This is a genomic window from Pseudomonas sp. RT4P38 (assembly GCF_054897765.1).
Genome location: NZ_CM142703.1, coordinates 1,883,429 through 1,998,771, shown reverse-complemented (window position 1 = coordinate 1,998,771; position 115,343 = coordinate 1,883,429). Strand labels below are relative to the sequence as shown.

The following is a 115,343-nucleotide window of genomic DNA, read 5'->3' as shown; positions in this document are numbered from 1 at the left end:
TTAGCCGCCGGCCGCGGGAGCGAAAATCGTGCCGAGATAGGCTTCGCTTTCGCCCAGGCTGATGCTGTCGTTCAGGCCCTGGCGCAGGTATTTCACCAACTGCGGCTGCAGGGAGATCGCCAGGTCGGTTTCCCGATCACCACCCGCGACGTAGGCGCCGACGCTGATCAGGTCTCGACTCTGCTGATAACGCGACCACAGCTGCTTGAAATACTGGGCGCGCATCATGTGTTCCGGCGACACCACCGACGGCATGACCCGGCTGATGGACGCTTCGATATCGATGGCCGGGTAATGACCTTCCTCGGCCAGTCGCCTGGACAGCACGATGTGCCCGTCGAGCACGCCTCGCGCGGCGTCGGCAATCGGATCCTGCTGGTCATCGCCTTCGGACAGTACGGTGTAGAACGCGGTGATCGAACCGCCGCCCTTCTCGGCATTACCGGCCCGCTCCACCAGTTTCGGTAGTTTGGCGAACACCGATGGCGGATAACCCTTGGTCGCGGGCGGCTCGCCGATAGCCAGGGCGATTTCCCGCTGGGCCTGGGCGAAACGGGTCAGGGAGTCCATGAGTAACAGGACGTTCTTGCCCTTGTCGCGGAAATACTCGGCGATTCGCGTGCAGTACATCGCAGCGCGCAGACGCATCAGCGGCGCATCGTCCGCCGGGGACGCCACCACGACCGAACGCTTGAGCCCTTCTTCACCGAGGATATGCTCGATGAATTCTTTAACTTCACGACCCCGCTCACCGATCAGCCCGACGACGATGATGTCGGCCTCGGTGAAGCGGGTCATCATGCCCAGCAGCACACTCTTGCCCACGCCAGTACCGGCAAACAGGCCAAGACGCTGGCCGCGACCGACCGTCAGCAAACCGTTGATGCTGCGAATACCCACGTCCAGCGGCTCGCTGATCGGTTCACGCTTGAGCGGGTTGATGGTCGGGCCGTCCATCGGCACCCAATCTTCGGCCTTCATCCCACCCTTGCCGTCCAGCGCGCGACCGGCGCCATCGAGCACCCGCCCGAGCATGCTCATGCCCATCGGCAAGCGGCCGGTGTCGGCCAGAGGAACCACACGGGCACCGGGAGCGATGCCGGCAACACTGCCGACCGGCATCAGAAACACCTTGCTGCCGGAGAAGCCCATGACTTCGGCTTCGACCTGCACCGGGTGATAACTGTCGTCGTTGATGACCATGCAGCGGCTGCCCATGGCGGCGCGCAAGCCCTCGGCTTCGAGGGTCAGGCCGACCATGCGCAGCAAGCGGCCTTCAAGGATCGGCGCGCCTTCCAACTCCGTGGCCTCGGCGTAGCTGCCGAGACGCTTGGCGAAGCTGGTGCGATCAAGGCGCATCGGGAACGTCCAGTTCGGGTTCGACCGGCGCGATCGCGGGCTTGTCGCTGATCGGCAGTTCCAGGCTCAGATCCGGCGCGGCCGGGTGCAATGCCTGTTCGTGCAACTGATCGAACAGCTTGTCCATAACCCGCACAACGCGGGTTTCGACCGTGGCGTCGATACGACTGTGTTCAGTCTCGACCCGGCAACCGCCGGGCAACAACGCCTCGTCCTCGACGATGCGCCAGGTTTCTTCATGGCGTTCGCGCAGGGCTTTGACCTGTTCGAAATCTTGCGGATTGATGTACAGCCGCACATTGCCCACGCCCAGCGGCAAGAGCTTGAGAGCCTCGCGCATGACGTGTTCGATCTGCGTCGAGTCGATGGCCAGTTCGCGCTGAATCACCTGTTTGGTGATGTGCTGCACCAGGTCGACCAGGGACTTTTCGATCAAGGTATCCTGCTCGGCGATAGGCTCGAACAAATGCCCCATCAGTTGCTCCAGAGCGGCAATCTTGGCGGCCAGGGCCACCTCGGCTTCCTGACGGACCTTGAGCGTGGTGCTGTGAAAACCTTCTTTTTCGCCCGTGGCGAAGCCTTCGTTGTAGGCCTCCTGGCGAATGCTTTCGAGTTCTTCGAGGGTCAGTGGCTGGACTTCATCCAGCGGCACTTCTTCCATTTCCGGCGGCTCGGGTTCCGGCTCAGGCTCGGGCTCCGGAACAAAAGGATCGAAACTGGGCAGCGACCAGACATCGAAACCACCGACGTCCTTGCCACGGATCAGGTCGGTGTTGGATTCATCATGTTTGGACGACATAGTGACCTTAGATCATCTCTTCGCCGCCCTTCCCGCCGAGAACGATTTCTCCGGCTTCGGCCATACGGCGGGCAATGGTGAGGATTTCTTTCTGCGCCGTTTCCACGTCGCTGACGCGCACCGGGCCTTTGGCCTCGAGGTCGTCGCGCAACAGTTCGGCCGCCCGTTTGGACATGTTCTTGAAGATCTTCTCTTTGACGCCTTCGTCCGAACCCTTGAGGGCCAGCACCAGCACGTCGGAAGACACTTCACGCAGCAGTGCCTGAATACCGCGATCGTCGACATCGGACAGGTTGTTGAACACGAACATGAGGTCTTCGATCTGACCGGACAGGTCTTCGTCGACTTCCCGGATCGAGTCCATCAGCTGACCTTCGATCGAGCTGTCGAGGAAGTTCATGATATCCGCCGCGCGCTTGATGCCACCCAAGGTGGTGCGCGAGGCATTCGAGTTGCCGGAGAACTGCTTCTCGAGAATCTGGTTGAGTTCTTTCAGGGCTGCTGGCTGCACAGTGTTCAGCGAGGACACCCGCAGAATGATGTCCAGACGCACCTTGTGGTCGAAGTTGCCGAGCACTTCGCCGGCCTGGTCCGGATCGAGGTACGCCACGACGATCGCCTGGATCTGCGGGTGCTCGTAACGGATCACGTCGGCGACGGCGCGCGGCTCCATCCACTTCAGGCTGTCGAGGCCGCTGGTGTTGCCGCCCAGCAGGATGCGGTCGATCAGGCCATTGGCCTTGTCTTCGCCCAGTGCCTGAGTGAGCATTTTGCGCACGTAGTCGTCGGAGCCGACGCCGAGGCTGGTCTGGTCGCCGACGATGTCGACGAACTCACTCATCACCTGCTCGACCTGTTCGCGGTGCACGTTACCCATTTGGGCCATGGCCACACCCACACGCTGGACCTCTTTAGGCCCCATGTGGCGCAGCACCTGGGCGGCGTCGGTTGAACCCAGGGACAGCAGCAGAATCGCGGCTTTGTCGACCTTGCTCAGTTTGGCGGCAACGGCTCGGTTATCACTCATCTGCGTTAATCCACTCTTTCACGACCTGGGCCACGCGACCCGGATCTTCTGCCACCAGACTCTTGATTGCGTTCAACTGTGCGTCATAGCCTTCGCTCGGGCTCGGCAACAGGATGCTGGTCGGGCCACCGAGGCTGACGCGGTCGTTGGCCAGTTCGCCGTCCAGACCGCCCATGCCACCCAACTCGACGTCGCTGCCCAAGGCTGCAAACTGCTTGCCTTTGCCACCACCGGTGATGTTGTTGAGTACCGGACGCAGCACACCGAACACCAGCACCAGGATGAACAAGACACCCAGCACTTGCTTGACGATGTCCCAGAACCACGGCTGGGAGTAGAACGGAATTTCGGCAATCACTTCACCGCGCTCGGCGGAGAACGGCATGTTGATTACGCTGACGCTGTCGCCACGGCTGGCGTCGAAGCCGACGGCGTCCTGTACCAGGCGAGTGAAGCGCGCCAGTTCATCGGCGCTCCACGGTGCACGGGTGGTTTCACCGTTGGCCGCGTTGATCTTGACCTGGTCATCCACCACCACTGACACCGACAGGCGATTCAAACGGCCCTGCTGTTGTTTGGTGTGGCTGATGGAACGGTCGAGCTCGAAGTTCTTGGTGGATTGTTGACGCTTGTCCGCCGGGTACGGTGCGAGCATGGGCTGGCCGGTGGCCGGGTCCATGATTTGCTGACCGTTGGCATCAATCAATGGCTGGCCTGGCTGCACCATGCCGGCCGACGCTGTAGCGCCACCGGTGGTTTGCGGCGCGGAGGCTGGCGCTGGTGGCTGGTTGCTCAAAGCACCCGGCACACCTTGCGGGCCATTGCTGGCGGTGCGTTGTTCATTGACCGACTGCTCGCTGCGCAAGGCCGGTTGATCCGGGTTGAACTGCTCGGAGGTTGACTCGACAGCACTGAAATCCACGTCGGCCGAGACTTCGGCTTTATAGCGATCGTTGCCCAGCACCGGTTGCAGGATGTTGTGTACGCGCTGAGTCAGCATGCTTTCCATGCGGCGGCTGTAATCGAATTGCTTGCCGGCCATGGTCAGTTCGGAGTTCTCCGCCTGATCGGAGAGCAAGGTGCCCTTCTGATCGACGACGGTGATCTGGGATTTGCTGAGTTCGGGAACGCTGGTGGCCACCAGGTTGATGATCGCCAGCACTTGGCCAGGCTCCAGCGAGCGGCCGGAGTACAGCTCAACCAGAACCGAAGCGCTCGGCTTGCGCTCGTCGCGCACGAACACCGAACTCTTCGGAATCGCCAAGTGCACGCGGGCACCCTTGACGTTGTTCAGGCTGGAAATGGTGCGGGCCAGTTCGCCTTCGAGACCGCGACGATATCGGGTCGCTTCCATGAACTGGCTGGTGCCCAGGCCCTGGTCCTTGTCGAGAATTTCAAAACCGATGTTGCCGTCGCTGGGAGTGACACCAGCGCCCGCGAGTTTGATTCGCGCACGGGACAGGTCATCGGCCTTGACCAGCAAGGCACCGGAATTCGGTTCAACGGTATAGGGAATGTCGGCTGCGGCCAGGGTATCCATGACCTGTTTGGCGTCCATACCGGCAAGGCTGCCGTACAGAGGCCGGTAGTCCGGCTGCTGGGACCACAACACCACGGCGAAGCCAATCGCCACGCTCGCAGCCAGGCCGACCAACAGGCCCACCTGACGCAACATGGTCATCTCGGAGAGGTTTTCCAGGAAGGACAACCCGAACAGCGGCGGCTTGCCGTCTACTGGAGTGGCCTTGGCCGGAACATTATCGGCGACTGCTTCTGCCATGACTCAATTCGTCCTTAAACCGGCATCTGCATGATGTCTTGGTATGCCTGAACCAGCTTGTTGCGTACTTGCGTCAACGCTTGAAAAGACACGCTGGCCTTCTGCGAGGAAATCATCACGTCCGTCAGGTCGACGCCGCTCTTGCCGATCTCGAAGGCACTGGCCAACTGACTGGACGCCTGCTGGGTGTCGTTCACTTTATTGACGGCTTGACCGAGCATGTCGGCAAAGCTGCTGCCACCCATTTCAGGAACTGCGGCAGTCGATTTCGACGCCGACATGGCATCCATTTGCATGGAGCGCATGTCCAGCATCAATCGATTAAATTCAATACCTTGACTCATGGTCTACTCTCTTTGACGAGCTACGTCTTTGGCGACCCGCAATTTTTTGACACTCACTCGGCGGGTAGTGAGGTGTTAGCAACAAGGGTGCCAGCTCCGTGGCCGCTCTAAACAAAAGCTGTCCCGGGCTTTGCATGGCTAACGAATCAGGTGGCGAACAAATAAGCTTCCACGTCCATTCCGGCATCACGCATCTGCGCCAGCTTGTAGCGCAGGGTGCGCGGACTGATGCCTAAACGCTCGGCGGCCTCTTTGCGACGGCCGCGCTCGGAGCGCAAGGTGTCGATGATCATCTGGAATTCACGGCGACGCAGGTCATCACCCAATGCCCCGGCCGGCACGGATTCGACCTCCGCGGCTCGCACGGACGTCGGCACCAAGGCTGGCAACGGCGCACAGGCGACTGGCCCGGCCAGGCAGAAATCCTCAGGCTGTATCAAACCGCCCTGCTGCAGGATCAGCGCCCGCTGAATCGCGTTATCCAGTTCACGCACATTACCCGGCCACGGATAACCGACCAGGCACGCCTGTGCCTCAGGCGACAGCCTTGCCGCGGCATGCTTCATTTTATTGACGTACTTGGCCAGCAGACGCTCGGCGAGCGGCAGGATGTCTGCGGTACGCTCGCGCAACGGACGCCAGGCCAGCGGAAACACCGACAGGCGATAGTAAAGATCTTCGCGGAAACGCCCCGCCGCCACTTCCCCTGCCAGGTCACGGTTGGTGGTCGCGACGACCCGAATGTCCAGCGTGATCGGCTTGCGCGCCCCGACCCGCTCGACTTCGCGCTCTTGCAACACGCGCAGCAACTTGGCCTGCAGGCCCAACGGCATTTCGGAAATTTCGTCGAGCAGGATGGTCCCGCCATCAGCCTGTTCGAACTTGCCGGCCTGAGCCGCGATGGCGCCAGTGAACGAGCCCTTCTCATGACCGAACAGCGTGGCTTCAAGCATGTTGTCGGGAATGGCTGCGCAGTTGATCGCAATGAACGGCTGACTGGCACGATGAGAGTGCTGATGAATGTAACGCGCCAGCACTTCTTTACCGGTCCCGGACTCACCGGAGATCAATACCGTGGAATCACTGCGCGCTACCCGTGCAGCCAATTCCAGCAATTGCGCACTGGCCGGCTCGAACGCTACAGGCCCCTCGCCCTCGGCCGCACCGAGACTGCCCAGCGCATGACGCGCCACCAGATCGAGCAAGGCCTTGGGCTCAAACGGTTTGACCAGGTAATCCGCCGCGCCCTGGCGCATCGCATCGACTGCCCGCTCCACAGCGCCGTGAGCCGTCATCAGCAACACCGGCAACTGCGGCTGACGAGTGCGCAGTAATCCGAGCAGTTGATGGCCGTCCATGCCGGGCATGTTGACGTCACTCAGCACCAGGTTGAACGCCTCATTACCAACCGCCGCCAGCGCTTCTTCTGCCGAGCCTACCGCCGTGTAATCGTGCCCCGCGAGCAGCAGCGTATCCGCCAGTGCTTCGCGTAGCGCGCGGTCATCCTCGACCAGTAAAACCTTGATTGCCATGTCCTTCACTCCGCTCCCTGAGCGTGGGGCTTTTCACCGGAAAAAAGTGGCAGGATCACCTGTGCACACGTGCCGCGACCGAGCCGCGAGCGCAGCTGCAATTCTCCCTGATGGGCACGAGCCACTGCCTTGACCACGGTCAGGCCAAGGCCGGTTCCGGTGGTTTTAGTGGTAAAAAACGGCTCGCCGAGTCGTGCCAGCACTTTCGTATCGATGCCACTGCCGCTGTCACTGACAGATACGCGCAAATTGTCGTCACGGGTATAAAGGTGGACCTTCAAGCGGACGTCGCCGGCACTGGCCTGAATGGCGTTCTCGATCAGGTTCAGGATCGCCCCGACCAGCGTGTCGCGATTGCACAGCAACTCGCCGGAATGACTGTCGCACTGCCAGCGAATCGGCAGGTCCTGCACATGGGTCAGTGCGGCCGCCTGCAGCGACTGCATCAGCACCTTGGGCGTGACGCGATCGGTCAGCGGCAGCTCGCCGCGCGCAAACACCAGCATGTCGCGAACCTGATGCTCCAACTCATGCAGACGCTCTTTCAGGCGCCCCGCAAAACGTTGCTGGGTCTCGACCGGCAAAACCTGCTCAGTCAAATGACTGGCGTAGAGCAAGGCGGCGGATAACGGTGTACGAATCTGATGAGCCAGCGAGGCGACCATTCGACCGAGGGACGACAGACGTTCGTGGCGAGCCAGCTGATCTTGCAGATGACGGGTTTCAGTCAGGTCGTTGAGCAACACCAACTGACCGGGCTCGGCATCCAGCGAGCGAGTGGAGATCGACAAGCGTCGACCGTCCTTGAGAGAGATTTCATGGCCGTCGTCCTCACGGGGCGCAAAGCAGCGGGCAATGACATGACGCCACAGCTCGCCTTCGAGGGGCAGGCCGAGCAGTTCGCAGGCAGCGGGGTTGGCTTCGCGCACGATGCCTTGGGCGTCGATAACGATGACGCCGCCGGGCAACAAATCAAGGAGGTTTTGCAGCCGGTTGGCCAGGCGTTCTTTTTCCGCCAGCTCCTGCATGCGCTGAGCGCTGACGACCGCCAGCTCACCCTTGAGCTCGGTGACCCGAGCTTCGAGCATGCTGTAAGAGTCGGTCAATTGGCTCGACATCTGGTTGAACAGTGCAAACGCCTGCTCAAGACCAAGCCGGCTCACCTGCCCTGCGGACGACGATTGCCCCGAAGCGTCAGGGACAGGAGACATCTGGGCGGCTTGGGGCATTGGGCTATCTCGCTTGGCTGACCGTCAGTTAAACGGAACGTTGCGAGGGATGTAGCAATACCCGTGCCTAAAAAAAACCGCCTACAAATGAAGGACTTGAAAAACAGGCGTCAATCATCCGCCTGTTCATCACCGTCACGACGGCTCATGCCGTACTTGCGCATCTTCTCCACCAGTGTGGTGCGACGAATTCGCAGCCGCTCTGCCGCGCGCGCCACGATGCCATTGGCATCATCCAGCGCTTGCTGAATCAGCCCTTGCTCCAGACCACCGAGGTAGTCCTTCAGGTCCAGGCCTTCCGGCGGCAGCAGGGCCCCGGCAGAGAAATCCGGAGTATGACCGTTGATGGCCACCCGCTCTTCGAGATCGCTGCGCAGGCTGTCGACCAACTGCTCGTCTTCATCGTCGACGTAACGGAATTTCTTCGGCAATTCGACCACGCCGATCACTCCGTACGGATGCATGATCGCCATGCGCTCCACCAGGTTGGCGAGTTCGCGGACGTTGCCCGGCCAGCCGTGACGGCACAGCGACATGATCGCCGCGGAATTGAAACGGATCGAACCACGCTTCTCGTGCTCCATGCGCGAGATCAACTCGTTCATCAGCAGAGGAATGTCTTCGACACGTTCGCGCAGTGGCGCCATCTCGATCGGGAACACGTTCAGGCGGTAGTACAGGTCTTCGCGGAAGGTGCCGATCTCGATCATGCTTTCGAGATTCTTGTGGGTCGCAGCGATGATGCGAACGTCGACGCTCTGGGTCCTGTTGCTGCCCACGCGCTCGAAGGTGCGCTCCTGCAACACGCGCAGCAACTTGACCTGCATCGGCAACGGCATGTCGCCGATTTCATCGAGGAACAGGGTGCCGCCGTTGGCCAATTCGAAACGTCCGGCACGGCTGGTGATCGCACCGGTGAACGCGCCCTTTTCGTGACCGAACAGTTCGCTTTCCAGCAACTCGGCCGGGATCGCCCCGCAGTTGACCGGAACGAACGGCGCGTCACGACGCTTGGAGTGATAGTGCAGGTTGCGCGCAACCACTTCCTTGCCGGTCCCGGACTCGCCGAGGATCAGCACGCTGGCGTCGGTGTCGGCGACTTGCTGCATCATCTGACGGACGTGTTGAATCGCCCGGCTGGTGCCGACAAGACTGCGAAAAAGATTGGGTTCGCGATGACGACCGCGCTCGCGGGCCTGGTCGTACATCTCGCGATAGACCTGGGCACGGTGCAAGGAGTCGAGCAATTTGCTGTAGCTGGGCGGCATTTCGAGGGTCGAAAGCACTCGGCGACGCTGGTCTTCTGGCAAGTCAACGGAAGAATTATCGCCCATTAACAAAACCGGAAGGAACTCATCCCAGGTTGAGAGTGTCTTTAACAAGCCCGTAAGTGCACCAGGCGCATTGACCGTCCCGATGAGGACACAGATCACTTCACGACTTGATGACAATGAGCCGACAGCCTGCTGCCAGTCATGGCTCCCGCAGGGTAAATTTTCTTCGCCAAGAAAATTTAATATCACCGCCAAGTCGCGGCGGCGGACGCTATCGTCATCAATCAGCAGAATTTTGGTTTCACGCCACATGCAATAGCAACTTCCCTAGTCAACTCAATGCCCGAAATGAGGGGGCAAGCTAGACGCTTGCAGACACGTTGATGCCTGTAGACGCCTGAAATGTTCAACCAGCCACTAGTTAAGTCAAAAAACCGCGCACAGTCAAATTTATGGCGCACTATGTTTGTATTAACTGACGGTTAATCAACCAAACAGATGGTAAACCTTTGCCGCGTTCTGCGCTTGGTGGATCTGCGACATCTCGTCAACTATCGCTTGCCTCTCCCCTGTCGCCGCCTCCAGAAGCTGTTTATACACCCCCAGCAACTCCTCAAGGTTATCGCGCAACGCGGCCTCGTCCACCGAAGCTTCACTCAAAACGTCTTCCATGCAGGAACGACAAGCCAGGTCCAATTCACCAATGGCTTCCCAGTTACGCTCAGCCAAAGCACCGACCAGGCCATCACGGGTTTGTTCGATTCGCTGCAATACAAGACTCATGGTGATCTCCTTAAAACTGCGGACCCGGCGCGGCGATAGCATCCCAGCCGTCTTTGACGGTGCGAAGCAGATCGGCGACTTCGTCGAGAATCTTTGGATCGGTTTTGACGTTGGCTTCTGTCAGACGCTTCATCATGTAGGTGTAGAGATTGTCTAGCTCACCCACAGACTCAACAGAGTTTTCCAGGTCCAGGCCCTCGCGCAAGCCGCCGATGATCCCGATCGCCTTGCCGATGAAAATGCCTTTGTTGGGGATATCCTTGCGCTCCATGGCACCCTTGGCCTGAGCGATGCGATCCAGACCACCCTCCATGAGCATTTGCACCAGGCGATGGGGGCTGGCTTCGGAAGTCTGGGCCTGAGCGCCAATCTTCTGGTACTGCCGAAGGGCTAACATCGGGTTCATGTTCTACCTCATTAAAACTTTGTGATTCGTATAGCCAGTGTATCGACACGGCGTCAAAGATCTTTAGATCGAAACAAAAAAAGCCCGACAAGCGAAATCCGCTGCCGGGCTTTTGGCGCTTACGCGCTATGAGGCGTTTTTCTGTGCGTTCATTGCCTCGAACATCGAGGTAATGTTGCTGGCAGTAGCCTTTAGCTTACCGACCAGGGTGTCCATGGCGTTGTACTTCTTGGTCAGCACGTCGGTCAGCGTCGCGATCCGACGATCCAGTGCCTCCTGCTGGCTGGCCAGGTTGGTTTTGACCTTCGCCAGGCTGGTCGAACGCGCATCAAGGATGCCTTCGCTGCCAGTGACGGTGTAAGGCGTAAGCACCGTATTCATTCGTTCCAGCAGCCCCTTGGCCGCATCACCGGTCGCCGTTGGATCACCCAGGAACAGCTTCTGAACCTCACCACCCAGCTTCTGCGTATTCATAGCTGCAGAGAACTTGGTGCTGTCAAAATCGAGCGCACCGGTTTTCTGGTTGGTGGTAATACCCAACTGTGAAAGTACGGTCAGCTTGTCGCCTGCACCAGTACTGGCCAACGGTTCACGGATCGACGCCAGGATGCCCCGAGCCAGCGGGTCACCGGTCAATGCCGCGGCAATGGTTGGCTTGCCATCTTTATCCAGGGAGGGCTTGGTCAGCGTATTGACGCTGCTGACAACCTGGTTGTAAGCATCGACAAAAGCCTGGATCGATTTTTTCAAACCGTCACTGTTCGGCCCGACCGTCACAGTGGATGTTGCCCCACCACCCGCCACCAGATTCAGTGTCAGCCCGGAAACAGCGCCGTCCACGGTGTTGGATTTGCTGGTGATCGCCAGTCCGTCAACCGTGAAGCTGGCGTCCACAGCGAGTTCGCCGATCGCACCGGCCGAGGTCGCCGTAGGCGTGGTGCCCATTTTCTGGCCTGCGGTGATTTCCAGGCCGGCAATACCACTGAGAGTGATATCGGAACCTGCACCAGTAGCAGTGGACCCCATCACCAAACGAGAGCCGAAGGAGTCAGTGACAATGTTGGCACTGAAGCCATTGGCGCCTTGCTGGGTGTTGATCGCATCCCGTACCGATTGCAGCGTGGCGCCGGCGGGAATGTCGACAGGACGGGAAATGCCATTTTGAGTGATATTGAGCGTACCACTCGGAATGGCACTGCTAGGGCCGCCAGCAAACGCGGCAGTCGCCACTTTCGACGAGGTCGCGAGATTGTTGACCTTGATGACATAAGTGCCGTTGACCGCCGAGTTGCTGGCGACAGAGGTCAGCACTTTCGGATCGGAACTCGTGGCGGTGTAACCCAGGAACTGCGGGGTCGTGGTACTACCGAGGTTTTTGATCGCGGTCTGGAAGTTCGCGAGGACACTCTTGAGGGTCCCGATACCGGAAATCTGCGAAGTATTGGTGGTCGTCTGTCGGTTGATCTGACTCTGCTTGGCCGCTTTGTCAGCATCAACCAAGGCTTTGACGATAGCACCGGTGTCAAGCCCGGAGCCTAACCCCAGACCCGGTAGAATTGGACTTGCCATGTGGGACTCCCTTCAGTGTGTCGCCGGCCTTTTGACCATTAAAACGCCCAAAAGAACATAGCAACAAAATTCGTGCCAGTTGTCAGACTTTAGCGCTGAACAACAGGCTGCTTGCATCATTCAAACTATTGGCCAGCTTGAGGACTTCTTCGTTAGGGATCTGGCGAACCACTTCACCCGAGTCGCTGGCAATCACTCTGACAATTACCTTGCCTGAAGGCTCATCGATCGAGAACTCCAGATTGCGCTTGACCGATTGAACGAACTTTTCAATTTCCTGAACGGCCATCTTCAGTTTGTCCTGCTCGGTTACCGCGTCTTTTGGCTCATCCTTGACCGTTGCCACAGTGGCAGCATCGGTTCGAGGTTTTTCCATCGGCTTGTCAGCAACAGTCGTCGCCGGCTTCGCGGCTGGATAAGACAAGTTCAGCTTCACGCTCATATCCATGTCCATCACCTCTTAAACTAAAAAAGCGAGAGAGCGCGCGTGCGCACTCCCCCGCCAAAACTCATCCGGCTATTACTGAAGCAGTTTCAGTACAGCGGATGGCAGTTGGTTGGCCTGAGCCAGAACTGCGGTGGAGGCTTGTTGCAGAGTTTGTTGCTTGGTCAGCTGTGCAGTTTCAGCAGCGAAGTCGGTATCTTGTACGCGGCTACGTGCAGCTTCGGCGTTTTCGTTGATGTTCTGCAGGTTGGAGATGGTGGTGGAGAAACGGTTTTGAGCAGCACCGAGGTCAGCACGAGTGGCGTTGATGTTCGCCAGTGCCAGGTCGATAGCCGAGACAGCCGACAGTACTGCCGAGTGGTTGGCTGCGTTGGAAGTACCGGAAATGGTAGTACCGGTCATGCCCAGGGCGCTGGCGTCGAAGCTCGTCGACAGGGTCAGGGTGATCTGGTTGTCGGAAGTAGTACCCGCACCAACCTGGAATTCCATCGCACCAGCAGTACCGTCGATCAGAGCCTTGCCGTTCAGGTTGGTGGACTTGGCAATACGAGTCAGTTCATCGATGGACTGTTTGTATTCTTTGTCCAGAGCGGTACGGTCAGCAGTGCCGTTGGAGTCGTTTCGCGATTGCAGTGCGATTTCACGCATACGCTGCAGAATGTTGGACGACTCTTGCAGAGCGCCTTCAGCGGTCTGAGCGATCGAAACACCGTCGTTGGCGTTTTTGATAGCCATGGTCTGACCACGGATCTGCGAGGTCATACGGGTAGCGATTTGCAGGCCGGCGGCGTCGTCTTTGGCGCTGTTGATTTTCAGGCCGGAAGACAGGCGAGTCATCGAAGTCGAAAGCGCATCAGAGGCCTTGTTCAGGTTTTTCTGAACATTCAGCGACGTAGTGTTGGTGTTTACTGTCAAAGCCATGACGAATTCCTCGTTGGTTGGGTACTGCGGCTTCCGGCCCTGGCAACCGCCGGGTATGGCCTAGAGAACCTTCGTAATAGTTATCGTCGCGAACGCAGGTTGCTTTAGGGGATTTTGAAAAAATTTTGACATCACACTGCCACCCTCAATGAAACAAGGGCCTGGCGGCAATCCAACCCAAAAAAGTGACGCCAGGGAAATGCCGGTAACGGGACAGCGAGGACTCGCCTGTACCGGCCATTGTCAAAAAGCCTTAACCGGCAGCGGCCGCTTCCAGCAATTGGGGCAACTCATGATCGAGATAATCAGCCAGCGCCAACCAATCCTGCTCCTCCTGACAGGCAAGCATATCGGTGAGCAACGCCGTCCAGCGGGACTGCACCTCGACATTCTCACGACCCATCGCGGATTGCACATCACTGCACATCTGGACCATCAGCAGCGCAGCTTCGACATCTCGTCCCAGATGGAACAAAACGGAACACTGCCGCGCCTCGGCTACCAGGGAGGATTCTGTCATCGCGTGAGCTCCGGGTGAAACGTCGTGCCGACGATCATCGCCCCTGCCCGACTGCTGTTATAGAAAGCCACCCAAGGATGCCCGGCGATGTACCGCTCCAGCTCGCACAGGTAACTGCGGAAATTGAGCTGCGTCTTGACTCGCTGACCGTGGCCATCAAGGACCCAGTGCCGGGCAGCGCCCACTTGCGGTCCAAGATCACCGTCATTCCAGCCGGCGTGGGTCTTGTTGTTCGGGAAAGCAAAGTCGGCGCCGAACAGAGTGATCTGGCTGCCCCCCATGTGTACCGCCAGGTCCACCGCCGGGTGAATCACACTGCCACCGACAAAGAGTTGGGCCTTGGGTAATTGCTGGCGCATGTCCTTATAGACAGGACTGGCGGAATAGGCCACGTAACGCTTGCCCTGCCAGCCCCCCAAAACCGCTGGATCGACCATAGGCATGTAGACCAGCGTGATATCGCTCGTGGCATCGGACGGCAAATGTCGCGTCGAGATGCGCTGATCAATCGTGACCACCACATCCGGTTTGATCCCATGCTCGACAAGCGGTCGGTAGGCTGTATCGACGCAAATGAACAGCGGCCGCCGCGCCTGTTCGCGTACCGTACGCAGCGTGTCGAAGTGCTGTTCCAGGCTCGGCCCGGTGGCAATGACAAACACTTCCCTGCCGGAACAGGTGGCAAACAGCTCGGCAGCATCGGCATCGACGCGAACGTGCTCTACACACGCCTGCAAACGCTCGGCAATTTCCGGATTGTCGGCATCGAATTCGCGATTGTTGAAGGTCAGGTGGGTTTCGCTGATCAGCCGGTCGCGGATTTTGGCGTTGAAGTCGTCCGCCAGCACCAGCTCCGAAGGCAGCGCGAAGTACGGCAACTGGATTTCCGACAGATCGCCGGCGTACAGCAGCACCACTCGCGAATCGCCGAGCCACGGCTGTTGATCGAGCAGTTGCAGCACCAGGGCAAACACCGCACCGTTCAGAATGTGCACGTACAACCGTTCAAGCCCGGCACGCTCCAGCAATTGCAGCTGCAAATCACCCAGCCCGGTGCCATAGACATGCACCACCGGACTGTCGACGGGCAGGCTGTCGGCCTGAAGCAACGCTTCGCGAGTGCGGTCATGGCGACTGGTCAACTGAATGCCATTGATGCTCAACGTCGAGCCCAGGCCTTCCACCAGATCAGTTTGCAAGGCGGCGCAGTTCTCCACCGTCAGTCGATGCCAGACCTTTGGCCAGCGCCGCTGTATCAACTCGCCGTTGCGCTCAAAGAACTCGCTCATGAAGCCTCGCTTTTCATTCAGGCAAAAAAATAGCGCTCAAGGTTACACCTTGAACGCTTTTTTTGTGCCTGGCTTTTGAAAGATCAAGGGCGATAGATAATCGCCGAGCCCCACGACAAACCAACGCCGAAACCGCTCAACGCCACGCGCTTCCAGGTGGAGTCCAGCACATGTTTTTCCAGCAGCAGCGGGATGCTCGACGACACCGTGTTGCCGGTCTCGACCATGTCCTTGATGAACTTCTCAGGCTCGCCTTCGAAGCGTCGCGCCACGGCATCGACAATCGCTGCACTGCCCTGATGGATGCAAAAGGCATCGATATCGTCAGCGGTCAGTTGCGAATCGGCCAGCAACTCGTGCAAATGCGCCGGGACTTTAAGCAGCGCAAAATTGAACACCTGACGGCCGTTCATGAAGAACACCCCGTCGGTCACCTTCAGGTGCGGCGCACCGGAACCGTCGGTGCCGAACTTGGCCTTGCCCAATTGCCATGGCGCGTTTTCACCCATCCAGGTCGCGGTGGCGGCATCACCAAACAGCATGGTGGTGTTGCGGTCTTCCGGGTCGACGATCTTGGAGTAAGGATCAGCGGTGATCAGCAGGCCATTCTTCAAACCTGCGGCTTCCATGAAACCCTTGATGGCGTAGATGCCGTAGACGTAGCCGGAGCAGCCCAGGGAAATATCGAACGCGGCCACGGTAGTCGGCAGGCCCAGTTTGTCCTGAACGATAGCTGCGGTGTGCGGCAGGCCTTCTTCGTCGCCGTTCTGGGTGACAACGATCAGCACGTCGATGTCTTCACGTTTCAAGTCGGGATTGTTGGCGAACAGCGCATTGGCTGCTTCGACACACAGGTCCGAGGTTTCCTGCCCGGCGTCTTTACGCGGCAGGAAGGCCGAACCGATCTTGCCCAGGATGAACTCTTCATCCTTTTCGAATTTTGCACCTTGTGCGTAATTGTCCACGCCGGCTACAGGAACGTAGCTCGCAATGCTTTTTATGCCAATCATTACGGCTTCCCAATAATAAACAGCCCAATACCACCGCTCGTAATGATTCGAGGGGCGCCGACAAACGGATAAAAAATGTCGCCTCACTGAGACGACGGCGGGAAAAATAAAAGGCTATCACTGGGCCAAAAACAGGCCAGGCGCCACCTTCCCGATTAGTACAATACAGTGAAGATGCGCGTTATGACTCGCAGGTCACGCTATTTTGCCGAATCAGCTCCACAAGGGGTTATTCGACCAACGACCAGTCCAGCGGCGTTCCGCGCGGGATGGCCTGACGCGCACGGCGGCCCAGAAGCGTTTCCGTGTGTTTTGGGGCCAACCCCAGCCCCGGACGAATGGCTCGCAGATTAGCGACAGTAAAGGGTTCGCCGGCAGCCATGTCCTGAGTCACGTAGAGCGAGCGGCGGTACACCAGCGACTTGCGCTCGGCGTCCGTCACACCGTAATGCACATGACCCATGGCCTGCCACGCGCGTTCGGTTTCTATCACCAGGCTGGCCAGCTCCGCCGGCTCCAGCGAAAAACTGGCGTCCACGCCACCGACGGAACGGTCGAGGGTGAAGTGCTTTTCCACCACCGTCGCCCCCTGGGCCACCGCGGCCACAGACACACCGACGCCCATGGAGTGGTCAGACAGCCCGACTTCACAGCCAAACAATTCGCGCAAATGAGGAATCGTCCGCACGTTGCTGTTGGCGGGCGTCGCCGGGTAAGTGCTGGTGCACTTGAGCAACACCAGATCCTTGCAACCGGCCTCGCGGGCGGCACGGACGGTTTCGTCGAGTTCAGCGATGCTGGCCATGCCGGTAGAAATGATCAATGGCTTGCCGGTCGCAGCGACCCGACGAATCAACGGCAGGTCGGTATTCTCGAAGCTGGCGATCTTGTAGGCCGGCACGTCGAGACTTTCGAGGAAGTCCACTGCGGTGTCATCAAACGGCGTGGAAAACGCGAGCATGCCCAGCTCTTTGGCCCGGGCGAAAATCGGCGCGTGCCATTCCCACGGTGTGTGGGCCTTCTCGTACAACGCGTACAGCGAAGAACCGGCCCAGAGGCTGTCAGGGTCCTTGATGAAGAACTCACCTTCGGACAGGTCCAGGGTCATGGTCTCGGCGGTGTAGGTCTGCAGCTTCAAGGCATGGGCACCGGCCTTGGCCGCCGCGTCGACGATCTGCAGCGCCACCTCCAGAGACTGGTTATGGTTGCCACTCATCTCGGCAATGATGAATGGCGGTGCATCGGCACCGATGGAGCGATTGCCGATCTTGAAGCTAGTCATTGCGGTGATCCTTCAATATGCGCGTGAACGCGCAAGCACGCTGGGTGAATCCTGCCTCGCGAAACAGCTTCAGCGACGGCTGATTCGCCGGCAACACTTGAGCGGTGATGACATTCAGTTGCGGCCAATGGGCGATCACAAAAGCTTCGCCCCGCGCCAGCAGGGCTCTGCCCCACCCCAGACCGAGGCGGCCTTCAAGCAGGTAAATCGAGACTTCGACTTCAAGTCCGTCCAGGTCATAACGCAGTACCCCGACCGGGCCATCGTTCGCCTCGGCAATCAACAGTAATCGCCCCGGGTTGCTCAGGCTCGCGGCAAGCCAGTCTTGATGCCGTTGCCAATCGATGACCTGCGTGTCCAGCGACCAGCGCCGCACCGACTCGGCATTGCGCCCCTCGAACAGCAGCTGCGCATCGTCCAGGGATGCCTTGCGAACCTGCAGTACCGCACCGGCGAGCGCTGCCGCAACCCGCTGCGCACCCCGCCCATCGACCAACTGACGCGAGTGTTCGGCCAGACTTTGGCGTAACCCCTGATTGCCCGCGAGAAAAGCGATGGCCTGACGCAACTGATCGACGCTGACGTTCTCGCGGGGGCCCAGATACACATGGGAACCTGAGGTCGCCATTATTTCGGCGTTGGCCTGCTGATTATTCGAGACCGCGATACAGATCGTCGGCAACCCCATGGCCGCCCGCTCCCAACTGGTGCCACCGCCGGCACCGACAAACAGGTCGGCCTCGGTCATCAGTCGGTAAAAGTCACTGACAAAACTGTGCAAGCGCCAGTTCGGACGACTCGCCGCCAAGGCCTGCATTTGTGCCCAGGCCGGGTTGTCGGCACCGGCGACGAAATCGACTTCGAGCTCATGCAAATCCGCCATTGCCAGCATCGCGTGATGGGTTTGCATCGCCGCATCGAAGCCACCGAAATTCACCAGCACTCGCCTGGCCTGGGGCTTGACCGGAATCGCCGGGCAGCAGAATTCATCGCGCAGCAAGGCAAAATGTGGACCGAGCAAGGTCTGGCAACCGGGCACCAGCAGCGAAGCATAGGCTTGTGGCGTACCCGATAAATTCTGGTTGAGCAGCAGATCGACGCTGTAGGTTCGAGTGGCGAGGTCGTCCACAGCGGCAATCCTTGGCGCCCAGCGGCGGGCTGCGGTCTGCCAATGATGGTCGAGGCCGTAGTGGTCGACGATGATCCAATCGAAGGTCGGATGATTGCTCAGCGCTTGCCCAAGCGCGGCAATGTCCGCCTGCCAAGGCAGCAAGGATTCGATTGCCTGCTGCGGGTCTTCATCAGGGTAACGAGCCGCCAGGGCAAAGACTTCAAAGCCCTCGGCTTGCAGCGCATCCAGTCGATGGCCCAGCAACAGGCGGCAAGCGAAGGCCACCTGCGCACCTTGCTTGCGAAAGACTCTGGCCAGGGTCAAACAGCGCGCAATGTGACCGTAGCCAATGGTCGGCGACGCATCGGCGCGGATCAGCACTCTCATTGCAGCTCTCCGCCAGCTTTCAATGCGGCATAGAGGTACTCGGCACGCTTCCAGTCTTCAAGGGTGTCGACGTCCTGCACCAGATGCCGCGGCAGAATCACCGGCAGGCTCGCCGGAGAAAACAGCACATCGCCGCGCAACCAGGCCTCTCTGCGCCCCCAATAGAACTGGCCTGCATCCTGATAGGCTTCAGGTAAATCCTGGGAACGGGTGTTTCGAAACTCCGGATAGAGCGAGGTCAAGGCACCCTGCTCGTCGAGGGTCAAGGCACGTTGCACCGGGAAGCCGAAACCGGCCACGGAAAAAGCGAAGGACTTGTCCGGATGCTGTACCAGTAATTCATGCCCCTGACGCAGATAGCGCGCCTGCAACAGCGGCGCGGTAGCGTAGATGCAGCAGACGTAGTCGAAGATCGGCAATTGGCTCAAGGCATGCACGATCACCGCAGCTGTCCCGGTGAAATCATCAGCCAGTTCGACAGGCCGCACGAATGGCACCAGCGCGCCATGAGTCCGGGCGACGTCGGCAATTTCTTCGTCATCCGTGCTGACGACGACTTGATCGAACAACCCGCAATCGAGCGCCGTACGGATCGAACGGACGATCATCGGTACACCGTCGAACGGTTTGAGGTTCTTGCGCGGGATTCGCTTGCTGCCACCGCGGGCCGGAATGATTGCAACGCAGCTCAAGTGTCACTACTCCTCAAGAACCAACCGACGCAGTTGCTCGACCACGAAGTCCTGCTGTTCATCGCTCAGCAAAGGAAACATCGGCAGGCTGATGGCCTCGGCGTAATAACGTTCGGCCTGCGGGAAGTCTCCCTCGGCAAACCCCAGATCACGATAGTACGGCTGCAAATGCACCGGAATGTAATGCAGGTTCACCCCGATCCCGGCCGCCCGCAACCGTTCGAACACCTGCCGATGGCTGAGGTTGATCCGGTCTGTGTGCAACCGCACCACGTACAGATGCCACGCCGACTCGGCCTCGGGCTGCGCGCCAGGCAAGGTCAGCGGCAAGTACGCCAGCAACCGCTCATAACGCGCCGCCAGTTCACGGCGGCGCGCGATGAAGCCATCGAGTTTGTTCAGTTGCGACAGACCGAGAGCCGCTTGCAGATCGGTGATCCGGTAGTTGAAGCCCAGTTCCACCTGCTGGTAGTACCAGGGACCATGGCTGGGTTCGGTCATCTGCTGCGGATCGCGGGTCATGCCATGGCTGCGCAGACGCTGCAAGCGCTCGGCCAATTCCGGGCGGTTGGTCAGGACCATGCCGCCCTCGGCACTGGTGATGATCTTCACCGGGTGGAAACTGAACACTGTCATCGCCGCAAACTCGCCACAGCCCACCGGACGCCCGGCATAGGACGCGCCGACTGCGTGGGACGCGTCCTCGATCACCGTGAAACCATAACGTTCAGCCAGCTCGGCGATCATGCGCATGTCGCAGCTTTGACCGGAAAACGCCACGGCCACCAGAACCTTCGGCAGCGTGCCTTCGCGCTTGGCAGCTTCGAGCTTCGCCGCCAGGGTGTAGGCGTCGAGGTTCCAGGTCAGCGGATCGATATCCACGAAGTCGACCTCAGCGCCGCAGTAACGGCCGCAGTTGGCCGAGGCCAGGAAAGTGTTCGGCGTCGTCCACAAGCGATCACCCGGACCGAGCCCTGCCGCCAGGCAGGCAATGTGCAACGCCGCCGTGGCATTGCACACCGCCACCGCAAAATCAGCCTGGCAACGTTGCGCCAATGCCTGTTCGAAGCGTTCGATGGTCGGCCCTTGAGTGAGCCAGTCCGACTGCAACACGGCGACCACCGCATCGATGTCTGCCTGATCGAGACTCTGCCGACCGTAGGGAATCATGCCGACAGCTTCGCGTGCAGATCAGCAATCTGGCCGACCGACAGGTAGTGCGGATTGGTGTCGGAACGGTACTCGAAGTCTTCACTGACCGGCCTGCCCTGCTCGCCCAGTTTGTCGACGGCAAAATCCACGTCGATGCTGGTGAAACGAATCGAGGGCTGAATGGTGTAGTGATCGGTGAACTCCAGGGTCATCCGCGCGTCGTCCAGCGGCACCATCAACTCATGGAGTTTTTCTCCCGGACGAATGCCGACGTTCCTGTGCGGCAAATGTTCAGCCATGCCCTGTGCCAGATCGACGATACGAATCGACGGGATCTTCGGCACAAACACTTCACCACCGTGCATGCGGGCGAAGCTGTCGAGCACAAACTGCACACCGTGATCGAGGGTGATCCAGAAACGCGTCATGCGCTCATCGGTGATCGGCAGCTCCGTGGCGCCCTCGGCAATCAGCTTGCTGAAAAACGGCACCACCGACCCCCGCGAGCCGGCGACGTTGCCGTAACGGACAACCGAAAACCGGGTGTTCTGGTCACCGGCAATGTTGTTCGCGGCGACGAACAATTTGTCCGACAGCAGCTTGGTCGCGCCGTACAGGTTGATCGGGCTGGCGGCCTTGTCGGTGGACAGCGCGACAACTTTTTTCACGCCGTTGTCGATGGCCGCGGCGATGATGTTTTCCGCGCCGTTGACGTTGGTGCGGATGCATTCGGTCGGGTTGTACTCCGCCGCCGGCACTTGTTTCAGTGCCGCGGCATGCACCACGTAATCGATACCGCGCATGGCCTGACGCAAACGCTCAGCGTCGCGCACATCACCGAGGAAATAACGCATGCACGGCGCGTTGAACGTCTGCTGCATCTCGTACTGTTTTAGCTCATCGCGCGAAAACACCACCACCCGCTTCGGCTGATATTGCTCCAGCAACCGGCGGATGAAATTGCGCCCGAACGAGCCGGTGCCACCAGAGATGAAAATCGATTTACCGTTGAACATGCCTTGAGTCCTTTTACCTGTCAGTCAGGCTTATGCGAGCAACTGCGCCCAGTTCACCGGGGCCGCTTCACCCAGGGCAAAGCCCTTGCCGGTCAAGGCCAGGTTGTTGTTGTAAGCCTCGTCGTGCGCAAAGCGCGCCTGCCACTTGTCGCGCAAGGCTGCCACTGCCTGAGGTTCGTTCGGCAAAACGCCCGGGTGGGCAATCTGAACCTGCGGCGTCCACACCGTGAGCAAACCGGCGTCGGCAACTTTCAGGCAGAGATCGATATCGGCGTACACCTCATCAAAATGCTCACGATCCAGTCCGCCGAGGGCAACGAAAACCTCCTTGCGAATCATCAGACACGCACTGGAGACGGCCGAGTAATTCTGTTCGACGAGCAGTCTGCGCATGTAGCCCGGCGTCTCCTTTTTCTCGCCGATGAAGGGCGAAGCGATCTCGCCGTTGAGCCCCAGAATCAGGCCGGCACCGGTGACACTGCCTTCACGGTCCAGCAGTTTGGCGCCGACCACCCCGACTTCGGGACGCTGGGCCTGATTGAGTAACGCCTCGATCCAGTTCGCGTTGACCACTTCGGCGTCCGCCGCCAGCAGCACCAGGTATTCACCTTGCGCCTGCTCGGCGGCCAGGTTGATCAGGGCCGACGTGCTCAGACGTTGCGTTGTCTTGACCAGACGAATCCGGCCTGCGCCGTTTTTCTCCAGGCTGTCGAGCCAGGCGAGCAGCTCGGTGGACTGGCTGTGGTTATCGGCAATGACGATTTCGTTATGTTGATAGCGTGTGCGTTGCAAAACGCTGACCAGGCAGCGCTGCAAGTGCTCGAGGTTGTCCTGGCTATGGATGATGATCGACACCTTCGGGCGACCGGCATGACGATAGTCGATACTGTAACCACCCGACACTTCGGCGTTGACCTGGGCCTGATAACCGCGCGTCGCCAAATGACGAACCAACGTCTGACGCTCGTGGTCATTGGCTGTCAGCTCGGGTGCGGCGGTGATCAGCAACGGCTCGGCCAAATGGGCAAGGCCGGCCAGGCCACCGGTTTCGATCAAGCGCAGCAGCAGGTCGAACTCGAGTGCCGAGGTGAGTTCGCGGGCAAAACCGCCGACCTCCACCAGCGCTTCGCGGCGGATCAGCCAGTGCCGCGCGACGAGTGCCGGCATGCTCTGCAACAGGTCGAGGTTGAAGGCTGGCCGGAACACATCGACCAGCGTGCCATTGGCCTGGCGATGAATTTCGTCCATCGCCACCGCACGGCAACCCTCGGCGTTCTGCAACTCGAGACTGGCACGCAAGAAACCGGCAGCGGTGAACTCGTCGCCCGCCTCGCCCAGCAGCAACCAGTCCGACGTCGACTGGCGAGCGATCTGGTTCAGCTTGTCAACGTAATTGGCCGCCGTGACCTTGACGAAATGCAGCGTGTTTTGTGCCGTGGTGACTGCCGGCAAGTCGCCCGTGGTGAAGACCACCACCTTGAACGCCCGGAACGCACTCTCCATGAGGCTATCCAGAGTGATCTGGAGTTTGTCCATGTCTGCGTCCAGATCGAGCAGCAGAATGCCGAACTGAGGCCCCCCTTCGTTGGCCGCCAGGTGCTGGTTGATTTTCCTCACCACGGTGTCGTTCGGTTGCCGGGCTTGCAGCCAGTTGCGCAGACGTCCCGATGGCATCGTGTCGAGTAACTGGCGACTGTCGAAGATCGGCACGCTGTCCAGACGCTGAACCCAGTCGGTCAGCACCTGGGCATCAGCGGGCTCATCCATCTGCTGGAGCTGCTGCGCAAGCTTTTGCAGCACCCGACGGTTGAAGGCCCCCAGCCGAACGGCTTCAAGCAGACGGTTCTGGATCGTCGCCGAACTGTCATTGGAGTAGGTGCGCTGCAAGGCCTCTTGTTTGAGCAATGCGCCTTCCATTTCTTCGAGTTGCAAGCGCCCGGCCGGCATCGCATGCAGCAAAAATTCGCACTGCGTGAGTTGTTCGAAGAAAGCGCTGTTGTAGAACGGCATTTCGACGTATTGCTCAGCGCCAAAGACCCGCTTCGGTCCCACCGTCGGATCTGTCCAGTAGGACTCGAAAATCGGCTCGATGGTCAACGCGTTACGGGTTGTCAGGCTCTCGGCCAGGGTGGCAAAGCTTTGCAGGGCAACCTCTGCGGTCTGCTTTTCGTCCAGACCGCTGATGCCAGTCGGTAGCGACGCCAGAAACCCGGCAAAGCGCTCGCGGTCGGCGACAGAGCGGGCGTCCTTGAAGCTCAAGGTCGTCATGATTTCGGTGTTGTGATCCGAACGACCGTAGTTGACCTCTCGCACCACGTACGGCGTCGGGAGAATCCGCGCCTTGGCCCGTGCCAGCATGTAGTAGGCATGACCGATTTCCTGCCATTGGAAGATCGTGCCTTCAGGCATCGCTTCATACCAGTCACGCAGCAGCGAGGTGCGGTGGACCGCGTAGAACGGCGGAATGTACTGGCTCATGAAATCCAGGACACGATCCTGACCGCGCTCGGCGTTGTAGTCCTCGTGTACTTTCTTGTCACGACGGTAGTACTGCACATAGTTGGAGTGGGTCAGGTACATCAGGCAATAGCCATGGCACAGACCGTAGTCGGGATTGGCTTCGAGGAAGCTCACCGACTCGGTGAGGGCACCGTGCAACAGAAAATCATCGTCGGAGGCGAAGACCATGTATGGCGTGGTGACCTGTTCGACGCCGTACGCCAGTTTGGACTGGATTCCCCAGTAGCCAAATTGCGGCAAGTGCCGATAGTCGATGGTGTCCGCAACCGTAGCCGCGCCTTCCAGCGCGATGGCCGATGAATCGAGGACCAGGATCTTGCAAGGCAGCGTGCTGTAGAACTGCAATGCCCGACGCAAGAACGCCGGACGATTGTGCGTAATCAGCACCAGAGTGAACAGCTCACTCAGGGACAACGTGTTTTCTGAACCGTAAATGCCTTGCATAACCTTCCCCACCACTGACTGATTGCCTGATGAAAACTCAAATGAAGTTGCCGCTTAGCGTACTCGGCGCAGGTAGCCATCTGGCGCGACAGTGATCAGCAGCTTGCTGTGAATTGCCTGGTCGATCTCGAAATCACGGTTCTCTTCCAGGTAGGCCCAGACTGCGGTTTTCGGGTTGTCACCCTTGCCCCACGGACGGTCCGGAAACGCATCTTCCGGCATGTCTTCGACCACGGTGTCCATGACCACGCAATAGCTGCCCACCGAGACCATCGGTGCATACAGGCGCAGCTCTTCGAGTACGTGTTCGTGGGTGTGATTGGAGTCGAGTACCACCAGCACTTTCTTGCCCTGGATGCGCTCGCGCACCTGGTCGACAATGGCAGTATCGATGCTCGACCCCTGAATCATCCGGATGCGTTTGCTCATCGGGTGAGCTTCGATCGCTTCGCGGTTGTGCTGGCGGATATCGATGTCGACACCCAGCACTTCACCATGACCCATCAGTTCCAGGATCGAGGCGTAAAACACCAACGACCCGCCGTGGGCGATACCGGTTTCAACGATCACGTCCGGACGCAGGTTCCAGATGATTTCCTGCATGGCGACCATGTCCTGCGGGAACTGAATGATCGGCCGCCCCATCCAGCTGAAGTTGTAGGTGTACTTGTGCTTGGCCGTTGTGCCGACCCAGTCCAGCGACTCGGCTTGCAACGCCTTGTCCTTCTTCAGGCCTTCGATGTTGTCTTTTACTTCTTCGCGAAACTGCTCATGGGGATTCATTGCAACGCTCCAAAAAAATAGGGAAACGGGTTACTTGAAGACCCTACCGTCGGGGTAAGGCACCACGTTGGTCTTGATGATCCTGGCGGGATTGCCCGCCACGACTGAATAATCCGGGACATCTTTGGTGACGACGGCACCGGCGCCGATGGTTACCCAGCGACCGATGCGCAACCGCGGAAGAATGGTGGCGTTGGTACCGATAAATGTTCCGTCGCCAATCTCCACGCAACCGGCGATGCACACACCGGGCGCCATGAACACCGAGTGGCCGATCTGGCCTTCATGCCCCACCACACTACCGGCGCTGATGCTAGTGTTGTCGCCCAGCGTCACCTCGGCCTGCATGAGTACGCCTTCCTGCAAATAACTGCCCTGCCCCATGCGAATCATGGTCAGGTCAATGCAGGGGTGGACGAACTGGCCCAGCGTGGCACCGGCCTCGACCAGTTGGCGGGTGGTCTCGTAGCGCAGTCGGGTGCTGCCGGTGATCAGGTTGACGAAACACACGTCCGGCCCTTTAAGTTCACTCACCAGCCCGGAACCGCCAATAACCGGCACGCCATAAAACAAAGTGCCCTGTTTGCCCGGGTCATTGTCCAGAAACGCAAACTCGACGTTCGGCGTGTTGCGCTTCACCGCGTGCAGCATGCGCACCGCTTCCGGGTTCGCCGCACCCAGCAAGTACATCTTCACAGCGATTGCCTTTTTGCCAGCAGCGCACGTACCACATCCACCACGCGTGCCTGATCGGCGTTCGTCATGTCGTGATAACTCGGCAGGTTGAACGCACGCTCCGGCAAGGCAAACGAAACCGGTGTGTCGACCACGTGCTCGCTGAACATGGGCAACGACGACAGTGGCCAGAAGAACACCCGGGCGTCGATATCGGCAGCCTGGAACGCGGCGATCATCTCGTCGCGATGAATCCCGGTCCCGGCATCGAATACCACCGTGGGCATCCAGTAACCGTTGCGCGCATGGGCAGGTTCCGGGTTCAGCGAAACCCCCGACAGCGATGACAACGCGTGGGCGTAATTGGCGAATATCGTCCGTTTGCGTTCGATCAGCTCATCGATCCGCTCGAGCTGAGCGCAGCCGACGGCAGCCTGCAAGTTGCTCATCTTGTATTTGTAGCCAATGAACTCCGGCCAGAATTGTTTGGTGCTGCCCGCGACACGACCATGGTTGGACAAGGTCAGGACACGCTCGTACAAGGCTTTATCCGACGTAACGAAAATGCCGCCCTCGCCGGTGGTCATGGTTTTGGTGCCATGGAATGAAAACGCACCGAACGCCCCCATCGAACCGGCAGCCTTGCCGCGCCACTGCGAGCCGATGGCTTCGGCAGCGTCTTCGATGACCGCAATACCGTGTTCGCGACCAATCGCCAACAATGCATCCATGTCACACAGGTTGCCGTAAAGGTGAACCGCGAGAATGGCTTTGGTCTTGGGGGTAATTGCACGCCTGACGAGTTGCGGATCCAGGCACCAGCTATCTGGCAGAACATCGACAAATACCGGTGTAGCGCCCAGATACGTGATCGGTGCCGCCGAAGCGATCCAGTTGGTGTTGGCCAGGATCACTTCATCACCCGCGCCGATGCCCAGCGCCGCCATGCCCATGTGCAGCGCGCCGGTGCAGCTTGAAGTCGCGATGGCGTAGGTCGCACCAAGGTGCTCGGCAAACCCGTGCTCGAAACGCGTCAGGTATTCGTAGCAACGCGCGCCCCAACCATTCTGCACGGCATCCAGGGCATACCGGGCTTCCAGTTCGCCGACACTCGGTTTTGTGTAGTGAATTCTGCTCATTGAATACTCAACTCCGGAACGGCAACGACAAACTGTGCGCCCCACTCTTTGACCGAGGCGAATTGCTGGGTGATTTCCGTCAACAGGTTCCATGGCAGAACCAGGATGTAGTCGGGCTGTTCGAGGGCGATACGCTCGGGTGAAACCACCGGAATCCGGCTGCCAGGCAAAAATTTGCCCTGTTTATGCGGATTGGCGTCGGCGACCCAGGCCAACAGATCAGGCTTGACCCCGGCGTAGTTGAGCAACGTGTTACCCTTGGCAGCGGCGCCGTAACCGACCACTCGTTTGCCATCGGCTTTCGCCTGCAACAGAAAGCGCAGCAATTGGTGCTTGATGCCCTCGGCGGCTGGCGCAAGGGTCGTGTAGTACTCGGGGGTTTTCACCCCGGCGACGATTTCGGCCTGCAATTGAAGCGCAACCGCGGGCTGCACTTCGCGACGAAGCCCGTCAGCACGCTGCACGAACACCCGCAACGAACCGCCATGGGTCGACAGCTGACTGACGTCGAACACTTCCAGACCGTTGCGTTCGCACAATGTATGCACGGCGGTCAGGGACAGGTAGGAATAGTGCTCGTGATACAGCGTGTCGAACTGTTGCCCGGCCATCAGCGTCAGCAGTTGCGGAAACTCGAACGTCGCCACGCCAGTCGGCTTGAGCAAGGTCGCAAAGCCGCCGAGGAAATCATTGATGTCCGGCACGTGGGCCAATACGTTGTTGGCAGCCATCAGGTCCGCAGACCAGCCTTCGCCGACCAATTGCGCAGCGGTGTGACGGCCGAAGAACAACTCGCGGATGTCCAGGCCCTTTTCGCGCGCCGCTTGCGCGGTGCTGCGGGTCGGTTCAACGCCCAGGCAAGGGATGCCGCGACCGACGACGTACTGCAACAGGTAACCGTCGTTGGCAGCGATTTCCACCACACGGCTGTCGGCGGTCAGGCCGAAGCGCTCGACCATCTCGGCAACGTAGCGATCGGCATGCGCCAGCCAGGTGCTGGAAAACGAACTGAAATAAGCATACTCAGCGTCGAACAGGCTGTCGGCACGGGTGTAATCCTCGGTTTGCACCAACCAGCACTGCTGACACACCGCGACCTTCAGTGGCACCCATTGTTCGGCCTGTTCCAGCTGATCGGCACGTACGTAGGCGTTCGATGGCGGCGACGTGCCGAGGTCGATCAGCGGCAAGGCCAAAGGAGTACCGCAACCACGACAGTTCATAGACGCACTCCAGCGAAGCGTTCATCGAGAAAGGGATGGCTGGCATCCCTGGCCGACAGATTATTGACAGGCAACGGCCAGGCAATCGCCAGCCGTGGATCGTTCACCGACAAACCGCCTTCGTGCTCCGGCGCATAGTCGGCGCTGTGCAGATAAAGCAATTCGGCGTCGTCGGTCAGGGTCTGGAAGCCGTGGGCAAATCCGGCAGGAATGAGCAGGCTGCGACCGTCGCCAGCGCGCAGGTGTTCAGCGTGCCAGTGCAGGAACGTTGCGGAGTCGGGCCGCAAGTCCACCGCCATATCCCAAACTTCACCGCGCAGGCAGGTGATCAGCTTGGCTTCCGGCGCGTTGGCATTCTGGTAATGCAAGCCACGCACACTCCCGCGTGCGCGGGTGCAGGAATGGTTGATCTGGCGAATGGAAAACGCTTGGCCGAAGGCACTCAGGCTGCCCTCGCAGAACAACCGGGCGAAGTGCCCGCGATCGTCTTCGAAGCGTTTGTGCTGCACGCTGAACAAGCCCGTCAGCGGCAGCGCTTTCAACAAAAATTCGCTCACAGCGCGCCCCGGTACAGGTTCAACTGGCCCAAGGTGACGTCACGCATGTCGTCGCCGTTTTGCCAGGCCAGGTGCCAATCGAGGGTCTGGGTCAGGCATTGCTGCAACGACCAGCGCGGTTGCCAGCCCAACAGTTGTCGGGCGCGGCTGCTGTCCAGGCGCAACAGGCCTGCTTCGTGCAGATCACTCGGTTCGATGCGCAATCCGCGCGCTTGTGGCCAGCGGTTGGCGAGCAGTTCGACGACTTCGCCGACGCTGCACATGTCCGCTTCGCTCGGGCCGAAGTTCCAGGCACCGGCAAACTCGGGACCTTTTTCATAGAGGCCGGCGGCCAATTGCAGGTAACCAGCCAGTGGTTCCAGCGCGTGCTGCCAGGGGCGCACGGCTTGCGGGTAGCGCAGGGTCACGGGCTCGTTTGCGGACCAAGCCTTGAGTACGTCGGGAATCAACCGTTCCGGCGCGAAGTCGCCACCACCCAATACGTTGCCGGCCCGGGCTGTGGCCAGGGCCAAACCGTGCTCGGCATACTTTTCAGCCGGGAAGAACGAAGCGGCGTAAGACTGCGCCAGCAACTCGCAGCAGGCCTTGCTGCTGCTGTAAGGATCGTGTCCGCCGAGGGCTTCGTCTTCGCGGTACGGCCACAGCCATTCCTTGTTCGCGTAAACCTTGTCGGTGGTCACCAGCACGCACGCACGCACGCCGCCGACCTGACGGACCGCTTCGAGCAGATTGAGGGTGCCCATGACGTTGCTGGAGTACGTCCCCAGCGGGTCTCGATAACCTTCGCGTACCAAGGGCTGAGCCGCCAGGTGCAGGACGATTTCTGGTTGGGTATCGGCGATCAGTTCCAGCAGGGCGCCCAAGTCACGCAGGTCGCCGCGCTGATCATTTATGCCTTCGGCCACCTGCGCCAGGCCGAACAGATTCGGCTCGGTGGATGGATCAAGCGAAAACCCGCTGACCTTCGCGCCCAGACTTTGCAGCCACAACGTCAGCCAACTGCCTTTAAAACCAGTGTGACCGGTCAACAACACTCGCTTGCCGCGCCAAAATTCCGGGCTCAGTCCCATTGCTTCCATGGGGCCTCCCCTGTCTGCCACAACGCCTCGAGATGGTTTTTGTCGCGCAGAGTATCCATCGGCTGCCAGAAGCCATCGTGCTGGAAGGCCATCAACTCACCCCGCTCGGCAAGGACGTCGAGAGGGCCTGACTCCCACGAGGTTTCATCGCCACTAATCAGTGGCAGAACCTTGGGTGACAACACAAAGAAGCCTCCGTTGATCCAGCCACCATCACCGCGCGGTTTTTCAGTGAACCCCAACACCTGATCGCCCTCACGATCCAGCGCACCGTAGCGGCCGGGTGGCTGCACCGCCGTGACCGTGGCCTGCTTGCCATGAGTCAGGTGAAAATCCACCAGAGCACCGATGTTCAAGTCGGACACCCCGTCGCCGTAGGTGAAGCAGAACGCTTCTTCGTTTTCAAGATAGCGGCTGGCGCGACGCAAACGGCCACCGGTCATGGTTTCTTCACCGGTATCGATGAGCGTGACGCGCCACGGCTCGCTGTAGTTCTGGTGAACGTCCATGCGGTTGTTGCACATGTCGAAGGTGACGTCAGAGGTGTGCAGGAAGTAGTTGGCGAAGAAGTCCTTGATTGCATAGCCCTTGTAACCCAGGCAAATCACGAAGTCATGAATCCCGTGAGCGGAGTACTGCTTCATGATGTGCCAGAGAATTGGCTTGCCGCCGATTTCAATCATCGGCTTGGGTTTGAGGTGCGACTCCTCACTGATGCGCGTGCCCAGGCCGCCCGCCAAAATAACTGCCTTCATCGTCTCCCCTCTTGTTCGTCACAGGGCTCAGCCAAGCTGTATCAAGCTTTTGCAGGCCTTCTGGATAAAACCTTCAATGCCGCTCAGGGCGCTTCTGGGTTCACCGGAAGTGCTCGTTTTATGGCGATATCGGGGGGACTTGCAGGAAACGCGCCAGCTCTTTCAGTGCGGTGGGTGGGTGCTGAAACGGAAAAACGCGTGGTATAGGTGATGCTGTTTGGTTTGCTGGGGAGTTGGGTTGGGTTGGGTTGGGGTACATATCCGTTTCTGCGGTAACGGTTGATTACGGTTTCGCTTTTACAGCCATCCCTTTCAAGGTCTTTTGACCTTGGCGGCCTTGAGCACCCTATCTGTCGACACGTGAGCATTCACTGCCTTGCCTTCCAGCCATTCCTTGGGTTTAGGCACCTTCGGACCTCGTTTGCTTTTGGCGACGGATTTGGGCGGGATGTTTTTAGCCAGCGCCAGCAAGTGCTGAGCCAGCCCTCCTGAGCGGATCGGGATGGCTAAGTGCTCTGGCGGCAAGGCGATCTGCAGGCCCTCGTAACCGCTGCGTACCTGTACCGTCAGGTGGAAGATCGATGCTTCCCAATCTTCAGGCTGGGTCTGGCGATGAGCCTGTTCGACGCTGCGCTTAAGCACGGACAAAACGTTATAAGCCAACACAGCGGACGCAAATCCAAGCAGGGCGGCCTTGGGGTTGCCCAAGGTTTCGATCTCACTGTCCAGCACCGATTCCAGACGCTGGAACATCCCTTCAATACTCCAGCGCCGACGGTACAAATCGGCGATTTGCATTGCGCTGATGGTGGCGGGCAAGTTGCTCCAGAACAGCAGCGTGGTGTCGCCGGATTCGGTGGGATTTCGCAGGTTCAGTTCGACACGCCGCCACTGGCGCCCACCTTTTACTTCGATGATTTGCTCGCGCACGCTGCCGGTTTCGACCGCGACAGGCTCCTGCCATTCGCTTTCCTTGAGCAGGCGTGGATGCTTGCTTTGTTCGCGGATGATGAATGAGGCCCCGGTCTCTTCGCAGGCCTCCATGACCGGGAGCGTGCAGTAAAGTCGATCAGCCATCCACAGCTGACCCGCGCGGGCCTTTTCCAGCAAGGGCAGCACGCTGACGCGCTCGCTGGCATAGGCATCTTCACAGGGCTGAAGGTCGACGACCTGGTCCAGATCAGGGTCATAAACCACAACGGAAAAACCACGCCGGGCGGCACCGCGTTCACGGCGCAACGCGCCCAGACGTTTTTCGCTGGAAGGCAGGTGGTTGCCGTCAACCACCCGCAGTTGCCAGCCAGGCAAAATGGCCGAGCAGCCCAATTCTTCAATCGTCGGAGCCAGGCGTTGCGCACTGCCGACTACCAACGCACGCAGCAGCGCGGGCTCCGTGCGGCTGACCTTGTCATAAAGCGCCGCCAAGCTGACGGGAAGATCTTCCATCTGCCGCGCCGCGGCATGTAGCGAGGGTCGCAAACCCAGTGAAACGAGGGACATCAGCTCAATAATGGTCGAAAACAAAAGCTCGCGCGGGTACTGGCGCTGACGATGTTCTTCGAACACCTGATCAACCCACTCTGCCGCAACGGCCTGCTCCAAAACCAATTTGGCCATGACACTGGCCGGCGCTTTTTTCTCGAACCGCGCTAAAACTTCTGCCCACATCGTCTCGCCGTCCTGACTGGAGTTTTGAGGATTTTATCAAAGACCTTGAAAGGGATGGCCGTAAGGGCGGAACCATTAGCCGCCACTACCGCAGCAACGGATATGCCCCCCAATCGCAAAAGAACCCCCGAATCAGTTCGGCAACCAACCCTCAGCCCAATAATTCAGATTGTTCCCCCGCAGCATATAGTCGCGCAGCACTTCCTCACGCAGCGCGTCACCCATGCGATAACTCGCGTCCGGATCAGCCAGGTGCATACGAATTGCCTCAAGCCATTCCTCGGTACTGTTGCTCACCACCTTGGTACACGGCAAGTAACCGCGATAAGCCTCAGTGTCCGTACAGATCACCGGGTAACCGCATGCGCCATATTCCAGCAGGCGCAAGTTGCTCTTGCAGTCGTTGAAGATATGAAACTCCAACGGCGCCAAAGCCAGATCAAGGTTCAGGCTCGCCAGTTTGGCGGGGTAAGCCTGCAGGCCAACGGCGGGATGGAATTCATGTACGAAAGGCTTGAGTGCCGGTGGGCACATACCGAAGAACACCCATTCCACTTCATCCGCCAGCAGGCGAATGACATCGGCAATGATCGCCAGATCCCCATCATGACTGGTCCCCCCACCCCAACCTACTCTCGGCTTACGTGACGTACGTCGCTGGCTGCTCAGGCCGGTCCACAGATGCGGAGCGAGCATGTTCGGCACCACGCGAATATCGTCATGCATGCCTTTGAGAGCATCGGCCAGCGGCCGAGTCGACACCACCACCCGGTCACACAGCCCGATCGCACGCCGCACAATCTGCTCAACGCCAACGATGGCCTTGCGCACGTGAGCGTTTTTCTTCGGAACGTCGATGACATAGTCATCGAGCTCAAAGATCCGGAACGCCCGGGAGCTGTTTCTGACCCGCTCCACTTCATTCACTGCGCCCTCACTGTAGCGCCCTTGCAGAATGATGACGTCGGGCGACTGGCGTTCCAGCTCAATGTCCGAAGGTGTATGGAACGCAAGATTACCGAGCACTTGACCCGCAGCTTCCAGCTCGAGAAACGGTTGGGTGACGCGGTAATGACCCACTGCAGTCTCATTGATCGGAATCGCCAGCACCCGCGGCAGCAGGTGATGGGCGAACGGATTCCAGTCGCTCTTGAAACCCGGCTCAAGGCTGAAATTATTGGTGTTGAGGCTCAGGTTGACGTTGTACGCCGGATCTCTGGCGATGATCGGCAGCCAACGCTGATAAAAACGCTTCTGCTCAGACACCAGCTCTGACACCACCGAACCGCTCGGCGCCTCGGCAGTCACCCTGACCGTTTCGGCATAGGGCGTCCAGACCACCAGATAGCCCTTCTGCCTGACGCGCAGACAGAAGTCCGGACCGTTGAGCATGTGGGGAAAGGCATGCTCGTCAAACCCCTGAAGCTCATCGAATACCTGCTTACGGATCAGCAGGCATTCAGTGCTCACAGCGGTTAAATTCTGCACCGCCTGCTGGCGCTGCATGTACCCCGAGGCAGTCATCACTTCCCCGCGCCAAGGTACGCCGACAGGGCCACGCATCCCCAGCACCAGGGCCGAACCTTCGATACGCCCCTGAGGGCTGACCATTCGGCCACCGACGACTCCCACCTCCGGACGCAAGCCGTGATTCAGCAACTCCCCAAGCCAGACGCGGTTGACGATCAGGCTATCGGGGCTGAGCAACAGCACATACTCGCCGCGCGCCTGAGCAACGGCGAAGTTCTGCGCCGCTGCCGGGTTATCGGGGTAATCGCAGCGCAGCACGCGCAGTTTTTCGCCGCCCATTTGCGACATGGCGGCCAGCCAGTTCCCCGTTTCGATCGAGGTGCTTGCGTTGTCGACGATCAACAATTCGTAGTGAGCATAGGCCGTGTGCTCCAGCACACTTTCGATGCAACGTTGAAGCCGACCGAGCTGATCCTGGGTCACTACCACAATGGACACCAGTGGCTGAACGCCATGCTGATAGTCAATGTGGTTGATCAGCGGCACACTGCCCTGCCGGACCTCGTGTACAGCACCGATACGATCAAGGTGCGCGGTCAGCACACGGGGGTTTTGCTCGGTCACCTGCGACAGAGCGAGCCATTGCGACAGGCCGAACGAGGACTCGACCAGTACTTGGGCGACATGCTCGATGACATGTGCGCCATGGTTTTCAACGAGCCGCCAAACCAGATCATGTGGGCTGAGTTCACCGAAGTCCGGGTTGAAGCCGCCTGCGTCGACAAAGCGCTGGCGCTGAATGGCCAGTGTCCGCCCGATATAGGGATAACTGCGCAACAGGTCCAGATTGAAATCGGACTTGAAGATCGGCTCGACCGACACATCATTGCGCAAGCCGCCTTCATCGCTGTAGATACACAGCGCGTCGGCGCTCTCGACCATTCGCTCGGCCAAAAGCAGCAAGGCCAGTTCATTCAGGCGATCACCGGCCCGTAGAAGATAGAACCAGTCCGCACTGTCCGTCTGCATCAGGCCATTGAGCTGTTCAAGGCCATCGCCCTGCAAGCCCACGCGGATCAAATTGCCTGCCTGGGCACCGGTACGCTTTTCACTGGAGAGCACCCGCACCGTTTCAGCGACATAGACCTGCCGTTCGATGCTGTCCAGGGTGACGCCGAGTGCCGCTTCGTCGGCGTCGGCATCAATCACCACAGGAACAATTCGCGGGCGCCATGACCACGACGCAAGGCGCGTGGGCAGCAGGCGCTGCTGGGCCGGATTCAGGGTTCGACAGGCCAGCCATTGCTGATATACATCGACAAAGCTGTCACAGTTTTCACCGACCCGTGAACGGATCATGGTTGCGGTAAAGCCCAGCGAACGACTCAGGGGCATTTCCTCCCAGTCATACGGTTCACCGAGGGCGGCACTGGCCAGATCGATATAGCGCACATGTCCCGGCGCTGGCGCCGGTTCGCCGCTGCGCACCGCCAGCATTTGGGTCAGCCAACCGAGCTCGACCGCCACGGCCTGTTGGACCTCCAATTGATTGCTCATGCGCGCCGGGTGCAAGCGTTCGAAGCTGAGCACCTGTCCCATTACCGCCAGATTGCCACGACGCAACAGGCAGACAAACAAGGCGAAATCGAGACGGGCGACAAACCCTTCGCCGACCTGGGTCAATGCGGGCAGATACTCCAGCACCTGATGAGTACGCATCAGAGCGCCACTCAAATTGCTGAGGAAGTTCATGGCCGTGCTTTCCAGCACATCCAGCAGGTCTTCACCCTTGAACAGCGTATCTCCCGAGACAAAGCTGGAGTTCTCCAGACGCTCGGGAAGCAGAAGGTAATCGCCGTCGCAATACTGACGCTGAGCAATCACCAGATTCACGTCGTCATGGTCAATGAAACCCTGCACCTGACGGGCAATGCTCTCAGGCAGCAACTGATCGTCATCACAGAGAAGCTTGAGGTACTCCCCGGTTGCCTGCTCGGCGCAGGCCATCAGATTTCCCTTGAACCCGAGGTGTTGTTCATTGCGCACATAACGCAATGTCACGGTTTTCGGCACCGTGCAGGCCTGGACCAGCTCATGGATTTCGTCGCTGTCGCTGTCGTCACACACGATCACTTCAAGCGACGCATAGGTCTGATTTAGAGCGCTTTGCAGCGCTGCCTGAAAGTACAGCGGGTTGTAGGCGGGAATGGCGATGCTGACAAGAGGAGTTGGTTTCACGACAGGGGAACTCGCGAGCGGCGGGCGCTCACTCTGGAACGAGTGGAGCAGCCCTGAACCGCTGAAAAATGACGGTTTGCACTCGGGTGTATTGAACCTTCGTGCCCATAGCGCGAAGGCCTTGACTCATACTTTGTTGAACAACCCCAACTGAGCGATTTTGCTGAACGCCAGTTGTGAGGCCTGCAACATGGTTTGCTGCAAGGTCAGGCGGGTCATCACCGTGGCCGGGTCCGAATCACGGATCGCCCCTTGGGTCTGCGTGTTGGCCATCGTCAGGCTCTGGTTGATATCGGTCTGAGTCGTCAGCGACGCACCGCGACCACCCACGGAGCTGATGCCGGAGGTCAACTGGTCAATGCCGCTGGCCAGGTTGCCGATGCCCGAACCAATGGCTGCGTTGAGTTTTTGAATGGCCAGCGGATCGTTGTTGGTCGGCGTCGACAGCGCGGTTTTCAGCTGGTTGACGGTGTCCAGAACGTTCTGCGTCTGGTGAGTGTTGACCGTGACAGAGAACTGGTCACCGGCAAGCATCGACGGCGCCGGCACGCCGCTCAGCGTGAAGGCGACACCCGATGCGGTGGCGACGTTGCCCGCCAGAACGCCGCTGGAAACCGGCTTGCTGTTCGCGGTCAGAGGCGCGGCATACAAGTCGAAGGCCGTGGGACTGGTGAACTTGAGAATCGCCCCGCCTTCCGGAAAGCTGGCGTGGTAGGCGGCACTGTTGGTGATGCTCGTATTGGTGACTACTTCGGTAGACAGGTTGCCTGGGCTGCGCGCCGCATTGAAGCTGTCCGGCTTGGCCGCCAGGGTGAAACTGTAGGCGTTGCCGAACACGGTCGCCGGAACGTCGCCAGACTTCATGTTGATGTTCAACTTCAGATCAACGCCACGGAAACTGATCGTCTGGGTAGCCGCACCGCCGGTAGAGCTGAACACGCCGTTCCCGCTGACTTCGGACGTGACGTCGGTACCCGTCGAGTCTCTGATTTCCAGCTGTGTGGGGCTGAGGAAATTCACAGTGTAGGGTTCGCCACTGCGGAATTTGGCGTTGTAGGTCACGTCGGAACCTACCTGACCATTGGAAAGCACCACGCGACCGCCATCGACCAGCGCCGAGGGCGAAGTCATTGTGGTCTGCGTGCGACTGGTGTTGATGGCTTGCTGAAACACAGCCCAACCGGTGCTGTTGGTGGCCATCGACTGGGTATCGCCAATCGGCAGGTCCAGCGTGACCTGATCACCGTTATAGCTGTAGGTGCCGTCGGTATTGCGCGAGAACGGAACGGTATCGCCTTTGGAACCGGAGAAAATGTATTTGCCGTTTTCGTCCTTGGTGTTCATCAGGCTCAACAGCTGCTCTTCGATCTGGCTGAGCTCCGAAGCATTGGCCTGACGGTCGGAATCGGTATAACCGGCGTTGCCGGCACCCAGGGCCAGTTCCTTGGCGCGTTGCAGCACGTTGCCGATACTGGTCATGACCGCTTCAGTCTGGCCAAGCGTGGCTTTGATCGTCGTCATGTTGTTCGAGAACTGATCAAGCATCGAAGCCTGCTGACCCAATTGCAGCAAACGCGAAGCGCCGACCGGATCATCAGCAGCGGTGTTCACGCGAACCAGGCTGCTGGCCTCTTCGCTGCTCTTGACCACATTCGCGAAGTTCTTCTGATAGTTCGCAGCCGAGGACTCGTAAAACTGGGCGGTAGAAATGCGCATGGGCTACGACTCCTTAAATGCTGTTGATCAGTGTGCTGAAGATTTCCTGCGCAGCCTTGATGATCTGCGAAGAGGCGGTGTAGTACTGCTGATACTTGACCAGGTTGCCGGTTTCCTCATCGAGGTCGACACCCGAAAGCGAGTCGCGCGCACCTTTGGCGTTCGCCAGGATGGCTGAGGTCGCGGCGCTGTCGAGCTTGCCCTGGGCGGCCTTGGAGCCAACGCCTTCGACCAGTTTGCCGTAAGCGTCGTTCAGGGAAATACCTTTACTGGCGGAGCCGGTGTCCACGGTCTGCGCGGTCTGCAAGCCGGCCAGTGCGGTGCCGTTACGGTTGTCCAGACTGCCCGGCTGACTGAGCGAGACGTTGATCCCGGCGCCGTTGCTCGGGGAGCCGGCGATGGTCATGCTCAAGGCCGCGGTGTACTGAGTGGCGGGCGCAGGCGGGATCGGCGCACCCGTGGCATCCTTGAGCGGAATGCTCAGGTTCAGGGTATTGCTCTCACCTGGCTTGATGGTGCCGCTGCTGATCAACCCGCCCTTGGCATCCAGGAACTGGTAGGTCTGGCTGGTGCCGTCGGCGGACACCGCACCAAATACCACCTTGGTCGGCGTGGAGTTTTTCAGGCCGTTCTGCATCGCGGTGGTGGTCGCCGCGTCGTAGATATCGAACTTGGTGGTCAGGGTCGGTTGACCGCTGGCCGGGATCGTCAGGGTGCCGCTGCCACTGCCGCTCGCCGCAATGGCCGCACCCAACGGTGCCGCGATGGCCAGACGCTTGGAGTCGGTCATCTCGGTCTTGATATTGGCAGCTGCGTTACGGGTCGGGGTGATCTTGAAGGTATCGCCTGCAGCCGCGGTGCCACCGGCAAGCGTCAAGGAGAAACCGTCGATCACCAGCGGTGGCGTGGTCAGCGTGCTGAAGCTGCCCATAGACGAATTGTCTGGCAGACGCTGCACGGTGTAGTCGGTGGCGCTGGTGAACGTCACTTTGTAATCGTTGATGGTCAGCTTGCCAGTGTCTTCGATGCTGACATCGAAGTTGCCCGACCCCACGCTGTTATTGCCGGAAGCGATGCTGCGCTGAGCCATCTGCGCGGCACTGTTGATGCTGTTGAACAGGTTCGAACCGAAGTCACCGTTCTTGTCGATGCCCTGGGCCTGGATGCTGTTCATCTGATCGGCGACGACCAGGGCGACACGCCCCAGTTCGTTCATGGCCGGGTCGAGCACGGTGCTGCGATAGCGCAGCAAACCGCCGATTTCGCCACCGGTCATGATCGACGTGATATCGATAGTGCTCGAACCACGATTGAGTTGCAGCGCCAACCGGTTCGGGTCGTCTTTGCCCGGCACGACTTCGAGTTTGTTGACGGTGTTGCCCATGACCAGCGGCTGGCCGCTGCCCAAGTAGATATCGACGTTGCCTTCGCGTTCGACGATCTGCGCGCCGGTAAAGGTCGAGAGCTGGCGTACGGTCTCGTTACGGGCGTCGAGCAGCTCGTTCGGCATGCCGCCAGAGCTGGAAATTTCGGCAATCTTCTGGTTCAACTGCGCCACGGTGGCGGCCAGTTTGTTGACCTGATCGGCCATGTTCGTCAGGTTGCCATTGATGTTCGCGTTCTGCGCGTTCAACTGGCTGGACACCGAATTGAAACGGTTGCTCAAGGCCTGGGCATCGCTGAGCAGCAACTGGCGTGAAGCGTCGTCACCCGGCTTGGCGTTAACGTTCTGTACCGAGGCGAAGAACTTGGTCAGTGCGCCGTTCAGGCCGGTGCCGCTGTCCGACAGCAGTTTGTCCAGCGGCGTGACCTGACCCAGGTACGCGGCCGAATCACTATTGAGCGACGTGGTGGTCTGCAGTTGGGCATCAAGGTAGCTGTTGTACACCCGACGTACATCGGCCAGCGTCGTACCAGTGCCGATGTAGACATTGCCGAACTGCTGCGAGGCTTTGGTGCCCTGCACGGTCTGCTGACGCGAGTAACCCGCGGTATCGACGTTGGCGATGTTGTTACCCGTCGTCATCAACGACGATTGGCTGGCTGACAGCCCCGACATCCCGATGTTGAGCAAACTCATGGTTCAGACCTTATAGCTTATGCCTATAGAGGCGTGGTGGTAGCGCCCGCCGCAGCGTAGTTCTGGTAACTCGTCATCTGCTTGGCTATCTGCGAAATCTTGCTTGCGTAGTCCGGGTCGGTTGCGTAACCGGCCTTTTGCAACTCGCGCACAAACTGTTCTGGGTTATCGGCCGACTTCACAACATCTTGATAGCGATTGTTGGTTTGCAGCAGCGTCACAAGGTCATGGAAGCTGTCCTTGTAAGAGTCATAGGAACGGAACTGCGCCGTCTCCTTGACCATCTCGCCATTCCTGAATTCGCTGGTGATTGCCCGCGCCGATTCGCCCTTCCAACTGCTGCTGGCTTTGATGCCGAACAGGTTGTGGCTGCTGCTGCCATCCTGGGCACGCATGACCGATTTGCCCCATCCGGTTTCCAGGGCGGCCTGCGCCACCAGGTAACGCGGATCGACACCAATGCGTTCGGCGGCCTCTTTGGCCATCGGCAGCATGGTGTTGACGAATTGATCGGCGGAACTGAACGCTTTCTTCGCCGGTGCCAGCGGTATTTGCGCCATGGCACGACCATAAACCTGCAGGCGCCCGCTGGATGTCGTATCCGTTTGCGAAGCCAGCCAATCGCCGTTGTACAGGGGGCCGGCACCGGTCTTGGTGCTCTGCGGCATTTGGATGTTGTTCTGCGCCGTCGTGGCGGTCGCGGCAGTGGTCGATGCCGACGGCACCAGCCCTGCGAGCAAGCGGTCGGCCAGTTTCGGTGGCAGCGCCAGACGTCGCTGGTTGATCAGCGCCATATCATTGTGATGAGCGCCCTCGCCCGCATTTGCCGGCGACTTCACCGAACGCGAAGCCCACAACGGACGCTCGCCATTGAGGCGCGACAGCGGCCCGTTGGTGGCGACCGTACCGGCGGCAATCGGCGTTTCCACGGCGGCTTTCGCGGCAGCTTGCTTGGCGGCTGACGCGGCAGCGGCCTCGCCGGGGGCCAACGGTTTATTCTTCGACATTTGACGCATCAGCACGTCAGCCAGACCGATACCACCGCCCTCACGGGACATGGAAACGGCCAACTGCTGGTCGTACATTTCCTGGTATTGCTTGGCGGCCGGCGTATTGAGCGGATTGTCCTGGCCCAGCGCGTCGGTGGCCGAACGCATGGACTTGAGCATTTCACCGAGGAACAGCGACTCGAATTCCTGCGCAACTTTGCGCATGTTCGCGTCACTGTCCTTGTCGCCGACCTTGAGCTGGTTCAAGCGATTCAAGTCCGAATAGGAACCCGAGTCGTTGCTGCTGACACCCAAACCGCCCTTGCGCACATCCATGGTCGTCGTCCTCAGATCACGATCAGGTCGGCTTGCAATGCGCCGGCCTGTTTCAGTGCTTCGAGGATGGCCATCAAGTCACCCGGTGCCGCGCCGACCTGGTTCACCGCACGCACGATTTCGTCGAGGGTGGTGCCCGGGCCGAATTTGAACATTGGCTTGGCTTCCTGCTGAGCGTTGACCCGCGAGCGCGGCACGACCGCCGTCTGCCCATTGGACAGAGGGCCGGGCTGGCTGACGATCGGGTCTTCGGTGATGGTCACGGTCAGGCTGCCATGGGTCACGGCGGCCGGGGAAACCTTGACGTTCTGGCCGATCACGATGGTGCCGGTACGGGAGTTGATGATGACTTTCGCCACCGCCTGACCCGGGTCGACTTCAAGGTTCTCGATGATCGACAAGTAGTCGACGCGCTGGCTCGGATCGAGTGGCGCGCTGACACGAATCGAACCGCCGTCGATGGCCTGGGCAACGCCAGGGCCGAGCATGTTGTTGATCTTGTCGACGATGCGCTTGGCCGTGGTGAAGTCCGAACGATTGAGGTTCAGGGTCAGGCTATTGCCCTGGTTGAAACCGCTCGGCACCGAACGCTCAACCGATGCACCGCCCGGGATACGACCGGCCGACGGAACGTTGACGGTGATTTTCGAACCATCGCGACCTTCGGCATCAAAACCGCCGACCACCAGATTGCCCTGAGCGATCGCGTAGACGTTGCCGTCGATACCCTTGAGCGGCGTCAGCAGCAAGGTGCCGCCGCGCAGGCTCTTGGAGTTACCGATGGACGCTACGGTAATGTCGACCTGCTGACCCGGCTTGGCAAACGCCGGCAAGTCGGCACTGATCGACACGGCTGCGACGTTCTTCAACTGCACGTTGCCTGAACCCGGCGGCACCTTGATGCCGAACTGCGAGAGCATGTTGTTGAACGTCTGCAGGGTGAACGGCGTCTGCGTCGTCTGGTCACCGGTGCCATTAAGCCCGACCACCAGGCCGTAACCGATCAATTGGTTGGAACGCACGCCGGAAATACTGGCGATGTCCTTCAGCCGCTCGGCTTGAGCGTTGAAGGCTGCGGACAGCAACAGGGCGGCCACCATCAGGTGTTTGAAGTTCAACGTAGCCACCTAGAAAGGGAACAGCGGGCTGAGGAAGAAACGGTCGAACCAGCCTGGCTGACTCGCATCGGCAAATGCACCGGTGCCCGAATAGGTGATACGCGCATCGGCGACACGGGTCGACGAAACAGTGTTGTCGGTGGCGATGTCATCGGCGCGAACGAGCCCGGCAATCCGCACCAGCTCATCACCGGTGTTGAGGGTCAGCCACTTCTCGCCGCGCACGGCGATGATGCCGTTGGGCAACACGTCAGCGACAGTCACGGTGATCGAACCGGTCAGGCTGTTGCTCTGGCCGGACTTGCTGTCGCCCTTGGTTGCGCGGTCACCTTCGTAACCGACGTCCAGACTCAGGCTACCGCTGCCCACTGGATCACTGGTGCTCAGGCCACCACCGAAAAACGAGCTCAGGCCGATGTCGGTCTTGCTGTTCTTGGCGGTTTGCGAGTTAGCGTTCTTGCTGGCCTGGGTGCGTTCGTTCAGGGTGATGGTGATGATGTCACCGACCCGGAACGCCTTGCGGTCGCTGTACAGGTTCTGTTCGAAACCGGCCTGATAGATCGAGCCGTTATTGGCGGCAGCCGGCAACGGTGTGCGCGGCAACACCGGGGCGTAGTAAGGGTCATTGGGCTTGGGCGGCGGGGCAACGCAGCCCGCGAGCACGACGGCCCCACTCAGTGCCAGAACAGATACAAAGCGATTCATGACCCTACCTCACGGTGTTGCAGGCGACCTCATGGCCGCCTCATAGACTTGATTACAGATTCTGCGTTACGAACGAGAGCATCTGGTCGGCGGTCGAGATCACCTTGGAGTTCATCTCGTAAGCGCGCTGAGTGGTGATCATGTTGACCATCTCCTCAACGGTGCTGACGTTGGACGTTTCCAGGGTGTTCTGCAGCGTGGTGCCGAAACCGGCCAGGCCTGGGGTGCCGACTTGCGGCGCGCCGCTGGCAGCGGTTTCCAGGAACAGGTTGTTGCCCACGGCCTGCAGACCGGCCGGGTTGATGAAGTCGGCGGTTTGCAGGTTGCCGATCACCTGGGATGCCGGGTTGCCGGTAACGGTGATGGACACGGTGCCGTCGCGACCGACCGTGAAGGTCTGGGCATCGTTGGGGATGACAATGGCCGGTTCCAGGGCAAAGCCGCTGGCGTTGACGATCTGACCGTTGGAATCCAGGTGGAACGTACCGTCACGGGTGTAGGACGTGGTGCCGTCCGGCTGCAGAATCTGGAAGAAACCGCGACCGTCGATGGCCATGTCCAACGGCTGCTCGGTGGTTTGCAGGCTGCCGGCGGTGAAGTTTTTCTGGGTGCCGACGATGCGCACACCGGTACCCAATTGCAGACCCGACGGCAGTTCACTGTCCTGGGTCGACTGGGCGCCTGGCTGGCGTTTGATCTGGTAGAGCAAGTCCTGGAACTCGGCGCGGTCACGTTTGAAACCCGTGGTCGACACGTTGGCCAGGTTGTTGGAAATGGTCGTCAGGTTGGTGTCCTGGGCGGACAGACCTGTTTTGGCAACCCATAGAGCCGGAAGCATTCGATTCTCCTCGTGCGCCTGTTTTACGGCGCGACGTTCTGATAATTAGCTGATCTGCAAGACCCGAGCCATGGCCTGGTCGTCTTCTTTGGCGGTGTTCATCATCTTGATGTGCAGTTCGAACTGCTTGGCCAGGGCCAGCACCGAGGTCATTTCTTCCACGGCGTTGACGTTGCTCGACTCGAGGAAACCGGACACCAGCTTGACGTTGGCATCGGCTTGCGCCGGCTTGCCGTCCTTGGTGTGGATCGAACCGTCCAGGCCTTTGGTCATGTTCTTGAAGTCAGGATTAACCAGCTTGATGCGGTCGACTTCCGCCATCACGCGAGGACCTTCGCCCATCGCACGAATGCTGATGGTGCCGTCCTCGCCCACTTCGATTTGCTGCTCGGGCGGCACGGCAATCGGCCCGCCATTGCCCATCACCGGCATACCGTTGCCGGCCCGCAGCACGCCGAGGGCGTCGACGTTCAGGCTGCCGGTGCGCACGTAGCTTTCGCCGCCGTCAGGGTTCTGCACGGCGATCCAGCCATTGCCTTGCACCGCGACATCGAGGTCACGACCGGTTTCCACCAATGCGCCAGGGGAGAAATCGGTGGCCGGACGTTCGGACAGGGCAAACGCACGCGCCGGAAAGCTGTCACCGAACACCGGCATCGAACGAGCCTGCTCCAGGTCTTTCTGGAAACCGTTGGTGGAGATGTTCGCCAGGTTGTTCGCATGAGCCTTCTGCGCCAGTGCATTCTGGCTGGCACCGGTCATTGCCACATATAGGTACTTGTCCACACTCTTTCCTCTGCATGCCGGACGTTTGCCGCCCACCGCTGTACTGCTGAGCCATAAGCAATTTGCAGACCAACTTTTTTCTGGCGGTGCGGGGACCGGCAAACAAAGGACTTGAGGGATACAGGCGGGATTGGAGGATTGTGTCGAAGACGAAAAACCGGCGGTGTTATGCCGGTTGGTGGCAAGGGTCGGCCTTGGGCAACGGCCACCGCCGCCATCGCGAGCAAGCTTGCTCCCACATTGGATCTGCGGTGTTCACACATCCCCTGTGGGAGCGAGCTTGCTCGCGATGAGGCCGGTTCAAACACAGCAGATGCCCGCTATGACTCGCTCTTGCCGACCTCGTACTCACGCAACTTGTTGGCAATGGTCGTATGCGAAACCCCCAACCGCTTGCCCAGTTGCCGACTGCTCGGGTGCTCGGAGTACAAGCGCTCCAGCACCGCCTTCTCGAAGCGCCCGACAATCTCGTCCAGCCCGCCCTCGAGCGAGAAATCGCCAAGTGGCTGACGCACACCGTAATCCGGCAGGCGAATATGCTCGGCCTTGACCGTCCCGCCTTCGCACAGGGAAACGGCCTGGAACAGCACGTTTTCCAACTGTCGCACGTTGCCCGGCCAATGGTAGTGACTGAGCCGCTCCATCGCCGCCGGCGCCAGTTTCGGCAGCGGGCAACCGATCTGCCGACTGGCCTGATCGAGGAAGTGCTCCACCAGCGGGGTCAAACCATCGAGGCATTCGCGCAGTGGCGGGATGTGCAGCGAAAGCACGTTCAAGCGGTGATACAAATCCTGGCGAAACTCACCACGCGCGCACAACTCGGACAGGTCGACCTGCGTCGCGCAGATCACCCGCACATCCAGATAAACCTCTTCATCGCTGCCCACACGACGGAAGCAACCGTCCTGCAGGAAACGCAGCAATTTCACCTGCAAGCGCGGGCTCATTTCCCCGACGCCATCGAGGAACAGCGTACCGCCCGCCGTCAGTTCCAGCAGCCCAAGCTTGCCTTCGGCCCGCGCCCCTTCGAAAGCGCCGGGGCCGTAGCCGAACAGCTCCGTCTCAGCCATGGATTCCGGCAGGCCGGCGCAGTTTAACGCCATCAACGGCGACTGCCCCCGCGGACTGGCCAGATGACAGGCCCGCGCCAACAATTCTTTACCGGTGCCGGTTTCACCCTCTATCAATAGCGGCGCATCCAGCGGCGCCATGCGTCGGGCTTCGCGCACTACCGCAGCCATCACCTTCGAGCTTTGGAAAATGCTGTCGAAACCGCGCAGCTCCTGCTTGCGCACGTTATAGATGCGCTCACCGACCCGGTCGGCGCGGTGCAGCGTGAGTACCGCGCCGGCCATGGCTTCGCTGTCGTCATGTTCCGATTGCAGTGGCGCGATGTCGGCGAGAAACACGTCGCCCTTGACCTTGACCCGCAGCCCGTTGATCCGCGACTTGTTGGCGCGCACCAGTTCCGGCAAGTCGAAATCTTCGGCGTAACGTGACAGCGGAATCCCAGGCACCTCATCCACCCGCACGCCGAGCAACTGCGCTGCGGCACGGTTGGCCGCGACAATCGAGCCGCCCATGTCGATCGACAGCACCGGAAACTCCAACGCGCCGAGCAACGCATTGAGCTCCATGTGCCGACGTTCGCTGGGCATCAGACCTACGCGCTTGACGCCAAAAACCCCGGCAATCGATTCGAATTTCGGACGCAACGCCTGAAACTGAATGTTGATCAGGTTCGGGCAATGCAGGTAGATGGCATTGCCATGCTCACCGCCGACCTCGCCTCTTGCGACGTTGATCCCGTACTCCACCAGCAGGTTGAGAATGTCGCGCAGGATGCCGATGCGGTTCTGGCAGTGGACTTTGATACGCATATAAAGGCCCGAAACAGGAGTGATCGAGGGCCTGAGCCAGGAATTTTCTGCGCAGGCGCCAACTTAGTCGTCAAGATTATGTGACACCTGTGCGCAGTTTCAAACCCGCAAATCTCAATAGCTGCGCGACAAGCGCCAAACCGTAACGAATACTTTACGAAAATTGGCGAATTCTCCTACACACGATGCCAATCACCTGCTGCAACACCGCAGACCTTGGAGTATTTCTAAGTCCATAGCAGGACATAACAAGAACGAAATCCCCTAGCAGGAGAGCAGCATGAAGCAGACGCAATACGTGGCTCGCGAGCCCGATGCGCAAGGTTTTATCGACTACCCCGCCGAAGAACACGCGGTGTGGAACACGCTGATCACTCGCCAACTGAAAGTGATCGAGGGTCGTGCGTGCCAGGAATACCTGGACGGTATCGAAAAACTCGGTCTGCCCCACGACCGCATTCCGCAACTCGGTGAGATCAACAAGGTCCTCGGTGAAACCACCGGCTGGCAGGTTGCCCGGGTACCCGCACTGATCCCCTTCCAGACCTTTTTCGAATTGCTCGCCAACAAGCAGTTTCCGGTGGCGACGTTTATTCGTACCCGCGAAGAGCTGGACTACCTGCAAGAGCCAGACATTTTCCACGAGATTTTTGGCCACTGTCCGCTGCTGACCAACCCTTGGTTCGCCGAATTTACCCACACCTACGGCAAACTTGGCCTACAGGCTTCCAAGGAAGAACGCGTGTATCTGGCGCGTCTGTACTGGATGACCATCGAGTTCGGTCTGGTCAACACGCCAGAAGGCCTGCGCATCTACGGCGGCGGCATTCTCTCCTCGCCGAAAGAAACCGTTTACTGCCTGTCAGACGAACCTGAGCATCAGGCCTTCGATCCGCTGGAATGCATGCGCACGCCGTACCGCATCGACATCCTGCAACCGCTGTACTTTGCCCTGCCAAACCTCAAGCGCCTGTTCGACCTCGCCCACGAAGACATCATGGGTATGGTCAAGCAAGGCATGCAGCTGGGTTTGCGCGCACCAAAATTTCCGCCAAAACCAAAAGCTGCGTGATCCGCGACTTTTACGATCAAGTGAGTCTGTCAGGAACCGACGCTTTGCTTTAGCGTGGTGAACTGGCAGCCGATTTCCAATCATTCGATTTCAGGAACCCATCATGTCCACATTGAATCAAGCCCATTGCGAAGCCTGCCGCGCCGATGCCCCTCAGGTCAGCGACGAAGAACTGCCGGTACTGATCAAGCAGATTCCTGACTGGAACATCGAAGTGCGCGACAGCGTGATGCAGCTGGAAAAAGTGTTCCTGTTCAAGAACTTCAAACACGCGCTGGCGTTCACCAACGCCGTCGGTGAAATCTCCGAGGCCGAAGGTCACCACCCAGGCCTGCTCACCGAGTGGGGCAAAGTCACCGTGACCTGGTGGAGCCACTCGATCAAAGGCCTGCATCGCAACGACTTCATCATGGCCGCGCGCACTGACGAAGTGGCCAAGGACGCCGAGGGCCGCAAATAATGCATTTCGACGCCATAGGTCGAGTACCCGGCGACCCGATTCTCGGCCTGATGGAGGCCTATGCGCAGGACCCCAACCCGCGCAAATTCGACCTCGGCGTGGGCGTCTATAAAGATGCCCAGGGCCTGACACCGATTCCCCAGTCAGTGAAGCTCGCCGAGCAGCGCCTGGTGGATCGTCAGACCACCAAGACCTACATCGGTGGTCACGGCGAACCGGCGTTTGGCAAGGCCATCGTTGAATTGGTGCTGGGTGCCGATTCCCCGCTGATCGCCGAACAAAGGACCGGCGCGACGCAAACGCCGGGCGGCACTGGCGCGCTGCGCTTGAGTGCCGACTTCATCGCTCAGTGCCTTCCGGGCCGTGGCGTGTGGCTGAGCAATCCGACCTGGCCGATCCACGAAACCATCTTCGCGGCGGCCGGGGTCAAGGTCAGTCATTACCCGTACGTCGGCAGCGATAACCGCCTCGACGTCGAAGCGATGCTCGCGGTACTCAACGAAGCGCCGAAGGGCGATGTGGTGCTGCTGCACGCCTGCTGCCACAACCCGACCGGTTTCGATCTGTCCCATGACGATTGGCGCCGGGTGCTGGAAGTGGTGCGCAGTCGCGATCTGGTTCCATTGATCGACTTCGCCTACCAAGGCTTCGGCGATGGTCTGGAACAGGATGCATGGTCGACCCGCTTGTTCGCGGCCGCGTTGCCGGAAGTGCTGATCACCAGTTCCTGCTCGAAGAACTTCGGTCTGTACCGCGACCGCACCGGCGCGCTGATTGTCTGCGCGAAAACCGCTGACAAGCTGGTGGATATCCGCAGCCAACTGGCCAACATCGCTCGCAACCTGTGGTCGACTCCGCCGGATCACGGCGCGGCTGTGGTGGCGACCATCCTCGGTGATCCCGAGCTGAAAAGCCTCTGGGCTGACGAAGTGGAAGCCATGCGTTTGCGTATCGCCCAACTGCGCAGCGGATTGGTTGAAGCCCTTGAACCTCATGGGTTGCGCGAGCGCTTTGCGCACATCGGCGTGCAGCGCGGGATGTTTTCCTACACCGGATTGACGCCGGACCAGGTCAAACAACTGCGCGATCATCACAGTGTTTACATGGTGGGCACTGGTCGGGCCAACGTGGCCGGGATTGATGCAACGCGCCTGGATTTGTTGGCCGAGGCGATTGCCGAAGTCTGCAAATAACTTCAAGCACCTGCAATCCCTGTGAGAGCGAGCTTGCTCGCGATAGCGGGGTGTCCGTCAATGTTAATGTCGACTGACACGACCCCATCGCGAGCAAGCTCGCTCCCACAGTGCTTTGCGTTGCCCCCTCTTGCAGACCTGTCTAGACAACCCCATCCGTCGCAACAAATGGATATAAAAGTCTATTTGTCTTTTCTCCTGCTGTATCCTTCCCAGGCTTTTTTAAAAGCGCGGATCTACCAGATCTATCAACAGACTTTGCGAGGAGCGCGATATGCACGAGATCCCTAATCTCCCCTTCCCAAGCCTGCACGAAACTGAGCAGACGCCCACGCAACAAGCCGGTGCCCAACAGCCCGAACCGAAAGAAGCCACTGAACGCCGCAAGGCCGACAGCGAAGACTGATTCACCTGCAATGCCAGACCGTGTGGAAAGCGCTAACATGCGCTTTCCACACCGCCTGAACCCTTGAGCCCACCATGACCGACGACTTCACTCCTCCTTTTGATGAAGAGCTGCAGGCCAGCGTCTTGATCGGCACCACCTAGAAGATGATCGATATCTGGAATCGCCTGTCCCCCGAGAAACGCGCCGCGCTGCTCGCCCGTTTCGGCAGCGAAGAAAACGCCTTGGCCGCCCTGGTCACCACGCACCTGGTCGCTCCCGCCAAACCCTGATTCACCCCACCCGGCGAATAGTTTTACTTTTTCCACGACCCGCTGCCGCTCGCGCCGCTATCATAAGCAGCCTATCTATCCTGCTTCCCCGTGGACCTTTTACCCATGTCTGAAAACCAGCGCCCCCTGGCGGTCACGCTGCAAGTCGTTTCCATCGTCCTGTTCACCTTCATCGGCTACCTGAATATCGGCATTCCCCTGGCCGTGTTGCCGGGCTACGTCCACAGCGAACTGGGCTTCGGCGCGGTAATCGCCGGTCTGGTCATCAGCGTGCAATACCTGGCCACCCTGCTCAGCCGTCCTTATGCCGGGAAAATCATCGACAACAAAGGCAGCAAACTCGCCGTGATGTACGGCCTCGCGGGCTGCGGATTGAGCGGTGTGTTCATGCTGATTTCGGCCTGGACCCAGAGCCTGCCGACCGTGAGCCTGATCAGCCTGCTGATCGGTCGTCTGGTGCTCGGCAGTGCGGAAAGCCTGGTGGGCTCCGGCTCGATCGGCTGGGGCATCGGCCGGGTAGGCGCGGCGAACACTGCCAAGGTCATTTCCTGGAACGGCATCGCCAGTTATGGCGCCATCGCCATCGGCGCCCCGCTGGGGGTGTGGCTGGTCGGTGAGTTGGGTTTGTGGAGCATGGGCGTGAGCATCGTGCTGCTGGCCGTGCTGGGCCTGGCGCTGGCCTGGCCAAAAACCGCCGCACCGATCGTTGTCGGTGAACGCTTGCCGTTCATGCATGTGCTGGGGCGAGTGCTGCCACATGGTTGCGGTCTGGCGCTGGGCTCGATCGGATTTGGCACCATCGCGACCTTCATTACCCTCTACTACGCGACTCAGCATTGGTCCAATGCGGTGCTTTGCTTGAGCGTGTTCGGTGCCAGTTTTATTGGTGCGCGGCTGCTGTTCGGCAACCTGATCAACCGTCTCGGCGGCTTTCGCGTGGCGATTGCCTGCCTGTCGGTGGAAACCCTCGGCTTGCTGCTGCTATGGCTGGCACCGGATGCTCATTGGGCACTGGCCGGCGCGGCGCTGAGCGGGTTCGGCTTTTCGCTGGTGTTCCCCGCGCTGGGGGTGGAAGCGGTCAATCTGGTGCCAGCCTCCAGCCGTGGTGCCGCGGTCGGGGCTTATTCGCTGTTCATCGATTTGTCGCTGGGGATCACCGGGCCGGTGGCCGGTGCGGTTGCGGCAGGCTTTGGTTTTGCCTCGATCTTCCTGTTCGCTGCACTCGCCGCGTTGAGCGGGTTGATGCTTAGCGTTTATCTGTACCGGCAAGCGCCAAAGTATCGCGAAGAAAGAGACGCGCGTTAGAAGTCGACCTTACCGCGTCCAGCCTTGATGCTGCCACGCTTGGTCTTGGACTCCAACCGACGCTTCCTCGAACCGAGGGTCGGTTTGGTCGGACGACGTTTCTTTTCGACCTTGGTGGCACTGAGGATCAACTCGGTCAGCCGTTCCATCGCATCTGCGCGATTGGCTTCTTGCGTGCGGTATTGCTGGGCCTTGATGATCAACACCCCTTCGCTGGTGATGCGACTGTCACGCAACGCCAGCAACCGTTCCTTGTAGAACTCAGGCAAGGACGAGGCCGGAATGTCGAAACGCAGGTGCACCGCGCTGGAGACCTTGTTGACGTTCTGCCCGCCGGCGCCCTGGGCGCGGATGGCGGTCAACTCGATCTCGGCATCCGGCAGATGCACGTTGTTGGAAATCACCAGCATGGAAAAGCGTCCGATATCAGGACCGCCAGAATACCCTGTAGCAGCGAGGCTTGCCCGCGAAGAACGATAACGCGGTTTGCCTGATGAACCGCGGCGTCTTCTTCGCGGGCAAGCCTCGCTCCTACAGAGTTTTGCATCGCGCACAACAAACCCGGCCCATGGCCGGGTTTGTTGTTTCTGCGTGCTTCGCTTACTTCGCGTTTGCGGCCTGCAGCGCATGTTGCGCGCTGCGCTTGTTCTTGATGCCGTAGCAAATCCACATGAACGCGACCCACACCGGAATCGCATACACCGAGATCTGGATTCCCGGAATCAGCAGCATCACGCCCAGAATGAACACCACGAACGCCAGGCAGATGTAGTTCCCATACGGGTACCAAAAGGCCTTGAACAGCGGCGTCTGCTTGGTTTTGTTCATGTGCTGGCGGAATTTGAAGTGCGAGAAACTGATCATCGCCCAGTTGATCACCAGGGTGGCAACCACCAACGACATCAACAGTTCCAGCGCGTTTTGCGGGATCAGATAGTTCAGCAATACGGCAATCAATGTCACCGCCGCCGACGCAAGGATCGAACGCACCGGCACGCCGCGCTTGTCGATCTTCGACAAGGCTTTCGGCGCATCGCCCTGCTCGGCCATGCCCAGCAGCATGCGGCTGTTGCAGTAGGTGCCGCTGTTGTACACCGACAGCGCCGCGGTCAGGACCACGAAGTTGAGGATGTGCGCGGCGGTGTCGCTGCCGAGCATCGAGAACACTTGCACGAACGGGCTGCCGCTGTAGGAATCACCCGACGCGTTCAGGGTAGCCAACAGGCTGTCCCATGGCGTCAGCGACAGCAGGATGACCAGCGCACCGATATAGAAAATCAGGATCCGATAGATCACCTGATTGATGGCTTTCGGGATCACAGTTCTCGGTTTGTCGGCTTCCGCTGCGGTAAAACCGAGCATTTCCAGGCCGCCGAAGGAGAACATGATGATCGCCATGGCCATCACCAGGCCGCTGACGCCATTCGGGAAGAAGCCGCCGTGGGCCCAGAGGTTGGTCACCGACGCTTGCGGGCCGCCGTGGCCACTGACCAGCATATAGCTGCCCAGCGCAATCATGCCGACGATGGCCACGACCTTGATAATCGCGAACCAGAACTCGGCTTCACCGAAGACTTTGACATTGGCCAGGTTGATCAGGTTGATCAGGACGAAAAATCCGGCTGCCGATACCCAGGTCGGGATGTCCGGCGCCCAATAGTGGATGTATTTGCCGACCGCAGTCAGCTCCGACATGCCCACCAGAATGTACAGAATCCAGCAGTTCCAGCCCGACAGGAAACCGGCGAAACCACCCCAGTATTTATGGGCGAAGTGGCTGAAGGAGCCGGCCACCGGCTCTTCGACGATCATTTCGCCGAGCTGGCGCATGATCATGAAAGCAATGAAGCCGCAGATGGCGTAGCCGAGGATCATCGACGGACCGGCGGATTTCAGGACGCCGGCCGAGCCGAGGAACAGCCCGGTACCGATCGCGCCACCGAGGGCGATCAGTTGAATATGGCGATTTTTCAGGCCGCGTTTCAGCTCGCCTGAATGCGAGTTTTGTCCACTCATGAAAAGGGTCTCACGCAAGGTTTGATGATGTTCGTTAGACGTTGCTGCTCGGTTGCGATTTCAAGCAGCGCCGATCAAACCCCAGCGAAGGCAAAAGGAGTTCAGCGTTTTTACAACGGTCATGCGTCACCTGCTTGTTTTTATCTGTGACGAAATCGAACCCGACACGCTTGTGGCGCGGCGGAGTGAACAAGGCGGATAGCCTTGAGGTTTGCGCAGATGCGCAGGAGGTCACAGTTAAAACGCGGCGCATTGTACACCTGTAACCCCCTGCTGCCAGACACCACTGGATCAGCGTGTCATTTGCCGGGATTGCCTGGGTCCGCCTCGAGGGTCTCGAGCGGCTGCAAAAATAGAGTCAGACCTTTGCAGGTCGTCGACGGGGACGGCGGAAAAATCGCCCCACGGGGAGAAGTGGAAATGAGTCACGGCGTACATTGCGCCTCCTTCTTGTTATGCACCTGCACGACAGGCATGGGGCGCATCTCACCCTTCAACCGCGCCTGAAACAAGCGGGCCAGAGCCCGGCGCAGGGGTTAAATAGCGCTGTGACGGAAGGTTTTCCTTACATCCATTCCCTAAACGTCAAACCCAGGGTTTTGAGGCTTGATTTCGTCAGCATTTCTTTACATGCCGTAACGTAAATTTTCCGAGTCAGATCTGGATGTAAGCTGACTGCAAATTGACGGTAGGACGTTTCCTTATGGAAAGGTCGGGTTAGTTTTTTGTTTTTTATTAACAAATTGCTTGTTAGAAAACAGAATAAAAAGTTCAAAATAAATCTTATTTAATTATTTTTTTGCATTTTAAAAAGCTCTGGACTAGGTTTCAGCGACTTGCCGAGCCGCATCGATTGGCAAGTTGTTCTTACTCAAAAGTCATCTAGGAGATTCACCATGCAAGCACTGGACAAAGACTTGGAAACTGAACTGCAACTGGACGATTGGTTTGAAGTATCGACCCATGAAGCCGCCGTTGAAATGATGCAAGCCGACGCGGTTGTTCCGTTCGGCACGGCGATGTGGCCTTTGTAGAAAGGCCCGGCAGGCACGATCCGGCCGGTTGTGCCTGCCACTTTTTCTCGGTTTGTCAGGGAGGACTACATGGATAAGCAACGCGCCATCTCGCATTTCCTTTACTACCTCGAACATCACCCTGCCCTTGCCGGCATCAACTCGGCGAAGGTCTTGCTCGGCCACACGGCTGATTACCAGGCACTGACGAGCGCCATCGCCCAACAGGCCGGTGACAGCCCACGGTTCAGCTTCAGCGCGATGCGACTGGACCTGGAACCCACGGAGTTGCTGGCCCAGGCGATAGCCGACAGCGATCTGTATATTTTCTTCTACGACTCTTCCACCCTGCCCAACCCACGCCCCGACGGCCCGGAATTTGTCCGCGCGCTGCAAGGCGTGATGACCGAGAACTGGAAGAAGTCGCTGCTGTTCAAGGATTACGGCGATTACTTCTACGACACCTTCAGTGTCACCCCGCAGCGCATTGCCGGGTTGAACAGCCACTTGATCCAGCGCATGTCTCACGCCACCACGTTAAGTTTCAAAGATGATCACGGCTCGTGGTTCGAAACACCGTTGAGCAGTATCAAGAAGTGGACCGACATCAACGGTGTCGGCAACTTCGATCTGGCGCCCGGTGAAATTGCCACGCACAGCGAAGCCATTAACGGCCGGGTCAAGTTCATGGGGACTTTTCTCGGTACTATTCCATTTGCCCGTAAATACGGGGTGCTGGAGTCACCGCTGGAACTGTGGATCGAGAACTCGACCATCAGCAAAATCGCCACCGATGTGCCCGGGCTGGAACATGACTTCAACAAGTATCTGGACGCCAATCCATCCAATCGGCGCATTGAGGAGTTGGGGATCGGCACCAACGAAGGCGTTAAAGCGTTGTATGCACGCAATGCCGGGTTTGAGGAGCGTCATTGCGGGCTGCATCTCGGATTGGGCGGTGGCGCGAAGGGCAGCCATCATCTGGACCTGATCTTCTCCAGCGGCGTGTTGGCGCTGGATGATGAGCCGGTGTTTGATGGTCGGTTTGTGTTTTAGCCACAAAGTAGCGGTGCTGCTACTGGCCTCATCGCGAGCAAGCTCGCTCCCACAGTAGATCGCATTTCCATAAGACAACGCGGTCACCTGTGGGAGCGAGCTTGCTCGCGATGACTGACTCACAAACACTGCACCTCTTAAGCCTGACCAAAAAAAACGCCAACCCGAAGGTTGGCGTTTTTTATGGGGCGCTTACCGATTACTCAGGCTTGCGACGACCGAAGCCTGGACGCTGGCCCGAACCGGCTGGCGCACCACGGCGCTTGCCCGATGGCGCGTCCTTGTCGACCAGGACGATGCCTGGACGCTTCTTCGCCGGTGCCTTGGCCGGGCGCTTGGTGTCGGAAGGACGGTCTGCCACCGGCGTACCGCGACCCGACTCACCACGAGACTCGCCACGACCGGCTGGAGCACCGCGATCGCTACGACCGCCGCTTGGCGCACCGCGGCCTTCGCCACGCTCGGTGCGACCGTTGGCCGGACGCGGCGTGCGTGGACCGCGCTCGCCATCAGCGCGTGGCGCTGCTGGTTTGCGGGCTGGACGCTCGCCTTCGATTTGCGGTTCACGGGAGTCACGCGGCGTAGCAGCGGTCTGGTTACCGATGGCTGGACGCAACGAACGCACGCGCTCGGTCTTGCCCATTGGACGCGACGATTTACGCTGCATGCGGTCGAGCTTGTCTTTGCTCTTGGCGTTCATCTGCGGCATGGCCACAGGCGTCAGGCCAACTTCAGCACTCAGAATGTCGACTTCGTACTGGCTCATTTCGCGCCAGCGGCCCATCGGCAGGTCGGAGTTGAGGAACACCGGACCGAAACGCACGCGCTTCAGACGGCTGACCACCAGGCCCTGGGATTCCCACAGACGACGAACTTCACGGTTGCGACCTTCCATCACCACGCAGTGATACCAGTGGTTAAAACCTTCGCCACCCGGCGCTTGCTTGATGTCGGTGAACTTGGCCGGGCCGTCTTCGAGGACGACGCCTGCTTTCAGACGCTCGATCATCTCGTCATCGACTTCGCCACGGACACGTACCGCGTATTCACGGTCCATTTCGTAGGAAGGGTGCATCAGGCGGTTGGCCAGCTCACCGTCGGTGGTGAACATCAGCAGGCCAGTGGTGTTGATGTCCAGACGACCGATGTTGATCCAGCGACCTTCTTTCGGGCGCGGCATCTTGTCGAAAACGGTCGGACGGCCTTCCGGATCAAGGCGGGTGCAGATTTCGCCGTCCGGCTTGTTGTACATGATCACGCGGCGTACCGACTCGGCGGCTTCTTCGCGCTTGATCACCTTGCCATCAATGGTGATGGCGTCGTGCATGTCGACGCGCTGCCCGAGGGTGGCGTCTTTGCCATTGACCTTGATGCGGCCGTGACTGATCCAGGCTTCTACGTCACGGCGCGAGCCGACGCCGATACGGGCGAGGACTTTCTGCAGTTTTTCGCCTGCTGGGCCGATTTCCTGGTCGTCTTTCTGGTCTTTGATACTCATCTGGGCACCTCCCGGTGTGGTCTGTTCAGGCAGCTCTGAAGTGAGGGTCCTGAAGAGTTGAAAGCTGGTACTCCGGCGAAGGGATCGCCGAAGGGTCGCGAATCATACGCTCATGAGGGCATTCGCGCATCAGAGACTAGCTGATCAATGGAGACTTACTTGTTTTTCCGCCGACCGGTGGCGCCAATTTCGAATTCAATACAGATCCAATGTGGGAGCGAGCCTGCTCGCGATAGCGGTGTGTCTGGCAGCAATGATGTTGGCTGACACTCCCTCATCGCGAGCAGGCTCGCTCCCACAGGATCCGAGTCAATCTTCGAACTGACGACGCTCGGCCTCGATTGCTTCTGCCAAAGCCTTGGCTTCGGCTTCTTCGTCGGTCAACTCGGGCTCAGGTTTCGACTGTTCGAGCGCGGCTACAGCGACCAGGAGTTTTTCCCGCGCTTCGGCGACACCAAGAATGTCATCTTCCTGTTCCTGTCCTGATTCGACTTCAGCTTCAGCCTCAACCTGAGGTTCAACCTCGGTTTCAGGCTCGGGCTCTGCCAACTCCCCTTCGGTCTCGGTCACCTCGCCATCGCGCAACAAATCACCGAAGTCGGTCTTGAGCCCCTCCTCCATGGTGTCCAGTTCCAGTAGTAGCGTGTGGAAACTGGTTTCTTCCTTCGGCTCTTCCGGCTCGGCGCTGGCGTCGGCCAACGCTTGCAGACCGGCAGGCACCGGCGCGTCGTCGAAATCGAGCACCGGATCAGGTTCAAGCTCGCGCAATTCGGCCAGCGGTGGCAAATCGTCGAGGTTCTTCAGGTTGAAGTGATCGAGAAACGCCTTGGTGGTCGCGAACATCGCCGGCTTACCCGGCACGTCGCGGTAGCCGACGATGCGGATCCACTCGCGCTCCAGCAAGGTTTTGACGATGTGACTGTTGACCGCGACGCCCCGCACGTCTTCGATCTCGCCCCGGGTAATCGGCTGACGATAGGCGATCAGTGCAATGGTTTCGAGCATGGCGCGGGAATAGCGCTGCGGCCGTTCTTCCCATAAACGTCCTACCCACGGCGAAAACTTTTCGCGGATCTGCAAGCGATACCCGGAGGCCACTTCCTTCAGCTCGAAGGCGCGGCCGTCGCAAGACTTGGCGAGAATCGTCAGGGCTTTCTTGAAGACGGGCGGCTCCGGCCGCTCGCCCTCTTCGAAGAGTTCGAACAGGCGTTCAAGCGATTGCGGTTTTCCCGAGGCCAACAGAAAGGCTTCAAGCAGTGGCGCCAGCTCGCGGGGTTCAGTCAGGTTCATGATTCAACTCGTTATTCGGCTCGGGCCCGGACATGGATCGCCGCGAACGGCTCATTCTGCACCAGCTCGACCAAGGATTCCTTGACCAGTTCGAGGATCGCCATAAAGGTTACCACCACCCCCAGACGCCCTTCTTCAGCGGTGAACAGCTCGACAAACGGCACGAAACCACCACCCTTGAGCCGCTCCAGCACATCGCTCATGCGTTCGCGCGTGGACAGTGCCTCGCGGCTGACCTGGTGACTTTCGAACATGTCGCCACGGCGCAGGACCTCGGCCATGGACAGCAGCAGCTCTGACAGACGCACGTCCGGCAACAGCTTGCGCGCCCTGGCTTCCGGGGCGTCGAGCTTGGGCACCACCACATCGCGGCCCACGCGGCTCAGACCATCGATGCCTTCGGCAGCAGCCTTGAAGCGTTCGTACTCTTGCAAGCGGCGGATCAGTTCGGCGCGAGGGTCGTCTTCTTCGGCCTCGATCGTTTCGGCACGCGGTAGCAGCATCCGCGATTTGATCTCGGCCAGCATCGCGGCCATGACCAGGTACTCGGCGGCCAACTCCAGGCGCACCGATTGCATCAACTCGACATAGCCCATGTATTGCCGAGTGATTTCCGCCACCGGGATGTCGAGAATGTTGATGTTCTGTTTGCGGATCAGGTACAGCAGCAGGTCCAGAGGGCCTTCGAACGCTTCAAGGAAGACTTCCAATGCGTCAGGCGGAATGTACAGGTCCAGCGGAATTTCCATGACCGCCTGGCCATAGACCATGGCGAAGGGCAGCTCTTGCTGGGCTCCGGCCTGACTGTCGACAACGGGTTCTACTGCAGACATCTACGCCTCGGCCATGAACGGCGTAGGGTCGCCGCAACCGACGCGGATCACTTCTGGCTCGCCGTCGGCGAGGTTGATCACGGTGGACGCCTTGATCCCGCCGAAACCGCCGTCGATGATCAGTTCGACCTGATGCTCAAGCAATTGACGCATTTCGTAAGGATCGGTCATCGGATCGGTGTCGCCAGGCATGATCAGCGTCACGCTCATCAGCGGTTCGCCGAGTTCCTCCAGCAGCGCCAGGGCAATCGGATGGCTCGGCACGCGCAGGCCGATGGTGCGTTTTTTCGGGTGCAACAACAGCCGCGGGACTTCGCGGGTGGCGTTGAGAATGAAGGTGTATGGCCCCGGCAGGTGAGATTTAAGCAGGCGGAAGGTGCCGGTGTCGATCTTGGCAAACAGCCCCAGTTGCGACAGGTCGCTGCAAATCAGCGCGAAGTTGTGCTTTTCGTCCAGCTGTCTCAACCGGCGCACGCGCTCCACGGCATTCTTGTCGCCGATCTGGCAACCAATGGCATAGGACGAGTCTGTGGGATAAATCACCACCCCGCCGTTGCGGATGATCTCGACAGCTTGTTTTATCAGGCGCGCTTGCGGGTTTTCCGGATGAATCTGGAAAAATTGACTCACATTCTCTACCTGTTCAGACGGCGGCAATAATTGGGTCATGTTTGAATCGACACCACAGTGGTGGCAGATCCTCCGGGAGCGGACGGTATTCACCGATCTCGGACCAGCCTCCAGGGCCATGAAAGTCACTGCCGGCGCTGACCAGCAGACCGAATTCACGGGCAAGAATCGCCAGGCTGCCCACTTGCTCGGCGGGCTGATGGCCATTGACCACTTCGATAGCGTGGCCCCCTGCTTGAATATAGTCGGCAATCAACCGGCGACGTTTGCTGCGAGTGAAATCGTAGTGCCACGGATGCGCCAGGCTGACCCAGGCTTTCGCGGCTCTCAGGGTTTCGACCGTGTCTTCCAGGGTCGGCCAGTGTTGCTTGACGTCCCCCAGCTTGCCGGCGCCCAGCCATTTGCGGAACGCTTCGGCGCGATCCTTGACGAAACCTTCACGCACCATCCAGTCGGCGAAATGCGGGCGGGCCGGCGCGTTGCCGCTGTCACCCAGCTCCTGCTGGATGGCCCGGGCACCTTCGAGCGCTCCAGGCATGCCTTTCAACGCCAGCTTGCGGCTTATTTCTTCGGACCGGAGCCAGCGGCCGTCGTGCAATTTTGCGATTGCCTCGACCAACGGTGCGGCATTTACATCAAATCCGTAGCCCAGTACATGAATGGTCGCGCCCCCCCAGGTGCAGGACAATTCGACGCCATTGACCAGTTGCATCCCCAACGCAGTCGCCGCGCTGCGAGCCTCGTCGAGGCCCTCAAGGGTGTCGTGATCGGTCAAGGCCAGGACTCGCACGCCTTTTTCGAACGCACGCGCAACCAGAACTGCAGGCGCGAGAGCGCCATCGGAGGCCGTGCTATGGCAGTGCAAATCAACATTCACGGGGATGTGTTACCTCAAATCAGCTGGCGCTATCGCGCGCCCATATGTTTGTTATTATGCCGCCACATCCTGCTTCTGGCTGCCACTGTGAAACAATTCATCGATTTCATCCCGCTTCTGCTGTTTTTCATCGTCTTCAAACTCGATCCACGGGTCGTCGACATCGCCGGTCATCAACTGACTGTAGGCGGCATTTACAGCGCCACCGCGATGCTGATCATCAGCTCCCTGGTGGTTTACGGCACGCTGTTCATCAAGCAGCGCAAGCTGGAGAAGAGCCAGTGGCTGACCCTCATCGCCTGCCTGGTCTTCGGCAGCCTGACCCTGGCGTTCCACAGCGAAACTTTCCTGAAGTGGAAAGCCCCGGTGGTGAACTGGCTGTTCGCCCTGGCTTTCATCGGCAGCCACTTTGTTGGTGACAACCTGCTGATCAAACGCATCATGGGCCACGCGCTGACCCTGCCGGATCAGGTCTGGACCCGCCTGAACATCGCCTGGATCGGGTTTTTCCTGTTCTGCGGTGCCGCCAACCTGTTCGTCGCGTTCACCTTCCAGAACTACTGGGTCGACTTCAAGGTGTTCGGCAGCCTGGGCATGACGCTGCTGTTCCTGGTCGCCCAGGGCATCTACCTGTCCCGCCACCTGCATGACGCCGATACCACAACGCCAAAAACCGAGGACTGACATGCTTTACGCAATCATTGCCACAGACGTCGCCAACTCCCTGGAGGCCCGCCTGGCCGCACGCCCTGCACACCTTGAGCGCCTGCAAGTGCTCAAAGGCGAAGGTCGCATCGTTCTGGCCGGTCCACACCCGGCGGTCGACAGCAATGATCCGGGTGCTGCGGGTTTCACCGGCAGCCTGATCGTCGCCGAATTCGATTCTTTGAGCGCCGCCCAAGCCTGGGCCGACGCTGATCCGTACATCGCCGCAGGCGTCTACGCCAACGTTTCAGTCAAGCCGTTCAAGCAAGTCCTGCCGTAATATCCCCAGCGCGGTGAACCTAATCGGTTCATCGCGCTCTCAACGCTCATTATTCTCGTTTACCGGCCGACAACCTGCCCAATACTCGTATTGGAATCAGGAGTCGCGATGCGCAAAGGTCCGTTGTGTCTGATGTTGGTGACGTTGTCGATCATGGCCCCCGCCCACGGTGAAGAAGGCGCTGCAGGCGGTAGTTCCACGCCGCTGTCCTTGAGCGCCGGTAGCCAGATCACCGATTTGCAGCAACGCTTGAAGGCAAGCGAGCAGCAACGAGAAGAACTGAGCAAACAACTGCAGAATGTCGATGGCGAACGCGAAAGCGTTCAGCTGAGCCGGTTGCGCCAGGAGAACCAGCGTCTGAAGCTGCAACTCAAGGAAGCCCAGGCCAGCAGCCCGCTGCCGCGCTTGCTGACTGATCAGCAGCAGTGGTTCGTCATCGGGGCCGGAGTAGCGCTATTGGCGTTGCTCTGCGGTATCTTCGCCAGTGGTGCCACCAGAAAACGTAGGCAATGGCTAAATTGAGTGAGTCATGAGCGAGCTGTTATTAATTGATGATGACCAGGAGCTGTGTGAGCTCCTGAGCAGTTGGTTGAGCCAGGAAGGCTTCCAGGTCCGCGCCTGCCACGACGGTCAGAGTGCCCGTCGCGCACTGGCTGAAACATCGCCGGCGGCCGTGGTACTGGACGTGATGCTGCCGGACGGCAGCGGCCTGGAGTTGCTCAAGCAATTGCGCAACGACCACCCGGACTTGCCGGTGTTGATGCTCTCGGCCCGCGGCGAGCCGCTGGACCGCATCCTCGGCCTGGAACTCGGCGCCGACGATTACCTGGCCAAACCGTGCGACCCACGGGAACTGACAGCGCGCCTGCGCGCCGTATTGCGCCGCAGTCATCCGACGGCGGTGTCCAGCCAGATGGAACTGGGCGACCTGTGTTTCAGCCCGGTGCGTGGCGTCGTCAGCATCGATGAACAGGAATTTACCCTCACCGTTTCCGAAAGCCGTTTGCTCGAAGCTCTGCTCAAGCAACCCGGCGAACCGCTGGACAAACAGGAACTGGCGCAAATCGCCCTCGGCCGCAAGCTGACGCTGTACGACCGCAGCCTGGACATGCACGTCAGCAACCTGCGCAAAAAGATCGGCCCGCACCCCGACGGTCGCCCGCGCATCGTCGCCCTGCGCAGCCGTGGCTATTACTACAGCCTGTAAGTTTTGTCAGGTCAGCGAGAAATCGTCTTTACCCAAGCTTTACGCTCCGCTGACCGCCGCTGACCTTGATCTCCGTAATCTGCACACATCCGGAACGTACCGGGAACGAGACAAGGAGATTCACCATGCGCAAGACTCTTATCGCTCTGATGTTCGCTGCCGCCCTGCCAACCGTTGCCATGGCCATGCCTGAAGGTACCGGCCCAATGGACGGCTCACGCCATGGCGGTCAAATGCACGGCATGCACGGCAAAGGCCCGTACAGCCAGCTGGACCTGAGCCGCGAACAGCGCGAGCAGATCCGCAAGATCATGGGCGAGCAGATGCATGAGCGTAAGCAAGTGGTCGACAAGTACCTGGAAAAACTTTCGCCAGCCGACCAGAAAGCCATGAAAGATGAAATGGCGGCCAACCACAAGAAAGCTGAAGCCGACGTGCGTGCCTTGCTGAAACCGGATCAACAGAAGCAATTCGACGAGATCCAGAAGAAAAAGGCCGAGCGTCGCGCCGAATGGGCCGAGTTCAAGGCCTGGAAAGCGCAACAACCGCAAAAAGCGCAATAATGTTTTAGCGACACTCTCCAGCCCAACGGTTAATCGCCGTTGGGCTTTCTTTGTTTGAGGATTTTCTGTGCGCTCATTGTTCTGGCGTATCCTGGCCAGCTTCTGGCTGGCCATCGCTCTGGTTGCAGGGCTCTCCATTCTGCTCGGGCACATGCTCAACCAGGACGCGTGGATTCTCAGTCGCCACCCGGGCCTCAACACCCTCGCCGAACAGTGGACGCAAACCTACGAGTCGCAGGGCGAAGAAGCGGCCCAGAGCATTCTGGAACAGCGCAAGCGCCAGTATCACATCGACGTTCAAGTGCTCAACGAGAGCGGTGATCCGGTGGTGCACGGCACCTTCCCACGTCGTGCGGCAGCCTTCGAGGCGCGGCAGAACAACGACGACCGTCGCCTGCCATGGCGTCGTCTGACCGATGAATACACCAGCGCGAAAACCGGCGACACCTACCTGCTGATCTACCGCATTCGCCACCCGGAACTGGACGCGTGGCACCGCGAAAGCCTGCTGTGGCCGTTGAGTGCGCTGGGTATCGCGCTGGTGGTGCTGACCTTGTTCAGCCTGCTGGTGACGTTGTCCATTACTCGCCCACTCAACCGTTTACGCGGTGCGGTGCATGATCTGGGGCAAACCACTTACCAGCAGAACAGCTTGGTAAAACTGGCCAACCGGCGCGATGAGTTCGGCGTGCTGGCCAACGACTTCAACCGCATGGGCGCGCGCCTGCAAAGTTTGATCGGCAGTCAGCGGCAGTTGCTGCGGGATGTGTCCCACGAGTTGCGCTCCCCCCTCGCCCGGCTGCGCATTGCGCTGGCACTGGCCGAGCGGGCCAACCCTGAAGAACGGGAAAAGCTCTGGCCGCGCCTTACCCGTGAGTGCGACAGACTGGAAGCGTTGATCAGCGAAATCCTGGTACTGGCACGGGTAGATGCCGACAACGCCAGCGCTGAAGAGGTTGATCTCAATGCGCTGCTCAACACTCTGCAAAAGGATGCTCAATTGAGTTCGCCCGAGCAGAACGTGCGCCTTGAGGCCGAGCCGCAGCTGAATCTCAAAGGCTGGCCGACGATGATCGAGCGCGCCGTGGACAACTTGCTGCGCAATGCCCAGCGGTTCAACCCGGTGGGGCAATCGATTGAAATGCAGGCAGTGCGTCAGGGTGAACGGATTGTGGTCAGTGTGCGTGACCATGGGCCGGGTGTAGAGGCTGCACATTTGAGCCAGTTGGGGGAGCCGTTCTACCGGGCACCGGGGCAGACGGCGGCTGGACATGGTTTGGGGTTGGCCATTGCGCGTCGTGCGGCGGAACGGCATGGCGGGAGCCTGGTGCTGGCCAATCACCCGGAGGGCGGGTTTATCGCCAGCCTGGAATTGCCGTTAGTGCCTGGGGCTGTGGTGCAGCTCTGAAATCCACCCCTCACCCCAGCCCTCTCCCCACGGGGGAGAGGGGGAAAGGGAGCAGATCGGGGGCGTTTCATATCCTGAGTTCAACTCGGTCAGTCCCCTCTCCCTCCGGGAGAGGGTTAGGGTGAGGGCTGGATCGCAATGATTCACCCCTCACTCACAAACGACTGCTCTCAGCCCTTGGAAGGCCAGGCGCTGACGAATTCAGCCAGATCAACCTTCTCCGCCACCCGCGGTTCCTTCTGCGGCGTACCCAGATAAAGAAACGCAATCACCTCTTCCCCTTCCGCAAGCCCCAACCCCTTGGCCACATGCGCCGAATACGCCAGCTCACCCGTGCGCCACACCGCGCCAATCCCTTGCGCATACGCCGCCAGCAAAATCCCGTGAGCCGCGCAACCCGCCGCCAGCCGTTGTTCGGACTTCGGATATTTGACGTGATCCTGCAACCGCGCGATCACCACAACCACCAGCGGCGCACGCAGCGGGCCGTTACGCGCCTTGTCCAGCGCGGCCTCGGACACCTCGCTGTCTTGCAGCTTCGCCGCTTCAGCCAGCAACTCGCCCATTTGCTCGCGCGCCGCGCCTTCGACTGTCAGGAAGCGCCAAGGCTGCAAATGGCCGTGGTCCGGCGCTCGCATCGCAGCGCCAAACAGCACTTCGCGTTGTTCTGCGGTCGGTGCTGGTTCCAGCAATCGTGGAACGGAAACACGGTTGAGCAAAGCGTCGAGAGCCTGCATCGGCCATCTCCTGAAAAAAATGTGAAGCCATTCTAGCTGCAACCACCTCGGAAGTGCCGGTTTACATAGCAGGCCCCGCAGGTAGAATGGCGCCCTTCCCTATTTCAGCCCGAGCGGACTTCATGGCGTTGCCGACCTTACGGATTATTGGTTTCATCATCGGCATCTTCCTGATCACGCTGGCCATCGCCATGGTCGTGCCCATGGCCACGCTGGTGATTTTCGACCGCACCGGCGACCTGCCGTCGTTCCTCTGGGCGAGCATGATTACCTTTGTCGCCGGCCTCGCGCTGGTCATCCCCGGTCGCCCCGAACACATACACCTGCGTCCGCGAGACATGTACCTGCTGACCGTCAGCAGTTGGGTGGTGGTGTGCATCTTCGCTGCGCTGCCGTTCCTGCTGACCCAGCGCATCAGCTACACCGACTCGTTCTTCGAAAGCATGTCCGGCATTACCGCCACCGGTGCGACGGTGCTCACGGGCCTGGACACCATGTCCCCCGGCATCCTGATGTGGCGCTCGTTGCTGCACTGGATCGGCGGCATCGGCTTTATCGGCATGGCGGTAGCGATTCTGCCACTGCTGCGCATCGGTGGCATGCGGCTGTTTCAGACCGAATCGTCGGACCGTTCCGAAAAAGTCATGCCCCGTTCGCACATGGTGGCGCGTTTGATCGTTGCGGCCTACGTCGGCATCACCATCTTCGGCAGCCTGGCATTCTGGTGGGCCGGGATGAGCCCGTTCGATGCGATCAACCACGCGATGTCGGCGATTTCCACCGGTGGTTTCTCAACGTCCGACCAGTCTTTGGCCAAGTGGCCGGAGCCTGCAGTGCATTGGGTCGCGATCGTCATCATGATTCTTGGTGCCCTGCCGTTCACCCTGTATGTAGCGACCTTGCGCGGTAACCGCAAAGCACTGATCAAGGATGAACAGGTTCAGGGGCTGCTCGGCATGTTGCTGGTGACCTGGCTGGTGCTCACCACCTGGTATTGGTGGACCACCCAGCTGCATTGGCTGGAAGCCCTGCGACATGTGGCGCTGAACGTGACGTCGGTGGTAACGACCACAGGATTTGCGCTGGGGGACTACAGCCTCTGGGGCAATTTCTCGCTGATGCTGTTCTTCTATCTGGGTTTTGTCGGCGGCTGTTCGGGCTCGACCGCTGGCGGGATCAAGATTTTCCGCTTCCAGGTCGCCTACATTCTGCTCAAGGCCAACCTTAACCAGCTGATTCACCCGCGCGCGGTGATCAAGCAAAAGTACAACGGTCACCGCCTCGACGAAGAGATCGTGCGTTCGATTCTGACCTTTTCCTTCTTCTTCGCCATCACCATCTGCGTCATCGCGCTGCTGTTGTCGCTGCTCGGCGTGGACTGGATGACCGCCCTCACCGGCGCGGCCGCCACGGTGTCCGGTGTCGGTCCCGGACTGGGCGAGACTATTGGCCCGGCGGGCAACTTTGCCACCCTGCCGGACGCCGCCAAGTGGATTCTGTCGGTCGGCATGCTGCTGGGCCGACTCGAGATCATTACGGTGTTTGTTCTGTGTATTCCGGCGTTCTGGCGTCACTGACAGGAGCAGGCGCTTCCATCAGGCGCATCCGGTACTCGCCGGGGGTGGCATCGAACCAGCGGCGGAAAGCACGGAAGAAGTTGCTCGGATCGGCGAACCCCAGCAGGTAGGCAATTTCCAGCAGGGTCATGGTCGGCTGTGCCAGGTATTGCTCGGCCAGTTCACGTCGAGTGTCGTCGAGCAACGTCTGAAAACTCGTGCCTTCTTCCTGCAAGCGTCGCTGCAAGGTGCGTTGTGACAGGTGCAGCGTCTGCGCCACGGTATCGCGCTTGGGTTCGCCCTGGGGCAGCAAACGGCACAGCACCTGTCGCGCCTTGTGGGTCACGCGACTCTCGGAAAACCGCGCCAGGTATTCACCGGCAAACCGGTCATGCAACAGCGCCATCGCCTCGTTGGCAGTAGGCAGCGGAGCCTCCATGTCAGCACGCTCGAAGATCAAGGCGTCATAAGGCGCGTTGAACACCAAAGGTGCATGAAAGGCTTGTTTATAGGGTTCGAGATCGACGGGCTGATCGCCCTGCACCAGCACTTTGCGCGGTTGCAGAGTGCGCCCGGTCAACCAGCCGCACAGCGCCAGGGCACAGGCCAGTGACGCTTCGGCGCTCTGCCGGGTCGGTGGCAGATGGTCGCCGTGAACCGTCAGAATCAGCGCATAACCCTCATCCAGTAGCCGGAAGCTCAGGTCGGCACTTTCCGCAATGATCCGCTGATAACGCACCAGCCGTTGAAAGCCTTCGGCCAAGGTCTGGCTGGACATCAAGGCGTAGCCAGCCACATGGAAGGAGGCCGGCCGCACCACCTTGCCCATGTTCAGGCCAATCGCCGGGTTGCCGGACAGCTCAACCGCGCGCTGCCACAGTCGTGTCATGGAATCTTGCGGGAAGCGCGCATCCGGATCATCCAGTGCCGCGTAGTCGAGCCCCAGCTGCTTGAACAGAACCCGGCAATCCAGGCCGTCCATCTCCAGTGCTTTGACAATCCCCATCGCCCAGCTTGCAGAAGTCGTTCGTTCGCTCATGTCGTCCACTTACATGATGAGCCGCAGGCTACGGCCAATTTCCGAAGGATACTAAAGTGGCGCCTATTGTCACTGGCTGATGCCAATGATCACTCTAGACTCAAATAAGCTACCCGCAGAACAACTTGCAGTCAGAACAATAACCACAGAGATCGCAGTCGTGGAAAACGTCAAACGTTTCAACAGCTTCGCTGAGTTCTATCCGTATTACCTCAGCGAACACAGCAACAGTACCTGCCGACGATTGCACTTTATCGGCACGACGCTGGTTATTTTCATTCTGGCCCTCACCATCGGCAAAGGCGCCTGGCTGCTGCTGTTGGCGCTACCGCTGGCGGGCTACAGCTTCGCCTGGGCGGGGCATTTCTTCTTCGAGAAAAATCGTCCTGCGACCTTTCAACATCCGTTTTACAGCCTGCTCGGCGATTTCGTCATGTACCGAGACATGATTCTGGGTCGCGTGCCGTTCTAGGCGCAGCCGCTATTTAGAGAGATAAGCAAAGAGAGATCAGCCGATGAATGCCAACGCCCGCTTCACCCACATGCAGGACGGCACGCAGGCAGACTGGGCGATTATCGCCGCAGACTTCAGTGCCTACGCGCGACAATTGCCGACACGGATTGTGGCGCACCTGAAATTACTGGAGGGTGATTTTGGCGGTTTCCCGGTGGATCGTCTGACCCATTCCCTGCAAACCGCCAGCCGTGCCTGGCGCGATGGCCGCGATGAAGAATATGTGGTCTGCGCGCTGCTTCACGACATTGGCGACACCCTGGGTTCCTACAACCACCCGGACATCGCCGCAGCGATCCTCAAGCCGTTCGTCAGCGCAGAGAACCTGTGGATGGTCGAGCAACACGGGATTTTCCAGGGATACTATTTCTTCCATCATTTGGGCATGGACCGGCATCTGCGCGAGCAATTCAGCGGCCATCCGCAGTATCAGGCGACCATTGAGTTCTGTGCCAAATATGATGCGGCGGCGTTTGATCCCGCGTATGACGCACTGCCGCTGAGTTTCTTTGAGCCGATGATGGAGCGGTTGTTTGCTCAGCCGAAGCATTCAATTTACAAAGCGGCAATGGAAGAACATTCGCCAGCCTGAAGATCCGAGGGGACCGCTGCGCGGTCCATCGCGAGCAAGCTCGCTCCCACAGGTGACCGAGTTCTTTCAGGAAAATACGATCAAAAATGTGGGAGCGAGCTTGCTCGCGATGGGGCCAGACCAGACACCCTGAATTTTAGGCGGGCTCTGCAACTTTGACGGCCTTCAACTCAGCCTCACGCGCCTGGACATCCGCCAATCGATACAATTCGATCGACCCGTCCCAATGCTCGATCAGTGCTGTGCACGACTCCACCCAATCCCCGCAATTGAGATAATCCACCCCGCCGACCTTACGAATCTCGGCATGGTGAATGTGCCCGCACACCACGCCGTGCAACTCGCGTTTGACGCATTCGTGAGCGATAGCTTCTTCGAAATCGCTGATGAAGCTGACCGCGGTTTTGACCTTGTGCTTGAGGTAGGCAGACAACGACCAGTAACCGTAACCATAACGGGCGCGCCAATGGTTGAGCCAGCGGTTGAGAGTCAGGGTGAATTCGTAGGCTGAGTCGCCGAGAAAGGCCAGCCAGCGGTGATACCGCGTGATCACGTCGAACTGGTCGCCATGAATGACCAGCAGATGGCGGCCATCGGCGGTCACGTGCACGGCTTCATCCACCAGTTGGATATTACCCAGAATCAGCTTCGAATAGCGGCGCAGGAATTCGTCGTGGTTGCCGGTGACGTAGATCACCTCGGTGCCGCGCTTGCTCATGGTCAGCAAGCGGCGGATCACATTCGTGTGCGCCTGAGGCCAGTACATGCCGCCGCGCAGCTTCCAGCCGTCGATGATGTCGCCGACCAGGTAAATCTTGTCCGCGTGGTAGCCCTTGAGAAACTGCGACAGGTGTTCGGCCTGGCAATCCCGGGTACCCAGATGCACGTCGGAAATCCACAAGGTCCGCACACGTTGCTTACGACTGGGTTTGGCGAGCTCGGCGCTGGTCATGGGCAACCCTCTGCAAAAGTTTTTGCAACTTTGCGCCGGTCGGGTTAATTGCCCATGACAGTGGCGAGTCAGTCCTGTGACAGCGCCCCACGATTGCCCTCGGTGTAGACTGGCAGCCAAGCCCTGGAGACCTGCGATGAGACCGATCCTCACGCTACGCCAATACACTCATGACCTGATCGTCCACAGTCACGATCACGCGCAGCTGGTGTTCGGGCTGTCGGGTGCGCTGGATTTCGAGGTCGACGGGCGTGGCAGTCAGGTCAGCGATCCATTGATCGCGCAACAAGGCGCGGTGTTGCTGCTGGCCAGCCTCAACAACGCCAAACCCGAGATCGTCGGCGGTCGGCGCCTGCCTTATGCAGCGCTGAATGCGCACATCGATCAGTACGCAGCCTATCCACTTCAAGTCGCCGATCTGGCGCGCATCGCCGGTCTGTCCAGCGCTCGGTTGCATGCGCGGTTCGTTGCTGAATGCGGGCAGACGCCGATGGATTACATCCGCAGTCGACGTTTGCACATGGCCGTGGGCTTGTTGCGGGATTCGGCGCTGCCGATCGGCGAGATTGCCAGTCGGGTCGGTTACAGTTCGCAGAGTGCCTTCGCAGCGGCGGTGTTGCGGGAGTTCGGTGCCTCACCTGGCAAATTGAGGCGCGAGGTTGGCGACAAAAGGCAATAGTTTACCGACAGACACAACAGGGGTTATCACGGTTCAATGCAGGAGCTGCCGAAGGCTACTCCTATCTCTGTTCGCTTGTTGTTAAGGATTGCAATGACTCCCCGCACCGCCCTTGGCGCCCTGCATATCGGCGCACTGATGTTCGGCTTGACCGGTGTGTTCGGCAAACTGGCTGCTGCCTCCCCCGCCATTATCGTTTTTGGTCGTGCCGCGTTCGCTGTGCTGGCGTTAGCCTTTTTTGCGCGGTTCGCCAGCAATACTCGCTGGCAGAAACTCGAGGCTATGGACTGGCGCCGACTGCTGCTCAGCGGTTTACTGCTGGCCGGACACTGGGTGAGCTTTTTCATTGCGGTGAAGGTCGCAGGCGTGGCAATCGCGACCTTGGGTTTCGCCAGCTTCCCGGCGTTTACCGTGATCCTTGAAGGGTTGATCTTCCGCGAGCGAATTCGCGCCAACGAAATCCTGCTGGTGGTGCTGGTCAGTGTCGGGCTGGTGCTGGTCACCCCTGATTTCGACCTGGCCAGCGGCGCCACCATTGGTCTGCTGTGGGCGGTGGGCTCAGGTTTGCTGTTCTCTCTGCTATCGCTGACCAACCGCGCCAGCTCCGGGCGAATCCCGGCGGTGCAGGCTGCGCTGTGTCAGAACGTGGTGGTCGCGTTGTGCCTGCTGCCGGTGGCGGCACCGCAGTTGAGCGAAGTGAGCGCCATCGACTGGCTGTGGATCGGTCTGCTCGGGGTGTTCTGCACCGGCGTCGCTCACAGTCTGTTTGTCGCCAGCCTGGCAGTGATCAAGGCGCGGACCGCGGCAGTGGTTTTCGCTCTGGAGCCGGTTTACGGCATCACCGTGGCCTGGCTTCTGTTTGATGAAGATCCGACACTGCGCATGCTGATCGGTGGCGCGTTGATCATCGTGGCGATCGTGGTCTCCAGCCGACTCTCGGGCGGCTCAAGCAAGAAGACCGTTGCGGCAGAAGCCGGCTCTCACTGAGTGCGGTCGTTGTGCCCCAGGTCGCGGTCCGGATCAATTTGATCGCGGACCCGCTGCTTCAGCACTTTGGCCTCAGGGAAACCGCCATCAGCCTTGCGCTCCCAGATCTGCACATCGTCACAGAAAATGTGAAACACCCCACCGGTGCCGGGCACCAGCGACACTTTGCCGAGGTCGTCACCAAAGGTGCTGAGCAGTTCCTGGGCCAGCCAGGCAGCACGCAACAGCCACTGGCATTGCGTGCAATAAGTGATGATGATTTCCGGTTTGCGTGCAGTCATGATCAGCGAAACTCCTGAGCCAGAGGTCGCCGCTATGATAGCCCGGCGAGCATGTTCCGCGCTGTTTGCTTAAGCGGCTCGTTACCTTCCTTGAGCAACTCGTTGAGCAGTTCGATGGCACTGTCCAGATCGCCGTCATCGATGCAGGTCTGGGCTTGTTCCAGTTTGCCGGCGCTGCTTGGCTCGGCCGGTTCCAGGTTCAACGGTTCCAACTCCAGCGACTGGCCGGGATCGCTGAACTCGTTGAGAAAGGTGTCATCCAGAGACTGCGAGTCAGGCTCGGCGACCCATTCAAGTTCGGGCTCGTCCAGCGTCGAGTCGTCAGGCATTTCAACTACCTCGGGCAAGACGTGCAGGTTCGAGATGAGCGGCGGCTCGACCGACGCGGGTTCGCTCGATGGCTTCGCGGCAGACGGCGAGTGTTCAAAAGGGCTGATCAGGTCCCAACTCGAATCCATCGACAGGTCATCCAGGTTCAGTTGGAACTCATCGTTCGGCGCTGCTTGAGGTATTAAAGGCTTGGGGGGAGTGATTGTCGCTGCGACGGCCAACGGTACCGCACTGCTCAGTTTCGGGTGTTGTGCGCGAATATTCTGAAGTTTTTGCAGGTCGTATCCGGCGTCACGCAGGTTGTTTTCCTGTGCTTCGTAAGCCGGTACGTCACCCTGTTTACCCAAGACTTCCAACAGCTGAACGGCCAGATCCGTGCGTTGCGGCGCCTTGATCAGTGCCTCTCGCAACAAACTGGCAGCTTCGGAAAAACGGCCATAGGCCAGATAGATACCCACCCCTTCGAGCACATCGCCTGCTGGCGTCTCTTCACCCGATTCGGTTGCTGGTTGCACGACCGGTTCTGCAGCGCGATTGAGCACCGCCTCATGCCGTGATGGCAAAACAGGTAAAGCGTCGGGCAATGCCTGAACCTGTTGTCGTTGGCGCCGAACGAACAGCCCCAGCAAAACCAAAGCCACCAACGCCAGCAACCCGAAAATCAGCAGCCAATGAGTGGCTTCAGGCTCTTCAACTATGGCCGGCGCTGGAGCCACGACGACGGGTGCAACCGGCTCCACCGACGCTTGTTTGATTTCCGCCAATTGGGTTTGCGGTTCAGTCACCTGTTTTTTCTGGCCGGCGACCTGTTCCTCCTGGGTTTGAAGCTTCGCATTCAACGCATCGATGGTTGCTTGTAGCTGCTGGTTTTGCAGCACGCTGGCCGCCAGTTGTTCGGCAATCGGATCACTCTCAGGCGTGGCAGGAGGTTGATCGACGCGAGAGACTGGCGGCTTTTTGCCCTTCGCCGCAGGTGGCTGCGCAACGGCCGGTTCAACCGTCGGGAATCCAGAGGACTGAACGTCGGTGACCGGTTCGTCAGTGACGGGAACAATCCCCGGTGAACCCGGCGGATCGATCAGCACCGTGTACTCACGCAGCACCCGCCCGTTGGGCTGATTGAGTTGCACGAGGAAAATCAGGAAGGGTTCATTGACTGGCTTGTTGGAGCTCACCCGGATCAGGCTGCGGTTACCGCGCAAGATCGGTGTGAATTTCAGATTGTTGAGGAAGAACACCCGATCGACGCCGGCGCGGCTGAATTCATCCGGCGTCGCCAGACTGACCGAGAGCTCACCCTCCTCCAGACCTGCGGCATCCACCAGGGCGATGTCGGCGCGCAACGGCTGATTCAGCGCCGAATGCAGGGTGATATCACCCAGGCCCAACGCGGGCGCCAATGCCGAGAAAGTGACAGCACCACCGACCAGAAGCAGCCTGGCGCAACACCGCAAAACCACGTGCCAACTCTCGAGCATGAGCATCCCTTAGATAACCATAACCATCTTGTACGCGTTCGCACATCCGGTACGAACACGATATTGCCAAGTAGTTCTTTATAGTCTGCCCAACGGGTTATCTCAAAAGTCCGGCTTGTGGTTATGCCTCAAGATTTTTCCAGGTTGGTCAGAATGTGCCCGTGGACACGCATGCAGACCTTCAAATCCGCCTCATCGACGCCTTCGAACAACTCGTGACGCAGTTGGGTGGCAATGGTTTCAATTTGTTCGATCAACGGACGCGCCGGGGCACAGAGGACGATTTTCTTGGCCCGGCGGTCTTCCAGCACCGATTGACGTTGCACCAGTCCCTGGCTTTCAAGGCTGTCGAGCAGTCTGGCCAACGTCGGCCCTTCAACACCGACGCTTTGCGCCAGTTCACGTTGGGTCGGGGCATCCTCGAAGCGCGCCAGGTGCAGCAGCACCAGCCAGCGTGCCTGGGACAGACCCAGGCCAGCCAGACGGCGGTCCAGTTCGGCACGCCAGCCGCGCGACATCTGGGCCAGTTGCATGCCAAAGCGGTGTTGGTCGGTTAACGGCATAAAACACTCATGATTAGACTGAAATAGAGAAAAACTAATTATTAGTCAGCTAAGCATGGCCGTTGGCTTGAGGCAAGGTTTGCTCTTTAGTGAATCGTTACATCACCGTAACAGGTCACTTAAACTTCAAATTCCGATTGCAGCGCCGCCCGCACACAGTACAACACCCCTTCCGGCACGCGACCGGCGAACAATGCGGCAATCTCCGACACGGGCGGCAATTCGCCCTCGCCGTCGAGGAACGCATCCTGGACTTCGCCCATCAACTCTTCGGGCAGATCCAGCGCTTGCTCCAGCGACAACTGTTGCTTGCCAATCGCCTCGGCGAGCAGGGTGTAGACATTCTTTTCCGAGCATTGCAGCTGGCCGGCGATCTGCAACGGTGTCATGCCCGCTCGAGCCAGGGTGATCATTTCGTGGCGCAGGTCGGCCACCACTTTCGGCGCCTCGACTTGCCCGCCAAGGACTTCGAGGAAGGCCTCGCCGTAACGTTCCAGTTTGCGCGCGCCAACACCACTGACCGTGGCCATTTCCGACAACGAGGTCGGCTGGCTGCGGAGCATTTCCAGCAGCGTCGAATCGGGGAAGATGACGTACGGCGGCACGCCATGCTCTTCGGCGAGCTTGCGACGCAAGGCGCGCAAGGCTTCCCACTGTTCGCGTTCTTCGCCGCGAACCAGTTGGCTCGCCTGGCTCTTGCTGCTTTTGGCAGTGGTTTGCGGCTTGAGGTCGCGACGCAGTTCCAGGGTCACTTCGCCCTTGAGCAATGGCCGACACGTGTCACTCAAGCGCAGGCCGCCGTAACCTTCGAGGTCGATGTCGGCCAGACCACGGGCAACCAGCTGTCGGAACAAGGAGCGCCACTCGCTCTCCCCCATCGCCTTGCCGACACCGTAAACCGACAGATGCTGATGGCCGAAGCTGCGGACCTTTTCGTTGTCCTTGCCCAGCAACACGTCCACCAGATGCCCGACGCCGTAGCGCTGGCCGGTGCGGAAGATCGCCGAGAGCGCCTGACGGGCCGGCTCGGTGGCGTCCCAGGTCTGCACGCCATCGACGCAATTGTCGCAGTGGCCGCAGGGCTCGGGCATGTCTTCGTCGAAGTAGGCGAGCAGCGTTTGACGACGGCAGCGGGTTTCTTCGCAGAGCGAGAGCATGGCGTCGAGTTTGTGCTGTTCCAGTCGCTTGTGGCGCTCGTCGCCCTCGGAGTTCTGCAACATCTGCTTGAGCATCACCACGTCTTGCAGGCCGTAAGCCATCCAGGCGTCTGCCGGCAGACCGTCTCGACCGCCGCGACCGGTTTCCTGGTAGTAAGCCTCAAGGGACTTCGGCAAATCGAGGTGAGCGACAAAGCGCACGTTGGGCTTGTCGATGCCCATGCCGAACGCCACGGTGGCGACCATGATCAGGCCTTCCTCGTTGAGGAAGCGTTTCTGGTGGTGAGCCCGGGTATCGTTGGGCAGACCAGCGTGGTACGGCAGCGCCGGGAAGCCTTGTTCGCTGAGGAACACCGCGACTTCGTCGACTTTCTTGCGCGACAGGCAATAGACGATACCGGCATCGCTGCGCCGCTCGGCGAGGAACGCCAGCAATTGCTTGCGCGGTTGCTCTTTGGGCACGATGCGATAGAAGATGTTGGGGCGGTCGAAACTTGAGAGAAAACGTTCGGCATCCTGTAAATGCAGGCGATCGACGATTTCTTCCCGGGTGCGCTTGTCGGCGGTCGCGGTCAGGGCGATACGCGGAACGTTGGGGAACAATTCCGCCAACTGGCCGAGTTGCAGGTATTCGCGGCGAAAATCGTGGCCCCATTGGGACACGCAGTGGGCTTCGTCGATGGCGAACAGGGAAATCTCAAGACTTTGCAGAAAGGCCAGCATCCGAGGCTGAACCAGACGCTCGGGCGCGAGATAAAGCATTTTCACTTCACCGCGCTTGATCCGTGCCGCCAGATCGCGCTGCTGCTCAGCGCTGAGCGTGGAGTTCAATGCCGCCGCGGCGACGCCCAGCTCTTCGAGGGTCGCGACCTGGTCGTCCATCAGGGCGATCAGCGGCGACACCACCACCGCCAGACCTTCGCGCAACAGCGCCGGCACCTGGAAGCACAATGACTTGCCGCCACCGGTAGGCATCAGCACCAGGGCGTCGCCGCCACTGGCCACGCGCTCAATGATTGCACCCTGACGGCCACGGAAACTGTCGTAGCCGAAGATGTCCTTGAGGACGCGTTGAGCCTGTTCGAGCATAGAAACTCCAAAAATCACAAAAACATCCCTGCAAGGCTGGTTCAGAACCACGAAGGCTGCACCGACAAATCGTAAGTGCGCATTGCATGACGCTTCACATTTCAGCCGCGACGCCGGCAGGACATCACAAAACGCGCGAGTATACCCGACCCCTGTCCGGCAAAGGGCGCCGCTGATAAGAGGCCTGTGCGCGCAAATATGCCGCGCGGCTGGCCTGAGTGCTCAAGAAGGCCTAGAATTCGCGCATCTGTTTAATTCCCAAGGTAGCCCTTTAATGTCCTTCGCTGAGCAATTAACCCGCCTGCAAGTCTTCCTCGACGCCGACGAACTGCATGACGAGGCGCTGGACTACGTGGCCGCCCACGGCTACCTCACTGCGCTGTCGATCTGTTCCGAAACCGTTCCCGACCGTGAATGGATCGACGCCCTCTTCGCTGAAGAGCCGCATTACGCCGACGACACCGAGCGTGAAGCGATTGAATCCACCCTGCTCGCCCTCAAGGCTCACATCGCTCGCCAACTGGCTGCCGATGAAGAGTTCGAGCTGCCATGCGACCTGGACCTGGGCGAGGAGCCGGACGATTCCGACCTGCGCGGCTGGTGCATCGGTTTCATGGAAGGCGTGTTCCTGCGCGAAGCGGCCTGGTTCGAAACCGCCGAAGACGAAGTCAGCGAAATGCTGCTGCCGATCATGGTCGGTTCGGGTCTGTTCGACGAACAGCCTGAGTTCGAAGACATCGCCAAAGACGCCAACCTGATGGACGACATGATCGTGCAGATCCCGGAAGCGCTGACTGCGCTGTACCTGCTGTGCCAGGCCCCAGACGAAAAACCGGCGATCCTCAAGCCTCGTCACCACTAAGGTTTTGCCTATGGACAACCCCATAGGCAACCGCTCCCTGATGTTGCGTTACGTGCTGTTGGCCATCGGCTGGCTGAGCGTAGCGCTGGGGGTGATCGGGATTTTCCTGCCGGTATTGCCCACCACGCCCTTCCTGCTGCTGGCGGCCGCCTGCTTCGCCCGCAGTTCGCCGCGTTTCTATCATTGGCTGGTTGAACATCCGCGGCTTGGGCCATGGGTTCGCGATTACCTGAGCGGCAACGGCATCCCGCTCAAGGGCAAGGTCTACGCCATCGGCCTGATGTGGGCGAGCATCCTGCTCTCCTGCTATCTGGTGCCCCTGCCGTGGGCGCGGGGGTTCATGCTGACCAGCGCCGTTCTGGTGACCCTCTACATCCTCAAACAGAAAACCCTGCAAAAGCCCTGATCCCTGATCGCTCCCTTCCTCCGACGATCAACCCTCCCTTTCAAAAAACACCGCCTAGACTTCAGGCATCTGCACCCGAGCGGCCAGACATGTCCCGCAGTCCGCGTAGTCCAGGATGGTCAACGCTCCGACTTCGGCTCGGCGGATGGCTGTTGCTGATCACTTTTCTGTTGGCCGGGCTGGGCAGTGTCGGGGCCAACTGGAGTTTTACGCAGATTCTGCAAACCGCCGAAGATCGCTACGGCACCCTCGGCCAGGGGCGGGGACGGATCGAGGCCTGGAGTCAGATGCTGCAAAGCGAAGTCAACGCCCCCGAGCGCGAGCAACTGAACGCAGTCAATCGCTTCTTCAATCAGCAACTGAGCTTTCTGGACGACACCCGCATCTGGCGTCAGACCGATTACTGGGCCACGCCCGTCGAATCCCTGATCAAGGGTGCCGCTGACTGTGAAGACTACGCACTGGCGAAATATTTCAGCCTGCGCCACCTCGGGATTCCCAGCGAGAAACTGCGCATCACCTACGTCAAAGCCCTGACCCAGAACCAGGCGCACATGGTGCTGACGTTCTACAACAGCCCCACGGCCGATCCGCTGGTGCTGGACAACTTGATCGGCGAAATCCGCCCCGCCTCCCAACGCAAAGACCTGCTGCCGGTGTACGCCTTCAACGCCGAAGGCCTGTACTTAACGGGAGCCAATGGCAGTAAACGCAGCAGCGACTCGAAAAACCTGTCGCGCTGGCAGGACGTATTGAAAAAGATGCAGGCCGAAGGGTTCGCCGTGGGTGACGGCTAGCCACCATCGCAAGGAGCGTTTTATGTCACTGCGCAAACAGTTGTTTCTCGCCATTTGCCTGTTTTTGCTGGTGGCGTTCAGCGGCAGTTTTTTTGTCAGTCTGGAAAGCTCTCGCGACCAGATGCTCGGCCAGTTGCGCTCCCACGCGCAGGACGCCGCCACGGCGTTGGGTTTGTCGTTAACGGCGCAGATTGATGACCCGGCGATGATCGAGTTGATGGTCAGCTCGATTTTCGACAGTGGCTATTTCAGCAGCATCCGAGTCATCAACATCGAGAATGAGCAGGTGCTGGTGGAACGCAGCGCATCGGCGCCAGTAGAAGGCGTTCCCGACTGGTTCGTCAGCCTGGTGGATCTGCGTGCGCAAGGCGGCGAAGCGCTGATCATGCGTGGCTGGGTGCAGGCGGCACGGGTCGAAGTGCTGAGCAACCCGCAATTCGCCCTGGCCAAACTCTGGGACAGCACCCTCGGCAGCCTGATCTGGCTGCTGATTTGCGGACTGCTCAGCGCCGTGTTTGGTGGCTGGTTGCTGCGGCGGCAATTTCGCCCACTCGACACCATGGTCAAACAGGCCGAAGCCATCAGCAAACGCGAGTTTTTAAGCCTGCCGAAACTGCCACGCACACCGGAGTTGAAACGCGTGGTACTGGCCATGAACCAGATGGTCGAGAAGCTCAAAGCGCTGTTCGCCGAAGAAGTCGCGCGCAGTGAAAAACTGCGGGTCGAATCCTATCAGGACAACCTGACAGGCCTGGCCAATCGACGCTTGCTGGATGAACAACTGGACGACCAATTGCTGGTCTCCGAGCAGAGCAGCGACGGCCATTTGCTGATGCTGCGGATCAACGACCTGGTCGGTCTCAACCAGCGCTTGGGTGGTCAGCGCACTGACGCCTTGATCAGCACCGTCGGTGAACTGCTCAAGCGTCTGACCCAACTTGCGGAGCGTCGCACCTGGCTGGCGGCACGCAATCGCGGTGGCGAGTTCAGCCTGCTGACACCGGGCCTCGACGCCAAGGACGCGGCACGCCTGGCTTCCGAAATCAGCGCCACCCTGGAAAACCTGCGCTTGACCGGCGCCAGCGATTGCATGCCGGTCGCACACTTGGGGATCGTCGCTTTCCAACCCGGTGAACCGGCCAGTGACGTGCTGATGCGACTGGATCAGGCGTTGACCCAAGCCCAGCAACATCCCGAGCGCCCGTGGGTCCACTTGACCTATTCCAACACCGCGCCGACCCTGTCTCAAAACGACTGGCAAACCTGGATCGACGACGCTTTGAACCAAGGCAAGATGCAGTTGTATTTCCAACCCGTCGTGCAATGCGCCGACACCAGCCAGGTGTTGCATCACAAAGTCCTCGCGCGCCTGCTCGACCCACACGGCGAGGCGATAGCCGCCGGGCGTTTCCTGCCGTGGATCGAACGCTTCGGCTGGTCGGCACGGTTCGACCTGGCCATGCTCGAAGCCACCCTCGACTACCTCGTCATCAACCGTTGGCCCCTGGCATTAAGCCTGTCCGGCAGCACCCTGCGCGATCCCGCGCAACTGCAACACATCCTCGACATGCTCGAATCGCTGCCCGAACTCGCTCCCCTGCTGATTCTGGAAATCGACGAACGCCAACTACCGCCTCAGGACGAACTGCAACGCCTGAGCCACAGCCTGCTCAACACCGGCTACCGTATCGGTCTTCAGCATTTCGGTGGCAGCTTCGGCCAGATTGGCAACCTGACTCAACTGGGGCTGGCTTACTTGAAAATCGACGGTGCGTACATCCGTCACATTGATGAGCAGAGTGATAAAAAGCTGTTCATCGAGGCTATTTTTCGGGCGACCAACAGCATTGATTTGCCGTTGATTGCCGAGATGGTAGAGACCAAAGGGGAATTGGAGGTGATCCGGGCGTTGGGGTTGTTTGGGGTGATGGGACGGTTGATTGGGCCGCCGGAGCCGATGTAAGCGGTACTACCGTTCGTCTTAAACCTGCCGCGACCTGTCAGATATGACAGTAGCCAATCGTTCGCGTCCGGAGTGTCATAGGCCCATACCCGTGAGGGCCCAAGGCCCATGCCCCCAGGAGAGAGCGATGGAAATCGATATTCAGTCTGCCGTGTTCAACGAATTGTTGGTGCTGTATCCGGTGATCATCCAGGGTTGGGTCGCCCCGGTGAAACCGGACGGTACCGCCCACGGTGGCATTCCCAAATCCCTCTACGATGGCCAGGCCCTAGGCCTTGAATGCATGGTCGACCCCTGGACCGAAATCAACTCGCTCACCTTTACCATGGCGGTCGATGATCACGTGGGTCTGTATATCAACGACGATCCGACCCCTGTGACGGGCAAGACCGTCAGCAAGGAGGATGAAGGTCTACGCCTGCGTCTCTATGTGCCGCACGGGTATCTGACGCAGGGTGTCAATCGACTGCATTACAAGGTCACCCGTGTCGGCGGGAACGTTGAAAGTTCTCGGGATCTAAACGTGCTGTACCACCTGCGGCCTGCCGATGGCCTGGATCTGGTGATCCCGCTGGACGTGATCAGGGACGGCGTGAACGCTGAGCGGGCGGCGCAAGGGGTGGAGTTCGGGTTCACCTACGCCAACCGGCGACCATTCGACCGTATCGAGTTTTGGCTGGGCGATGCGCTGGTCAGGTTCGATGTCCCCGATGGCACGGCGCCAATCACGCACACACTGTTCATGGACACGTTCCAGAAGGCAGGGGACAACACCAGTGCGGTGGCCGAGTTTTTCGTCGTCGACCAATTGGGCAATCGGGTCAAATCCGCGGAGAAGCGGCTGGACATCCACCTCGAACGTCTTATCCTTCTGGCCCCGACCGTCAAGGGCCAGACGGGCAACAACCTCAGCCCCACCCTGCAGGACTTCCGCGTGATTGTGCCGCAAGGCTCGCTGCTGCCCACCGACAAGGTGAGCGTGATCTGGCAAGGTGCGATCAGCACGCCGGCGGCCTCCTTCACCAGCCCGCAACGGCTGGTCAGCGCCGGGCTGGAGTTTGTCGTGCCGCGCTCGGTGCTGGCCTACAGCCTGGGCAAACCGGCGACGATCACTTATGTCATCGAACGCGCCGGAAAACCCTTCACCTCATTGCCCTTGATACTGAACATCCTGACGCTGCCGACGACGGCGCTGATCCCGCCGAAGATCGTTGAGGCCGGTGCCGCCAATGTGATTGACGTGATAGCACTGGGTACAAAAAACGCGACCATCCATGCATCGCTTCATACGTTGATCGAGGCGGGCCAACCGTGCTGGCTGAGCCTGGAAGGCAAGAAACCGGACGGCTCGGCGCACAACCTGGCGTTGTGGAACGGCCTGCCGGCCCAGACCAACGTCAATTGGATTAAACAGGGATACTGGCCGGCCGCGCTGGCCAACGGCTACCTGAAACAACTCGGGCATGGCACGCCGCTGACGATCAAGTTCAAGGTGTCGCTGGACAAGAGCAATGACCCGGCGACGGCCACGGTGTTTCCGGATCGCCAGTACACCGTCAAGGCGCTGGTGGAACTCAAGCCCGGGATCACGTCGGTGAAAGACTCCAAAAACGTGGAGATTCCGAACGCCGGAATCACGGTAGATACCACTGTCACGCTCAGCGGCACGGCCAGCAAGGGTCAACAGGTCGAGATTTTTGACGGCACAACGCCCAAGGGCACTGTAACGGCCCACGCCACAACGGGTGCTTGGACCCTTGCGTTAACGGCGCTGTCAGTGGCAGCTCACAGTTTCACGGCCAAGGCACTGTATGGCAGCGGGCAGGTATCTGCCGCCCGAACCATGACGGTCATTGCACTCGTCGCGCCAGTGATCACCTCGGTGAAAGACTCCAAAAGCGTAGAGATTCCGAACGCCGGAATCACGGTAGATACCGCTGTCACGCTCAGCGGTACGGCCAGCAAGGGTCAACAGGTCACGATTTTTGACGGCACAACGCCCAAGGGCACTGTAACGGCCCACGCCACAACGGGTATTTGGACCCTTGCGTTAACGGCGCTGCCAGTGGCAGCTCACAGTTTCACGGCCAAGGCACTGTATGGCAGCGGGCAGGTATCTGCCGCCCGAACCATGACGGTCATTGCACTCGTCGCGCCAGTGATCACCTCGGTGAAAGACTCCAAAAGCGTAGAGATTCCGAACGCCGGAATCACGGTAGATACCGCTGTCACGCTCAGCGGCACGGCCAGCAAGGATCAGCGAGTTGAGATTTTTGATGGCGCGACCTCAAAAGGGGTTGCAACCGCCAATAGCAGTGGCGTCTGGACTCATCCGGTAAGAGGGCTGGCAGTGGCCGCTCACAGTTTCAGTGCCAAAGCCTTGTATGGTAGTGGCCAAGCCTCTGCCGCTCGGACCTTTAGCGTGCTTTTACCGCTGGTTATTGATCAAACCCGAATGGTGCTGGATGGAGTGAATTTATTCATTGGACCGTCGGCCCAAGCAATTTTTACGAGAAACGCCGTGACCCTGCCAGGCACAGCAATGTCGCGCACCGCCAGCGGGGGGGGCTTCCCGTACACATATTCATCTTCGAACCCGCGAGTTGCGACGGTAACTACACAAGGCGTGGTCACATCGCAAGGTAACGGTCAAGCAAGCATAGTGGTCCGCGACAAAAGCGGCGTGGAAGTGGCGTACACCGTCTTGTGCTCGAACACATTCGACATTATGGCAAGCTTGAGCAATGTCAATTACACAACGGCCGTCACCAGAATGGCAGCGGCCGGAGGACGCTTCGCCGCGAGGGACTCCGGGGAGGAGCAAGCCATCAGACTAGGCATACTACTCAAGACATCGGCTACCCACATGAACATGCGAGGGACCACCCCCGCGACGGGCACAGAAAAATGTCGAAACATCACCCATCAGAAAGCCCCCGCTCTCTTATGGCACGACAGCGCGCAACCACACTCAACCCAATATAGCTACATCGGGATCGTACCGAGAACCGCGTGAGAATCTTCGCCGATCCCGTAGATAAGAAAAACGTTAGTCCACCTCAAACAACCTCCTGAACTGGAGGTTGTTTGAGGAAAAGGGGACACCCATTAGCCGGTCTCAAGTCAAGGCTAAAAGCCACTCGCCCTGCAGTTTTTAACGGCGGGGTTTCCCTCTATTTCAACCTGCCTGGTTGAACCTGTCGAACCCGTTTCCTCATCATTGGCTACGACCGAGTCGTGCCTGACACCCATATGGATCAAGCGGTAGCGATGCAGCCAGCACCGCCCTGGCAGTTAACTGCCCCAGAGAAACGTTGGTGCCGCCAATGTGTCCAAAAGAGCGAATAAAGGGACGAATATATTTATTCGTCCCTTCCCTATATCTCCAGTACGTGCAGTGAAAGAAGATGTTTAATCGACACCTTCAGACACTCACTCAGGCACTAGTAATGCTGGCTCGCAAGCTTGCTCGGGTCGTGTTCGCCCTGCTAAAGGGCGAAGCGAATACCAACCGAAAGTCAATGGCGGACTTTTCCTCAGCTATAGAATCTCCCACAGGTGAATGCGGTTAACTGTGGGCGAGCCTGCTCGCAATAGCGATGCCCAAAATAACCAAAACCCGCCATCCCTTTCCACAGGAATGGCGGGTTTTGTCGTTTCAGCCTTCAGATCCGGTTCACGCTCGCCAGGTCAATTGCCTGGTTCGCCAGCGAGGGCCGAAATCCGGCAGTCCAAGCATTTAACCACCCGTCGGAAACAGGCATCTACCTGTCAGATCTGACAGTAGCCGAACGTGCAGCATCGCTGTTTGATTACTCCTGCCCGTCACTACCACTGGAGCGTCAGACATGAACACGCCCGAATCGCCCGACAACACCATACTGGCGCTGTCTCCGCCCCGTGTTTCCGAGGCCACCGAGCCGGTGGTCGGTGCCCATTATGGGGTGCCGAAACATGTGTATGACCTCAAACCCATGGGCTTGAAAGTGGATATCGACCCTTCGCTTGCCGGTACGGTGAATCCCGGCGATGTCATCGTACTGGTGCTGAACGGGCAGTCCGTGGCCAGCAAACCCGTCAACCCGGGCGAAGAGAACACGGTCAATACCCTGTACATCCCGAGAAACCTGTTGCTGGCGGATCGGCTCAATGAACTTGTGTACACCATCACTCGCGGCAGCCAGAACATCGGCACCTCCACGCCGATATTGACGTTGCTGTACAACGCCATCCGTCCCGGCATGGAGGATCGTACCCCCCTCGACGCTGCCCACTCCGAACTGGAACTGATTCTGCCGCAGGACGTGATCGATGACGGCATCGATGCCGGCCGTGCGCAACAGGGCGTTCAGGTGTGTTTTTCCTACCCCTACTGCCGTGCGCATGACGTGATTTGGCTGAACTGCAACGGACAGGATGTCTACCGCACGGTCACGGTCGCCGAAGCGCCCGCCATTCCTTCAGCGGAGCCGACGACCCTTTGCGTGATGGTCGAGGAAGCCGTGTTCAAGCGGGCCGGCGACCACCTGAAATTCACGTTTTCCTACACCGTCACCGACCAATTGGGCAACGGCCCGGACACCGACTCACCGTTGTCGGCAATACAAACCGTCGATGTGGACCTGGCCGGCAACCGCTTGCCGGCACCGATCCTGCGCGAAATCCTGAATGACCCGACAGATGATCCGGGCACCATTGACCTGGAAAAACTCGGCAACAATCCCCTGTTGCTGATCGTCCTGACCAACGACCACCGCTTCCTGCCGGGCGATACCGTCAATGCGACCTACACCGCAAAAGTCACTGGCCAGCCGGACGTTGTGGTGCCGGCAACGGGTGTGGTCGAAGCAGACGAGTTCGGGCAAAAAAGACCCTGCGTACTGCAAGTGGCCAACGACAAGGTAATTGCCGGCAGCGTGGTGCAGGCGAAGTATGAGTTGGTCAGGAATGGGGTGGTCTTCGCCACGTCTAAAACCACCATCGCTGAGGTTAGCGGCGCGGGCAGTGTTGATTTGTTGCCGCCGTTTCTGGTCAAACCGGCAGTGAGTCCGATTGATGCGTTGGCCTACCCGAACGGGGTGACGGTGCGAATCGAGTATCTGGGCGCGCTGGACGGCGACAAGGCACGGTTGGTCGAGGTCAATGCGCCAGCGGGTTCACCACAGTTTCCGCTAGTGGCGTTCAACAGCAACAAGCGCACCAACACCGTGCTGACGCAAGCGTTTCTAGCGGCCCGGCAGGGTAAGGATATTGGGCTGCGGTGGAATCTGAATCGCAATGGCGGGCAGGCCGGGAAGTCTCCGGTGGTGAAGTTGAGTGTGATGAAGGTTGAGGATGGAGATCCGCGGCTGCCTGTACCGAAGATTGATAAAGCTGATAGTGCGGATGTGATAGATCTCGCTGAATTCGAAGGCGATCCACACGTCACTTTCACATCCTGGCCATTTAATGGTGGGGGTTATACGGTGGTAATACGCGTTATTGGGATCAAACCCGGCGGTATTGCCCACACCATCCCAATTGCCAATGAATCCCTGACACCTGACGAGGAAATCAAAGGTTTCAGCAGATCCCTTCCACGTGAACAACTTATGTTACTTGAGAACAATTCCACGCTCTATATCGAAACAGAAGTCTCTTTCAATGGAGAAATAACAAAGAGGGTGATATTCCCGACATCCAAGCTGTATACCATTAAGAATGCGCCCATTTTATTGTCGGAAAACTTTGATGGACAGCCCGCAGCGTTTATATCGGTGGGTGGACGTATTGTTCTACCGAGCATGGCAATTTCTTTTCTTGAAGGGAATGGCCAAATGGGGATAACTCCCTTATCTAGTGTAATCACCGGACCTTTTGCTCCCATAGCGGGCCAGAGTGCAGGACAGCTGCTGGAGATGCATACGAACGCCACCGGCACGTCGCAACGCATGCGCATCGAATTTAACTGGAGCTACTCCAGCGTCAGTTTTTGGTGCAGATTTGTCCAACATGACGATATCTCGGTTTCCTTTTTTAATAAGGAGAACGACCGACTAGATCATAAGTTTCTCGCCAACAACTTTGAGCCACAGCTTGTTACGCTCTTCAGCTCCGAAAACAATATTCGAAGCATAGAAATTAAGACACCTCGACCGGACTTAATTACCTTTGATTTTTTCAGCATGCAACGTAAGTAAAAATGGAATGGGGATGGGACGAAAAGGGTACGTATTTAATGCGAAGCCCTGGCCTGAGTAAGCAACAAAAGGCGATGTTCAATCGACATCTCCAGATACTCACTCAGGCTACACATTCTTACGCAGCTGCCTACAGCTGCGCAAGAATCCGCCGGTTTGAGCGCCTTGAGGGCGGCCCTATCGTTTGCCGGTCGCTGACGAATCAGCGATCGGGTCTCGCAGCCGTGTCTCTCTGGACGCGTAACATTCTCCGTTCGAGAACAGGTATGCCTGTCCATTCATGTTATGGCGGCTATACGTGGGAGACCTCCGGGTCTGCCGCAAACCAACAGCCAACCCAACGGAACCCGACCCGACATCCCCTGGCGTGGGCGAGCGTGATGCTCAGTGATTTCGCCAGCCTGGTGGACGGCCCCTATCGCAACACGATGCTGGAAATTCAGCAGGTGGTGATGCTTGGAGCGCTGGCGGTGAATCGGGTGTTGGATAATCTCGATCCGCAGACATAAAGGGCGAATTGTGGCGAGGGGCTTGCCCCCTCGTCACAGGGATCGCGGTTCATCAGATGAACCTCGATAGCGATGCTACAGACAACAAAAAACCCGCCGTTCCTTTCCACAGGAATGGCGGGTTTTGTCGTTTCAGACTCGCATCACACCGTATCCACCTTCAACGAATGGTCATTCAACATGCCATTGATGATGGTCGCCGTATCGTGTCCACCGGCAATCACCCCGCCCGCCCCCGGCGTTACACCGTAGTGGCTGGCCAGATTCACACCCGCCAGGTCGATGGTCTGGTTCGGCGCGGCACCGGCCATGGCGCTGACGTCGATACTGGTGACCAGCGAGGCGCCGCTGCCGGTGACTTTGAAGTGCAGGTAGTCATCCAGCGACGCCGTGGTGCCGTTTTCCCCTTGCAGCAGTTGCGACAGGTCGAGTTTGTCGGTGCCGGGCGTGAAGTCGATGACCACGTCGTGGCCGCTGTTGCCTTTGAGCCACTGGAAGGTGTCGGCGCCGCTGCCGCCGGTGAGGGTGTTGTTGCCCAGATCGCCAATCAGGAAGTCATCGCCGCCCCCACCGTTGAGCATGTCGTTACCCAGTCCGCCGTTGATGATGTTGTTGTGGTTGTCGCCGGTAAGGCTGTCGTTGAAGTTCGAGCCCGTCAGGTTTTCGATCGCCGCCAAGGTGTCGGTCCCGGCGCCCACGGTGTTCTGCGGAGTGAGCAGGCTCAGATCAACGGTGACGCCGGTCGTGGCGTGGGCATAGCTCGCCGTGTCGACGCCGGTGCCGCCGTCGAGCAGGTCGTTGCCCGCGCCGCTGAACAGCAAGTCATTGCCGGCGCCGCCGTGCAACTCGTTATTGCCGGTGCCCGCCACCAATACATCATCGCCCGCCGTCCCGGTGAGGGTGTGGCCGTTCTGATAGGTGATGGTCACGGCGGCGCTATCGCTGCCGCCATGGCTGTCGTTGGCAGTGTAGGTGCCGTGGTAGTCCGGGGTGACATCGTGGGCCCCGGCGTAGTTGACGGTCATGGTCAGTTGGTAGTTTTCCGCCCCCTTCCCGCTAATGCCCGGACCATCGTTGTCGATGTTGATGATGTGGATCTGGTACTTGCCGTCCGCCGCGGCGGTGATGGTCTGGCCGTCGGCGATGGCAGTGAAAGCCCCACCGTTGACGGAGTACTCCATCGCGATGTGACCAGCCGCCAGATTGTGATCCAGGTTAAGGGTTTCACCCTGTTTGAGGTTGACGGTGATGCGGTCCTCATCGTTGGCGTTGGCATGGGTGACGGCGCCCAGATAACCGCTGACCACCAGCAGGGCAGTCATGGTCGCAGCGTTGCCGGCAAAGGCACTCCGCACATTCGCCAATGCCTGGTTAGCCGCGTTGTTGTGAGGGCCGTAGAAATTGATCGCTCCGCTGCCGGTGAAGTCTGCACCTTTGGCAAGGTCGAGGGCTTTTTCGTAGACGGTCACGTCATTGTCGCTGACCGCTCTGATGCAGCTGTTGTTCACGTCGATGGTGATGGTGGTGGTCCTCTCGTCGCCATCGCCATCGCGCAAGGTGTAGGTGAACACGTCGGTCGCACCGGGACCGTTCACGGCGTCCGGGTTGCTGTGATAGACCGCGTTGCCCGCTGCATCCAGTGTCAGGTAACCGTAGGTACCATTGATTTGGCTGTTCAAGCCGCCGATGGCCGAGGTCGAGGTGTCTGAACCGGCGCGCACACCGACCACCCAGCCCCCATCGGCATCGCCGAAGTCGTTCACAAGCACGTTGCCACTGACGATGCCGCCCTCCGCGACCGAGGTCGCGTCGGGGCTGGCATTCGGCAGGTCATCGACAATGTTCACCACGATGGTGCTGGTGGTGGAATGGCCCAGGGCGTCGGTGGCTTTGTAGGTGAAACTTTCGCTGAGGGTGTTCGCGCCATCGTCGGCGTGCGGCGTGGTGCTTGGCGCCGACGTCAGCGTGTAGGTGTAGGAGCCGTCGGGGTTGAGCAGGATTTGGCCGTAGGTGCCTGTGGCGCTGCCGACCAGCGTGTAGGTGATCGCGCCGCTGGCGCCGCTGACCGAGCCGACCAGGGTGCCACTGGCGGTTTCAACCGTGCGGTCTGGCTGGCTGCCGGTGACGGTGCCGGCCGCCAGATCCTGACCGTCCTTGTTCAGGTCGAGGGCTTTTTCGTAGACCGTCACGTCGCTGTCGCTGACCGCTGTGATGCAGCTGTTGCGCACGTCGATGGTGATGGTGGTGGTGCTTTGGTCACCGTCGGCATCGCGCAGGGTGTAGGTGAACACGTCGGTCGCACCGGGACCGTTCACGGCGTCCGGGTTGCTGTGATAGACCGCGTTGCCCGCTGCATCCAGTGTCAGGTAACCGTAGGTGCCATTGATCTGAGTGTTCAGGCCGCCAACGGCCGGGGCCGAGGTGTCTGAACCGGCACGCACGCCGAGCACCGCCCCTGCGGCGAGGCCATCGGCGCCGCCGAGGTCGTTCCACAGCACGTTGCCACTGACGATGCCGCCTTCGGCGACCGAGGTCGCGTCGGCATGGGCGGTCGGCACGTCATCGACGATGTTGACCACGATGGTGCTGGTGGTGCTGTTGCCCAGGGCGTCGGTGGCTTTGTAGGTGAAGCTTTCGCTCAGGGTGTTGGCACCGTCGTTCGCCTGCGGCGTGGTGCTGGGCGCCGACGTCAGGGTGTAGGTGTAGGAGCCGTCGGGATTGAGCAGGATTTGCCCGTACGCCCCGGTGGCGCTGCCGACCAGGGTGTAGGTGATTGCGCCGGTGGCGCCGCTAACCGAGCCGACCAGCGTGCCACTGGCAGTTTCGGTCGTGCTGCCCGGCTGACTGCCAGTGACGGTGCCGGCCGCCAGATCCTGACCGTCCTTGTTCAGGTCGAGGGCTTTTTCGTAGACCGTCACGTCGCTGTCGCTGACCGCTGTGATGCAGCTGTTGCGCACGTCGATGGTGATGGTGGTGGTGCTTTGGTCACCGTCGGCATCGCGCAGGGTGTAGGTGAACGTGTCGGTCGCGCCAGGGCCACTCACGGTGTTCGGGTTGCTGTGGTATTCAGCGTTGCCGTTGGCATCCAGCGTCAGGTAACCGTAGGTGCCATTGATCTGGCTGTTCAGGCCGCCCATGACCGGGGTCGAGGTGTCTGAGCCGGCGCGCACGCCGACCACCGCCCCCCCTGCGGCGAGACCATCGGCGCCGCCGACGTCGTTCCACAGCACGTTGCCACTGACGATGCCGCCCTCTGTGACCCCGGTCAAGTCAGGGTTGGCGGTTGGCAGGTCATCGACGATTTTGACCACGATGGTGCTGGTGGTGCTGTTGCCCAGGGCGTCGGTGGCTTTGTAGGTGAAGCTTTCGCTCAGGGTGTTGGCACCGTCGTTCGCCTGCGGCGTGGTGCTGGCCGGCGAGGTCAGGGTGTAGGTGTACGTGCCATTGGGATTGAGCAGGATTTGGCCGTAGGTGCCAGTGGCGCTGCCGACCAAGGTGTAGGTGATTGCGCCGGTGGCACCGGTGACGGAGCCGACCAGGGTGCCACTGGCGGTTTCGCCGATGTGACCCGGCTGGCTGCCGGTGACGTTCCCGGCCGCCAGATCCAGGCCATCCTTGTTCAGGTCGAGGGCTTTTTCGTAGACGGTCGCGTCGTGGTCGCTGACCGCTCTGATGCAGCTGTTGTTCACGTCGATGGTGATGGTGGTGGTGCTTTCGTCACCGTCGGCATCGCGCACGGTGTAGGTGAACACGTCGGTCGCACCGGGACCGCTCACGGCGTTCGGGTTGCTGTGGTATTCAGCGTTGCCGTTGGCATCCAGCGTCAGGTAACCGTAGGTGCCATTGATCTGGCTGTTCAGGCCGCCAACGGCCGGGGTCGAGGTGTCTGAACCGGCACGCACGCCGAGTACCGCTCCTGCGGCGAGACCATCGGCGCCGCCGACGTCGTTCCACAGCACGTTGCCACTGACGATGCCGCCTTCGGCGACCGAGGTCGCGTCGGCATGGGCGGTCGGCACGTCATCGACGATGTTGACCACGATCGTGCTGGTGACGACATTGCCCAGGGAATCGGTGGCGTGGTAGGTGAACGTTTCGCTCAGGGTGTTGGCACCGTCGTTCGCCTGCGGCGTGGTGCTGGCCGGCGAGGTCAGGGTGTAGGTGTACGTGCCGTTGGGATTGAGCAGGATTTGCCCGTACGTCCCGTTGGCGCTGCCGACCAAGGTGTAGGTGATCGCGCCGACCGCGCCGCTGACCGAACCGACCAACGTGCCACTGGCGGTTTCGCCGGTGTTGCTCGGCTGGCTGCCGGTGACAGTGCCGGCCGCCAGATCCTGGCCATCCTTGTTCAGGTCGAGGGCTTTTTCGTAGACAGTCACGTCACTGTCGCTGACCGCTATGATGCCGCTGTTGTTCACGTCGATGGTGATGGTGGTGGTGCTTTCATCACCGTCGGCATCGCGCACGGTGTAGGTGAACACGTCGGTCGCACCGGGACCGCTCACGGCGTTCGGGTTGCTGTGGTATTCAGCGTTGCCGTTGGCATCCAGCGTCAGGTAACCGTAGGTGCCATTGATCTGGCTGTTCAGGCCGCCCATGACCGGGGTCGAGGTGTCTGAGCCCGCACGCACGCCGACCACTCCGCCCCCGGCGGCGGGACCATCGGCACCGCGGACGTCGTTCCACAGCACGTTGCCGCTGACGATGCCGCCTTCGGCGACCGAGGTCGCGTCGGCATGGGCGGTCGGCAGGTCATCGACGATGTTGACGTTGATTTGCCCGGTCGCCGTACTGCCGTCCGTATCGGTGGCGACGACGTCGAAATTCTCGGTGATGCTGTTGGCACCGTCACCGGCTGGATGGGTTTCATTGTCGTTGAGGGTGTAGCTGTAACTCACAACCCCCGTGGCCGGGTTGTAGCCGGTGACAGTCAGGGTGTTGCCCAACGGGGTGGTGATCGACTGTGGGAAGCCTGCGGCGACACCACCGCTGATGACATTGATCCCACCAATGCTCAGGCTGGTCAGCCCATCGGGAGCAGACACGCTGAACGTGCCGGTCTTGGTCAGCGCCCCAGGGTTGGGGGCTGAACCGTCGGCCAGGTTGGCCTCATTGAGGGTCAGTTCGCCCCCTGCCACCGACAGGCCGGTGAGGGTCACCGGATTGTTCGGCACATCAGGAAAAACCGGTGTCACAGGAAGAACGCCTGTCCCTCCTGAACCGCCTGAGCCGCCTGAACCACCCGAACCACCCGAACCGCCTGCACCACCTGCACCACCTGCACCGCCTGCACCGTTGTCGCCGTTGTCCGGGTTTCCGGCCAGCCGCTCCAGGGGAAATTCGGGAATGCCGTTGAAGCCTGCGGTAGGAAAACCAATCGTCGGATCGACCCGCCCGCCCACCTCTTCAAGCATGACAAACGTGTGGCCGCCACCCAGTGCACCAGGTGCTCCGGTCGAACCCGGTCCGGCTGCCGTGGCTTCCGCGGTCTGGGTCGGGTCGTCGCCGGCAGCGATCGCTTTTTGCAGTTGCTCGACATCGGTCAGTTGCGCCTGAGTTGGCGTCACCGCTTCAGCGGTGTCTACATGGGGTGCCTGATGCGCGATTAACTGAGGCGTCATCTGCATGCTGCTGTCACGCCCAAGTGTCAGTTCCTGGCCATTCTGCAGATGAACCGCCACCGCGCCTTCGGCCCCGGTGACCAGTTGATCGCCGGCGAATAACCGGTCCCCCTCGACCAGCGCGCGTCGGGTGCCATCGCTAGCGACCGCGAACACCTGACCAATGACCTTACTGACAATACCGATGAGCGTAGCCATGTGCACTTCCTCCGCTGCCAACCGCTGTCGGCATCCTGTTTTTGCGAAGAACGTGCTCCTGGCTCCAACGGGTTGCCTGGCGGAATCGCCTGCTGGCAGCAGTTACTTGAAGTAAGCCGCTGCCCTGGCGCCGTTCTCGCCAAGCGTGCCGCTCGCGGGCGACGTGTCTGCTGCGGGATAAAAACCCTCTGCAATCAATGGCATCGGGATCCACTTGCGCAACAAGTCACCCTTTGAGCGATACGTAACGGTTTTGATCCACTAAGGTGACAAAAAACCGTCACCTAAAAACCGTTCGCTTCCCTCCCCTCCAGCACTTCCCCGCCCTATGTCGATATGTGAATTGAAACTTTCCTCAAGCCCTGAGGAGCTCCCTAACGCTCATAAAACAAGGGCTTTCGCAGTGAACAATGTGCTGGATTTTGCAGAGCGCATAAGTTTTTTTTGGCATAGTCATTATGAAAAATTCTTCTATGGTTCTCTCTAAAATGTTCTTAGCTCTGTTGTTACAAGAGTGAAACGGTTTTCACTATAAATGCCGTCAAATATTTGGCGAACAATAAGCACCATTAGGAATCAGGGAGAGGCACCCATGCGCGTACTAACCCCCCTATGCAGCGCAATTCTGCTGGCGATGGCCTGCACTTCTCAGGCCCAAGCCATGTCATTGACGGAGGCGATCCAGAGCACCATCGCGACCCACCCGGAGCTGGCGTCGCGTGTGAACAGCCGTCTCTCGGCCGATGAACAAGTGAAAGTCGCCAAAGGGGGCTTTTATCCATCGGTTGATCTGAATGCCGCCTACGGGCGCGGGTACAGCGACAACACCAACACCCGGGCATTCGGCAATCACCACACCGAAATCCTGACCTACACCCAATCGGAATTGCGCCTGCGGCAGATGCTTTTCGATGGTTTCAACACCTCCAACGAAGTCCAGCGCACCAAAGGCGTGGTCAATTCCCGGGCCTATTACGCTCAGGGCACCGCTCAGGATCTGGCCCTGCGCACCATCGAGGTCTACCTCGAAGTGCTCAAGCGCCGCGAACTGGTAACCCTGGCCACGAACAACCTGCAAGCTCACCTGCGGGTCAACGATCAGATTGGTCTGCGCACCCAGCGCGGTATTGGCAGCAACGCCGACTCCGACCAGTCCGTCGCTCGTCGGGCACTGGCGCAAAACAACCTCGATACCGCGGAAGTCGATCTGGCGGATGCCGAGTCCAACTTCTACGCGGTCACGGGGCGCATGCCCGATGAACTCGAAACACTGCCCTCGACCCGCGGCGAATTGCCCGCCACCCTGCAGGAAGCCCAGCAAAGCATGGTGGAAAACAACCCGTACCTGAAATCTGCCCAGGCCGATGTGCAATCGGCCGAGAGCCAGTACGAAGTGTCCAAGTCGCCGTTCTACCCACGTTTCGACGCCGAAGCCGCCGTGGGTGCAAACAACAACGTGCAGGGCGATGAAGGCCACGACAACGAATGGCGGGTCGGCATAGTGATGAACTACAACCTGTTCCGCGGTGGCAGCGATAAGGCTCGCCTGGCCTCCAATGCGCACCAGATCAACCAGGCGATGGACATCCGCAACAATGCCCTGCGCCAACTCAACGAGAACATTCACCTGGCCTGGAACGCCATGGTCAATGCCAAGAAACAAACCCCGACCGCCCGCGAGTACGCGGACACCAGCGGGCGCGTACGCGTGGCGTATCAGGACCAGTTCGGCCTCGGCCAACGCACCCTGCTCGACCTGCTGGACAGTGAAAACGAGCTTTACAACGCCAACCGCCGCTACACCGAAGTGCGGTACACCGAGGAGTACTCGATGTACCGCGTGCTGGCGAACATGGGTCAGTTGCTGAGCAAACAACGGGTGGTGTTGCCCGCCGATGCGATCGCCCAGACCGAAGTGAAAAATGAAGCCCGTTTGCCTGAACTGAAATAGCTCACTGGGAGCGATCAATGTGACCAGCATGGAACCCGGCAATATCGGTGTCGATCCGCGCCTGAGCTTCGATGACCCGCTTCTGGACGGTCTGTTGATCCTCTGCAAACTCCACGGCGCGACGGTCAGTCGCGCCAGCCTGAGTGCAGGGCTCCCCCTGAACAAGCAACGCATGAGCCTGGACTTGCTACCTCGCGCAGCAGCCCGGGCCAGTTTGCAGGCGCGATTGCTGCGTCGTGAACTGGCGGATATTTGCGCCCTCAACCTGCCTGTGATGCTGATCCTCAACAACGGCCGCACCGCCATTCTGCGACGCTTTGGCGATGACGGTCAGTTGCTGATTCTTCCCAGCGAAGCCGAGGGTGGTGAACAATGGGTCAGCCGCGTTGAGCTGGCCGAGAATTACAGCGGCCAGGCCTTGTTCGCGCGGCCACGGCATGAACTCGAAGACTTGCGCTCACCGCTGGTGCCACGCGTGGAGGCGTGGTTTCGCGACACCTTGAAGCTGTCGAAGTGGTTGTACAGCGACGCGATTCTGGCGAGTTTTTTGATCAACCTGCTGGGGCTGATGGTGCCGCTGTTCGTGATGCAGACCTACGATCGGGTGGTGCCGAACCAGGCCACGTCGACGTTGTGGGTGCTGTCCATCGGTTTGCTGATCGGCACCGGTTTCGAACTGGTGTTGCGGGTGGTCCGCGCGCACCTGCTGGACACCGCCGGGAAGAAAACCGACGTGATCCTTTCGGCCACGTTGTTCGAACGCATTACTGGCATGGCGATGAAAGCGCGGCCGGCGACCATTGGTGGTTTTGCCCAAAGCATCCATGACTTCCAGGGCCTGCGGGAATTCCTCACCGCAGTGACCCTCACCAGCCTGATCGACCTGCCCTTTGCCGTGCTGATGCTGGTGGTGATCGGCCTGCTCGGCGGCTGGCTGGTGGTGATTCCGATACTGGCGTTTCCGATCACGATCATCTTTGCAATGGTGATTCAGGTGCGCCTGCGCGACACCGTGCAGAAAAGCCTGACCTTGGGCGCTGAACGCCAGGCGCTGCTGATTGAAACCCTCGGTGGCCTGGAAACTCTCAAGGCCTGCAGCGCCGAAAGCGAACGCCAGCACAAATGGGAAAGCACCCACGGCGCCCTCACCCGCCTCGACAGCCATGCGCGCAACCTCTCGGCGCTGGCCACCAACGGCACGCTGTTCATTCAGCAATTCTCCGGCATGGCGACCATCGTCGCCGGGGTCTACAGCATCATCGCCGGCAACCTCAGCGTCGGCGCGCTGGTGGCGACCTACATGCTCGGCAGCCGGGTGCTCGCGCCGCTGGGGCAGATTGCCGGTTTGATCACTCGCTATCAGCAAGCGCAACTGACCATGAAAAGCACCGATGCGCTGATGTCCTTGCCGCAGGAACGCGACGCCAAACAACGGCCGCTGGAACGCACACAACTGCAAGGTGCGCTGGACGTCAGCAGCGTGACGTTCCACTACAACGGCCAGAACGCTCCCGCCCTGGCCAACATCAGCTTCAGCGTGAAACCTGGCGAGCGGATCGGCATCATCGGCCGCAGCGGCTCGGGCAAAAGTACGTTGGCGCGGCTGGTGATGGGGTTCTACGCACCGGAAGAAGGCCAGTTGCTGCTTGATGGCCTGGACTTGCGGCAACTGGACGTCGCCGACCTGCGCCAGCAAATCGGTTACGTCGCCCATGACCTGCCACTGTTGGCCGGCAGCCTGCGCGACAACCTGACCCTCGGCGCCCGCTACATCAGCGATTCACGGATGCTCGAAGTCGCCGAACTGACCGGCGTCACCGAGCTGGCGCGTCAGCATCCGCAAGGCTTCGACCGGCCAGTGGGTGAGCGCGGACAACTGCTCTCCGGCGGGCAACGTCAGGCGGTGCTGCTCGCTCGCGCTTTGTTGCTGGATCCACCGATCATGTTGCTCGACGAACCCACCAGTGCCATGGACAACAGCAGCGAAGACGTTCTGCGGCAAAAACTCCACGGCTGGGTCCAGGGCAAAACCCTGCTGCTGGTGACCCACCGCACCTCGATGCTCAGCCTGGTGGATCGGCTGGTGGTGCTGGACAACGGGCGGATCGTCGCCGACGGCCCGAAAGAAGCGGTCATCGATGCACTGCGCAAGGGCCGTGTCGGCTCTGCGGCTGTCTAGGAGCTACCCATGGCCCGTTCATCATCCGACACGCCACAAGATCGGGGCTACTTCGGCAGTTTCAGCAAAAGCGCCGAAAGCGAATTCATGCCGGAAACCGCCGGCGCCTCATTGCAGGATTCCCCGCGCTGGTCGCGGATCACTGTGTGGCTGGCGGCCGCGTTGATTATCACGGCGGTGGTCTGGGCCAAGTTTGCGGTGCTGCAGGAAGTGACCATGGGCGAAGGCAAGGCGATTCCGTCGAGCAAGGTCCAGGTGATCCAGAACCTGGAGGGCGGCATCGTCACTGAGATCTTCGTTCGCGAAGGGCAAATGGTGAACAAGGGCGACACCTTGCTGCGCCTCGATGACACGCGATTCCTGTCGAATAAGGGCGAAAGCGAGGTGGATCGTTATGCGCTGACGGCGCAGGTCGAACGGCTATCGGCCGAGGCGGAAGGCCGGCCGTTCAAGCTGTCCGCCGAAGTGATCGCCAAGGCACCGCAAGTGGCCGAAGACGAACGCTCGCTGCACGAACAACGGCAGCGTCGATTGGCCAGCGAACAGCGCACGCTGAGTGAGCAACTTCGGCAGAAAACCCAGGAACTGGCGGAGTTTCGCTCCAAACAGGGCCAATACAGCTCAAGCCTGGCGTTGCTGCAACAAGAGATGAATATGTCCGCGCCGCTGGTGGGCAGCGGGGCAGTTTCGCCGGTGGAAATTTTGCGACTCAAACGTAGCGCCGTGGAGATTCGCGGCTCATTGAACGCCACGACGCTGGCGATTCCCCGTGCGGAATCGGCGATCAATGAGATCAAAAGCAAGATTGATGAGTCCGAACAATCCTTCCGCTCCGATGCGGCGAAAGAGTTGAATGAGAAACGCACCGACCTGTCGAAAATCACGGCATCGAGCATTGCTATCGATGACCGAGTGACCCGCACCACCGTGGTGTCGCCGGTTCACGGGATTATCAAAGTGTTGAAGGTCAACACCATTGGCGGCGTGGTTCAGCCGGGCAGCGACATGGTGGAAATCGTGCCCATTGAAGACAACCTGCTGATCGAAGCCAAGGTGCGGCCGCAGGACGTGGCGTTCCTGCATCCGGGGCAGAAAGCGATGGTCAAGTTCAGTGCTTACGATTACACGATTTATGGCGGGCTGAGTGCGAAGCTGGAGTTGATTGGGGCGGACACGATTACGGATGACAAGGGCAACAGCTTTTATCTGATTCAGGTACGGACGGATAAAAACCATTTGGGCGGGGATGCAAAACCGTTGCTGATTATTCCGGGGATGGTGGCGACGGTGGACATTATTACCGGGGAGAAAAGTGTGTTGGATTACTTGCTGAAACCTGTTTTGAAAGCCCGGACTGAGGCAATGCGCGAACGTTAGTCTCTGGCTGGGACTTTCTGTGATTGTTTTACCGCTATCGCGAGCAAGCTCGCTCCCACAGTGTTTCGTGGTGTTCACATTGTTTGTGTACGACACAAACCCTGTGGGAGCGAGCTTGCTCGCGATGAGGCCCTGACAAACACCGACTATTTCGGCCCGTGGTTACGCTGGTAGGTCTCCTCCCCCATCGCCGCAATCTGCCCCTCGATCAAGGCTTCAAACGGCCGTAGCAACGGCTCGAACGATGACGGTGCTTCAAGTGTTTGCAACGCCTGAACAATCGCCTCCACTGTCGACAACGCCCCCGGCCCCGGTGCTTTGCGCAATCGATACCTCGACACCCCGCCCTGCGCCAACGTCACCCTCGGCAACGCCGCCAACAACGGATTGAGGTGTAGCAGCTTGCGCGCCTTGCGCCAGGTGCCATCCGGGACGACCAGCAAAAACGGTTGATCATTGGCGGCGTAAGTCTGCAACGGCTGCGCATCATCGGCAGGAAACAGCAGTCGCGCCTGATAGCCCGGCCGGTTCAACAAAGCCGGCAAATCCTCGAACACCTCGCCCACTATCAACTCGGCATTCTTCAACCCCAATGCCGCCAACCGCGCGGTGTTCAGCGCATGGTTCACTTCGCTGGGATGCTGCAACAACAGCACCCGGGTGCGGCTGTCGAGGCTCGGAATCAGTGGGCACAAACAGTGAGTTTGCGGGCGCAGGCAGCGCGGACATTGGATTCTGGACATCGCGTCTTTTTCCTTTAAGCGGCCTGATTGAGCTGTGCTTTGAGCAGGTCGCGAAAGGTCTGGATCAGCGGCTCGCGGCTGCGACCACGGCGCACGATCATCGAGAACGGCGCCTGATACCCGAAGGTCGCCGGCAGCAGCACCCGCAAATCGCCCTTGTCCGCCCACGCCTGGGCGTAGTGCTCCGGCAGGTAGCCAATGTAGGCACCGGACAGCACCAGAATCAGCTGGGCTTCCATACTTTCCACGGTCGCGGCGCTGTGCTTGAAGCCGTGACGGGCCAATTCGGCCTGGCTCCAGTAACCGCGGCCGACCATGCGCTGCTGGGTAATGACCTGCTCGGGAATGCGCCGCTCGGTGAACAGCGGATGACGACTGCTGCAGTACAACCAGTGTTGTTCGCGGTAGAGCGGCATGTACACCAGACCGCTCATGCGCGTGGAGAACGCACCGATGGCCAGGTCGAGGCGGTTGTCTTGCACGCCGAGTTGCAGCTCGTAAGGGCTCATGACCGACAGGTGCAAATGCACGGCCGGGTGTTCCTGACTGTAGGCGCCGATGGCTTCCGCAAAGGGCAAGGCCTTGTCACTGACGGTGGAGTCGATCACCCCCAGATTCAGAGTGCCGCGCAGTTCCCCTTTGAGGGCGGCAGCGTATTGCTCGAAACCTTCGAGTTCGCCGAGCAGGCGCAGGGTTTCCTGGTGGAACAGTTCGCCCTTGCTGGTCAGGCTGAAACCACCACGGCCGCGATGGCAGAGGACCAGGCCGAGGGCGGCTTCGAGCTGGCTCATGTAGGTGCTGATGGCCGAGGTCGAGAGGTTGAGCTCTTGTTGGGCGCTGGCAAACCCCTGATGGCGAACCACGCTGACGAAGATGCGCAACAGTTTCAGGTCGGGTAACGCGTTGGCCATGGGGGGGCTCTCCAAAGATCGTTCCCACGCTCTGCGTGGGAATGCCGCCTCGGACGCTCTGCGTCCGCTTCGACGGTGTGACGCGGAGCGTCACGGGATGCATTCCCACGCAGAGCGTGGGAACGATCGGTATCAAGTCTATCTCTGCTCCAGCCATTAGTTTAGAAAAATCTGAACTAAGTATTTGCCCGTAGCGATTCTTCCCGCCCACTACATTTCGCAGAATCGGCCCCTAATACAGCTCTTAATATAAAAATGATGAGGCCTGAACCCGTGGACAAGATTCTTCACCAACCACTGGGCGGCAATGAAATGCCGCGCTTCGGCGGCATCGCCACCATGATGCGACTTCCCCATGTGCCAACCGCTGCCGGTCTGGATGCTGCCTTCGTTGGCGTCCCGCTGGACATCGGCACGTCTCTGCGCCCTGGCACCCGTTTCGGACCTCGCGAAATCCGCGCGGAATCGGTAATGATCCGCCCGTACAACATGGCCACCGGCGCTGCACCGTTTGACTCGCTGTCGGTCGCTGACATCGGTGACGTGGCGATCAACACGTTCAACCTGCTGGACGCCGTACGGATCATCGAAGAGTCCTACGACGCCATCCTCGAACACAACGTGATCCCCCTGACCCTGGGCGGCGACCACACCATCACCCTGCCAATCCTGCGTGCGATTCATAAGAAGCACGGCAAGGTCGGTCTGGTGCACATCGATGCTCACGCCGATGTGAACGATCACATGTTCGGCGAGAAAATCGCCCACGGCACCACCTTCCGTCGCGCGGCCGAAGAAGGCCTGATCGACTGCGATCGCGTGGTGCAAATCGGTTTGCGCGCTCAGGGTTACACCTCCGAAGACTTCAACTGGAGCCGTAAACAGGGCTTCCGCGTGGTTCAGGCTGAAGAGTGCTGGCACAAATCCCTGGCACCGCTGATGGCCGAAGTTCGCGAGAAAGTCGGCGACGGTCCGGTGTACCTGAGTTTCGACATCGACGGCATCGACCCCGCTTGGGCGCCTGGCACCGGCACCCCGGAAATCGGTGGTCTGACGACCATTCAGGCGATTGAGATCATTCGCGGCTGCCAAGGCCTCGACCTGATCGGTTGCGATCTGGTAGAAGTCTCGCCCGCTTACGACACCACCGGCAACACCTCGCTGCTGGCCGCCAACTTGCTGTACGAAATGCTCTGCGTACTGCCTGGCGTGGCCCACCGCTGAGGATCGGTCATGAACGAACGTGATCAGGTATTGAAAGCTGCCGCCGATCTGGTGACAGCCTTTGCCGGTAACGATCGCGAAGCCTACTTCGGCGCGTTCAGCGCCGACGCCAGCTTCGTGTTCTACACCCTCGAGCAGCCCCTGCTGTCGCGCGATGCCTATCAGGCGTTGTGGGACACCTGGCGCTCCGAGGATGGCTTCGAGGTGCTTGCGTGCACTTCAAGCAACGCTTTCGTCAGCCTGCAGGGTGACGTGGCGATTTTCATCCATGACGTGGCCACCGAGCTGCGCATGCAAGGGGAGCAACACTTCAGCCAGGAGCGCGAGACGATTGTTTTCAAGAAACAAGCGTCTGGCCAAGAACAACAAGGCCTATGGCTGGCCTGCCACGAACATTTGTCCGCGATGCCGGAAGGGCTGCCATCCCCTTAGCCAAACAGGTGACGCTCACACACGATGAGCGCGCCTTTATGATCGGAGCTGATCATGAATAACAACAACAAAGAAAAAAGCCTTAGCAGCATTGAAACAAACGGGGTCGAACAGATCCCGGATCATGAGCGCGACGCCCGACCCAGCGACCTGTTTCGCTTGATCTTCGGCGGCGCCAACACCTTTGCTACCGCCGTGCTCGGCAGTTTCCCGGTGCTGTTCGGCCTGTCGTTCCAGGCCGGTGTCTGGGCGATCGTGCTGGGCGTGTTACTCGGTGCGCTGATCCTCGCGCCGATGGGCCTGTTCGGCCCGATCAATGGCACCAACAACGCTGTGTCTTCCGGTGCGCACTTTGGCGTGCACGGGCGGATCGTCGGATCGTTTTTGTCGCTGTTGACCGCCATCGCCTTCTTCTCGCTCTCGGTGTGGAGTTCGGGTGATGCGCTGATCGGTGGTGCCAAACGCCTGATCGGTCTTCCGGAAACCGACCTGACCCTGGGCCTCGCCTACGGTCTGTTCGCGATCCTGGTACTGACCGTGTGCATCTATGGCTTTCGCTTCATGCTGTGGGTCAACCGCATCGCGGTGTGGGCGGCCAGCGCCCTGTTCCTGCTGGGCATCTTCGCCTTCGCCCCGACCTTCGATAGCCAGTTCGCCGGCACCGTCGCCATGGGTCAGGCCGGCTTCTGGGCAGCCTTCATCGGCGCCGCGCTGGTGGCCATGAGCAACCCGATTTCCTTCGGTGCGTTCCTCGGCGACTGGTCGCGGTACATCCCGCGCGAAACCCCAAAAGGCCGGATCATGTTCGCCGTGATCGCCGCGCAAGTCGCCACCTTGATCCCGTTCCTGTTCGGTCTCGCCACCGCAACCATCGTGGCGATCAAGGCACCGGACTACATCGCAGCCAACAACTACGTGGGTGGTCTGCTGGCCGTCTCGCCGAGCTGGTTCTTCCTGCCGGTGTGCCTGATCGCAGTGATCGGCGGCATGTCCACCGGCACCACCTCGCTCTATGGCACCGGGCTGGACATGTCCAGCGTGTTCCCTCGTGTGCTGTCGCGGGTCAAGGCAACGTTGTTGATCGGCGTGATGTCGATTGCCTTCATCTTCATCGGGCGCTTTGCGGCGAACCTGGTGCAGAGCGTGTCGACTTTCGCCGTGCTGATCATCACCTGCACCACCCCGTGGATGGTGATCATGATCATCGGTCTGCTGGTGCGTCGCGGCTTCTACTGCCCGGATGACCTGCAAGTGTTCACCCGTGGCGAGAAAGGGGGTCGTTACTGGTTCACGCATGGTTGGAACTGGCGTGGCCTGGGTGCCTGGATCCCGAGTGCAGCGGTCGGTTTGTGCTTCGTGAACCTGCCGGGTCAGTTTGTGGGTCCGTTGGGCAATCTGGCTGGCGGTATCGACATCAGCCTGCCGGTCACCCTGGGCCTGGCCTCGCTGGTGTACCTGGTGCTGCTGAGCCTGTTCCCGGAATCGGCAGCGGTATTCGGACCAAACGATCCACGCAGCAAGGGCACGGATTCGCTCGCTAAACCGGCGGTAGTGTAGGAGCGAGGCTTGCCCGCGAAGAACGATAACGCGGTCGGCCTGATGGACCGCGGCGTCTCCTTCGCGGGCAAGCCTTGCTCCTACAAAGTTTGATTTTCGCCTCACCATAAAAAAGACAATCGGAGACACGCCATCATGGCATTGGATTTATTCGTCGTTCTCATTTACGCCGCCGCGATGCTGGTACTCGGCTACTTCGGCATGCGCAAGGCCAAGACCAACGAAGACTACTTGGTCGCCGGGCGTAACCTCGGCCCTACCCTGTACATGGGCACCATGGCCGCTACCGTTCTGGGTGGTGCGTCCACTGTCGGCACCGTGCGTCTGGGCTACGTCCATGGCATTTCCGGTTTCTGGCTCTGCGCCGCACTGGGTTGCGGGATCGTGGCGCTGAACCTGTTCCTCGCCAAACCGCTGCTGAAGCTGAAAATCTACACCGTCACCCAGGTCCTGGAAAAACGCTACAACCCGATGGCCCGCTCCGCGAGCGCGGCGATCATGCTGGCGTACGCGCTGATGATCGGCGTGACTTCGATCCTGGCGATCGGCACCGTTCTGGAAGTGTTGTTCGGCCTGCCGTTCTGGATCTCGGTACTGCTCGGCGGTGGCGTGGTAGTGGTCTACTCGGCCATCGGTGGGATGTGGTCCCTGACCCTGACTGACATCGTCCAGTTCGTGATCAAGACCGTCGGCCTGATGTTCATCCTGTTGCCGATCTGCCTGTACCGCGTCGGCGGTTGGGATGAGTTGGTGTTGAAACTGCCGGAAGCAGCCTTCAACTTCAGCACCATCGGCTGGGACACCATCATCACCTACTTCATGATCTACTTCTTCGGGATCCTGATTGGCCAGGACATCTGGCAGCGTGTGTTCACCGTCCGGACCGCCAAAGTCGCTCAGTACGCCGGCACTTTCGCGGGCATCTACTGCATCTTCTACGGTCTGGCCTGTGCCCTGATCGGCATGGCCGCTCACGTACTGATCCCGGACCTGGACAACGTCAACAACGCCTTCGCCGCCATCGTCAAACTGTCCCTGCCGGACGGTATCCGTGGCCTGGTGATCGCTGCTGCCCTGGCCGCCATGATGTCCACCGCCAGTGCCGGCTTGCTCGCCGCGTCCACCACCCTGACCGAAGACCTGCTGCCGAAACTGCGTGGCGGTAAACAGTCGAGCCTGGGCATCAACCGCCTGTTCACCCTGCTGACCGGCATCGCGGTACTCGGCATCGCGCTGGTGGTCAACGACGTGATCAGCGCGCTGACCCTGGCGTACAACCTGTTGGTGGGCGGCATGCTGATCCCGCTGATCGGTGCAATCTTCTGGAAACGCGCAAACACCGCCGGCGCTATCGCCAGCATGGGCCTGGGCTTTGCCACCGCGCTGGTGTTCATGATCAAGGACGGAATGGACGCCAACACCCCGATCTACTACAGCCTCGGCGTGGGTCTGGTGAGTTTCGTCGTGGTCAGCTTGCTGTCCCGTCGCCCTGCAGTGGTGGCCAGCGCCGCCTAAGCTGAACATAACGACTTGATGCTTTCTTCGACGGGTGTGGCGTCGGTTGCCACACCCGTTTTTTTTCGTCTGGAGAAAACCTTTGATGAAGATTGTTTCTCGCGATCAGTGGTTCGAGGTGAAACAGCTCAGTGACGGCATTCGCCTGATTCACGAGCCGTACATCCGCCCCTTCTATCGCTGCAATCTCTGGCACATCCAAGGGCGCAACAAAGACTTGTTGCTCGACAGCGGTTCCGGGCTGGTCAGCCTGCGCGAGCAACTGCCGTGGATCACTGAGCGGCCGCTGGTCGCCGTGGCCAGTCATTGCCATTTCGATCACATCGCCGGCCATCACGAATTCCCCGAACGCCTGGTGCATCCGGCCGAAGCGCAAATCCTCGCGTCGCCGGACGGCGAGAACACGCTGAGCAAGGCTTTTGTCGGTGACGAGATGTTCGAGGCTCACCCTGACTGCCCGTTGTGCTACGCCGAGTACCGGGTCAAAGCGGCCCCAGCCACCGGGTTGATCGAAGAAGGCGACGTGCTGGATCTGGGCAACCGCACGCTGCAAGTGCTGCACACGCCAGGGCATTCACCGGGCGGCATCAGCCTGTACGAAGCGACGACCGAGACCCTGTTCAGCGGCGACATCATCTACGACGGGCCACTGATCGAAGACGCCTACCACTCCAACCTCGACGACTACGCCCGCAGCCTGCAGCGTTTGCGCAACTTGCCGATCCGCACAGTGCATGGCGGGCATTTCGGGAGTTTTTCCGGGGAGCATTTGCGCACGATGATTGACGAGTGGCAGCGCTTGCACGCCTGAAGCCTGCTGTACTCAGTCCCAGGGACAACAACAAATAACGCCCTCGAAGAATGACCATGAAAAGAGCTGCCGTTCGTGCCGTCGTGCATCGTTTCATCAGCCGCTTGCTGGAGCGTCAGGATGACTTCGACGACAACGCCAGCCTGGCGCAATTGGGATTGGATAAAGAAGATATCGAAGAGCTGATCTTCCGTCTGGAAGATGAACTGGGTTTGACGGCGTTTACGGCGGAGGAAGATCAGATGCTCAAGACCGCCAGGACGGCGAATGACTTGAGTCGGTTTTTGATCGAGATCGGGCGGCGTTGAGACGGGTTGTCAAAAACACCCACTTTGGTGAGTACACAGACGGTTCTGTGGCGAGGGAGCTTGCTCCCGCTCGATTGCGCAGCAGTCGCAAAACCTGCCTGCGCGTTCTAACTGACAAACCTTGGCGTCAATGGGGCCGCTTCGCGGCCCAGCGGGAGCAAGCTCCCTCGCCACAGGTGATTTGCCAGGTTCGAGCCTGTGAGCCAAAGGCTTACCGGCGGCGCTGTTGGCGTCGGCGCTGTTGGCGTCGGCGTTGTTCGTCGTCAGTGCGGATGGGCACAGGTTGCAGAGGCGGTTCGATCAAACCGAGTGCGACACCCAAGTCGTGCAGCCAGTTTTGGATTTTCTCTTTCATGGTGCCCCCTTCAGGGTAGTGCCGAGTAGCCAAAATTCTGTAGCCACTTCGCACTGATAATAGTCCGAAGTCCTACGCAATGCTCGCCCAAAGTCGCAATGATCTGTTACTGAATTGATCAAAATACCTGACCGATAGTTCAAGCAATCGCCTGAGCCTGGCTCGGCGTCGCCGGATAGACCAATTATTGCTGCTCAAGCCACGCGTTCAAGTTCGCCCCGACCATGCCTTTGCGCCACATCAACCACGTGGTGGCACTGGCAAACGGCTCGGCCAACGAATGCACCGCCACGCTTTCGCGGCCCGGCAGGCTGGCAAGCATCGACTCCGACATCAGCGCCACGCCTGAGCCGGCATATGCCGGCGTCGCACTGGTGATGCTGCTGGGAATTCTGCCGTTCCTGCCGCAACCGACCGCCACGGTGGCAGCAACAGCGACCGTTACTACGCCAGGTAACCAAGGCATCAGCTGTTTAGGGGTGATCTACGCCTTCTACGGTTTGGGCTACATCATCCCGGCCACTTTTCTCTCCCAAATGGCCAACGCACAGTTTCACGGTCAATGGATGGCTGATTTGTTCTGGCCGTGCTTTGGCCTGGCGGCCGCTATCGGCGTGGTGCTGGTGAGTTTGCGTCGACATAACCCGAACGCTACCCGTCATTGGCTGATGGCGACGTTGTGGCTGCAAGCCGCCGGGGTGTTTCGCCTGCCTGTTGGGCTGCGGGCCGTTGCTGGCGGCGTTGAGCAGCCACTTCAGTGGCGGATTGCAGCCAGCGCTGGTGTTCGCTGGCTGTGTTTTGCTGGTGGCGGGCGGTTTGCTGCTAAGCCCGGTCACTGCTGCCCGAGGGCTTTGCGCAAACGACGGCGCACCCACTGCTCAGCGCTGACAAACGTGATCCCCAACAGCACCAGCACCGCACCGATGACGAAGTTGAAGCTCAGCTCTTCGCCCAGCAGCACTACGCCGAACGTGACGCCGAACAGCGGCGTCATGAACGAAAACACGGCCAGGTTCGCCGCCAGGTAACGGCGCAGCAGCCAGAACCAGGTCAGGTAACTGAAAAACGACACCACCAATCCCTGAAACAACACACTGGCCACCGCCACGGTGGTCAGGCTGACGTGTGTGACCTGGCCGCTGAGGATCGCAATCAGCAACAAACCAACGAAACCGACAATCAATTGATAGAACAGCGTCAGGGTCACCGGCGCTTCCGACAGGCGCGAAGCGCGCACCACCACGGTGGTCGCGCCCCAAGACGCGCCGGCCAGTACGCCCAGCGCATCGCCCATCAACATACGGTGATCGAGGTTGTCCCAGGAAACCCCACCGGCAAACGCGATGGCGATCCCGACGAAGGCGAGGAAAACTCCCAGCCACTGGACCGGTCTTAAACGCTCACTCGGCAACAACCAATGAACGCCCAATGCGGTGAAGATCGGCGCGGTGTAAAGGAACACTGACATGTGCGCGGCCGTGGTCAGTTGCAGGCCTTCGGAAATGAAGAAGAACTCCAGGCCAAAAAGCGCGCCAGCCAGTAGTCCACCGCGCCAGGTGTTACCCACTTGATCCCAGCCGCCCTTCCAGCAGATCAACAATCCTACGAGCAATGCGGAAATACCCGAACGCCCGGCGGCCTGCATGACCGGCGCGATATCTGGCGCCGCCCATTTGATCATCACCTGCTGAATACCCCAGATCAGGCACAACCCAATCATTACTTGCAGGGCGAATCCATCGGCGCTGCGCCGGGTGGCGCTCACCTAAACACCTCGACAACACAATCCATGGCAGTGACTCGACAGTAAAGGCAAAGCTCCGGTGCGGTGAACGTACATGCTCGGGCCCATACCGGTAGGAGTGAGGTCAGCTCAGCTCGATGCGATCGGCATGAATGACGATCTGACCGTTCTTGTACAACGCACCGATGGCCTTTTTGAAGTTGCCCTTGCTCACACCAAACATACTGCTGATCACCGTCGGGTCGCTCTTGTCGCTGACCGGCAGGCTGCCATTGTTGTCGCGCAACTTGGCGAGAATCTTCGAGTTCAGGCTGGTGGCGGCTTCTTCGCCGACCGGTTGCAGGCTCAGGCTGATCTTGCCGTCGGCGCGGACTTCTTTGATAAAGCCCTTCTCTTCTTTACCGGCGCGCATGAACTTGAAGATTTCGTTCTTGTGGATCAGGCCCCAGTGCTTGTTGTTGATGATCGCCTTGAAGCCCATATCGGTGGCTTCGGCCACCAGCAAATCAACTTCCTGGCCCGGGGTGTAGGTGCCCGGGGTCTTGTCGAGGTAGCGGTCCAGACGCGCCGTCGCGGTGATGCGGCGGGTGTGCTTGTCGAGGTAGACGTGCACCACGACATACTCGCCGGCGGTCATCTGGCGCTTTTCTTCGGAGTACGGCAGCAACAGATCCTTCGGCAAGCCCCAATCCAGGAAAACACCGATGCTGTTGACTTCAACGACTTTTAAACTGGCGAACTCACCGACTTGAACTTTCGGCTTTTCGGTAGTTGCGATGAGTTTGTCATCGCTGTCCAGATAAATAAAAACGTTGAGCCAATCTTCATCTTCGCTGGGAATATCTTTGGGAATATAACGATTAGGCAGGAGGATTTCGCCATCCGCACCACCGTCCAGATATAGACCGAAGTTAGTGTGTTTAACCACTTGCAAACTGTTGTAGCGCCCGACTAAAGCCATTTCAAATACCCTCATTGCGTGGGCGGCATTCTACCCGGTTTTGCGGGCCGCGTTCGCTGGCCAGCCCGGTGGCGGAAGAAAATCCTCTGAAGGGCTTAATTTTCCTGGGTTTTACCGCTCGCGCCTGGCCGCTCGTCAGGCCGATCTGGCGACTTGCGCACCTGTCAGCCAAGCAAAAAACTGTGTTTTTTTCACGATCGTTCTTAGTTAAAACAGCAGCTTAGGGGGTTATCCAGAATAATAACTGGCGATAAATTCTTCACCTGTCTTGTGTATTTCGGGGGGATATTTGCCAAGCAATTGTCAAGTATTTCCTGTACGATGCCTGGCCAAGTTAATTTTCTATAGGTTAATGGCCGCCATGCGTGTAAAAGCATCCAACAGCAAAGCAAAGCCAGCTCCAGCCGTTGAAACCAGCGAATCGATCAACAACCAGATTGCTGCGTTCCTCAAGTCCGGCGGCGAGATCCAGCAAATTGCCAAAGGCGTGAGCGGCCAGACGTTCGGCCCGTCCAAGCAGATCACCCTGGGCAAGAAGTAACTACCCCAAGATCCGTCGCGTCACCTGGTCCCTAAGCGCTTTGAGCTTCGAAGCGCTTGGACTGGAACCCTCCTCGCAACACCCCGCCAAACACATCAATATTTCAAAGATCGACGAACGGCCTTCGATGCGGAGCATTCGCCGGTATGCTTGCACACGTCTAGATCAAGCGTTTCAGTAGGTTTTTAGTGCCTGCACCTCGCTGTCATGGAGTGACGCATGCTCAAACCCTCCTATTTATTGCTCGGCACCCTCCTGTCGTGTTCGGTCGCCAACGCGCAAATCTTTCAGCGTGAACTGGGCGACTTCGATCTCAAACTCGGCACCACCCCCAGCCGCAGCATGGCCCAAGGGCTGGTCAAACCTGCCAGCACCGGTTCGTTCCACGGTGGTCTCGACCTGAGTCACGACAGCGGTTTTTACGTGGGCCAATGGGCACCAAGCATGGGTTTAACGGCTGGGACCAACCTTGAAGTCGACTCCTACATGGGTTTTAAACAGCCTTTCGATAATACCCTCGGGTACGAAGTCGGCATGATCCGTTACAGCTATCCGAAAGTGGACACCCTCGACAGCCAAGAGCTTTTCGGTGGCCTGACCTTTCTGGGTAGCCGTTTTGGCGCAGCCTTCAGCAACGACCCGGACAAACAGAACAGCACCGTATTCGCCGACCTCGGAGGCAATCAGCCGTTCGGCATCGGGATCAGCATGAAATACACCACCCACCAGCTCAACACGCCGGTGTCCGTCGACGGTGGAAATGTAGGCAATTTCACCGACTGGTCCGTGCAACTTTCCCGCCCGTTCATGGGCGTCGACCTGGACCTGATCTACAGTGACTCCAGCTTGAGCGGCAGCAGCTGCTCCGCCTATTCCGGGCGCAACAGCCAATGCGACGGGCTGGTCACCCTCAAGGCCGAACGCGCCTTTTATTGATCGGCTGAACTGCCAGGCTCATTCTGCGCTCACATAGAGAAACCAATTAAAGAAACCAGACCTTCGCAAAGGATTCGCCCATGTCGCGCTGGTTGAAGTATCTCGCCCTCGTTATCACCCTCAGTCTCGCCCTCGGTGCGTGCAGCCGCGTGGGCTTGGCCTATCGCAACCTCGACGTGATCATTCCCTGGACGCTCAGCGATTACCTGAACATGCACGGAGAGCAGAAAGATTGGTTCGACGAGCGCCTCAAAGAGCACCTGAGCTGGCATTGCACCACGCAACTGCCGGGCTATCTCGACTGGCTGGACCGCTTGCAGGTCATGGTCGAGACCAACCAGGTCACCGACGCCGCGCTGCAAACCCGCACTCAGGAAGCCAAAGCCGCCATCGCCCAGACCGCCCGGAAAATCACCCCGTCGGCCACTGAGCTATTACAGGGGCTGGATGACAAGCAAGTCACGGAGATGAATGACGCCTTCGCCAAGGAGCAGAACAAACGCCAGGAGCAATACCTCAAACCGTCTCTCGATCAACAGATCAAGCAACGTGCCCAGCGCATGGAAAAACGCTTGAACGACTGGCTCGGCCCGCTCAGCCCCAGCCAGCAGCAACGGGTAGTCGCCTGGTCAAATGCCTTGGGTGACCAAAATACGCAATGGATCGCCAACCGTGCCCTTTGGCAGAAGCAGTTCAGTGCAGCGGTTGCGCAGCGCCAGAGTCCAGAATTCCCACAGCGTATCGAGACGCTTCTGGTCAATCGCGAGAGCTTGTGGACGCCCGCTTATCGCCAGGCCTACACCAGCACCGAAGCCCAGGCACGGGGACTGTTTGTAGATTTGATGGCCGAAAGCACGCCGGAACAGCGCCAGCAGTTGCTGAAGAAGATCGAGGGAGTGAGGAAGGATTTCAATGATCTGAAGTGCCTGAAGGCAGCACAACAAAGCTAAGCGCAACGCAAATTCAATGTGGGAGCGAGCTTGCTCCGGGCGGCGTTCCGACGATAGCGGTCTAACATCCAAAATCAATGTTGAATGTAATGGCCTCATCGCGAGCAAGCTCACTCCCACAAAGGTAATGAGTGGTTCTCAGGCAATCTGCGCCGTCGACGCGACCCGATCAAACGTCACCTCATCCAACGCATCTTCCTGCTCATCCAACACCTGCCGCGGATGGTCATTGCCCGGAATACTGCTGTCGATCAAGCTCAATAAACTCGAGCCCCGAGGCGTCAAAATGTAGTTCGAACCGTTGCCACCTTGATCTTCAGGCCGAGGCTCAATATAGCCGCGCGCCAACAGTAACTTTTCATACTCACCGGCCACCTCTTTCAGATGATCCAGGTTCTCAATCTCCTCGCCGTTCGCCGCTTTCTCCGCCGCGTACTGTTCGGCGTAGGGCCGTGGCGTAAAGCTGTGGCCGGCGCTGTTCTGCACCTCGTGCAACAAGCGTTCAATCAAATCCCAGTTGTAAGTCGTCATCCTGATTCAACCTCCAAAGCCAGAGAGTGAGATGGCCTTCATAGGTTGTGACCGGCGCGGTTCGCAGCCGTTCAGCCGAGGTTTTTGCGAGTACCGACCGGCGGTATGTCGAATTGGGCGTAGGCCAAACGACTAGGCTGTGTAAGTCACCTCCCAGCACCGCGCAGGAGAATCCCATGAACATTCAGAACCATCCCGTCGTCTCCCGAGAAGAATGGCTCGCCGCCCGCAAGCAACACTTGGCCCACGAAAAAGCCTTCACCAAAGAACGAGACAAACTCAGCGCCGAACGCCGCGCCCTGCCCTGGGTGAAAATCGACAAGGACTACCGTTTCCAGGGCCCTAACGGCGAACTGAAACTGGCTGACCTGTTCGGCGGCCGCAGCCAGTTGGTCATCTACCACTTCATGTTTGGCAAAGGCTGGGACGAAGGCTGCTCCGGCTGCTCGTTCCTGTCCGATCACATTGACGGCGCCAACCAGCACCTGGCCCATCATGACGTCGCCGTGGTGGCGGTTTCCCACGCACCGTTCGCCGAATTTCAGGCCTTCAAACGACGCATGGGCTGGAAATTCGATTGGGTGTCGTCAGAAGGCTGCGACTTCAACTACGACTTCGGTGTCTCGGCCCGAGCAGAAGACGTTGCCGCCGGTAAAGCCACCTACAACTATGAAAAATCTGACGGTGCCGAAGAAGAACTCCCCGGCCTCAGCGTGTTTTATCGCAATGAAGCGGGCGAGATTTTTCATACCTATTCCACCTATGCCCGAGGCCTGGACATGTTGGTCGGGGCTTACAACTACCTCGACCTAATGCCCAAGGGGCGCAATGAAGAGGAAATCATGGAGTGGGTAAGGCTTCACGATCAGTATAACGACAAGGCCCCAACCGGCTGTTGCCATGGGGGGTAGAGCATCTGCCGAACACCCTACCCCCAAACACCGAAAATCCACTGTGGGAGCGAGCTTGCTCGCGATGACCGACAAGCATTCAACACTGATATCGACTGATCCACCGCTATCGTCGGATCGCCACCCGGAGCAAGCTCGCTCCCACAGGGGTCGGCAGTGTTTAGTCCTCAGCAATTTGCCAGGCGACTTTCCGACCGCATCAGGACATTCCCCTACATCAAGTTCAGAACCGGCGCTCTGTACCGCTGGGAGGCTGATCCTTATAGTCAAACCGTCGCCCAAAAGGCGACCGGGTTTGGCGACCTGATTATAGAGAGTCCTTTTTAATTACGAGAGACTCCACCTATGGATAGATACATGCCCCTCACCGGAATCGACCTGATCCCGGCCTCCCTGCTAATCGACACCCAAGCGCCACTCGACGTCCTGCAAGCGATGGCGGATTACCGCATCCGCACGGTCACCCAAGTGCTGGAGAACATCGCCTTTCGTGCCGAGATCGGTTGCGACACGGTGGTGCTGTCGGACTTTTCCAAACTGCTGGCCATACCGTTGCGTGATGGCTGTGATTTGATGGATGTGATTGGTCGGCGGTTGCGGGCGCAAGCTGCGGAGTGAATGAAAACGGGCGGCCTGTAGGTCGCCCGTTTCATATGGTTCATACAAAACCTGGCAGTCCAGGTTCTTCGATTTGTCGTACGAAAATCGGGGATTTCTCAGGGATAGATTTATTTTCTGGGCAATAAATAAATTCGTCCCCTTTACGCTCCTTTACGTTCTGAACTGCGCCTTTTGCACCATTAAATTTTAGGCACTAGCGCAAAAAGCCTCTCCTGCATTAAGTAGCTGCAAATATAGTTCTTTGCCTTATCTGAACTGCGTTTAATAAAAACAGAATCCGGCTCATCGGGGCCTTGGTCGCAGTACCAACTGTCGTACGTCTGCTCAGCTATCTCGCCAACCAATTGATATACATCCCCTCCCAGAATCGCGATTCCGAAAGCCTCAAGTTCATCAATAGCACGTAAAGCGTCATCACGACCCAGGGCCCAGTTCCGCACCCCCAAATGCTCTAGGGATACCCCGCCGCTGGGCCAAGATCGGCAGGCTCATTTCTTGTCTACCGATAAATCGCTGTTCATCGCTGACGTCCTTGAGTTCACGCTCGATTCCATACAGCTTGTTGATCATCGTCAGCGCGATATCGGCACGTCCGCTCTTGCCCTTGGGCTGCACTTTCTGCGCGTCGACAAACTTACGTCGTGCATGCGCCATGCACGCCAACCGCTCAACACCTGGCTGCAACGCCAACGCGTTGTAACCCGCGTAGTCGTCGGTCATCACGTAGCCGCGATAACTTTCCAGCAGGCGTAGAGGCACTTCCTGCGCACGGCTGGAGGTGTAGTCAAACAGCACAACTTTTCGATCCGGCGGCCCGCTGGCCTGCACCCACATCCACGATTGGCTGGTTGGGTCTCGATCCGGCTCTTTCAATACTTGGACTCTTGTTTCATCGCAGTGGATGACCGGACTTTCCAGTAATCGGTCGCGCATTAAATTCAGCAAGGGCTGGAAGTGTTCGCTGCACTGGATGACCCAGCGCGCCAGTGTTTGCCTTGGAATAACCACACCGTGGCGACTCAGCACGGTTTCGAAACGATGCAACGGCAGGCCATCGACGTACTTGGTGGTTAAGAGCATGGCCAATACGCTGGGGCTGGCCATGCTCTTTTCGATCATCTGAGCGGGTTTGTCTGCGGTGACCGGCGCGGTTTCACAACCGCGGCAACCGTAAACTTTGCGTATGTGTTTGAGTACGCGAATCTGCATCGGCACGATCTCCAGCTGTTCGCTGGTTTCTTCACCGATGACGTGTTTGCGGCAGCCGCAAGCGCAGGTCAGTTCGT

At 59.4% G+C, this 115,343-nt stretch carries 99 protein-coding genes and 5 pseudogenes (1 of these 104 cut by a window edge); 41 read left to right on the top strand and 63 right to left on the bottom strand.

Annotated features, from left to right (window positions below; genetic code table 11):
* From fliI to ACYZT7_RS09040, 39 genes are all read right to left on the bottom strand, one after another.
* Positions 1-1,359 (bottom strand): flagellar protein export ATPase FliI, encoded by a 1,359-nt coding sequence (gene fliI, locus ACYZT7_RS09230; protein ID WP_462040788.1) that lies wholly within the window; start codon positions 1,357-1,359, stop codon positions 1-3.
* Positions 1,349-2,158, bottom strand: coding sequence for a flagellar assembly protein FliH (gene fliH, locus ACYZT7_RS09225; protein WP_462040787.1), 810 nt, complete (start codon positions 2,156-2,158; stop codon positions 1,349-1,351). The genes fliI and fliH overlap by 11 nt, the downstream gene beginning before the upstream one ends.
* Positions 2,159-2,165: 7 nt before the next feature.
* On the bottom strand, positions 2,166-3,185 hold the full coding sequence (fliG, locus tag ACYZT7_RS09220; RefSeq protein ID WP_007948903.1) for a flagellar motor switch protein FliG: 1,020 nt from the start codon (positions 3,183-3,185) through the stop codon (positions 2,166-2,168).
* Positions 3,178-4,965, bottom strand: a complete 1,788-nt coding sequence (fliF, locus tag ACYZT7_RS09215; protein ID WP_462040786.1) for a flagellar basal-body MS-ring/collar protein FliF — start codon at positions 4,963-4,965, stop codon at positions 3,178-3,180. Before fliF ends, fliG begins: the two co-directional genes overlap by 8 nt.
* Before the next feature lie 14 nt (positions 4,966-4,979).
* A complete protein-coding gene (gene fliE / locus ACYZT7_RS09210) occupies positions 4,980-5,309 on the bottom strand; it encodes a flagellar hook-basal body complex protein FliE (RefSeq protein WP_462040785.1) in 330 nt (109 codons plus the stop codon).
* 146 nt (positions 5,310-5,455) lie between these two features.
* Positions 5,456-6,841 carry a sigma-54-dependent response regulator transcription factor FleR gene (fleR, locus tag ACYZT7_RS09205; protein ID WP_462040784.1) on the bottom strand — a complete coding sequence of 462 codons (1,386 nt, stop codon included), beginning with the start codon at positions 6,839-6,841 and terminating at the stop codon, positions 5,456-5,458.
* A 5-nt stretch (positions 6,842-6,846) separates the two neighbouring features.
* A complete protein-coding gene (locus ACYZT7_RS09200; protein ID WP_462040783.1) occupies positions 6,847-8,052 on the bottom strand; it encodes a sensor histidine kinase in 1,206 nt (401 codons plus the stop codon).
* Positions 8,053-8,180: 128 nt separating this feature from the next.
* On the bottom strand, positions 8,181-9,656 hold the full coding sequence (locus ACYZT7_RS09195) for a sigma-54 dependent transcriptional regulator (protein WP_462040782.1): 1,476 nt from the start codon (positions 9,654-9,656) through the stop codon (positions 8,181-8,183).
* Positions 9,657-9,830: 174 nt separating this feature from the next.
* Positions 9,831-10,127, bottom strand: coding sequence for a flagellar protein FliT (locus ACYZT7_RS09190; protein ID WP_462040781.1), 297 nt, complete (start codon positions 10,125-10,127; stop codon positions 9,831-9,833).
* 10 nt (positions 10,128-10,137) lie between these two features.
* Complete coding sequence (fliS, locus tag ACYZT7_RS09185) at positions 10,138-10,533, bottom strand: flagellar export chaperone FliS (RefSeq protein ID WP_462040780.1); 396 nt, start codon at positions 10,531-10,533, stop codon at positions 10,138-10,140.
* 126 nt (positions 10,534-10,659) lie between these two features.
* Positions 10,660-12,102, bottom strand: coding sequence for a flagellar filament capping protein FliD (gene fliD / locus ACYZT7_RS09180; protein ID WP_462040779.1), 1,443 nt, complete (start codon positions 12,100-12,102; stop codon positions 10,660-10,662).
* Between the two features lie 82 nt (positions 12,103-12,184).
* Positions 12,185-12,550, bottom strand: a complete 366-nt coding sequence (locus tag ACYZT7_RS09175; RefSeq protein ID WP_462040778.1) for a flagellar protein FlaG — start codon at positions 12,548-12,550, stop codon at positions 12,185-12,187.
* A 72-nt stretch (positions 12,551-12,622) separates the two neighbouring features.
* Positions 12,623-13,468 (bottom strand): flagellin domain-containing protein, encoded by an 846-nt coding sequence (locus tag ACYZT7_RS09170; RefSeq protein ID WP_462040777.1) that lies wholly within the window; start codon positions 13,466-13,468, stop codon positions 12,623-12,625.
* 253 nt (positions 13,469-13,721) lie between these two features.
* Positions 13,722-13,988, bottom strand: coding sequence for a hypothetical protein (locus ACYZT7_RS09165; protein WP_462040776.1), 267 nt, complete (start codon positions 13,986-13,988; stop codon positions 13,722-13,724).
* Entirely contained in the window at positions 13,985-15,277 is a 1,293-nt protein-coding gene (locus ACYZT7_RS09160; RefSeq protein WP_462040775.1) for a motility associated factor glycosyltransferase family protein, read from the bottom strand. The genes ACYZT7_RS09165 and ACYZT7_RS09160 overlap by 4 nt, the downstream gene beginning before the upstream one ends.
* 83 nt (positions 15,278-15,360) lie before the next feature.
* The gene (locus ACYZT7_RS09155; protein ID WP_134421374.1) at positions 15,361-16,287 is read right to left on the bottom strand and encodes a ketoacyl-ACP synthase III; all 927 of its coding nucleotides are present in this window, start codon (positions 16,285-16,287) and stop codon (positions 15,361-15,363) included.
* A gap of 229 nt (positions 16,288-16,516) precedes the next feature.
* A complete protein-coding gene (pseI, locus tag ACYZT7_RS09150) occupies positions 16,517-17,569 on the bottom strand; it encodes a pseudaminic acid synthase (RefSeq protein ID WP_462040774.1) in 1,053 nt (350 codons plus the stop codon).
* On the bottom strand, positions 17,562-19,067 hold the full coding sequence (pseG, locus tag ACYZT7_RS09145; protein ID WP_462040773.1) for a UDP-2,4-diacetamido-2,4,6-trideoxy-beta-L-altropyranose hydrolase: 1,506 nt from the start codon (positions 19,065-19,067) through the stop codon (positions 17,562-17,564). Before pseG ends, pseI begins: the two co-directional genes overlap by 8 nt.
* The gene (pseF, locus tag ACYZT7_RS09140; RefSeq protein ID WP_462040772.1) at positions 19,064-19,759 is read right to left on the bottom strand and encodes a pseudaminic acid cytidylyltransferase; all 696 of its coding nucleotides are present in this window, start codon (positions 19,757-19,759) and stop codon (positions 19,064-19,066) included. The genes pseG and pseF overlap by 4 nt, the downstream gene beginning before the upstream one ends.
* 6 nt (positions 19,760-19,765) lie before the next feature.
* On the bottom strand, positions 19,766-20,929 hold the full coding sequence (gene pseC, locus ACYZT7_RS09135) for a UDP-4-amino-4,6-dideoxy-N-acetyl-beta-L-altrosamine transaminase (protein WP_462040771.1): 1,164 nt from the start codon (positions 20,927-20,929) through the stop codon (positions 19,766-19,768).
* Positions 20,926-21,927: a UDP-N-acetylglucosamine 4,6-dehydratase (inverting) gene (pseB, locus tag ACYZT7_RS09130; RefSeq protein WP_462040770.1), complete on the bottom strand. Its 1,002-nt coding sequence runs from the start codon at positions 21,925-21,927 to the stop codon at positions 20,926-20,928. The genes pseC and pseB overlap by 4 nt, the downstream gene beginning before the upstream one ends.
* 30 nt (positions 21,928-21,957) lie before the next feature.
* Positions 21,958-24,891 carry a glycosyltransferase family 2 protein gene (locus ACYZT7_RS09125; RefSeq protein WP_462040769.1) on the bottom strand — a complete coding sequence of 978 codons (2,934 nt, stop codon included), beginning with the start codon at positions 24,889-24,891 and terminating at the stop codon, positions 21,958-21,960.
* 54 nt (positions 24,892-24,945) lie between these two features.
* Positions 24,946-25,674, bottom strand: a complete 729-nt coding sequence (locus ACYZT7_RS09120; RefSeq protein ID WP_415770657.1) for a cephalosporin hydroxylase family protein — start codon at positions 25,672-25,674, stop codon at positions 24,946-24,948.
* Between the two features lie 30 nt (positions 25,675-25,704).
* Entirely contained in the window at positions 25,705-26,370 is a 666-nt protein-coding gene (locus ACYZT7_RS09115) for an acetyltransferase (protein WP_462040768.1), read from the bottom strand.
* On the bottom strand, positions 26,367-27,488 hold the full coding sequence (locus tag ACYZT7_RS09110; protein ID WP_462040767.1) for a DegT/DnrJ/EryC1/StrS family aminotransferase: 1,122 nt from the start codon (positions 27,486-27,488) through the stop codon (positions 26,367-26,369). Before ACYZT7_RS09110 ends, ACYZT7_RS09115 begins: the two co-directional genes overlap by 4 nt.
* Complete coding sequence (locus tag ACYZT7_RS09105; protein WP_462040766.1) at positions 27,485-28,711, bottom strand: methyltransferase domain-containing protein; 1,227 nt, start codon at positions 28,709-28,711, stop codon at positions 27,485-27,487. The genes ACYZT7_RS09110 and ACYZT7_RS09105 overlap by 4 nt, the downstream gene beginning before the upstream one ends.
* Positions 28,708-29,268: a dTDP-4-dehydrorhamnose 3,5-epimerase family protein gene (locus tag ACYZT7_RS09100; protein WP_462040765.1), complete on the bottom strand. Its 561-nt coding sequence runs from the start codon at positions 29,266-29,268 to the stop codon at positions 28,708-28,710. Before ACYZT7_RS09100 ends, ACYZT7_RS09105 begins: the two co-directional genes overlap by 4 nt.
* Positions 29,265-30,347 carry a CDP-glucose 4,6-dehydratase gene (rfbG, locus tag ACYZT7_RS09095; RefSeq protein ID WP_462040764.1) on the bottom strand — a complete coding sequence of 361 codons (1,083 nt, stop codon included), beginning with the start codon at positions 30,345-30,347 and terminating at the stop codon, positions 29,265-29,267. The genes ACYZT7_RS09100 and rfbG overlap by 4 nt, the downstream gene beginning before the upstream one ends.
* Complete coding sequence (rfbF, locus tag ACYZT7_RS09090; protein WP_462040763.1) at positions 30,329-31,102, bottom strand: glucose-1-phosphate cytidylyltransferase; 774 nt, start codon at positions 31,100-31,102, stop codon at positions 30,329-30,331. Before rfbF ends, rfbG begins: the two co-directional genes overlap by 19 nt.
* 312 nt (positions 31,103-31,414) lie before the next feature.
* Positions 31,415-32,719: an IS4 family transposase gene (locus ACYZT7_RS09085; RefSeq protein WP_462040762.1), complete on the bottom strand. Its 1,305-nt coding sequence runs from the start codon at positions 32,717-32,719 to the stop codon at positions 31,415-31,417.
* Positions 32,720-32,902: 183 nt separating this feature from the next.
* Positions 32,903-36,478 carry a glycosyltransferase gene (locus ACYZT7_RS09080; protein ID WP_462040761.1) on the bottom strand — a complete coding sequence of 1,192 codons (3,576 nt, stop codon included), beginning with the start codon at positions 36,476-36,478 and terminating at the stop codon, positions 32,903-32,905.
* A 126-nt stretch (positions 36,479-36,604) separates the two neighbouring features.
* The gene (locus ACYZT7_RS09075; RefSeq protein ID WP_462040760.1) at positions 36,605-38,194 is read right to left on the bottom strand and encodes a flagellar hook-associated protein 3; all 1,590 of its coding nucleotides are present in this window, start codon (positions 38,192-38,194) and stop codon (positions 36,605-36,607) included.
* Between the two features lie 13 nt (positions 38,195-38,207).
* Positions 38,208-40,274, bottom strand: a complete 2,067-nt coding sequence (gene flgK, locus ACYZT7_RS09070; protein WP_462040759.1) for a flagellar hook-associated protein FlgK — start codon at positions 40,272-40,274, stop codon at positions 38,208-38,210.
* A gap of 23 nt (positions 40,275-40,297) precedes the next feature.
* Positions 40,298-41,599, bottom strand: coding sequence for a flagellar assembly peptidoglycan hydrolase FlgJ (flgJ, locus tag ACYZT7_RS09065; protein WP_462040758.1), 1,302 nt, complete (start codon positions 41,597-41,599; stop codon positions 40,298-40,300).
* 11 nt (positions 41,600-41,610) lie between these two features.
* A complete protein-coding gene (locus tag ACYZT7_RS09060) occupies positions 41,611-42,699 on the bottom strand; it encodes a flagellar basal body P-ring protein FlgI (RefSeq protein ID WP_282380812.1) in 1,089 nt (362 codons plus the stop codon).
* Between the two features lie 27 nt (positions 42,700-42,726).
* Positions 42,727-43,422, bottom strand: a complete 696-nt coding sequence (gene flgH, locus ACYZT7_RS09055) for a flagellar basal body L-ring protein FlgH (RefSeq protein ID WP_149418667.1) — start codon at positions 43,420-43,422, stop codon at positions 42,727-42,729.
* A gap of 52 nt (positions 43,423-43,474) precedes the next feature.
* A complete protein-coding gene (flgG, locus tag ACYZT7_RS09050; protein WP_059407583.1) occupies positions 43,475-44,260 on the bottom strand; it encodes a flagellar basal-body rod protein FlgG in 786 nt (261 codons plus the stop codon).
* A 45-nt stretch (positions 44,261-44,305) separates the two neighbouring features.
* Entirely contained in the window at positions 44,306-45,046 is a 741-nt protein-coding gene (locus ACYZT7_RS09045) for a flagellar basal body rod protein FlgF (protein WP_429512325.1), read from the bottom strand.
* Between the two features lie 320 nt (positions 45,047-45,366).
* A complete protein-coding gene (locus ACYZT7_RS09040) occupies positions 45,367-46,926 on the bottom strand; it encodes a sigma-54-dependent transcriptional regulator (RefSeq protein ID WP_462040757.1) in 1,560 nt (519 codons plus the stop codon).
* A 280-nt stretch (positions 46,927-47,206) separates the two neighbouring features.
* Here ACYZT7_RS09040 and phhA point away from each other — a divergent pair, with 280 nt between their 5' ends.
* The 6 genes and pseudogenes from phhA to ACYZT7_RS09010 all read left to right on the top strand — a co-directional run bounded on the left by phhA (position 47,207) and on the right by ACYZT7_RS09010 (position 51,634).
* Positions 47,207-47,998, top strand: coding sequence for a phenylalanine 4-monooxygenase (gene phhA / locus ACYZT7_RS09035; protein WP_462033954.1), 792 nt, complete (start codon positions 47,207-47,209; stop codon positions 47,996-47,998).
* Positions 47,999-48,101: 103 nt separating this feature from the next.
* The gene (locus ACYZT7_RS09030) at positions 48,102-48,458 is read left to right on the top strand and encodes a 4a-hydroxytetrahydrobiopterin dehydratase (RefSeq protein WP_008030478.1); all 357 of its coding nucleotides are present in this window, start codon (positions 48,102-48,104) and stop codon (positions 48,456-48,458) included.
* The gene (locus tag ACYZT7_RS09025; RefSeq protein WP_462040756.1) at positions 48,458-49,651 is read left to right on the top strand and encodes an amino acid aminotransferase; all 1,194 of its coding nucleotides are present in this window, start codon (positions 48,458-48,460) and stop codon (positions 49,649-49,651) included. The genes ACYZT7_RS09030 and ACYZT7_RS09025 overlap by 1 nt, the downstream gene beginning before the upstream one ends.
* A 274-nt stretch (positions 49,652-49,925) precedes the next feature.
* Entirely contained in the window at positions 49,926-50,057 is a 132-nt protein-coding gene (locus ACYZT7_RS09020; RefSeq protein WP_008156098.1) for a hypothetical protein, read from the top strand.
* Between the two features lie 74 nt (positions 50,058-50,131).
* Positions 50,132-50,329 (top strand): annotated as a pseudogene (locus ACYZT7_RS09015) (hypothetical protein).
* Between the two features lie 105 nt (positions 50,330-50,434).
* Positions 50,435-51,634 carry an MFS transporter gene (locus ACYZT7_RS09010; RefSeq protein WP_462040755.1) on the top strand — a complete coding sequence of 400 codons (1,200 nt, stop codon included), beginning with the start codon at positions 50,435-50,437 and terminating at the stop codon, positions 51,632-51,634.
* On the opposite strand, the gene arfB is transcribed toward ACYZT7_RS09010, so the two are convergent.
* A complete protein-coding gene (arfB, locus tag ACYZT7_RS09005; RefSeq protein WP_462040754.1) occupies positions 51,631-52,044 on the bottom strand; it encodes an alternative ribosome rescue aminoacyl-tRNA hydrolase ArfB in 414 nt (137 codons plus the stop codon). The genes ACYZT7_RS09010 and arfB overlap by 4 nt on opposite strands.
* Before the next feature lie 190 nt (positions 52,045-52,234).
* Positions 52,235-53,650 (bottom strand): amino acid permease, encoded by a 1,416-nt coding sequence (locus tag ACYZT7_RS09000; protein ID WP_462040753.1) that lies wholly within the window; start codon positions 53,648-53,650, stop codon positions 52,235-52,237.
* A gap of 896 nt (positions 53,651-54,546) precedes the next feature.
* On the opposite strand from ACYZT7_RS09000, the gene ACYZT7_RS08995 reads away from it, so the two are divergent.
* Positions 54,547-54,684, top strand: a complete 138-nt coding sequence (locus tag ACYZT7_RS08995) for a hypothetical protein (protein ID WP_462040752.1) — start codon at positions 54,547-54,549, stop codon at positions 54,682-54,684.
* A 69-nt stretch (positions 54,685-54,753) separates the two neighbouring features.
* Positions 54,754-55,719 carry a M29 family metallopeptidase gene (locus tag ACYZT7_RS08990; RefSeq protein WP_462040751.1) on the top strand — a complete coding sequence of 322 codons (966 nt, stop codon included), beginning with the start codon at positions 54,754-54,756 and terminating at the stop codon, positions 55,717-55,719.
* Positions 55,720-55,918: 199 nt separating this feature from the next.
* Here ACYZT7_RS08990 and rluB read toward each other — a convergent pair whose 3' ends face one another.
* The 5 genes from rluB to ACYZT7_RS08965 all read right to left on the bottom strand — a co-directional run bounded on the left by rluB (position 55,919) and on the right by ACYZT7_RS08965 (position 60,847).
* A complete protein-coding gene (rluB, locus tag ACYZT7_RS08985) occupies positions 55,919-57,217 on the bottom strand; it encodes a 23S rRNA pseudouridine(2605) synthase RluB (protein ID WP_283190235.1) in 1,299 nt (432 codons plus the stop codon).
* 309 nt (positions 57,218-57,526) lie between these two features.
* On the bottom strand, positions 57,527-58,507 hold the full coding sequence (gene scpB, locus ACYZT7_RS08980) for an SMC-Scp complex subunit ScpB (RefSeq protein WP_462040750.1): 981 nt from the start codon (positions 58,505-58,507) through the stop codon (positions 57,527-57,529).
* 11 nt (positions 58,508-58,518) lie between these two features.
* Positions 58,519-59,217, bottom strand: a complete 699-nt coding sequence (locus ACYZT7_RS08975; RefSeq protein WP_401358440.1) for a segregation and condensation protein A — start codon at positions 59,215-59,217, stop codon at positions 58,519-58,521.
* 123 nt (positions 59,218-59,340) lie between these two features.
* Positions 59,341-59,970, bottom strand: a complete 630-nt coding sequence (locus ACYZT7_RS08970; RefSeq protein WP_462040749.1) for an L-threonylcarbamoyladenylate synthase — start codon at positions 59,968-59,970, stop codon at positions 59,341-59,343.
* Positions 59,971-59,983: 13 nt separating this feature from the next.
* Positions 59,984-60,847, bottom strand: coding sequence for a PHP domain-containing protein (locus ACYZT7_RS08965; protein ID WP_095127806.1), 864 nt, complete (start codon positions 60,845-60,847; stop codon positions 59,984-59,986).
* A gap of 87 nt (positions 60,848-60,934) precedes the next feature.
* Between ACYZT7_RS08965 and ACYZT7_RS08960 the strand changes: the two genes are divergently transcribed.
* The 6 genes from ACYZT7_RS08960 (at position 60,935) to ACYZT7_RS08935 (ending at position 65,010) form a co-directional block, all read left to right on the top strand.
* Positions 60,935-61,531 carry a septation protein A gene (locus tag ACYZT7_RS08960; RefSeq protein WP_282380712.1) on the top strand — a complete coding sequence of 199 codons (597 nt, stop codon included), beginning with the start codon at positions 60,935-60,937 and terminating at the stop codon, positions 61,529-61,531.
* Position 61,532: 1 nt separating this feature from the next.
* Positions 61,533-61,832, top strand: coding sequence for a YciI family protein (locus ACYZT7_RS08955; RefSeq protein WP_008156126.1), 300 nt, complete (start codon positions 61,533-61,535; stop codon positions 61,830-61,832).
* A gap of 108 nt (positions 61,833-61,940) precedes the next feature.
* The gene (locus ACYZT7_RS08950) at positions 61,941-62,354 is read left to right on the top strand and encodes a translation initiation factor 2 (protein ID WP_282380718.1); all 414 of its coding nucleotides are present in this window, start codon (positions 61,941-61,943) and stop codon (positions 62,352-62,354) included.
* A gap of 7 nt (positions 62,355-62,361) precedes the next feature.
* The gene (locus ACYZT7_RS08945) at positions 62,362-63,039 is read left to right on the top strand and encodes a response regulator transcription factor (RefSeq protein ID WP_282380720.1); all 678 of its coding nucleotides are present in this window, start codon (positions 62,362-62,364) and stop codon (positions 63,037-63,039) included.
* 125 nt (positions 63,040-63,164) lie between these two features.
* On the top strand, positions 63,165-63,602 hold the full coding sequence (locus tag ACYZT7_RS08940; RefSeq protein WP_462040748.1) for a Spy/CpxP family protein refolding chaperone: 438 nt from the start codon (positions 63,165-63,167) through the stop codon (positions 63,600-63,602).
* A gap of 67 nt (positions 63,603-63,669) precedes the next feature.
* Entirely contained in the window at positions 63,670-65,010 is a 1,341-nt protein-coding gene (locus tag ACYZT7_RS08935; protein WP_462040747.1) for a sensor histidine kinase, read from the top strand.
* Positions 65,011-65,180: 170 nt separating this feature from the next.
* On the opposite strand, the gene ACYZT7_RS08930 is transcribed toward ACYZT7_RS08935, so the two are convergent.
* Positions 65,181-65,747, bottom strand: coding sequence for an NAD(P)H nitroreductase (locus tag ACYZT7_RS08930; protein WP_462040746.1), 567 nt, complete (start codon positions 65,745-65,747; stop codon positions 65,181-65,183).
* Between the two features lie 122 nt (positions 65,748-65,869).
* Between ACYZT7_RS08930 and ACYZT7_RS08925 the strand changes: the two genes are divergently transcribed.
* Positions 65,870-67,324, top strand: coding sequence for a TrkH family potassium uptake protein (locus tag ACYZT7_RS08925; RefSeq protein ID WP_462040745.1), 1,455 nt, complete (start codon positions 65,870-65,872; stop codon positions 67,322-67,324).
* Here ACYZT7_RS08925 and ACYZT7_RS08920 read toward each other — a convergent pair.
* Positions 67,281-68,342: an AraC family transcriptional regulator gene (locus tag ACYZT7_RS08920; RefSeq protein ID WP_462040744.1), complete on the bottom strand. Its 1,062-nt coding sequence runs from the start codon at positions 68,340-68,342 to the stop codon at positions 67,281-67,283. The genes ACYZT7_RS08925 and ACYZT7_RS08920 overlap by 44 nt on opposite strands.
* Positions 68,343-68,502: 160 nt before the next feature.
* Between ACYZT7_RS08920 and ACYZT7_RS08915 the strand changes: the two genes are divergently transcribed.
* Positions 68,503-68,814, top strand: coding sequence for an Mpo1-like protein (locus ACYZT7_RS08915; protein ID WP_449642441.1), 312 nt, complete (start codon positions 68,503-68,505; stop codon positions 68,812-68,814).
* Between the two features lie 43 nt (positions 68,815-68,857).
* Positions 68,858-69,448 carry an HD domain-containing protein gene (locus ACYZT7_RS08910; protein ID WP_462040743.1) on the top strand — a complete coding sequence of 197 codons (591 nt, stop codon included), beginning with the start codon at positions 68,858-68,860 and terminating at the stop codon, positions 69,446-69,448.
* 136 nt (positions 69,449-69,584) lie between these two features.
* Here ACYZT7_RS08910 and ACYZT7_RS08905 read toward each other — a convergent pair whose 3' ends face one another.
* Positions 69,585-70,400, bottom strand: a complete 816-nt coding sequence (locus tag ACYZT7_RS08905) for a UDP-2,3-diacylglucosamine diphosphatase (RefSeq protein ID WP_462040742.1) — start codon at positions 70,398-70,400, stop codon at positions 69,585-69,587.
* Between the two features lie 136 nt (positions 70,401-70,536).
* Here ACYZT7_RS08905 and ACYZT7_RS08900 point away from each other — a divergent pair, with 136 nt between their 5' ends.
* Both ACYZT7_RS08900 and ACYZT7_RS08895 read left to right on the top strand, forming a co-directional pair.
* Positions 70,537-71,079 carry a helix-turn-helix transcriptional regulator gene (locus ACYZT7_RS08900; RefSeq protein WP_462040741.1) on the top strand — a complete coding sequence of 181 codons (543 nt, stop codon included), beginning with the start codon at positions 70,537-70,539 and terminating at the stop codon, positions 71,077-71,079.
* A 93-nt stretch (positions 71,080-71,172) separates the two neighbouring features.
* Positions 71,173-72,066, top strand: coding sequence for a DMT family transporter (locus ACYZT7_RS08895; protein WP_462040740.1), 894 nt, complete (start codon positions 71,173-71,175; stop codon positions 72,064-72,066).
* On the opposite strand, the gene ACYZT7_RS08890 is transcribed toward ACYZT7_RS08895, so the two are convergent.
* From ACYZT7_RS08890 to recQ, 4 genes are all read right to left on the bottom strand, one after another.
* The gene (locus ACYZT7_RS08890; RefSeq protein ID WP_033055915.1) at positions 72,060-72,347 is read right to left on the bottom strand and encodes an Rdx family protein; all 288 of its coding nucleotides are present in this window, start codon (positions 72,345-72,347) and stop codon (positions 72,060-72,062) included. The two genes, ACYZT7_RS08895 and ACYZT7_RS08890, sit on opposite strands and share 7 nt — an antisense overlap.
* A 32-nt stretch (positions 72,348-72,379) precedes the next feature.
* Complete coding sequence (locus ACYZT7_RS08885) at positions 72,380-74,155, bottom strand: FimV/HubP family polar landmark protein (RefSeq protein WP_462040739.1); 1,776 nt, start codon at positions 74,153-74,155, stop codon at positions 72,380-72,382.
* Between the two features lie 128 nt (positions 74,156-74,283).
* Positions 74,284-74,718: a MarR family transcriptional regulator gene (locus tag ACYZT7_RS08880; protein WP_462040738.1), complete on the bottom strand. Its 435-nt coding sequence runs from the start codon at positions 74,716-74,718 to the stop codon at positions 74,284-74,286.
* A 119-nt stretch (positions 74,719-74,837) separates the two neighbouring features.
* Positions 74,838-76,964, bottom strand: a complete 2,127-nt coding sequence (gene recQ / locus ACYZT7_RS08875) for a DNA helicase RecQ (RefSeq protein ID WP_462040737.1) — start codon at positions 76,962-76,964, stop codon at positions 74,838-74,840.
* A 274-nt stretch (positions 76,965-77,238) separates the two neighbouring features.
* Between recQ and ACYZT7_RS08870 the strand changes: the two genes are divergently transcribed.
* The 7 genes and pseudogenes from ACYZT7_RS08870 to ACYZT7_RS08840 form a co-directional block, all read left to right on the top strand.
* Positions 77,239-77,826: a UPF0149 family protein gene (locus ACYZT7_RS08870; RefSeq protein ID WP_462040736.1), complete on the top strand. Its 588-nt coding sequence runs from the start codon at positions 77,239-77,241 to the stop codon at positions 77,824-77,826.
* Between the two features lie 10 nt (positions 77,827-77,836).
* Positions 77,837-78,232 (top strand): YbaN family protein, encoded by a 396-nt coding sequence (locus tag ACYZT7_RS08865; protein WP_462040735.1) that lies wholly within the window; start codon positions 77,837-77,839, stop codon positions 78,230-78,232.
* 89 nt (positions 78,233-78,321) lie between these two features.
* A complete protein-coding gene (gene lapG / locus ACYZT7_RS08860) occupies positions 78,322-79,029 on the top strand; it encodes a cysteine protease LapG (RefSeq protein WP_462040734.1) in 708 nt (235 codons plus the stop codon).
* Between the two features lie 22 nt (positions 79,030-79,051).
* Positions 79,052-80,992, top strand: coding sequence for a cyclic di-GMP receptor LapD (gene lapD / locus ACYZT7_RS08855; protein ID WP_462040733.1), 1,941 nt, complete (start codon positions 79,052-79,054; stop codon positions 80,990-80,992).
* A gap of 127 nt (positions 80,993-81,119) precedes the next feature.
* Positions 81,120-84,008, top strand: a complete 2,889-nt coding sequence (locus ACYZT7_RS08850; RefSeq protein ID WP_462040732.1) for a hypothetical protein — start codon at positions 81,120-81,122, stop codon at positions 84,006-84,008.
* Between the two features lie 832 nt (positions 84,009-84,840).
* Positions 84,841-87,171: a hypothetical protein gene (locus tag ACYZT7_RS08845; RefSeq protein WP_462040731.1), complete on the top strand. Its 2,331-nt coding sequence runs from the start codon at positions 84,841-84,843 to the stop codon at positions 87,169-87,171.
* A gap of 362 nt (positions 87,172-87,533) precedes the next feature.
* Positions 87,534-87,680 (top strand): annotated as a pseudogene (locus tag ACYZT7_RS08840) (DUF6124 family protein); the annotation flags it as partial.
* A gap of 143 nt (positions 87,681-87,823) precedes the next feature.
* Here the strand turns inward: ACYZT7_RS08840 and ACYZT7_RS08835 are convergent.
* Positions 87,824-93,499, bottom strand: a complete 5,676-nt coding sequence (locus ACYZT7_RS08835; protein ID WP_462040730.1) for a retention module-containing protein — start codon at positions 93,497-93,499, stop codon at positions 87,824-87,826.
* Between the two features lie 592 nt (positions 93,500-94,091).
* Here ACYZT7_RS08835 and ACYZT7_RS08830 point away from each other — a divergent pair.
* Genes ACYZT7_RS08830 through ACYZT7_RS08820 form a run of 3 tightly spaced genes read left to right on the top strand, consistent with a single transcriptional unit; the run spans position 94,092 to position 99,006 of the window.
* Positions 94,092-95,450 carry a TolC family outer membrane protein gene (locus ACYZT7_RS08830; RefSeq protein ID WP_462040729.1) on the top strand — a complete coding sequence of 453 codons (1,359 nt, stop codon included), beginning with the start codon at positions 94,092-94,094 and terminating at the stop codon, positions 95,448-95,450.
* Positions 95,451-95,469: 19 nt separating this feature from the next.
* The gene (locus ACYZT7_RS08825; protein ID WP_462040728.1) at positions 95,470-97,629 is read left to right on the top strand and encodes a type I secretion system permease/ATPase; all 2,160 of its coding nucleotides are present in this window, start codon (positions 95,470-95,472) and stop codon (positions 97,627-97,629) included.
* Between the two features lie 9 nt (positions 97,630-97,638).
* Positions 97,639-99,006 carry an HlyD family type I secretion periplasmic adaptor subunit gene (locus tag ACYZT7_RS08820; RefSeq protein ID WP_462040727.1) on the top strand — a complete coding sequence of 456 codons (1,368 nt, stop codon included), beginning with the start codon at positions 97,639-97,641 and terminating at the stop codon, positions 99,004-99,006.
* Between the two features lie 146 nt (positions 99,007-99,152).
* Here ACYZT7_RS08820 and ACYZT7_RS08815 read toward each other — a convergent pair whose 3' ends face one another.
* Both ACYZT7_RS08815 and ACYZT7_RS08810 read right to left on the bottom strand, forming a co-directional pair.
* Complete coding sequence (locus tag ACYZT7_RS08815; RefSeq protein WP_462040726.1) at positions 99,153-99,749, bottom strand: tRNA-uridine aminocarboxypropyltransferase; 597 nt, start codon at positions 99,747-99,749, stop codon at positions 99,153-99,155.
* A gap of 14 nt (positions 99,750-99,763) precedes the next feature.
* A complete protein-coding gene (locus tag ACYZT7_RS08810) occupies positions 99,764-100,660 on the bottom strand; it encodes a LysR family transcriptional regulator (RefSeq protein WP_201119066.1) in 897 nt (298 codons plus the stop codon).
* 273 nt (positions 100,661-100,933) lie between these two features.
* Here ACYZT7_RS08810 and speB point away from each other — a divergent pair, with 273 nt between their 5' ends.
* The 6 genes from speB to ACYZT7_RS08780 all read left to right on the top strand — a co-directional run bounded on the left by speB (position 100,934) and on the right by ACYZT7_RS08780 (position 106,507).
* On the top strand, positions 100,934-101,884 hold the full coding sequence (gene speB / locus ACYZT7_RS08805; RefSeq protein ID WP_462040725.1) for an agmatinase: 951 nt from the start codon (positions 100,934-100,936) through the stop codon (positions 101,882-101,884).
* A 9-nt stretch (positions 101,885-101,893) separates the two neighbouring features.
* Positions 101,894-102,316, top strand: a complete 423-nt coding sequence (locus ACYZT7_RS08800) for a YybH family protein (protein WP_449642463.1) — start codon at positions 101,894-101,896, stop codon at positions 102,314-102,316.
* 54 nt (positions 102,317-102,370) lie between these two features.
* On the top strand, positions 102,371-103,873 hold the full coding sequence (locus tag ACYZT7_RS08795) for a purine-cytosine permease family protein (RefSeq protein WP_462040724.1): 1,503 nt from the start codon (positions 102,371-102,373) through the stop codon (positions 103,871-103,873).
* A 135-nt stretch (positions 103,874-104,008) separates the two neighbouring features.
* On the top strand, positions 104,009-105,388 hold the full coding sequence (locus ACYZT7_RS08790; RefSeq protein ID WP_462040723.1) for a sodium:solute symporter family protein: 1,380 nt from the start codon (positions 104,009-104,011) through the stop codon (positions 105,386-105,388).
* An 85-nt stretch (positions 105,389-105,473) separates the two neighbouring features.
* Positions 105,474-106,199, top strand: a complete 726-nt coding sequence (locus ACYZT7_RS08785; protein ID WP_462040722.1) for an MBL fold metallo-hydrolase — start codon at positions 105,474-105,476, stop codon at positions 106,197-106,199.
* A 56-nt stretch (positions 106,200-106,255) separates the two neighbouring features.
* A complete protein-coding gene (locus ACYZT7_RS08780) occupies positions 106,256-106,507 on the top strand; it encodes an acyl carrier protein (RefSeq protein ID WP_462040721.1) in 252 nt (83 codons plus the stop codon).
* Positions 106,508-106,718: 211 nt separating this feature from the next.
* On the opposite strand, the gene ACYZT7_RS08775 is transcribed toward ACYZT7_RS08780, so the two are convergent.
* Positions 106,719-106,862 carry a PA1414 family protein gene (locus ACYZT7_RS08775; RefSeq protein WP_462040720.1) on the bottom strand — a complete coding sequence of 48 codons (144 nt, stop codon included), beginning with the start codon at positions 106,860-106,862 and terminating at the stop codon, positions 106,719-106,721.
* Positions 106,863-107,046: 184 nt separating this feature from the next.
* A pseudogene (locus ACYZT7_RS08770) lies at positions 107,047-107,217 on the bottom strand (LysR family transcriptional regulator); the annotation flags it as partial.
* Here ACYZT7_RS08770 and ACYZT7_RS08765 point away from each other — a divergent pair.
* A pseudogene (locus tag ACYZT7_RS08765) lies at positions 107,198-107,750 on the top strand (YbfB/YjiJ family MFS transporter); the annotation flags it as partial. The pseudogenes ACYZT7_RS08770 and ACYZT7_RS08765 overlap by 20 nt on opposite strands.
* Here ACYZT7_RS08765 and ACYZT7_RS08760 read toward each other — a convergent pair.
* Complete coding sequence (locus ACYZT7_RS08760; protein WP_462040719.1) at positions 107,695-108,627, bottom strand: DMT family transporter; 933 nt, start codon at positions 108,625-108,627, stop codon at positions 107,695-107,697. The pseudogene ACYZT7_RS08765 and the gene ACYZT7_RS08760 overlap by 56 nt on opposite strands.
* Positions 108,628-108,730: 103 nt before the next feature.
* Positions 108,731-109,567 (bottom strand): CvfB family protein, encoded by an 837-nt coding sequence (locus tag ACYZT7_RS08755; RefSeq protein WP_449642469.1) that lies wholly within the window; start codon positions 109,565-109,567, stop codon positions 108,731-108,733.
* Positions 109,568-109,919: 352 nt separating this feature from the next.
* Here ACYZT7_RS08755 and ACYZT7_RS08750 point away from each other — a divergent pair, with 352 nt between their 5' ends.
* The 3 genes from ACYZT7_RS08750 (at position 109,920) to ACYZT7_RS08740 (ending at position 111,994) form a co-directional block, all read left to right on the top strand.
* Positions 109,920-110,108 carry a hypothetical protein gene (locus tag ACYZT7_RS08750; protein ID WP_017337097.1) on the top strand — a complete coding sequence of 63 codons (189 nt, stop codon included), beginning with the start codon at positions 109,920-109,922 and terminating at the stop codon, positions 110,106-110,108.
* A 219-nt stretch (positions 110,109-110,327) separates the two neighbouring features.
* Positions 110,328-111,044, top strand: coding sequence for a TorF family putative porin (locus ACYZT7_RS08745; RefSeq protein ID WP_462040718.1), 717 nt, complete (start codon positions 110,328-110,330; stop codon positions 111,042-111,044).
* Between the two features lie 80 nt (positions 111,045-111,124).
* Positions 111,125-111,994: a DUF6279 family lipoprotein gene (locus ACYZT7_RS08740; protein ID WP_462040717.1), complete on the top strand. Its 870-nt coding sequence runs from the start codon at positions 111,125-111,127 to the stop codon at positions 111,992-111,994.
* Positions 111,995-112,132: 138 nt separating this feature from the next.
* On the opposite strand, the gene ACYZT7_RS08735 is transcribed toward ACYZT7_RS08740, so the two are convergent.
* The gene (locus ACYZT7_RS08735) at positions 112,133-112,525 is read right to left on the bottom strand and encodes a transcriptional regulator (RefSeq protein ID WP_462040716.1); all 393 of its coding nucleotides are present in this window, start codon (positions 112,523-112,525) and stop codon (positions 112,133-112,135) included.
* Positions 112,526-112,701: 176 nt separating this feature from the next.
* On the opposite strand from ACYZT7_RS08735, the gene ACYZT7_RS08730 reads away from it, so the two are divergent.
* Positions 112,702-113,436: a DUF899 domain-containing protein gene (locus tag ACYZT7_RS08730; protein ID WP_462040715.1), complete on the top strand. Its 735-nt coding sequence runs from the start codon at positions 112,702-112,704 to the stop codon at positions 113,434-113,436.
* Between the two features lie 345 nt (positions 113,437-113,781).
* Positions 113,782-114,054 carry a hypothetical protein gene (locus ACYZT7_RS08725; protein ID WP_008076699.1) on the top strand — a complete coding sequence of 91 codons (273 nt, stop codon included), beginning with the start codon at positions 113,782-113,784 and terminating at the stop codon, positions 114,052-114,054.
* Between the two features lie 182 nt (positions 114,055-114,236).
* Here ACYZT7_RS08725 and imm40 read toward each other — a convergent pair whose 3' ends face one another.
* A complete protein-coding gene (imm40, locus tag ACYZT7_RS08720) occupies positions 114,237-114,497 on the bottom strand; it encodes an Imm40 family immunity protein (protein ID WP_462040714.1) in 261 nt (86 codons plus the stop codon).
* Between the two features lie 28 nt (positions 114,498-114,525).
* Positions 114,526-115,343: pseudogene (gene tnpC / locus ACYZT7_RS08715) on the bottom strand (IS66 family transposase); its annotated part runs 349 nt beyond the window's last position; the annotation flags it as partial.

Excerpts from the sequence above, each read along its gene's own strand:
- ACYZT7_RS08775 (WP_462040720.1), bottom strand. The coding sequence starts at position 106,862 with ATGAAAGAGAAAATCCAAAACTGGCTGCACGACTTGGGTGTCGCACTC.
- flgG (WP_059407583.1), bottom strand. The coding sequence starts at position 44,260 with ATGCTTCCGGCTCTATGGGTTGCCAAAACAGGTCTGTCCGCCCAGGAC.
- ACYZT7_RS08810 (WP_201119066.1), bottom strand. The coding sequence starts at position 100,660 with ATGGCCAACGCGTTACCCGACCTGAAACTGTTGCGCATCTTCGTCAGC.
- fliD (WP_462040779.1), bottom strand. The coding sequence starts at position 12,102 with ATGGCAAGTCCAATTCTACCGGGTCTGGGGTTAGGCTCCGGGCTTGAC.
- ACYZT7_RS09110 (WP_462040767.1), bottom strand. The coding sequence starts at position 27,488 with ATGAGCAGAATTCACTACACAAAACCGAGTGTCGGCGAACTGGAAGCC.
- ACYZT7_RS09195 (WP_462040782.1), bottom strand. The coding sequence starts at position 9,656 with ATGTGGCGTGAAACCAAAATTCTGCTGATTGATGACGATAGCGTCCGC.
- fliG (WP_007948903.1), bottom strand. The coding sequence starts at position 3,185 with ATGAGTGATAACCGAGCCGTTGCCGCCAAACTGAGCAAGGTCGACAAA.
- ACYZT7_RS08835 (WP_462040730.1), bottom strand. The coding sequence starts at position 93,499 with ATGGCTACGCTCATCGGTATTGTCAGTAAGGTCATTGGTCAGGTGTTC.
- pseI (WP_462040774.1), bottom strand. The coding sequence starts at position 17,569 with ATGACTAGCTTCAAGATCGGCAATCGCTCCATCGGTGCCGATGCACCG.
- ACYZT7_RS09000 (WP_462040753.1), bottom strand. The coding sequence starts at position 53,650 with ATGAGTGGACAAAACTCGCATTCAGGCGAGCTGAAACGCGGCCTGAAA.
- fliS (WP_462040780.1), bottom strand. The coding sequence starts at position 10,533 with ATGAACCCGATGTTAGCCCTTCGGCAGTACCAGAAGATTGGCGCTCAG.
- ACYZT7_RS08735 (WP_462040716.1), bottom strand. The coding sequence starts at position 112,525 with ATGACGACTTACAACTGGGATTTGATTGAACGCTTGTTGCACGAGGTG.
- ACYZT7_RS08850 (WP_462040732.1), top strand. The coding sequence starts at position 81,120 with ATGGAAATCGATATTCAGTCTGCCGTGTTCAACGAATTGTTGGTGCTG.
- ACYZT7_RS09170 (WP_462040777.1), bottom strand. The coding sequence starts at position 13,468 with ATGGCTTTGACAGTAAACACCAACACTACGTCGCTGAATGTTCAGAAA.
- ACYZT7_RS08905 (WP_462040742.1), bottom strand. The coding sequence starts at position 70,400 with ATGACCAGCGCCGAGCTCGCCAAACCCAGTCGTAAGCAACGTGTGCGG.
- ACYZT7_RS09025 (WP_462040756.1), top strand. The coding sequence starts at position 48,458 with ATGCATTTCGACGCCATAGGTCGAGTACCCGGCGACCCGATTCTCGGC.
- ACYZT7_RS09125 (WP_462040769.1), bottom strand. The coding sequence starts at position 24,891 with ATGCAAGGCATTTACGGTTCAGAAAACACGTTGTCCCTGAGTGAGCTG.
- pseG (WP_462040773.1), bottom strand. The coding sequence starts at position 19,067 with ATGAGAGTGCTGATCCGCGCCGATGCGTCGCCGACCATTGGCTACGGT.
- phhA (WP_462033954.1), top strand. The coding sequence starts at position 47,207 with ATGAAGCAGACGCAATACGTGGCTCGCGAGCCCGATGCGCAAGGTTTT.
- ACYZT7_RS08870 (WP_462040736.1), top strand. The coding sequence starts at position 77,239 with ATGTCCTTCGCTGAGCAATTAACCCGCCTGCAAGTCTTCCTCGACGCC.
- lapD (WP_462040733.1), top strand. The coding sequence starts at position 79,052 with ATGTCACTGCGCAAACAGTTGTTTCTCGCCATTTGCCTGTTTTTGCTG.
- flgJ (WP_462040758.1), bottom strand. The coding sequence starts at position 41,599 with ATGGATGTGCGCAAGGGCGGTTTGGGTGTCAGCAGCAACGACTCGGGT.
- ACYZT7_RS08790 (WP_462040723.1), top strand. The coding sequence starts at position 104,009 with ATGGCATTGGATTTATTCGTCGTTCTCATTTACGCCGCCGCGATGCTG.
- rluB (WP_283190235.1), bottom strand. The coding sequence starts at position 57,217 with ATGAGTATCAAAGACCAGAAAGACGACCAGGAAATCGGCCCAGCAGGC.
- flgK (WP_462040759.1), bottom strand. The coding sequence starts at position 40,274 with ATGAGTTTGCTCAACATCGGGATGTCGGGGCTGTCAGCCAGCCAATCG.
- lapG (WP_462040734.1), top strand. The coding sequence starts at position 78,322 with ATGTCCCGCAGTCCGCGTAGTCCAGGATGGTCAACGCTCCGACTTCGG.
- ACYZT7_RS08885 (WP_462040739.1), bottom strand. The coding sequence starts at position 74,155 with ATGCTCGAGAGTTGGCACGTGGTTTTGCGGTGTTGCGCCAGGCTGCTT.
- fliE (WP_462040785.1), bottom strand. The coding sequence starts at position 5,309 with ATGAGTCAAGGTATTGAATTTAATCGATTGATGCTGGACATGCGCTCC.
- fliF (WP_462040786.1), bottom strand. The coding sequence starts at position 4,965 with ATGGCAGAAGCAGTCGCCGATAATGTTCCGGCCAAGGCCACTCCAGTA.
- ACYZT7_RS09085 (WP_462040762.1), bottom strand. The coding sequence starts at position 32,719 with ATGGCCAAATTGGTTTTGGAGCAGGCCGTTGCGGCAGAGTGGGTTGAT.
- ACYZT7_RS08920 (WP_462040744.1), bottom strand. The coding sequence starts at position 68,342 with ATGAGCGAACGAACGACTTCTGCAAGCTGGGCGATGGGGATTGTCAAA.
- ACYZT7_RS09105 (WP_462040766.1), bottom strand. The coding sequence starts at position 28,711 with ATGAACTGTCGTGGTTGCGGTACTCCTTTGGCCTTGCCGCTGATCGAC.
- ACYZT7_RS09060 (WP_282380812.1), bottom strand. The coding sequence starts at position 42,699 with ATGGTGGCCGCCCTGTTGCTGTCCGCAGCCTTCAACGCTCAAGCCGAG.
- ACYZT7_RS09075 (WP_462040760.1), bottom strand. The coding sequence starts at position 38,194 with ATGCGCATTTCTACCGCCCAGTTTTACGAGTCCTCGGCTGCGAACTAT.
- ACYZT7_RS08895 (WP_462040740.1), top strand. The coding sequence starts at position 71,173 with ATGACTCCCCGCACCGCCCTTGGCGCCCTGCATATCGGCGCACTGATG.
- ACYZT7_RS09155 (WP_134421374.1), bottom strand. The coding sequence starts at position 16,287 with ATGATTGGCATAAAAAGCATTGCGAGCTACGTTCCTGTAGCCGGCGTG.
- ACYZT7_RS09030 (WP_008030478.1), top strand. The coding sequence starts at position 48,102 with ATGTCCACATTGAATCAAGCCCATTGCGAAGCCTGCCGCGCCGATGCC.
- fliH (WP_462040787.1), bottom strand. The coding sequence starts at position 2,158 with ATGTCGTCCAAACATGATGAATCCAACACCGACCTGATCCGTGGCAAG.
- ACYZT7_RS08890 (WP_033055915.1), bottom strand. The coding sequence starts at position 72,347 with ATGACTGCACGCAAACCGGAAATCATCATCACTTATTGCACGCAATGC.
- ACYZT7_RS08740 (WP_462040717.1), top strand. The coding sequence starts at position 111,125 with ATGTCGCGCTGGTTGAAGTATCTCGCCCTCGTTATCACCCTCAGTCTC.
- ACYZT7_RS09175 (WP_462040778.1), bottom strand. The coding sequence starts at position 12,550 with ATGGATATGAGCGTGAAGCTGAACTTGTCTTATCCAGCCGCGAAGCCG.
- ACYZT7_RS08820 (WP_462040727.1), top strand. The coding sequence starts at position 97,639 with ATGGCCCGTTCATCATCCGACACGCCACAAGATCGGGGCTACTTCGGC.
- ACYZT7_RS08750 (WP_017337097.1), top strand. The coding sequence starts at position 109,920 with ATGGCCGCCATGCGTGTAAAAGCATCCAACAGCAAAGCAAAGCCAGCT.
- ACYZT7_RS08815 (WP_462040726.1), bottom strand. The coding sequence starts at position 99,749 with ATGTCCAGAATCCAATGTCCGCGCTGCCTGCGCCCGCAAACTCACTGT.
- ACYZT7_RS08785 (WP_462040722.1), top strand. The coding sequence starts at position 105,474 with ATGAAGATTGTTTCTCGCGATCAGTGGTTCGAGGTGAAACAGCTCAGT.
- ACYZT7_RS09190 (WP_462040781.1), bottom strand. The coding sequence starts at position 10,127 with ATGAGTCTTGTATTGCAGCGAATCGAACAAACCCGTGATGGCCTGGTC.
- pseC (WP_462040771.1), bottom strand. The coding sequence starts at position 20,929 with ATGATTCCCTACGGTCGGCAGAGTCTCGATCAGGCAGACATCGATGCG.
- recQ (WP_462040737.1), bottom strand. The coding sequence starts at position 76,964 with ATGCTCGAACAGGCTCAACGCGTCCTCAAGGACATCTTCGGCTACGAC.
- ACYZT7_RS08910 (WP_462040743.1), top strand. The coding sequence starts at position 68,858 with ATGAATGCCAACGCCCGCTTCACCCACATGCAGGACGGCACGCAGGCA.
- ACYZT7_RS08955 (WP_008156126.1), top strand. The coding sequence starts at position 61,533 with ATGCTTTACGCAATCATTGCCACAGACGTCGCCAACTCCCTGGAGGCC.
- fliI (WP_462040788.1), bottom strand. The coding sequence starts at position 1,359 with ATGCGCCTTGATCGCACCAGCTTCGCCAAGCGTCTCGGCAGCTACGCC.
- ACYZT7_RS08865 (WP_462040735.1), top strand. The coding sequence starts at position 77,837 with ATGGACAACCCCATAGGCAACCGCTCCCTGATGTTGCGTTACGTGCTG.
- ACYZT7_RS08830 (WP_462040729.1), top strand. The coding sequence starts at position 94,092 with ATGCGCGTACTAACCCCCCTATGCAGCGCAATTCTGCTGGCGATGGCC.
- ACYZT7_RS09165 (WP_462040776.1), bottom strand. The coding sequence starts at position 13,988 with ATGACAGAATCCTCCCTGGTAGCCGAGGCGCGGCAGTGTTCCGTTTTG.
- ACYZT7_RS08845 (WP_462040731.1), top strand. The coding sequence starts at position 84,841 with ATGAACACGCCCGAATCGCCCGACAACACCATACTGGCGCTGTCTCCG.
- rfbG (WP_462040764.1), bottom strand. The coding sequence starts at position 30,347 with ATGGAAGCAATGGGACTGAGCCCGGAATTTTGGCGCGGCAAGCGAGTG.
- ACYZT7_RS08925 (WP_462040745.1), top strand. The coding sequence starts at position 65,870 with ATGGCGTTGCCGACCTTACGGATTATTGGTTTCATCATCGGCATCTTC.
- ACYZT7_RS08755 (WP_449642469.1), bottom strand. The coding sequence starts at position 109,567 with ATGGCTTTAGTCGGGCGCTACAACAGTTTGCAAGTGGTTAAACACACT.
- ACYZT7_RS09200 (WP_462040783.1), bottom strand. The coding sequence starts at position 8,052 with ATGTCTCCTGTCCCTGACGCTTCGGGGCAATCGTCGTCCGCAGGGCAG.
- ACYZT7_RS08950 (WP_282380718.1), top strand. The coding sequence starts at position 61,941 with ATGCGCAAAGGTCCGTTGTGTCTGATGTTGGTGACGTTGTCGATCATG.
- rfbF (WP_462040763.1), bottom strand. The coding sequence starts at position 31,102 with ATGAAGGCAGTTATTTTGGCGGGCGGCCTGGGCACGCGCATCAGTGAG.
- ACYZT7_RS08990 (WP_462040751.1), top strand. The coding sequence starts at position 54,754 with ATGGATAAGCAACGCGCCATCTCGCATTTCCTTTACTACCTCGAACAT.
- ACYZT7_RS08795 (WP_462040724.1), top strand. The coding sequence starts at position 102,371 with ATGAATAACAACAACAAAGAAAAAAGCCTTAGCAGCATTGAAACAAAC.
- ACYZT7_RS08800 (WP_449642463.1), top strand. The coding sequence starts at position 101,894 with ATGAACGAACGTGATCAGGTATTGAAAGCTGCCGCCGATCTGGTGACA.
- ACYZT7_RS08940 (WP_462040748.1), top strand. The coding sequence starts at position 63,165 with ATGCGCAAGACTCTTATCGCTCTGATGTTCGCTGCCGCCCTGCCAACC.
- ACYZT7_RS08730 (WP_462040715.1), top strand. The coding sequence starts at position 112,702 with ATGAACATTCAGAACCATCCCGTCGTCTCCCGAGAAGAATGGCTCGCC.
- ACYZT7_RS08945 (WP_282380720.1), top strand. The coding sequence starts at position 62,362 with ATGAGCGAGCTGTTATTAATTGATGATGACCAGGAGCTGTGTGAGCTC.
- ACYZT7_RS08880 (WP_462040738.1), bottom strand. The coding sequence starts at position 74,718 with ATGCCGTTAACCGACCAACACCGCTTTGGCATGCAACTGGCCCAGATG.
- ACYZT7_RS09020 (WP_008156098.1), top strand. The coding sequence starts at position 49,926 with ATGCACGAGATCCCTAATCTCCCCTTCCCAAGCCTGCACGAAACTGAG.
- ACYZT7_RS09160 (WP_462040775.1), bottom strand. The coding sequence starts at position 15,277 with ATGAGCGAGTTCTTTGAGCGCAACGGCGAGTTGATACAGCGGCGCTGG.
- ACYZT7_RS09010 (WP_462040755.1), top strand. The coding sequence starts at position 50,435 with ATGTCTGAAAACCAGCGCCCCCTGGCGGTCACGCTGCAAGTCGTTTCC.
- ACYZT7_RS08930 (WP_462040746.1), bottom strand. The coding sequence starts at position 65,747 with ATGCAGGCTCTCGACGCTTTGCTCAACCGTGTTTCCGTTCCACGATTG.
- ACYZT7_RS09120 (WP_415770657.1), bottom strand. The coding sequence starts at position 25,674 with ATGAATCCCCATGAGCAGTTTCGCGAAGAAGTAAAAGACAACATCGAA.
- ACYZT7_RS08900 (WP_462040741.1), top strand. The coding sequence starts at position 70,537 with ATGAGACCGATCCTCACGCTACGCCAATACACTCATGACCTGATCGTC.
- flgH (WP_149418667.1), bottom strand. The coding sequence starts at position 43,422 with ATGAATCGCTTTGTATCTGTTCTGGCACTGAGTGGGGCCGTCGTGCTC.
- ACYZT7_RS08725 (WP_008076699.1), top strand. The coding sequence starts at position 113,782 with ATGGATAGATACATGCCCCTCACCGGAATCGACCTGATCCCGGCCTCC.
- scpB (WP_462040750.1), bottom strand. The coding sequence starts at position 58,507 with ATGAACCTGACTGAACCCCGCGAGCTGGCGCCACTGCTTGAAGCCTTT.
- ACYZT7_RS09040 (WP_462040757.1), bottom strand. The coding sequence starts at position 46,926 with ATGCGTATCAAAGTCCACTGCCAGAACCGCATCGGCATCCTGCGCGAC.
- arfB (WP_462040754.1), bottom strand. The coding sequence starts at position 52,044 with ATGCTGGTGATTTCCAACAACGTGCATCTGCCGGATGCCGAGATCGAG.
- fleR (WP_462040784.1), bottom strand. The coding sequence starts at position 6,841 with ATGGCAATCAAGGTTTTACTGGTCGAGGATGACCGCGCGCTACGCGAA.
- ACYZT7_RS08995 (WP_462040752.1), top strand. The coding sequence starts at position 54,547 with ATGCAAGCACTGGACAAAGACTTGGAAACTGAACTGCAACTGGACGAT.
- pseB (WP_462040770.1), bottom strand. The coding sequence starts at position 21,927 with ATGTTCAACGGTAAATCGATTTTCATCTCTGGTGGCACCGGCTCGTTC.
- ACYZT7_RS08745 (WP_462040718.1), top strand. The coding sequence starts at position 110,328 with ATGCTCAAACCCTCCTATTTATTGCTCGGCACCCTCCTGTCGTGTTCG.
- ACYZT7_RS08780 (WP_462040721.1), top strand. The coding sequence starts at position 106,256 with ATGAAAAGAGCTGCCGTTCGTGCCGTCGTGCATCGTTTCATCAGCCGC.